At 70.1% G+C, this 115,343-nt stretch carries 84 protein-coding genes (1 of these 84 running past the window's edge); 37 read left to right on the forward strand and 47 right to left on the reverse strand.

The window, feature by feature from the left end:
* Both AB0D34_RS13610 and AB0D34_RS13615 read right to left on the reverse strand, forming a co-directional pair.
* Positions 1 to 128 (reverse strand): S-adenosylmethionine synthetase N-terminal domain-containing protein (locus AB0D34_RS13610; RefSeq protein ID WP_362661628.1); only part of this gene is annotated, 128 nt, incomplete at its 3' end.
* Between the two features lie 117 nt (positions 129 to 245).
* Entirely contained in the window at positions 246 to 1,079 is an 834-nt protein-coding gene (locus AB0D34_RS13615) for an AfsR/SARP family transcriptional regulator (protein ID WP_362661030.1), read from the reverse strand.
* Between the two features lie 232 nt (positions 1,080 to 1,311).
* Here AB0D34_RS13615 and AB0D34_RS13620 point away from each other — a divergent pair, with 232 nt between their 5' ends.
* The 5 genes from AB0D34_RS13620 (at position 1,312) to AB0D34_RS13640 (ending at position 6,626) form a co-directional block, all read left to right on the forward strand.
* Positions 1,312 to 1,488: a hypothetical protein gene (locus AB0D34_RS13620; protein ID WP_362661032.1), complete on the forward strand. Its 177-nt coding sequence runs from the start codon at positions 1,312 to 1,314 to the stop codon at positions 1,486 to 1,488.
* Positions 1,485 to 3,764, forward strand: a complete 2,280-nt coding sequence (locus AB0D34_RS13625; protein ID WP_362661034.1) for a TOMM precursor leader peptide-binding protein — start codon at positions 1,485 to 1,487, stop codon at positions 3,762 to 3,764. Before AB0D34_RS13620 ends, AB0D34_RS13625 begins: the two co-directional genes overlap by 4 nt.
* A gap of 28 nt (positions 3,765 to 3,792) precedes the next feature.
* Positions 3,793 to 4,431 carry a hypothetical protein gene (locus tag AB0D34_RS13630; RefSeq protein WP_362661036.1) on the forward strand — a complete coding sequence of 213 codons (639 nt, stop codon included), beginning with the start codon at positions 3,793 to 3,795 and terminating at the stop codon, positions 4,429 to 4,431.
* Positions 4,432 to 4,803: 372 nt separating this feature from the next.
* Positions 4,804 to 5,928 carry a histidine kinase gene (locus AB0D34_RS13635; protein WP_362661038.1) on the forward strand — a complete coding sequence of 375 codons (1,125 nt, stop codon included), beginning with the start codon at positions 4,804 to 4,806 and terminating at the stop codon, positions 5,926 to 5,928.
* Positions 5,929 to 6,014: 86 nt separating this feature from the next.
* Positions 6,015 to 6,626 (forward strand): response regulator transcription factor, encoded by a 612-nt coding sequence (locus AB0D34_RS13640; protein WP_362661040.1) that lies wholly within the window; start codon positions 6,015 to 6,017, stop codon positions 6,624 to 6,626.
* Between the two features lie 14 nt (positions 6,627 to 6,640).
* On the opposite strand, the gene AB0D34_RS13645 is transcribed toward AB0D34_RS13640, so the two are convergent.
* The 3 genes from AB0D34_RS13645 to rfbC form a co-directional block, all read right to left on the reverse strand.
* Positions 6,641 to 6,934, reverse strand: a complete 294-nt coding sequence (locus AB0D34_RS13645; protein WP_362661042.1) for a DUF6059 family protein — start codon at positions 6,932 to 6,934, stop codon at positions 6,641 to 6,643.
* Positions 6,935 to 7,030: 96 nt separating this feature from the next.
* Complete coding sequence (locus AB0D34_RS13650) at positions 7,031 to 7,927, reverse strand: LuxR C-terminal-related transcriptional regulator (RefSeq protein WP_362661044.1); 897 nt, start codon at positions 7,925 to 7,927, stop codon at positions 7,031 to 7,033.
* A gap of 206 nt (positions 7,928 to 8,133) precedes the next feature.
* Positions 8,134 to 8,757 (reverse strand): dTDP-4-dehydrorhamnose 3,5-epimerase, encoded by a 624-nt coding sequence (gene rfbC / locus AB0D34_RS13655; protein WP_362661046.1) that lies wholly within the window; start codon positions 8,755 to 8,757, stop codon positions 8,134 to 8,136.
* Between the two features lie 172 nt (positions 8,758 to 8,929).
* Between rfbC and AB0D34_RS13660 the strand changes: the two genes are divergently transcribed.
* On the forward strand, positions 8,930 to 9,727 hold the full coding sequence (locus AB0D34_RS13660; protein ID WP_362661047.1) for a TylF/MycF family methyltransferase: 798 nt from the start codon (positions 8,930 to 8,932) through the stop codon (positions 9,725 to 9,727).
* Between the two features lie 29 nt (positions 9,728 to 9,756).
* Positions 9,757 to 10,524: an AfsR/SARP family transcriptional regulator gene (locus tag AB0D34_RS13665; RefSeq protein ID WP_362661049.1), complete on the forward strand. Its 768-nt coding sequence runs from the start codon at positions 9,757 to 9,759 to the stop codon at positions 10,522 to 10,524.
* Between the two features lie 24 nt (positions 10,525 to 10,548).
* Here AB0D34_RS13665 and AB0D34_RS13670 read toward each other — a convergent pair whose 3' ends face one another.
* The gene (locus AB0D34_RS13670; protein ID WP_362661051.1) at positions 10,549 to 11,652 is read right to left on the reverse strand and encodes an alkene reductase; all 1,104 of its coding nucleotides are present in this window, start codon (positions 11,650 to 11,652) and stop codon (positions 10,549 to 10,551) included.
* Between the two features lie 164 nt (positions 11,653 to 11,816).
* On the opposite strand from AB0D34_RS13670, the gene AB0D34_RS13675 reads away from it, so the two are divergent.
* The 5 genes from AB0D34_RS13675 (at position 11,817) to AB0D34_RS13695 (ending at position 17,619) form a co-directional block, all read left to right on the forward strand.
* Complete coding sequence (locus tag AB0D34_RS13675) at positions 11,817 to 12,878, forward strand: glucose-1-phosphate thymidylyltransferase (protein WP_362661053.1); 1,062 nt, start codon at positions 11,817 to 11,819, stop codon at positions 12,876 to 12,878.
* Positions 12,875 to 13,861, forward strand: a complete 987-nt coding sequence (gene rfbB / locus AB0D34_RS13680; protein ID WP_362661055.1) for a dTDP-glucose 4,6-dehydratase — start codon at positions 12,875 to 12,877, stop codon at positions 13,859 to 13,861. The genes AB0D34_RS13675 and rfbB overlap by 4 nt, the downstream gene beginning before the upstream one ends.
* A 160-nt stretch (positions 13,862 to 14,021) precedes the next feature.
* The gene (locus AB0D34_RS13685; RefSeq protein WP_362661056.1) at positions 14,022 to 15,248 is read left to right on the forward strand and encodes a class I SAM-dependent methyltransferase; all 1,227 of its coding nucleotides are present in this window, start codon (positions 14,022 to 14,024) and stop codon (positions 15,246 to 15,248) included.
* A 57-nt stretch (positions 15,249 to 15,305) separates the two neighbouring features.
* Positions 15,306 to 16,232, forward strand: a complete 927-nt coding sequence (locus AB0D34_RS13690) for an LLM class flavin-dependent oxidoreductase (protein ID WP_362661058.1) — start codon at positions 15,306 to 15,308, stop codon at positions 16,230 to 16,232.
* Positions 16,233 to 16,311: 79 nt separating this feature from the next.
* Positions 16,312 to 17,619 (forward strand): nucleotide disphospho-sugar-binding domain-containing protein, encoded by a 1,308-nt coding sequence (locus AB0D34_RS13695; protein ID WP_362661060.1) that lies wholly within the window; start codon positions 16,312 to 16,314, stop codon positions 17,617 to 17,619.
* Positions 17,620 to 17,671: 52 nt separating this feature from the next.
* Here the strand turns inward: AB0D34_RS13695 and AB0D34_RS13700 are convergent, their stop codons facing one another.
* The gene (locus AB0D34_RS13700) at positions 17,672 to 18,775 is read right to left on the reverse strand and encodes a right-handed parallel beta-helix repeat-containing protein (protein ID WP_362661062.1); all 1,104 of its coding nucleotides are present in this window, start codon (positions 18,773 to 18,775) and stop codon (positions 17,672 to 17,674) included.
* A 285-nt stretch (positions 18,776 to 19,060) separates the two neighbouring features.
* Between AB0D34_RS13700 and AB0D34_RS13705 the strand changes: the two genes are divergently transcribed.
* The 8 genes from AB0D34_RS13705 to AB0D34_RS13740 all read left to right on the forward strand — a co-directional run bounded on the left by AB0D34_RS13705 (position 19,061) and on the right by AB0D34_RS13740 (position 27,545).
* Positions 19,061 to 19,948: an NAD(P)-dependent oxidoreductase gene (locus AB0D34_RS13705; protein ID WP_362661064.1), complete on the forward strand. Its 888-nt coding sequence runs from the start codon at positions 19,061 to 19,063 to the stop codon at positions 19,946 to 19,948.
* A 126-nt stretch (positions 19,949 to 20,074) separates the two neighbouring features.
* Complete coding sequence (locus AB0D34_RS13710) at positions 20,075 to 21,823, forward strand: fatty acyl-AMP ligase (RefSeq protein ID WP_362661065.1); 1,749 nt, start codon at positions 20,075 to 20,077, stop codon at positions 21,821 to 21,823.
* A gap of 126 nt (positions 21,824 to 21,949) precedes the next feature.
* On the forward strand, positions 21,950 to 22,759 hold the full coding sequence (locus AB0D34_RS13715; RefSeq protein WP_362661630.1) for an AfsR/SARP family transcriptional regulator: 810 nt from the start codon (positions 21,950 to 21,952) through the stop codon (positions 22,757 to 22,759).
* A gap of 140 nt (positions 22,760 to 22,899) precedes the next feature.
* A complete protein-coding gene (locus tag AB0D34_RS13720; protein ID WP_362661066.1) occupies positions 22,900 to 23,679 on the forward strand; it encodes an alpha/beta fold hydrolase in 780 nt (259 codons plus the stop codon).
* On the forward strand, positions 23,676 to 24,515 hold the full coding sequence (locus AB0D34_RS13725) for an AfsR/SARP family transcriptional regulator (protein ID WP_362661068.1): 840 nt from the start codon (positions 23,676 to 23,678) through the stop codon (positions 24,513 to 24,515). The genes AB0D34_RS13720 and AB0D34_RS13725 overlap by 4 nt, the downstream gene beginning before the upstream one ends.
* A 194-nt stretch (positions 24,516 to 24,709) precedes the next feature.
* Complete coding sequence (locus tag AB0D34_RS13730) at positions 24,710 to 25,987, forward strand: beta-ketoacyl-[acyl-carrier-protein] synthase family protein (protein ID WP_362661069.1); 1,278 nt, start codon at positions 24,710 to 24,712, stop codon at positions 25,985 to 25,987.
* Positions 25,984 to 27,243 (forward strand): ketosynthase chain-length factor, encoded by a 1,260-nt coding sequence (locus tag AB0D34_RS13735; RefSeq protein WP_362661070.1) that lies wholly within the window; start codon positions 25,984 to 25,986, stop codon positions 27,241 to 27,243. Before AB0D34_RS13730 ends, AB0D34_RS13735 begins: the two co-directional genes overlap by 4 nt.
* Before the next feature lie 41 nt (positions 27,244 to 27,284).
* Positions 27,285 to 27,545 (forward strand): acyl carrier protein, encoded by a 261-nt coding sequence (locus tag AB0D34_RS13740; protein ID WP_362661072.1) that lies wholly within the window; start codon positions 27,285 to 27,287, stop codon positions 27,543 to 27,545.
* Positions 27,546 to 27,620: 75 nt separating this feature from the next.
* Here the strand turns inward: AB0D34_RS13740 and AB0D34_RS13745 are convergent, their stop codons facing one another.
* A complete protein-coding gene (locus AB0D34_RS13745; protein WP_362661074.1) occupies positions 27,621 to 28,067 on the reverse strand; it encodes a nuclear transport factor 2 family protein in 447 nt (148 codons plus the stop codon).
* Positions 28,068 to 28,290: 223 nt separating this feature from the next.
* Between AB0D34_RS13745 and AB0D34_RS13750 the strand changes: the two genes are divergently transcribed.
* Genes AB0D34_RS13750 through AB0D34_RS13760 form a run of 3 tightly spaced genes read left to right on the forward strand, consistent with a single transcriptional unit; the run spans position 28,291 to position 31,761 of the window.
* The gene (locus AB0D34_RS13750) at positions 28,291 to 29,073 is read left to right on the forward strand and encodes an SDR family NAD(P)-dependent oxidoreductase (RefSeq protein ID WP_362661075.1); all 783 of its coding nucleotides are present in this window, start codon (positions 28,291 to 28,293) and stop codon (positions 29,071 to 29,073) included.
* Positions 29,074 to 29,129: 56 nt separating this feature from the next.
* Complete coding sequence (locus AB0D34_RS13755; RefSeq protein ID WP_362661077.1) at positions 29,130 to 30,107, forward strand: aromatase/cyclase; 978 nt, start codon at positions 29,130 to 29,132, stop codon at positions 30,105 to 30,107.
* On the forward strand, positions 30,100 to 31,761 hold the full coding sequence (locus AB0D34_RS13760; RefSeq protein ID WP_362661078.1) for a class I adenylate-forming enzyme family protein: 1,662 nt from the start codon (positions 30,100 to 30,102) through the stop codon (positions 31,759 to 31,761). Before AB0D34_RS13755 ends, AB0D34_RS13760 begins: the two co-directional genes overlap by 8 nt.
* 87 nt (positions 31,762 to 31,848) lie before the next feature.
* Here AB0D34_RS13760 and AB0D34_RS13765 read toward each other — a convergent pair whose 3' ends face one another.
* From AB0D34_RS13765 to AB0D34_RS13840, 16 genes are all read right to left on the reverse strand, one after another.
* The gene (locus AB0D34_RS13765) at positions 31,849 to 32,628 is read right to left on the reverse strand and encodes a cyclase family protein (RefSeq protein ID WP_362661080.1); all 780 of its coding nucleotides are present in this window, start codon (positions 32,626 to 32,628) and stop codon (positions 31,849 to 31,851) included.
* Positions 32,625 to 33,866, reverse strand: coding sequence for an FAD-dependent monooxygenase (locus AB0D34_RS13770; RefSeq protein WP_362661081.1), 1,242 nt, complete (start codon positions 33,864 to 33,866; stop codon positions 32,625 to 32,627). Before AB0D34_RS13770 ends, AB0D34_RS13765 begins: the two co-directional genes overlap by 4 nt.
* An 85-nt stretch (positions 33,867 to 33,951) precedes the next feature.
* Positions 33,952 to 34,737 carry an SDR family oxidoreductase gene (locus tag AB0D34_RS13775; RefSeq protein WP_362661083.1) on the reverse strand — a complete coding sequence of 262 codons (786 nt, stop codon included), beginning with the start codon at positions 34,735 to 34,737 and terminating at the stop codon, positions 33,952 to 33,954.
* A complete protein-coding gene (locus AB0D34_RS13780) occupies positions 34,734 to 35,525 on the reverse strand; it encodes an SDR family oxidoreductase (RefSeq protein ID WP_362661084.1) in 792 nt (263 codons plus the stop codon). Before AB0D34_RS13780 ends, AB0D34_RS13775 begins: the two co-directional genes overlap by 4 nt.
* Complete coding sequence (locus tag AB0D34_RS13785) at positions 35,509 to 35,805, reverse strand: antibiotic biosynthesis monooxygenase family protein (protein ID WP_362661085.1); 297 nt, start codon at positions 35,803 to 35,805, stop codon at positions 35,509 to 35,511. Before AB0D34_RS13785 ends, AB0D34_RS13780 begins: the two co-directional genes overlap by 17 nt.
* A 36-nt stretch (positions 35,806 to 35,841) precedes the next feature.
* Positions 35,842 to 36,792 carry an aromatase/cyclase gene (locus AB0D34_RS13790; RefSeq protein ID WP_362661087.1) on the reverse strand — a complete coding sequence of 317 codons (951 nt, stop codon included), beginning with the start codon at positions 36,790 to 36,792 and terminating at the stop codon, positions 35,842 to 35,844.
* 73 nt (positions 36,793 to 36,865) lie between these two features.
* Positions 36,866 to 37,843, reverse strand: coding sequence for an aldo/keto reductase (locus tag AB0D34_RS13795; RefSeq protein ID WP_362661088.1), 978 nt, complete (start codon positions 37,841 to 37,843; stop codon positions 36,866 to 36,868).
* Positions 37,844 to 37,887: 44 nt separating this feature from the next.
* Entirely contained in the window at positions 37,888 to 38,349 is a 462-nt protein-coding gene (locus AB0D34_RS13800) for a cupin domain-containing protein (protein WP_362661089.1), read from the reverse strand.
* Between the two features lie 47 nt (positions 38,350 to 38,396).
* Entirely contained in the window at positions 38,397 to 39,320 is a 924-nt protein-coding gene (locus AB0D34_RS13805) for an amidohydrolase family protein (protein ID WP_362661091.1), read from the reverse strand.
* Between the two features lie 237 nt (positions 39,321 to 39,557).
* Entirely contained in the window at positions 39,558 to 40,283 is a 726-nt protein-coding gene (gene araD, locus AB0D34_RS13810) for an L-ribulose-5-phosphate 4-epimerase AraD (protein ID WP_362661092.1), read from the reverse strand.
* A gap of 22 nt (positions 40,284 to 40,305) precedes the next feature.
* The gene (gene araA, locus AB0D34_RS13815; RefSeq protein ID WP_362661093.1) at positions 40,306 to 41,817 is read right to left on the reverse strand and encodes an L-arabinose isomerase; all 1,512 of its coding nucleotides are present in this window, start codon (positions 41,815 to 41,817) and stop codon (positions 40,306 to 40,308) included.
* A gap of 14 nt (positions 41,818 to 41,831) precedes the next feature.
* Positions 41,832 to 43,511 carry a ribulokinase gene (gene araB, locus AB0D34_RS13820; protein WP_362661095.1) on the reverse strand — a complete coding sequence of 560 codons (1,680 nt, stop codon included), beginning with the start codon at positions 43,509 to 43,511 and terminating at the stop codon, positions 41,832 to 41,834.
* A gap of 46 nt (positions 43,512 to 43,557) precedes the next feature.
* Positions 43,558 to 44,577 carry an ABC transporter permease gene (locus tag AB0D34_RS13825; protein ID WP_362661096.1) on the reverse strand — a complete coding sequence of 340 codons (1,020 nt, stop codon included), beginning with the start codon at positions 44,575 to 44,577 and terminating at the stop codon, positions 43,558 to 43,560.
* Positions 44,574 to 46,151 (reverse strand): sugar ABC transporter ATP-binding protein, encoded by a 1,578-nt coding sequence (locus AB0D34_RS13830; protein ID WP_362661097.1) that lies wholly within the window; start codon positions 46,149 to 46,151, stop codon positions 44,574 to 44,576. Before AB0D34_RS13830 ends, AB0D34_RS13825 begins: the two co-directional genes overlap by 4 nt.
* 2 nt (positions 46,152 to 46,153) lie before the next feature.
* Positions 46,154 to 47,299 carry a substrate-binding domain-containing protein gene (locus tag AB0D34_RS13835; RefSeq protein WP_362661099.1) on the reverse strand — a complete coding sequence of 382 codons (1,146 nt, stop codon included), beginning with the start codon at positions 47,297 to 47,299 and terminating at the stop codon, positions 46,154 to 46,156.
* A gap of 281 nt (positions 47,300 to 47,580) precedes the next feature.
* Positions 47,581 to 48,630 (reverse strand): substrate-binding domain-containing protein, encoded by a 1,050-nt coding sequence (locus AB0D34_RS13840; protein ID WP_362661100.1) that lies wholly within the window; start codon positions 48,628 to 48,630, stop codon positions 47,581 to 47,583.
* Positions 48,631 to 49,145: 515 nt separating this feature from the next.
* Between AB0D34_RS13840 and AB0D34_RS13845 the strand changes: the two genes are divergently transcribed.
* Together AB0D34_RS13845 and AB0D34_RS13850 are read left to right on the forward strand one after the other, a co-directional pair.
* Complete coding sequence (locus AB0D34_RS13845; RefSeq protein ID WP_362661101.1) at positions 49,146 to 50,600, forward strand: arabinofuranosidase catalytic domain-containing protein; 1,455 nt, start codon at positions 49,146 to 49,148, stop codon at positions 50,598 to 50,600.
* Between the two features lie 124 nt (positions 50,601 to 50,724).
* The gene (locus tag AB0D34_RS13850; RefSeq protein WP_362661103.1) at positions 50,725 to 53,331 is read left to right on the forward strand and encodes a LamG-like jellyroll fold domain-containing protein; all 2,607 of its coding nucleotides are present in this window, start codon (positions 50,725 to 50,727) and stop codon (positions 53,329 to 53,331) included.
* Positions 53,332 to 53,403: 72 nt separating this feature from the next.
* Here the strand turns inward: AB0D34_RS13850 and AB0D34_RS13855 are convergent, their stop codons facing one another.
* Positions 53,404 to 53,988: a hypothetical protein gene (locus AB0D34_RS13855; protein ID WP_362661105.1), complete on the reverse strand. Its 585-nt coding sequence runs from the start codon at positions 53,986 to 53,988 to the stop codon at positions 53,404 to 53,406.
* A 2-nt stretch (positions 53,989 to 53,990) separates the two neighbouring features.
* Entirely contained in the window at positions 53,991 to 54,608 is a 618-nt protein-coding gene (locus AB0D34_RS13860) for a hypothetical protein (protein ID WP_362661107.1), read from the reverse strand.
* A gap of 506 nt (positions 54,609 to 55,114) precedes the next feature.
* On the opposite strand from AB0D34_RS13860, the gene AB0D34_RS13865 reads away from it, so the two are divergent.
* Positions 55,115 to 58,690: a SpoIIE family protein phosphatase gene (locus AB0D34_RS13865; RefSeq protein WP_362661109.1), complete on the forward strand. Its 3,576-nt coding sequence runs from the start codon at positions 55,115 to 55,117 to the stop codon at positions 58,688 to 58,690.
* Between the two features lie 338 nt (positions 58,691 to 59,028).
* Here the strand turns inward: AB0D34_RS13865 and AB0D34_RS13870 are convergent, their stop codons facing one another.
* The 7 genes from AB0D34_RS13870 to AB0D34_RS13900 form a co-directional block, all read right to left on the reverse strand.
* A complete protein-coding gene (locus AB0D34_RS13870; protein WP_362661631.1) occupies positions 59,029 to 59,487 on the reverse strand; it encodes an SRPBCC domain-containing protein in 459 nt (152 codons plus the stop codon).
* 106 nt (positions 59,488 to 59,593) lie between these two features.
* Positions 59,594 to 60,319 (reverse strand): hypothetical protein, encoded by a 726-nt coding sequence (locus AB0D34_RS13875; protein ID WP_362661633.1) that lies wholly within the window; start codon positions 60,317 to 60,319, stop codon positions 59,594 to 59,596.
* A 312-nt stretch (positions 60,320 to 60,631) separates the two neighbouring features.
* Positions 60,632 to 61,975 carry a TIGR02679 family protein gene (locus tag AB0D34_RS13880; protein WP_362661110.1) on the reverse strand — a complete coding sequence of 448 codons (1,344 nt, stop codon included), beginning with the start codon at positions 61,973 to 61,975 and terminating at the stop codon, positions 60,632 to 60,634.
* Positions 61,972 to 66,159 carry a TIGR02680 family protein gene (locus tag AB0D34_RS13885; RefSeq protein WP_362661112.1) on the reverse strand — a complete coding sequence of 1,396 codons (4,188 nt, stop codon included), beginning with the start codon at positions 66,157 to 66,159 and terminating at the stop codon, positions 61,972 to 61,974. Before AB0D34_RS13885 ends, AB0D34_RS13880 begins: the two co-directional genes overlap by 4 nt.
* Complete coding sequence (locus tag AB0D34_RS13890; protein ID WP_362661114.1) at positions 66,156 to 67,499, reverse strand: TIGR02678 family protein; 1,344 nt, start codon at positions 67,497 to 67,499, stop codon at positions 66,156 to 66,158. The genes AB0D34_RS13885 and AB0D34_RS13890 overlap by 4 nt, the downstream gene beginning before the upstream one ends.
* Positions 67,499 to 69,115, reverse strand: coding sequence for a TIGR02677 family protein (locus tag AB0D34_RS13895; RefSeq protein WP_362661116.1), 1,617 nt, complete (start codon positions 69,113 to 69,115; stop codon positions 67,499 to 67,501). The genes AB0D34_RS13890 and AB0D34_RS13895 overlap by 1 nt, the downstream gene beginning before the upstream one ends.
* 204 nt (positions 69,116 to 69,319) lie before the next feature.
* Positions 69,320 to 69,979, reverse strand: coding sequence for a helix-turn-helix domain-containing protein (locus AB0D34_RS13900; protein ID WP_362661118.1), 660 nt, complete (start codon positions 69,977 to 69,979; stop codon positions 69,320 to 69,322).
* Positions 69,980 to 70,245: 266 nt separating this feature from the next.
* On the opposite strand from AB0D34_RS13900, the gene AB0D34_RS13905 reads away from it, so the two are divergent.
* The 5 genes from AB0D34_RS13905 (at position 70,246) to AB0D34_RS13925 (ending at position 86,007) form a co-directional block, all read left to right on the forward strand.
* On the forward strand, positions 70,246 to 76,626 hold the full coding sequence (locus AB0D34_RS13905) for a protein kinase (RefSeq protein WP_362661120.1): 6,381 nt from the start codon (positions 70,246 to 70,248) through the stop codon (positions 76,624 to 76,626).
* A 40-nt stretch (positions 76,627 to 76,666) separates the two neighbouring features.
* Positions 76,667 to 79,627 (forward strand): DEAD/DEAH box helicase, encoded by a 2,961-nt coding sequence (locus AB0D34_RS13910; RefSeq protein WP_362661122.1) that lies wholly within the window; start codon positions 76,667 to 76,669, stop codon positions 79,625 to 79,627.
* On the forward strand, positions 79,627 to 83,718 hold the full coding sequence (locus tag AB0D34_RS13915) for a DNA methyltransferase (RefSeq protein WP_362661124.1): 4,092 nt from the start codon (positions 79,627 to 79,629) through the stop codon (positions 83,716 to 83,718). The genes AB0D34_RS13910 and AB0D34_RS13915 overlap by 1 nt, the downstream gene beginning before the upstream one ends.
* A gap of 69 nt (positions 83,719 to 83,787) precedes the next feature.
* Complete coding sequence (locus AB0D34_RS13920) at positions 83,788 to 84,297, forward strand: hypothetical protein (RefSeq protein WP_362661126.1); 510 nt, start codon at positions 83,788 to 83,790, stop codon at positions 84,295 to 84,297.
* Positions 84,298 to 84,360: 63 nt separating this feature from the next.
* Positions 84,361 to 86,007, forward strand: a complete 1,647-nt coding sequence (locus AB0D34_RS13925; RefSeq protein ID WP_362661128.1) for a hypothetical protein — start codon at positions 84,361 to 84,363, stop codon at positions 86,005 to 86,007.
* Positions 86,008 to 86,070: 63 nt separating this feature from the next.
* Here the strand turns inward: AB0D34_RS13925 and AB0D34_RS13930 are convergent, their stop codons facing one another.
* Together AB0D34_RS13930 and AB0D34_RS13935 are read right to left on the reverse strand one after the other, a co-directional pair.
* Entirely contained in the window at positions 86,071 to 86,256 is a 186-nt protein-coding gene (locus AB0D34_RS13930) for a DUF397 domain-containing protein (RefSeq protein ID WP_362661129.1), read from the reverse strand.
* Positions 86,253 to 87,140 (reverse strand): helix-turn-helix transcriptional regulator, encoded by an 888-nt coding sequence (locus tag AB0D34_RS13935; protein WP_362661130.1) that lies wholly within the window; start codon positions 87,138 to 87,140, stop codon positions 86,253 to 86,255. The genes AB0D34_RS13930 and AB0D34_RS13935 overlap by 4 nt, the downstream gene beginning before the upstream one ends.
* Positions 87,141 to 87,308: 168 nt before the next feature.
* Between AB0D34_RS13935 and AB0D34_RS13940 the strand changes: the two genes are divergently transcribed.
* Positions 87,309 to 87,758 carry an ATP-binding protein gene (locus AB0D34_RS13940; RefSeq protein ID WP_362661132.1) on the forward strand — a complete coding sequence of 150 codons (450 nt, stop codon included), beginning with the start codon at positions 87,309 to 87,311 and terminating at the stop codon, positions 87,756 to 87,758.
* 112 nt (positions 87,759 to 87,870) lie between these two features.
* Here the strand turns inward: AB0D34_RS13940 and AB0D34_RS13945 are convergent, their stop codons facing one another.
* From AB0D34_RS13945 to AB0D34_RS13975, 7 genes are all read right to left on the reverse strand, one after another.
* Entirely contained in the window at positions 87,871 to 88,971 is a 1,101-nt protein-coding gene (locus tag AB0D34_RS13945) for a hypothetical protein (protein WP_362661134.1), read from the reverse strand.
* A 160-nt stretch (positions 88,972 to 89,131) separates the two neighbouring features.
* On the reverse strand, positions 89,132 to 90,334 hold the full coding sequence (locus AB0D34_RS13950; RefSeq protein ID WP_362661136.1) for a restriction endonuclease: 1,203 nt from the start codon (positions 90,332 to 90,334) through the stop codon (positions 89,132 to 89,134).
* 188 nt (positions 90,335 to 90,522) lie between these two features.
* Positions 90,523 to 91,830, reverse strand: a complete 1,308-nt coding sequence (locus tag AB0D34_RS13955; protein WP_362661138.1) for a hypothetical protein — start codon at positions 91,828 to 91,830, stop codon at positions 90,523 to 90,525.
* A 46-nt stretch (positions 91,831 to 91,876) separates the two neighbouring features.
* Positions 91,877 to 92,986, reverse strand: coding sequence for a hypothetical protein (locus tag AB0D34_RS13960; RefSeq protein ID WP_362661139.1), 1,110 nt, complete (start codon positions 92,984 to 92,986; stop codon positions 91,877 to 91,879).
* Between the two features lie 5 nt (positions 92,987 to 92,991).
* Positions 92,992 to 94,866 carry a DUF1998 domain-containing protein gene (locus tag AB0D34_RS13965; protein ID WP_362661141.1) on the reverse strand — a complete coding sequence of 625 codons (1,875 nt, stop codon included), beginning with the start codon at positions 94,864 to 94,866 and terminating at the stop codon, positions 92,992 to 92,994.
* Complete coding sequence (locus tag AB0D34_RS13970; RefSeq protein WP_362661143.1) at positions 94,863 to 98,012, reverse strand: helicase-related protein; 3,150 nt, start codon at positions 98,010 to 98,012, stop codon at positions 94,863 to 94,865. Before AB0D34_RS13970 ends, AB0D34_RS13965 begins: the two co-directional genes overlap by 4 nt.
* Positions 98,013 to 98,072: 60 nt before the next feature.
* Positions 98,073 to 99,548 (reverse strand): sigma-70 family RNA polymerase sigma factor, encoded by a 1,476-nt coding sequence (locus AB0D34_RS13975; RefSeq protein ID WP_362661145.1) that lies wholly within the window; start codon positions 99,546 to 99,548, stop codon positions 98,073 to 98,075.
* Positions 99,549 to 99,623: 75 nt separating this feature from the next.
* Here AB0D34_RS13975 and AB0D34_RS13980 point away from each other — a divergent pair, with 75 nt between their 5' ends.
* From AB0D34_RS13980 to AB0D34_RS13990, 3 genes are read left to right on the forward strand one after another with little or no spacing between them, the layout of a single operon-like run.
* Positions 99,624 to 101,414 carry a DUF4357 domain-containing protein gene (locus AB0D34_RS13980; protein ID WP_362661147.1) on the forward strand — a complete coding sequence of 597 codons (1,791 nt, stop codon included), beginning with the start codon at positions 99,624 to 99,626 and terminating at the stop codon, positions 101,412 to 101,414.
* The gene (locus tag AB0D34_RS13985) at positions 101,411 to 102,676 is read left to right on the forward strand and encodes a restriction endonuclease (protein ID WP_362661149.1); all 1,266 of its coding nucleotides are present in this window, start codon (positions 101,411 to 101,413) and stop codon (positions 102,674 to 102,676) included. The genes AB0D34_RS13980 and AB0D34_RS13985 overlap by 4 nt, the downstream gene beginning before the upstream one ends.
* Positions 102,677 to 102,706: 30 nt before the next feature.
* Complete coding sequence (locus AB0D34_RS13990) at positions 102,707 to 104,842, forward strand: UvrD-helicase domain-containing protein (protein WP_362661151.1); 2,136 nt, start codon at positions 102,707 to 102,709, stop codon at positions 104,840 to 104,842.
* 16 nt (positions 104,843 to 104,858) lie between these two features.
* Here AB0D34_RS13990 and AB0D34_RS13995 read toward each other — a convergent pair whose 3' ends face one another.
* A complete protein-coding gene (locus tag AB0D34_RS13995) occupies positions 104,859 to 106,514 on the reverse strand; it encodes an N-6 DNA methylase (RefSeq protein WP_362661152.1) in 1,656 nt (551 codons plus the stop codon).
* A gap of 128 nt (positions 106,515 to 106,642) precedes the next feature.
* Here AB0D34_RS13995 and AB0D34_RS14000 point away from each other — a divergent pair, with 128 nt between their 5' ends.
* Positions 106,643 to 108,349, forward strand: coding sequence for a TIGR04141 family sporadically distributed protein (locus tag AB0D34_RS14000; protein ID WP_362661154.1), 1,707 nt, complete (start codon positions 106,643 to 106,645; stop codon positions 108,347 to 108,349).
* A 916-nt stretch (positions 108,350 to 109,265) separates the two neighbouring features.
* On the opposite strand, the gene AB0D34_RS14005 is transcribed toward AB0D34_RS14000, so the two are convergent.
* From AB0D34_RS14005 to AB0D34_RS14020, 4 genes are all read right to left on the reverse strand, one after another.
* Positions 109,266 to 112,409, reverse strand: coding sequence for a type ISP restriction/modification enzyme (locus AB0D34_RS14005; RefSeq protein ID WP_362661155.1), 3,144 nt, complete (start codon positions 112,407 to 112,409; stop codon positions 109,266 to 109,268).
* 427 nt (positions 112,410 to 112,836) lie between these two features.
* Positions 112,837 to 113,244 carry a PIN domain nuclease gene (locus tag AB0D34_RS14010; RefSeq protein WP_362661157.1) on the reverse strand — a complete coding sequence of 136 codons (408 nt, stop codon included), beginning with the start codon at positions 113,242 to 113,244 and terminating at the stop codon, positions 112,837 to 112,839.
* Positions 113,241 to 113,474, reverse strand: a complete 234-nt coding sequence (locus tag AB0D34_RS14015) for a type II toxin-antitoxin system VapB family antitoxin (RefSeq protein WP_328365024.1) — start codon at positions 113,472 to 113,474, stop codon at positions 113,241 to 113,243. Before AB0D34_RS14015 ends, AB0D34_RS14010 begins: the two co-directional genes overlap by 4 nt.
* A 221-nt stretch (positions 113,475 to 113,695) precedes the next feature.
* Positions 113,696 to 114,025: a hypothetical protein gene (locus tag AB0D34_RS14020; RefSeq protein WP_362661158.1), complete on the reverse strand. Its 330-nt coding sequence runs from the start codon at positions 114,023 to 114,025 to the stop codon at positions 113,696 to 113,698.
* 448 nt (positions 114,026 to 114,473) lie between these two features.
* On the opposite strand from AB0D34_RS14020, the gene AB0D34_RS14025 reads away from it, so the two are divergent.
* A protein-coding gene (locus tag AB0D34_RS14025) for a lytic murein transglycosylase (protein WP_362661635.1) crosses the window boundary here: on the forward strand, positions 114,474 to 115,343 show its 5' portion. The gene runs 168 nt beyond the window's last position; only the first 870 of its 1,038 coding nucleotides appear in the window; the start codon lies at positions 114,474 to 114,476; its stop codon lies off the right edge, out of view.

The following is a 115,343-nucleotide window of genomic DNA, read 5'->3' on the forward strand; positions in this document are numbered from 1 at the left end:
TCGACGGCGACCCGGGAGGTCGGGTCCTCCTTGAGGAGCGCATCGAGGATGGTGTCACTGATCTGGTCAGCGATCTTGTCGGGGTGGCCCTCGGTCACGGACTCCGAGGTGAAGTAGCGGCTGGCCATGGGCGACCCTTCCGGGAGGAGGCGGCACTCGGGAACAGAGCAGATCGTCCGCACTGTGTGCCCACGCGGTCGTGGCACGCTCGTGTCCGCCTCGCGCTCACGCCCGCCACCTCCCGTTCAGCGGGCGGCGATCGGCTTGCCGCGCCGCACCGCCGTGGACGGTAGCCCGTCGACGGCACCCGTGCACTGCTCCGGGCCATCGCCGGAAAGGATCGCCTGATGCAGCCGGCGCAGCCGGGAGGAGGGTTCCAGTCCCAGTTCCTCCACCATGATGTCCCGCAGGTGCCGGTACGCCTCCAGCGCGCGCCAGCGATGCCCGGTGCGGTGCAGTGCGGTGAGGAAGTGCGCCCACAGGTTCTCGTTGAGCGGGTAGGCCGCGGTCAGGACCGTCAGCTCGCCGAGCAGGTCGCCGTGCCTGCCCCGCGCCAGGTCGGTCTCGATCCGGGCATCGAGGAGGGAGAGCCGCATCTCGTTGAGTCTGACCACCTCGCGGCGCAGGACCGGCCCGGCGCGCACGTCGCTGAGCGGCACGCCGCGCCACATCCCGAGGGCAGTGGCCAGGGCCCGGGAGGCGGTTTCGGAGTCGCCCTGTTCAGCGGCGGCGCGGCCCGCTCCCGCGAGCCGCTCGAAGTTGTGCACGTCCACCTGGTCCAAGGGCACGTCCAGTGAGTACCCGCCGTGACGGGTGACCAGCACGTTCTTGGCTGCGCCCGGTTCACCGAGGGCGGCGTCCAAGCCCTTGCGGATCTGCAGCACGTACGTCTGTACCGTGGTCGCGGCACTCGGCGGTGGCTCGTCGTTCCAGAGTTCTGTCATCAGGGTGGAGACGGTCACCATGCGGCCCGCTCCGAAGGCCAGCAGGGCGAGGATCTGACGTGGCTTGGCCGCCGTGGGCACGAAGGTGTGTCCGTTGGTCTGGGCTTGCAGAGGTCCGAGCAGTCCGATGTCCATCCGCGGGAACTTCCTCTCCGTTCGGCCGAGGCCGTGCAACAGCCCGCATTCCCAGGAGGCTTGCACCAGGCCGTCGCCGCGCACAGTGGACTTCTCATGACGCCACCCGTGAAAAGCGCATGGTGTCCGGGTGAACGATGCACTGTCGTGTCCCCGCCACTCGGTAGGACAATCAGTCGCGGCACATCCCCCTCGCGGTCTTCGAGCTCTCTGCCCCCCTTCCGGAGGAATCGTGGACGTCCTGTACCCCGTATGCCCCCTGTTCGCCGACGACCGGTCCGGCACCGACGACGCGGACGCCCCAGCCGGTGCCGAGGAGTTGTCCGTCATGAGCCTGCAGCGGCCGTCCGCCGAGACGACCGCCCTGTTCACGATCTGTCTCAGTGACGCCTACCCGGACGCGGTGTGAGCGCTGGGGAACCGGTCGTCACCGAACCCCTCGTCGGCTTCAAACACCACCTGCGGGTCGACACGCTGCCGGGCCAGGCCGTGTTCCTGACGTCCACACGTGATGTGCTCGCGGTCCGCGGCGGCGGGGCCGAGACGCTGGCCCCGCTGCTGGACGGCACCCGGACTGTCACGGACATCGTCCTGGCGGCCCGGCCCACGCTCGACGCGGCGCGCGCCCGGCGCGGACTGGCGCAGCTTGATCGGGCAGGGCTCCTCAGCGCAGCCCTGCCCGGCGCCCCGCGGCCGAGCCCGGCGGAGCGGGCCTACTGGGATCTCGCGGAGGTTCCCGGCACCGCCGCGGAGGGCTCGCCGGCGGTGGCGGTGACGGTGTGCGGCAGCGCGGATCCCGAGGACATCCGGCTGCGCTGCCGTGCGGCCGGCCTCAGGGTTGCCGACCCGGACTCGGAGGCTGCCCTCGGGTTGGTCTTCTGCGACGACTACCTGGACCCGCGGCTGACGGAGATCCAGGCCCGGGAGCGCTCGGCCGGCCGACCCTGGCTGCTGGCCGGCGTCAGCGGCCCGGACCTGTGGATCGGACCCTTCTTCGGCGTCGACGACGGTCCCTGCCACTCCTGCCTGGCCCACCGGTACCAGGGCCACCGGCGCGGTGAGCTTCCGCTGCGTGATGCGCTGGGGCTCGTCGGTCCCGTCCCGGTACCGCGCGCCTCCCTGCCGGCGAGCCGGGAGACGGGAATCCAGCTCGCTCTTCTCGAAGCACACAAGTGGCTGGCGGGACACCGCGGGCCGGGGCAGCGGGCCGTGTACGTCCTGGACACGCTCACCCTCCGAGCCCAGCACCACCCGGTCCGGCGGCGGCCCCAGTGTCCTGACTGCGGGGACCCCGGCCGGATCGCCGCGGCGAACCGGAGTCCGGTGCGGGTCGAGTCACGGCCGAAGGTCGTCACGGCGGGCACCGGGCACCGGTCGGCCACCGCGGAACAGATGCTGGCGGCCTACGCCGATCTCGTCGGCCCGGTCACCGGAATCGTCGCCGAACTGCGGCGCGACACCCGGGCACCGGAGTTTCTGCACTGCTATCTCGCCGGGCAGAACCTGGCCCTGCCCAACGTCGGTCTGGGCGCTCTCACCGCGAACCTGCGTACGCTCAGTGGCGGCAAGGGCAGCACCGACGCCCAAGCGAGAATGAGCGCGCTTGGCGAGGCCGTGGAACGCCACTGCGGCACCCGGCAGGGCGACGAGGCGGTCGTTCTCGACAGTTTCGCAGGCCTGGGTGAACAGGCGATCCATCCGAACGACTGCCAGCTCTTCGCGTCCCGGCAGTTCCGCGACCGCGCCCCCTGGAACGCGCGGCACTCGCACTTCCACCATGTGCCTGCGCCCTTCGACGAGAAGGCCGAGACGGCCTGGACTCCGGTGTGGTCCCTGGTCGACCGCCGTCACCGACTGCTGCCGACCTCGCTGCTCTACTACTCCGACGGCACCGGGCAGGGTGGTGCCGACGGCCTCCGGGCCGACTCCAACGGCTGCGCCGCGGGCAGTTCCCTGGAGGACGCTCTGCTGCAGGGCTTTCTCGAACTGGTGGAACGCGATGCCGTCGCCGTGTGGTGGTACAACCGGCTCCGCCGGTCCGCCGTCGACCTGGATGCCTTCGACGACCCGTGGATCGCCCGGATGCGCACCGGGCTCGCGGCCATGCGACGGGAGGTGTGGGCCCTCGACCTGACGTCAGACCTCGGTGTTCCGTGTGTGGCCGCCCTGTCCCGGCGTACCGACAGCGCCTGTGAGGACATCGTGTTCGGTTTCGGAGCGCACTTCGACCCACGGGTGGCTCTGGGCAGGGCGCTCTGCGAGATGGGGCAGCTGCTCCCCGCGGTCCTCGGAGCCCGGCCGGACGGGACGGGGTACGCGGTGGACGATCCGGCCGCCGTGGCCTGGTGGTCCCGCGCGACCACGGCGAACCAGCCCTATCTCCGTCCGGACCCCGGACAGACGCCGCGGTCCCCGTCCGACTTCCGGCACGTCCTGCGGCACGACCTGGCGCACGACGCCGACGCCGCCGTAGCTCTGATGAGCTCAACAGGCCACGATCTACTGGTTCTCGACCAGACCCGACCGGACGTCGGTCTCCCGGTGGTCCGGGTGCTGGCTCCGGGGCTGCGCCACTTCTGGGCCCGCTTCGCGCCCGGCCGGCTCTTCGACGTGCCGGTCCGGCTGGGCATCCAGGACCGTCCGACCGCCTACGAGGACCTCAACCCGATCCCTGTGTTCGTCTGACCACCCCGCCGGTCCCTTCGTCTCCTGAATGGCAACCGTGAACCTGAGCCTCGGCCCTTCCCGCGACTGGCTCGAACTGTGGTCCCTGAGTGAAGACGTCTCCTTCACGGCGCCGCCCTCGGGACAGCCGGTCGAACTGCGCAGCACCGAAGTCGCCCTGCGGCTGACGGATCCGACCGGTTCCATCGGAATGGCCCTGTACCGGCTGTGCCTGGGGCCGATCCGGCTGGAGAACGTGCTGGCGGGCCTCACCTGTGCCCAACGCCAGGAGATCCAGCGGTTGTTCCGCACGGTCGAAGGGCTGCTCGTCCGTTCGCTGGCCACGCCGACGGGCCGTGCCCTGCTCTCCGTGGTTCCGCTGTCACCGCGTGCCCTGTTCCGGCCCCGGCTGCTGCCCGAGCAGGGGACCGTGGTGCTGGCCCGCTCCGTCGCGCTGCGCCGCCAGGGGGTCGCGCACGTCCTGCACTCTCCGCTGACCATGCACCAGGTGGTCCTGCACCTGCCCGACGCGCTGCGGATCGTCGAGTCGCTCCGGATGCCGGCACAGGTAGCGGACATCACGGGCGCTGACGAAGCGCCTCCGTCCACGGCGGCGGTCCTGGCTTTTCTCGCCGCCAGCGGCATGATCGCCACCGGCGAACCGTCCGTGCGGGGCCGGGACGGATAGCGACGGACCTGGTCCTTTCACGAACCGTTCGTCGGCCCTCCATAAACGGAAAGTTCCCTCCGCCGCGGGAGAATTCTCACCGCTTGGACGGGATCAACCAAATTCTTACCTCAACCGGCCCCCGCGTCCGCGATCCATGTGCCGTGGCGGTACAACACCCCGTGCAGCAAGGGCTGTTGTACCGCCGCCGGAACAACTGATTGCAGCCACAACGATGGTGGTACTTTGTAACGGGACGGGGGAGGGAGAGCGGACGTGTCGCATCACCCAGCGGAAATGCGGCTTTCTGGGTCTGTCGGCAGCGGAATTCCATCTTTCTCAAGCCATCATGACATTCCGGCTCCCAGGCTGGCTCGCAGCATTCTGCTCGTCGTGCTGGCCTGTTTCTCCGCCGTGATCTTTCTCGATGTGCTCAGTGAGCGCCCCTCGCCCCACGCGGTGCCCTGGTGCGCGGCCGCCCTGGCGGCGGCGGTCACGCTGCAGATCCAGCACTCCTCGCCCTCGGCGACACACTGGCCCCCGGCCCGCCGCGCGGCTTCGCTCGTCCTGCAGGCGCTCGTCACCTATCTCCCGCTGTTGGTCGTCAAGCAGGAATGGGGCGGCATGGCGGGATTCCTGGCCGGCTCCGTCCTGCTGCTGGTCCCGGGTGTCCTGTCGTGGGTCCTGTTCGCCACCGTCGTCGTCAGCATCGTGGTACCGGGCCTCGCACTCGGGTCCGATGTGCTCGACATCGTGTACCTGAGCACCTCGACCGCGGTGATCGGCCTGATCGTCTACGGGCTCTCGCACCTCTCCAAGCTGGTGACCGAACTGATCACCGCACGAGAGGACTTGGCTCGGCTGGCCGTGGTGCGGGAGCGGTTACGCTTCGCCAGCGACATGCACGACCTCCTGGGCTTCAAGCTCTCCGCCATCACGCTCAAGGCCGAACTGGCCAACCGTCTCGTCGGCACGCGGCCCGACGAGGCCCATGCCGAGCTCACGGAGATCCTCGACATCTGCCGGCAGACACTCGCCGATGTCCGCGGCATGGCCCATGGCTACCGTCAACTGTCCCTCGCCACGGAGGCCCGGCAGGTGCAGACCGCGCTGGCCGCGGCGCAGATCCGCACCGAGATCGACTTCCAGCACGGCCCACTGTCCCCGGAGGCCGACACGGCCCTGGCGATCGTGGTGCGGGAAGCGGCCACCAACGTACTGCGGCACAGCAAGGCGACCCGGTGCCGGATCACCACGGCGGCAATCGGCTCCGTGACAGGCCACGTCCGGCTCTGCATCCGCAACAACGGAGCGACCACCCTCCTCCCGAGCCCGCACCCCGTCGGCGGCACCGGTCTGGCCAGCCTCACGGACCGGCTCTCCGCCCTGCACGGCACATTGACCACGCGCCTCACCGGAGACAACGAGTTCGAACTGGTGGTCGAAGTGCCGGCGCGTGCCGGCCAGTACACCGAGGGCTCGCGGGCCCCGGCCTCCCAGGACTCCACCGTTGCCTGAAGGACCGTCCCACCCGTGGCGGTCCACCCACAGCGTCCGTCCCGAACGCCTTCGTGTACGGAACCCTGTTGAGAGGGATCAGCTCCATGCAACTCCGTATTCTCCTGGCCGAGGACGTGCAGATGGTCCGCGGCGCCCTGATCGCCCTGATCGAACTGGAGCACGACATGACGGTCGTCGCGGACGTGTCGAGTGGTTCGGAGATCGTTCCGGTGGCCCTGCGGCACAAACCCGACGTGGCCGTCATCGACATCGATCTGCCGGACCTCGACGGACTCTCGGCCGCGGCCCACCTGCACGAACAACTGCCGTCCTGCCGCACCCTCATCCTGACCAGTCTGGACCGGCCCGGTACGTTACGGCGTGCCCTGGCCACCAACGTCGGCGGCTACCTGCTCAAGGACGCGCCACCGGCCGAACTCGCCTCCGCCATCAGACGCGTGGCGGCGGGCCAGCGGGTCATCGACTCCGAACTCGCGCTCGCCGCCTGGCACGCATACGACACGCCTCTCACACCGCGGGAGCTGGAGGTGCTGCGACACGCGGCGTCGGGCGCGGCCCCGACCGAGATCGCCGCCGCGCTGAACCTGTCGACCGGCACCGTGCGCAACTACCTGACGGCCATAGTGGTGAAGCTGGGTGCCCGCAATCGCGTGGACGCGATACTGCGCGCCACGGAGGCCGGCTGGATCCCTTGACCCGTCGCCGCACGCTAGGTCCCACCCCGCCCCCGGTCCTCCGGCGCCCGCCGACCGCGCCGGCTCCGGTCGGGACGCAACTGCCGGGCGAGTTCCCGCTCCAGACGGCTGAGCGGGATGTCCGAGCGCACCCGTTCGGGATGGTACGGGTACGGCGTCCCGTCCGCTTCCGGGACATGGCCACGGGCACAGCCCAGCACGCGGATGTCAAGCGGGCCCAACAGCACTCCGAGAGCGGCCATCCCCCGGCCGACGGGCGAGTTCAGAAACCGCCACAGCCGGTCGTGCCAGAGTTCATCGCGCGCCACGACGTCACCTCCATGCCGATCCACGTCTTCTCGTGGTCCGGCCGGCAGGATCCGCCGCACGGCTGGAGCAGGCCTGGAGGGGCGCTCGCGGACCGGCTAGCCGTAGCCGGCCGCCACCAGCACGGCGACCTGGACTCGAGTGGCGCAGTTCGACTTGGCCAGGATGTGCTGGACATGGGTGTCGACAGTGCGCTCCCCGATGTTCATGCGCTCGGCGATCTGCCGGTTGGTCATGCCCGAGGCGACCAGCCATGCCACCTCTCGTTCGCGCCGGGTCAGGGCCTGCAGGCTCGCCGCCGGCCGGTCCGGCTCCCGCTCGTGCCGTCCGGCGGGCGGAAGGGACCCGGTCGGCCACGACCCCGGCAGATGTCCGCCGCCGGCTCGGGCCCGGCCGACCGCGGCGGTGGTCCGGCCGGTATCGAGGGCGGACAGCATCCACAGGGCGATGAGCGTGCCGCCCCTCTCGCCCGAGACCCGGAAGGCGTCCACGGCGGCCAGCAGGTGCTGACGGGAGTCGGACCCCCTGACCTCGGACGCCACCACCGCGAGAGCCAGGCGGACATGACCGCAGGCCCTGACGTCCCCGCAGCTGCGGAAGAGGCTCTCGGCGGCGGCCAGCTGCGCGGTGGCCGCCCCGCACTCCCCTGCCGTCCGGTGCAGGGTGCCCAGGGCGTAGCAGGCGTAGCCCTCCTCCCAGCGAGCGGCCTGCTCGCGCGCCGTGGACAGCGCCCCCGCGAGTTCAGCCGAGGCACCGAGGCCGTCGCCCAGATGGAGCCGGGACAGGCCCGCGTTGACCTGTGCGCGCAGCCCCGCCGGGATGTCACCGGCGGCCGTACGTCGGCGGGCGGCCCGCTCGGACTGCCGTAGCATCTCCCCGAGTTGATCGCGGAACGCCGTATGCACCCGCTCGGTTCCGGGAGCGTCCCACAGGTGCCAGAACTCGAACTGCTCACCGGTCGGGCGCAGACCGGTCGGGCGGTAGACGGATGCCACCTGAACATGGACGCCGCTTCGCATGAACTCCCCCGGATTATGCGATGACCGGGGCGATACGGACCCGTCCTCCGTCCGCCTCCACGCCGATCCTGACACGCCTCGTACCACCCGACCACCGGCCCGCCGCCCGCTCGACCGCCGCTCAAGCGCCATTCGAGAAGGACTGGAGCGGGATTCGACCCGGTCCGCCGCACCGCCGGATGTCAGGGGACGGCGGGATCCTCGGTCCGCTGGACGCCACGGAGGTGGTCGGCGTACGCCCGGCAGTCCGCGTAGGACGGCAGCAGACCGAGCCGGTGCGCCTCGGCCAGTGACGGCGCAGCGGCGTCCTTCTCGGACAGCAGGGGAGTCACGTCGTCGGGCCAGTCGATGCCGATGTCGGGGTCGAGCGGATGAATGCCGTGTTCCCGCTCGGGGGTGTAGGGCGTCGAGCACAGGTAGACGGCTGTGGCCTGTTCGGTCAGCGCCATGAGCGCGTGGCCCAGCCCCTCCGCCAGGTACACGGCCTGACGGTCGCGGTCGTCCAGGCGCACCGCCACCCATCGCGCGTACGTCGGCGAGCCGACCCGGACGTCCACGATCACGTCGAGAAGCGCCCCGCTCACACACGTGAGGTACTTCGCCTGTCCCGGAGGCACGTCCGCATAGTGGATCCCGCGCACGCCGCCGCGGCGCGTCACCGGGCAATTGGCCTGGGCCACCGGGAGGGGGTGCCCCACGTCCCGCGCGAACTCGCGGCCGCTGAACCACTCCAGCACACTGCCGCGTACGTCATGATGAATGCGCGGCGTGTACAGCCACGCGCCTTCTATCTCCAACTCCCGCACGGGAAGCACCTCCGTCCCACGGCACCCGGCGCGTCCGGGTCCCTCTGTCGGCCGGGCAGCATCCCAACCTCCCCTCGACACCGTCTCGACCGGCGCCTGAGTGCTCTTGTAGGCCAGTGCGAGCGGACTTTCCTAGCGTTTCCGAATTCACATCGGCAACGGGAGGATCTCCATGAGCACCGAGGCGGCTGTGCGGACGTTGTACCTGGACCTGATGAAGAAGGCCCTGTCGGGTGTCCTTTACAACGACCCGCCGAACGAGGCCACCCCGACCCTGCCCGGCGAGTCCGCCCCGCCCCGCGGAGTCTTCGTGGCCGAGCGACGGGAGAGCGGCGAGGACTGGCCGGTCAACGCCCACACCATGATCGGAGGCAAGCGCCTGGACAACCTCCAGGCGTGCGCGGAGCGGGTACTGGCCGACGGAGTTCCCGGCGACTTCGCCGAGACGGGTGTCTGGCGCGGCGGGGCGTGCATCCTGCTGCGCGCCGTTCTCAAGGCGTACGGCGTCACGGACCGTCTCGTGTGGGCGGCCGACTCCTTCGAGGGCATGCCCGTCGCCGACGAGAACAGCGGCGGCCGGGACTTCCAGATGCAGTTGCACAAATACAACGAGGTGCTGGGTGTCTCGCTGAAGGAGGTGCGGGAGAACTTCCGCGGCTACGGCCTGCTGGACGACCAAGTCCGGTTCCTGCCCGGCTGGTTCAAGGACACCCTGCCCACGGCGCCGATCGAGCGGTTGGCGGTGCTGCGGCTGGACGGGGACCTGTACGACTCCACCATGGACGCCCTGACCCACCTGTACCCGAAGCTGTCCCCCGGCGGCTTCGTCATCGTCGACGACTTCGGGCTGCCCACCTGTGCCTCCGCGGTGCACGACTACCGCGCGGCCCACGGCATCACGGACGAGATCGAGCGGGTCGACAGGTTCGGCGCGTACTGGCGGCGGTCGGCCCGGCCCGCCGGCGCCTGAGACCCGCTCTCCGAAAGGGGCGTCGCACCATGACGCAGTACCGAGTGCTCGGCCCGTTCTCCGTCACCGTCGACGACGAACCCCGCACCCCCCGCGCGGCCAAGGTCCGCCAGGTGCTGGCCCTGTTGCTGCTGTGCTCCGACCGGGTCGTCAGACGCGACTCGATCATCGAGGAACTGTGGGGGGATGTCCCCCCGCCCAGCGCGGTCACGACGACGCAGACGTACATCTACCAGATCCGCCGCCTGCTGCGCCCCTCCGGCAGCACGGCGCACGACGACCGGGCCGTGCGGACCGTGCCCCCGGGGTACGGGCTGTCGGTCGATCCGGGCCAGCTCGACTCCACGGAGTTCGAGCGGTGCGTGGACCGCGGACGTGCGCTGCTGGACGGCGGCCGGGCCGAGGAGGCCGCCTGCCTGCTGGCCCGCGCCAGATCGATGTGGACGGGCCCCGTGCTGGCCGATGTCTGCCAAGGGCCCGTGCTGCGCCGTTACGCCGCCCGGCTGGAAGAGAAGCACAACCTGGCACGGGAGTTGAGCCTGGCGGCGGACATGCGTCTGGGCCGCCACCGGGAGCTGGTGGCGGAGCTGAAATCGCTGATCATGGCGAACCCCTATCACGAGTGGCTGCATGCCCAGCTCATGATCGCCCTGCAACGGTCGGGCCGGCGTGCCGAGGCGCTGGAGGCCTTCCGGCACGCACGGCGCCTGCTCAGCGACCAGCTCGGCATCGAGCCGTCGGAAGACCTCCAGCAGATCCATCAGGACATCCTCAAGGAGGACAGCTTCACCCTGTGACCCGCGCACGGAGCCTGCGCGGCGCTACGTCGGCTGTCCCCGGTGGGCGGGGTAGTCGACGTAGCCGTGCGCGTCGCCGCCGTAGAACGTGGTGGGGTCGGGTTCGGTCAGCGGGAGGCCGTCGCGCACCCGCCGAGGCAGGTCGGGGTTGGAGATGAACAGCCTGCCGAAGGAGATCAGGTCGCCGGCGTCCTGCCGCAGGACGACACGCGCCTCCTCCGAGGACGCCGGCGTCCGGCGGTCCGCGGCATGCGGGTTGAGGATGAACGTGGTGGGCCAGCGGTCGCGCAGCCGCCGGGTGCCGGTCCGGTCGAGGGTCTCGTACACGTGCAGGTAGCCGATGCCCACCGCGGCCACGGCGTCGACGAGGGCCGGGTACAGCTCCTCGGCGTCGGGCTCGGCGATGTCGTTGAACGTGTTGTGCGGTGAGACCCGCAGCCCGACACGGTCGGCGCCGACGGCCTCGGCCACCGCCTCGGTCACCTCGGCGACGAAGCGGATCCGGCCCGCGATGGAACCGCCGTGGGCGTCGGTGCGCGCATTGGCACTGGGGGCCAGGAACTGATGCAGCAACATGCCGCTGCCGCCGTGCAGTTCCACCCCGTCGAACCCGGCGGTCATCGCGTTGCGGGCCGCGTCGGCGAAGTCCCGTACGGTCTGGGCCAGATCCGCGCTCGTCATCGCGCGGGGCGTGACGAACTCCCGAGGCCCCTCGTACGTTTTGGCCGCGCCGGTGGGCCGTATCGCCGACGGCGCCAGCGGGATGCCGTCGGCGCCCGAGCCCGGCCGGCCCCGCAGCAGGGCGGGATGGCTGATCCGGCCCGCGTGCATGAGCTGGGCGTAGATCCGGCCGCCCGCCGTGTGCACCTCGTCGGTGACGTGGCGCCACCCGGCGATCTGCTCCCGGGTGTGCAGTCCGGGAGTGGCGAAGAAACCCTGCCCGGCAGCGCTCGGTTGGATGCCCTCGCTGATGATGAGCCCGGCCGAGGCCCGCTGCGCGTAGTAGGTCGCCGTCAAAGGAGACGGCACGCCCTGGCGATCGGCCCTGTTGCGGGTCAGCGGGGCCATCACGATGCGGTTCGGCAGGGTGAGCGCACCGAGTTTCACTTCGTCGAACAGATCTGCCATGCCTGACTCCTGGTTGTCGTCGGTGGCGGGCCAACGTCCCCGTCCTGCCTCGCGTCGCGGTCCAGGGCCGACCGAGCGACGGTTCTCGAGGGATTCACGACCGACGGCCCGCATCCTCTGCGCGTCCACGCCGTGGGTCCCAGCAGTGCAGTGAGGAGAAACGCATGAAGGCCCTGATCCTGTCGGGCGGTTCGGGCACCCGCCTGCGGCCGTTCAGCCACTCCATGCCCAAACAGCTCATGCCCATCGCCAACCGTCCGGTCCTCGAACACGTCCTGGCTCGCGTGGCCGAGCTGGGGGTGACGGAGATCGGCATCGTGGTCGGCCGGCGAGGCCGGGAGATCGCGGACGCGCTGGGCGGTGCCCAACGGTCCGGGGCGCGGATCACCTACATCCCCCAGGAGCAGCCGCTCGGTCTGGCCCACTGTGTGTCCCTCGCGCGGGACTTCCTGGGGGACGACGACTTCGTCATGTTCCTCGGCGACAACATCCTGAGCCAGGGGGTGGCCGAGATCGCCGAGGAGTTCCGCCTGCGCCGGCCGGCCTGCCAGCTCGTTCTGCGCAAGGTCGACGATCCGCGGCAGTTCGGCGTCGCCGAGACCGACCCGGGCGGCACCGTGACCCGCCTGGAGGAGAAACCCGTGTCACCCCGCTCCGACCTCGCGGTGGTCGGTGTGTACTTCTTCACCGCCGCCGTCCACGAAGCGGTGGCCGCCATCAGGCCCAGCGGGCGCGGGGAGCTGGAGATCACCCATGCGATCCAGTGGCTGATCGAGCACGGACATCTCGTGCGTGCCACCGAGTACTCGGGGCGCTGGAGCGACACCGGACGTCTGGAGGACGTGCTGGAGTGCAACCGGGACATGCTCGACGAACTCACTCGCGAGATCACCGGTGAGGTCGACGAGGACAGCCGGTTGCTGGGCCAGGTGGTGGTGGAGGCCGGTGCCCGCGTGTGCCGGTCGTACATCATGGGCCCCGCGATCATCGGAGCACGCAGCACGGTCTGCGACAGCCGGATCGGGCCGCACACGTCCATCGGCCGGGGCTGTGTCATCCAGGACGCCGGGCTCGGTTACTCGATCGCCCTGGACGGCGCCCGGGTCACGGGGGTGAGCGGGGTGCACGCCTCGGTCATCGGCAGGGGCGCCACCGTCAGCTGTGCGTCAGGCTCCCAGCAGCGGCTGATCGTGGGCGACCACTCCACCGTGGTGGTGGCGGCATGAAGGTGCTCGTGACCGGCGGCGCCGGTTTCATCGGCTCGCACTACGTCCGGACCATGCTGGCCGGCGGCTATCGCGGATACGAGTCGGCGCGGGTCACGGTGGTGGACGCGCTCACCTACGCGGGCGACCGTGCCAACCTGCCCGTCGCGCATCCCAGGCTGCGGTTCGTCGAGGGCGATGTGTGCGATCTGCCGCTGCTGCGCTCCTTGTTGCCCGGGTACGACGCGGTCGTGCACTTCGCGGCGGAGACGCACGTGGACCGGTCCCTGGGAGACGCCGCCGCGGCCTTCTTCCGCAGCAACGTCCTGGGCACCCAGACCGTGCTGGAGGCGGCGCTGGCCTGCGAGGTGGGGCGCGTGGTGCATGTCTCCACCGACGAGGTGTACGGCTCCATCGCGCAGGGCTCCTGGACGGAGGACCGGCCGCTGGAGCCCAACTCGCCGTACGCGGCGTCCAAGGCGGGGTCCGACCTGGCGGCCCGCTCCTACTGGCGCACGCACGGACTCGACGTGCGGGTGACCCGCTGCTCCAACAACTACGGCCCGTACCAGGACGTGGAGAAGCTGGTGCCGCTGTTCACCACCCGGCTGCTCGCGGGCCTGCCCGTGCCGTTGTACGGCGACGGCTCCAACGAACGGGAGTGGCTGCACGTCGACGACCACTGCCGGGCGATCCAGCTGGTCCTGGAAGGCGGGCGGGCCGGCGAGATCTACAACATCGGCAGCGGAAACGCCCGCACCAATCTGGAGCTGGCCGAGCAGCTCGCCCGGCTGTGCGGCGCGGACGCGTCGCTGATCCGGCGGGTGACAGACCGCAAGGGGCACGACCAGCGGTACGCACTGGACGACGCCAAGATCCGGCGGGACCTCGGCTACGCCCCGGCTGTGGCCTTCGACCGCGGCCTGGCGGACACCGTCGCCTGGTACCGGCGGCACACCGAGCGGTGGCCGCATCCCGTGCCGGCCCGGGCCGCGCTCGGCTGAGCCCGCCCAGCACGACTCAAGCGTCATTCGAGGTGAGGCTGCCAGTCTGTCTCAGGAGACCGGCCGACCGGTCCCCGTGCCCGCAGGGTGCGCGGCACCCCTCATCCACAGCACGTCACATCCGTTCTCACCCGGCAGGGGAAGCGAGGGATTCACGGTGGTGGACATCACGCCATGGGGCACGGTGGACCAGCTGGTCGTGGCGGCCGGCGGCCGGTACGACCAGCTGCAACAGACGATCGTGGAGGCAGGGCCGGACCGGGTCGCGGACCTGCTGGCCGACGAGATACGCATCCGGGCCTCGGCGCCCGACGACGTCAGCGACGTGGCTCTCAACCTGACGATGGAGTTCCGCGGCGAGCTCTTCCGTCATCTGGTCTCCTTCAAGGAGGGCCGGATGTCCCTGGAGCCGGGCGGCTCCGACGCCGTTCTGGCCGACGTCCGCTACGAACTGACCGACCTGGTCCGCCTGTTGTACCCGACACGGGAAGGCGTGCGGTCGGACAGCCGCGACGTGCATGTGGTCACCTGGCCGTGGACCGGTCAGGACAACGAGTTCAGTCCGTTGTGGCCGGACAAGGTCATCCAGCGCGCCGCGCTCTCCCAGGAGCAGCGGGCGGCACTGGGCATGGCGCGGATGACCATCCTGTTCCGGGCCGTGCAGGCGGTGATCTCGGCGGCTTCCAACCCGCCGGTGAGCCTCGACGAACTGGCGGCACGCTACGGGTCGGACAAGTGGGGCGCGCTGCACTTCTACACGCCTCACTACGAGCACCACTTCGGTCCGCTGCGCCACGACCCGGTGCGCATCCTGGAGATCGGCATCGGCGGCTACGACTCGGAGTCGCTGGGCGGTGAATCGCTGTACATGTGGCAGCGGTTCTTCCCGCGCGGCCTGGTCCACGGGCTGGACATCTTCGCCAAGCCCGGGGTCACCGGCCCCCGCATCCGGACCGTGCGCGGCGACCAGAACGACCCGGCGTTCCTGCGTGAACTCGGGGAGACGGCCGGCCCGTTCGACATCGTCGTCGACGACGGCAGTCATGTGAACGAGCATGTGCGGACCAGCTACGAGACCCTGTTCCCCTATGTGCGGCCCGGCGGCTTCTACGTCATCGAGGATCTGCACACCGCGTACTGGCCCGAGTTCGGCGGTGAACTGCCCCCGGGCTCCGCGGCGACCACGACCGGCATGCTCAAGGACCTCATCGACGACCTGCACCGCTGCGAACTCGCCCCGGACGACGAGCCCGCGGGGAACCATCCGTCGGACATCTCCATCTACCACAATCTCGCTGTCCTCAGAAAAGGTATCGCCCACGAGCGGGGCATTCCCGCTTGGGTCCAGCAGCGCGCGGACCAATGGATTCACCCTGGCCGGAAGTGATCGGCCCGGCCGCGGCAACCCCTCATCGCTTCCCTCACAGGAAAGACGCACGTTCACATGAGTGAGCCCAAACGAGTAACTTTCGGCCTCAAGACCACCCCCATGCACGTCGATTACGACGACATCCTCCGGGTGTGGCTGGAGGCCGACGGGATTCCCGAGATCGAACACGCCTGGCTGTGGGACCACATGCTGCCGCTGGCGGGTCCGAAGGACGGGAAGATCTACGAGGGCTGGACGCTCCTGGCCGCGCTCGCCGCCCAGACGCGCCGCCTTCGGCTGGGGCTTCTGGTCACCAGCAACCGCATCCGCCAGCCGGCCGTGCTGGGCAAGATCGCCACCACGGTCGACGTGGTGTCCCGGGGCCGTCTGGTCATGGGTATCGGCGTGGGCGGCACACACCAGCCCGCGGGGGCCGGCGGTATCGCCGGGGACAACCCCGCGGTCGCCGAGTACGAGGCATACGGTCTCACCCTGGTACCACCCGGCGAGGGCATCGCGCGCCTGGAAGAGACCGTCACCATACTGAAGCGCATGTGGACCGAGAAGGAGTTCGACTTCGAGGGCCGCTACTACACGCTCAAGGCCAACCGCAACGAGCCCAAGCCGGTCCAGCAGTCGGGGCCGCCCCTGCTCATCGGCGGCTGGGGCAACCGGACGCTGCGGCTGGTGGCCGAGCACGCCGACATCTGGAACATCCCCGGCCCGCCCCACAACCAGGTCGACTACATCGCCGAGCGCGCCCGGGTGCTGGACGAGCACTGTGCGGCCATCGGCCGGGATCCGTCCGAGATCAGCCGCTCGGTCCAGGTCGTGGTCTCCTACGACGACATCGCGGCGTCCCGCCGGACCGTTCTCGAACTCGTCCACGCCGGTCTCGACCACATCGTGCTGAGCCTGCCCCGCGGTTACCCGCAGGGGGTCGCGCAATGGCTGACGGACGAAATCATCAAGCCGGTGCGGGCAGAACTCGCCACGCAGTAGCACCGCTTCGCCAGGGCCCGGTCTGCTCAGGCAGGCCGGGCCCTTTCCCGTGCTGGACCGTGTGAAGGGCCGGACAACCATGACACGTGTACTGTTCACGACCGCCGCGATGGCCGCCCACGTACGACCGACCCTCCCCCTGGTCAAGGAACTGGTGGACAGAGGGCACGAAGTGGCCTGGTACACCGGACCGGAATTCGAGGAGGCCGTCAACGGCACCGGGGCCCGTCTGGTCCCGGCCCTGGCCGGGACGGAATTCGGGAACACGCTCGCCCGGAACGGAGGGAAGGGGCGCGGATTCTCGGGTCTCAACAGGCTGGTGCTGGAATTGTTCCTGAAACCCATTCCGGCGTACGCGAGAGAACTGGCCCTCACCTTCGACGCCTTTCGGCCCGACGTGGTCGTCTCGGACCACAGTTTCCGCGCCGGGCTTCTGGTGGCGGAACAACGGGGTGTCCCCCGGGTGGCGTTCTCCGCGGGTCCGCTGAACCTGTCCAGCAGGGACACCGCGCCGTTCGGACTCGGCTGGCGGCCGTCGTCGTCCATGCCCGGGCGGTTGCGGAACCGGTTCATGAACTGGTTGTTGTACGGAATCGTCTACCGGGAGCGCCAACGGGTGCTGGGGCGCATCCGGGCGGACATGGGGCTGCCTGCCCTGGGTGGATACAGCGTCGACTGGGTCGTACGGACCTGCGACCGCTATCTCCAGACGGGAGTGCCGGAGTTCGAGTACCCCCGCAGCGATCTGCCCGCGTCGGTGCAGTTCATCGGTCCGACACAGCCGGAGGAGGATGTCACGGCCCCCCGGCCTGCATGGTGGCCGGAGGTCCTGCGCGCCCGCGCGGCCGGCCGGCCGGTGGTCTTCGTCACCCAGGGGACGATAGCGACGGGGCTGTCCCGGCTGCTGCTGCCCACCATCGAGGCCCTGGCCGACAAGGACGTCCTGGTGGTGGCCACGACGAGCGGACACGATCCCGACACCGTCCTGCCCGCCGGGCGGCGGCCCGCCCATGTGCTCCTCGCGCCCTTCGTCCCGTACGGCGCGATGCTGCCGCTGGCCGACGTCCTGGTCACCAACGGCGGCTACGGCGGTGTCCAGCACGCCCTGTCGCACGGGGTGCCGCTGGTCGTGTCCGGGACCAGTGAGGACCGGATGGAGACCAACGCCCGGGTGGTGTGGGCCGGAGCGGGTATCTCGCTCCGGACCGACACTCCCACGGTGCCGATGCTGCGCCGGGCGGTGGCCACCGTCCTGCATGATCCGTCCTACCGGGCGCGGGCGCAGGCCCTGCAGCGGGCGCTCACGGCGATGTCCGGTACCGGACACGCGACGGCGGCGATCCTGGCGGCGGCCGCCGCGGGGCGGGCACCCACCGGCGGAACGTGACAGCATCCGGCCGCCCGGTACGGCCCGGGCGGCCGGGTTCAGGACCGAGGTGTCAGGAGGCGGAGCACAGTCCGGTGGGTGACGAGGTTCCGCAGCTGTTCTGCGAGAAGGCGATCCCGCTGCCGGCGCCGTCCCAGACGATGTCGTCCGGCCCGTTGCCGTGCAGCGCGTTCGCGGTAATGGCCAGGTCCCCCTGCACGGTGGGGTCGGCGGGGTCGTAGACCTGGCTGCTGACGATCACGACACCACCGGAGAGCCGGTCGGGGCCCACGTTGTCCGAGATCGCGTTGTGCTCGACAGTGGCACCGGTCGTTCCCACGAGGATGACGCCCGCTCCCTGGACGGCCTCGGGGAAGCCGTACTGGCCGGGGCAGTCGGCGTTGTTGGCGGAGAAGGCGTTGTCCGCGACGTCCAGGAGTTCGCCGCCGGGAACCCGCAGGCTGTCGGAGAACGAGAAGAAGCCCGAACAGCTGCCGGTCACCGTGTTGTGGTTCACGTCGACGCCGGAGCTGTCGTAGGACGAGATGCCGTAGGCGGAGCGGGCCACCGCGTTACGGGTTACGACGGTGTGTGACGCGGGGATGTTGTAGTTGCCGATGTAGATCGCGGCGCGGCCCACGTCGCTGAGGGCGTTCGAGCTGATCGTGCTGTTCTTCGAGACCGTGTCGGTCACTCCGTAGGACGTGCTGTTGAGGATGGTGTTGCCGTCGGCCTCGGTGCCGTCGGTCGCGGAGAGCGAGATACCGACCGCGAAGCCGTCGATACGCACCCCTGTCACCCGGCCGCCGCTGATGAAGCTCGTGGCGTGCGAGGTGGGGCCGTCGGTGCCGTCCACCGTGCCGCGGAAGCAGATCCCGGCCTGGTGGTCACCGCAGTGGTTGGCGGGAAAGGTGGCAGGCGGCTCCAGGACCGTGCCGTCGGCGCCCGAGCCGGCGCCCTTGATGGTGATGTCGTTCTTCTCCACCTCGACGCTCTCCCGATAGGTGCCGGCGGCCAGCTGGATCGTGTCGCCGGGCCGGGCCGCGTCCACGGCCGCCTGGATGCTCTGGCCGGGGCCGACGGTCCACAGGGTCGCCGCGTTCGCCGGGACCGCGGCTGTCATCGCCCCCGTGGCGACGGCCAACGCACTGGCCACGGACAGGAACGTCTTTTTCATGGGTGCTCCTCGGAGAAGACGATGTCGACGCGGCGCGCTCGCCTCCGGAACGGGAGGGGCGCAAGCCGGATCCAGCCACCATGGCCGGCGGTCGGCCACCGACGATACGACGCCCGGCGCGCGACAACATCAGCACAAAGGCGTACCCCAACTCGGGCTTTGCTCAAGGGAGTCCAGGGATCCCTGGCTCTAACGCGCTTCCAACCCGGCGCGAGTGCCGGGCGTTTGGCTCGGTACCGCTCCGGGCGACCGAGGCCCGGCCTGACGACCAGATGAGGTGATCCTGTGCGAGTCGTGGTGATCGGCGCCGGAGGACTGCTCGGTACGGCACTCCGCCGGGTGGCGGGCGAACTCATGGGCATCGACGTCCTGTTCCCGGCCCGTCAAGAACTCGATGTGACCGATCCGCTGTCGGTGGAGAAGTACCTCGGCGCCACCGCACCGGACGCCGTGGTGAACGCCGCCGCGCTGCTCCCGGCGGACCTCTGTGAGACGCATCCGCGCATGGCCTACGAGATCCAGGCGCTCGGCGCCCGCTGGGTGAGCCGGGCCTGCGAGCGGCTGGGCGCGGTCTCGGTGTACATCAGCACCGACTTCGTCTTCGACGGCACGAGCGCGGACAGCTACGCGCCCGACGCCCCCACCCGGCCCACCCTGACGTACGGGATCACGAAGCGGGCCGGGGAGCTGGAGACCTGTCTGGGAGCGTCGCGTCACCTCGTGCTGCGCACCGCGGGCCTGTTCGGGCCCCCGCCGCCCGTGGCCCGCATCCGCCCGTGCTTCGTGGACCGCATCCTGCGCAAGGCCGACGCGGGTGAGCCGCTGCAGGTGGTCGACTCGGTGGTGATGTCCCCCACCTACACCGTCGACCTGGCCCGCATGACGTTCGCCATGCTGGAGGACGGCGCCGTGAGCGGCGTCCATCACGCCGTCAACCGCGGCACGGCCTCCTGGTACGAGGTGGCGGCGACGGCCGTACGGCTCGCGGACCTGGACGTGCCCGTGACCCCGCAGCGGGAGCAGACCCATGTGGCGGCGAGCCGGCCGGCCCGCACGGCGCTGACCGGGACGCTCCCGGGCAGGGCGGCCGCGCACCAGCGCCCGTGGCAGGAATCCCTCGCGGAGTATCTGCGGGAGTACCGGCCTGCCCGGATCCAGCCCCGCGCCGCGTAGGCTCCGCCCGTTCTCCAGGGCCGGCCGAGCGATCGGTGACCCGTGCACCAGTGGTGTTCAAGAGGCACGCGAGCGCCGCGGGCGAGACTCCGGTCGTCTCCCGAACCGGATCGGAAGGGGCCTGCAGTGGCTGACTACCGGAGCTTCGCGGAACTCATGTGGGAACGGGCCCAGTCCCTCGGCGACCGTGTCGCCTACCTCAACCTCCCGGTGGACGGCGGCACGGCCGAGCCCGAGCGGGTGACGTACGGGATGCTCGACTCCGCCGCCCGCTCTCTCGCGGCCACGCTGCAGGGCCTGCGACACCGCCCGGCCCGTGTCCTGGTGGCTCTGAGCAGCGCCAGGCATGTCGCCGAGAGCCTGCTCGCCTGCTGGTACGCGGGGGCGACGGCCATCCCGGTGTCGCCGGGCGGCGGGCGACATCAGGCGGAGCGGTTGCAGCGCATCCTCAAGGACGCCCGGGTCGACGCCGTCCTGTCCGACCGGGCCAGCGGCTCGGAGCTGTCGCGGCTGCTGGCCTGGACGGGCCAGGAGCGCGTCCCGTGTCTGGCGGTGGACAACGGGGTGTCGGCGGACCCCGGTGACTGGCGACGCCCCGCCGCCGGGGCCGGGGCCGGGGAGATCGCGCTGATCCAGTACACCTCCGGCAGTTCCGGGGAGCCGAAGGGTGTGATGGTCTGCCAGCAGAGCCTGCTGGCCAACCAGGAGGCGATCAGCCGTGCGTTCGGCACTCACGACGGGAGCGTGATCGGCGGCTGGCTCCCGCTGCACCACGACATGGGGCTGATCGGACAGTTGCTGCACCCGCTGTGGCTCGGCGCGCGGGGCGTGACGATGGCGCCCTGGGCCTTCGCCAAGGAGCCGTTCGGCTGGCTGCGCATGATCGATGACCACGGAGTGACCGCCACGGCGGCACCGGGCTTCGCCTACGACCTGTGTGTGCGCAGAGTGCCGCCGGAAAGCGTCGGCGAGCTGGACCTGTCCGGTCTGGAGACCGCTGTGATCGGTGCCGAACCGGTCCGGGCGGAGACACTGCGCGCCTTCACCGAGCGGTTTGCCGCGGCGGGCCTGCGCCCCGGCACCCTGCGCCCCGCTTACGGTCTCGCGGAGGCAACCCTGATGGTCACCGCCACCGGCCCCACGCCCGGGGCCGGTGAGCGCACGGTGGACGCCGAGGCGCTGGAGGGAGGACGGCTGCGACCCGCGACCCCCGGTGGCCGGCGGCGCACTCTGGTCAGCTGTGGACGGCCGACCGGCGCCGAGGTGCGGATCGTGCAGCCAGAGACCCTCACCGTGCTGCCGGATGGGGAGACGGGCGAGATCTGGGTCCGCGGTACGAGTGTCGCGGCAGGGTACTGGGGACGGCCGCTGGACACCAGGGCCGCGTTCGACGCCCGGACCGATGGCGGTGAGACCGGCTTCCTGCGCACCGGCGACCTCGGGGTGCTGGACGGTGACGAACTGTTCGTCACCGGACGGCTGAAGGACGTGCTGATCGCGGAGGGGCGGCACCTGAACGCGCACGACCTGGAGCAGTCGGTGCGGAGCGCGAGCCCGCTGTGCAGGGCGGCCACCGTGTTCAGCGTGGACTCGGACCACGAACACATCGTCGTGATCCAGGAAGTCGCCCCGGGACACACCGCCGACCCGGACCTCGGGCAACTGGGCGAGATCGTCCAGGGGCGGCTCGCCAGCGACTTCTCGGTGCCCTCCCCCAGCATCGTGCTGGTACGTCCGGGCACCATCCGCCGAACCACCAGCGGCAAGGTCCGACGCTCCCGGATGCGGCAGCTGTTCCTCAGCGGCTTGCTCGACCCCCTGCACATGGACCTGGCGGCCGAGGTGCGGGAACTGCTGCGGATCTCCTGCCCCTGAGCTGCGGGACACCGACGTTTGAACTTGTGAATATCTCACTGTCCGCTGCGTCCACCCGCTGTGAGACTGTGCGCGTCACTTCGACCTGCCCAGAACGAGTCGCCGAGGGAGACGCCTGCCGTGGAGATGGAGATCGGTTTGCTCGGGCCGATGTCGGCCACCGTGGACGGACGATCCATGCTGCCCAGCGCCGGCAAGCCCCGTCAGGTCCTGGCTCTGCTGTCCCTGCGTCCGCGGTACGTCGTGCAGACGGAGGTCCTGATCGAGGAGCTGTGGGGCACCGCGCCGCCGCGCAGCGTGCTGACGACGCTCCAGACCTATGTGCTGCAGCTGCGGCGCGGGCTGTCGCAGGTGCTTCCGCCCGACGGTCCCCGGCCCAAGGACGTGATCACGACCTCCCGAGGCGGATACTTCCTGACGGTCGACCCGGACAGCACGGACGTCGGCCGGTTCGACGACCTCTTCACCCGCGGACAGCGGGCGTTCCGGGCCGGCGACTGCGCCGACGCGTCCCGGCTGCTCGGCGAGGCACTGAGCCTGTGGCGCGGTCCCGTGGTGGCCGACGCGCGGCACGGGCGGACCCTTGAGATCGAGTCGGCCCGTCTCGAGGCGGACCGTCTGAGCGCCCGCGAACTGCGGATCTCCGCCGAGCTGCGACTGGGCGGCCATCTCGCACTGCTCGGTGAGCTGACCGCGCTGGCCGGCACCTATCCCCTGCATGAGCGGGTGCACGGCCAGCTGATGCTGGCACTGCACCGCGCGGGCCGCACCGCCGAGGCCGTGGGCGCGTTCCACCGGCTGCGACGCACGCTCATCGAGGAGCTGGGCCTGGAGCCGACCCGGCCCATCCGGCAGCTGCACCAGGCGTTGCTCTTCCCGGACACGGTCGCCCTCGCCCACGGCGGGAGGCTGGAGGAGGCCGTACTCATCGGCTGACCGCCGGCACCGGCGGCGGACGCGTGGGCTCCAGCTGACGTCGAGTCCCCGTCAAGGCCCCACCGTGACCGTGTGACCACCCTGCCTGGTCCGCACCGGCGGACCGGGCCGATCATCGGACACTCGGTCGGGGGCCCGTCATGATTCCCGCTGTCCTCGCCCCACCCCCTCGCGCTTTCCCGGTCCGCCTGCTGTGCTTCCACCACGCGGGCGGCGGGGCTTCCGCCTTCGCCTCGTGGACTCACGCCCTCGGCCCCCGATGGGAGCTGTCCGCCGTCCGGCTGCCCGGCCGGGAGAACCGGCTCCGCGAACCTCGCGTGACCGGGCACGAGCAGTTGCTCCACGAACTCGACGACAGTCTCGGCCCTCTGCCGCACACCCCGTATGTGCTCTACGGCCACAGTCTGGGCGCCCTGGTCGCCTACGCGTTCGCTCAGCATCGGAGCCGGCTCGGGCACCCTCCGCTGGCCGTGCTGGTCGGCGCCTGCCCGCCCCCGCACGCCGAACCGCCGCCCTTGACGGCCGACGCCGACGACCGGCGGCTGCTGGCCGCGCTCGGCCGGCTGGGCGGCATGCCCGCCGAGGTGCTCCACCGGGCCGGAGTGCTGCGCCGTGCCCTGGACCTGATCCGCGACGACCTGCGGCTGGCCGAGAACCTGCGCGCGGTCCGTCACCAACCGCTGGCCGTGCCGCTGTACGCCTTCGCGGGCGACCGGGACCCCATGGCCGACCACGCCACCATGCGTGGCTGGTCCCGCTGCACCACCGGTCCGTTCGACTGCCACGACGTCCCCGGGGGCCACTTCTTCCATTCCGACCCGGAATTCCTCGTACTGCTCCGCAGCCATCTGGCGCGACTGCCGACCGGCTCGTCGCGCGCGTTCCCGGAACCATCCACGGACCACAGGGAGGCACCATGACTGACATCAGTGTGCTCGGGTCGCTGACGGTGACCCACGCCGGCCGTTCGATCGTGCCCACCGCGGCCAAACCCCGCAAAGTGCTCGCTCTGCTCGCGCTGCGCCCGGACCAGGCGGTGTCCGTGTCGGCCCTGCTGGAGGAACTCTGGGAACAGCGGCCACCGCGCAGCGCCCTGACGACGTTGCAGACCTACATCCTGCGGCTGCGTACCCTCATCGACGCGGCGGAGCACGGCGGCCCGGCTCCGGTGGCCGCCTCGCGTCCGCACTCCAGAGAGGTGCTGGCCACCTGGGGCAGCGGTTATCTCCTGAGCACGCACGGCGGTCGGATCGACATCCACGACTTCGAACAGCTGGCGGCGGCCGGCCACCGGGCGATGGCCGCGGCCGACTACCGCACGGCCAGCGACTGTTTCCGGCGGGCTCTCGCCCTGTGGCGGGACGAGGCGCTGGTGGATGTCCAGGCGGGACCGCTGCTGAGCACGGCGATACGCCACCTGGAGGAGCAGCGACTGAGCCTGCTGAGCCGACACGTCGAGGCCGATCTCCGGCTCGGCCGGCACCACGAGCTGCTGAGCGACCTGGCCAGCCTGTGCGCCCAGTACCCGTTCCACGAGGGGTTCCAGGCCCAGTACATGCTGGCTCTGTGCCGGGCCGGTCGCCGCAGCGACGCCCTGCAGACCTTCCAGCGGTTGCGCAGCCGTATCCGCGAGGAGCTGGCGATGGATCCGTCCCCGGCCCTGCACCGCCTGCAACAGGCGATCCTCAACGGGGACGCCGGGCTCGACCTTCCGGAACAGCCCCTGTCCGAGTCGGCCCTGCGGCTGGCGGGCTGACCGGCCCGGTCAGCCGGTACTCAAGCTCCCGTCGAGACCCGGTTGTCACCTTCGGTCTGCACGACGCCGTACCGGAGACGTACGGCCCACGAGCTGACAGAGAGAGAAGGGTCCATGGCACTGACAGCAGCTGGTCGTCGCGGCCGGCGTCGGAACGCGCCGGGTGGCACGCCCGGGTCCGCACAGGGGCGACGATGACGCGGCGGGTCGTCGTCACCGGCATCGGCGTGATCGCTCCCGGCGGCGTGGGAACCAAGAACTTCTGGTCGTTGATCACCGAGGGGCGCACGGCGACGCGCACGGTGTCCCTGTTCGACGCGTCAGCCTTTCGTTCCCGCGTGGCAGCCGAAGTGGACTTCGACCCGGTCACGCACGGACTGACCCCGCAGGAGGTCCGACGGCTGGACCGGGCCGCGCAGTTCGCGCTCCTCAGCGCCCGTGAGGCGGTCGCCGACAGCGGGCTCGCCGACACCCTGGAGCCCACCCGGACCGGTGTCTCCATCGGCAGCGCCGTCGGCCTCACCATGAGTCTGGACGCGGAGTACGGGGTGGTCAGCAACGGCGGCCGGGACTGGCTGGTCGACCCCGCGTACGCGGTGCCTCACCTGTACGAGTACCTGGTACCCAGCTCCTTGGCGGCCGAGGTGGCGAAGGACTTCGGGACCGGGGGCCCGGCCGCGGTGATCTCCACGGGCTGCACCTCGGGGCTCGACTCGCTGGGCCACGCGGTCGAGCTGATCCGGGAGGGCGCGGCCGACGTGATGATCGCGGGGGCGGCGGAGGCTCCCATCTCCCCCATCACCCTGGCGTGTTTCGACGCGATCAAGGCGACGACTCCGCGCAACGACGATCCCGAGCACGCGTCACGGCCGTTCGACCGCACGCGCAACGGCTTCGTCCTGGGCGAGGGTTCGGCGGTCATGGTCCTGGAGGACCTGCGGCACGCCGTGCGCCGCGGTGCCACCGTGTACGCGGAGATCTCCGGGTACGCCTCCCGGTGCAACGCCTACCACATGACCGGGTTGCGTCCCGATGGCAAGGAGATGGCCGAGGCCATCCGGGTGGCTCTGGACGAGGCGCGGCTGCCGGCGGACGCGGTGGACTACGTCAACGCGCACGGCTCGGGCACCAAGCAGAACGACCGGCACGAGACGGCGGCTTTCAAGCTCGCGCTCGGCGACCACGCCCGCCGGACCCCGATCAGCTCGATCAAGTCGATGATCGGTCACTCGCTCGGCGCCATCGGCTCCCTTGAGGTGGCCGCCAGTGTGCTGGCCATCGCCACCGGTGTCATCCCGCCCACCGCCAACCTGCACGAGGCGGACCCGGAGTGCGACCTGGACTACACGCCGGTGACGGCACGGGAGGGGCGGTACGACACCGTGCTCAGCGTCGGCAGCGGGTTCGGGGGGTTCCAGAGCGCCATGGTGCTCACCCGCCCGGGGCCGTACGGGAACGGCGGGGCGCGATGACGGCCCCGGGCACCGCCGCCGAACTTCGCGACGCCGACGCCCCGCACCGCGCGGCCGCCGCCGTCGTCACCGGGATCGGTGTGGCCGCCCCGAACGGGTTCGGACGTGACACCTGGTGGGCGGCGACGCTACGGGGCGTCAGCGGCATCGCACGCATCTCCCGCTTCGACCCGTCCCGGTATCCCGTCCGACTGGCGGGTGAGGTACCGGGGTTCGAGGCGCGGGAGCACATTCCGAGCCGGCTGCTGCCGCAGACCGACCACATGACGAGGCTGGCCCTGGCCGCCGCCACGGAAGCGGTCGAGGAGTCCCGCCTGGACCCGGAGAAGCTGTCCGACTACGCGGTCGGGGTGGTCACGGCGGCCTCGGCGGGCGGGTTCGAGTTCGGGCAACGGGAGTTGCAGGCCCTGTGGAGCAAGGGCGGCTCTCACGTCAGCGCGTACCAGTCCTTCGCCTGGTTCTACGCGGTGAACACGGGTCAGATCTCCATCCGTCACGGGCTGCGGGGGCCCAGCGGCGTGGTCGTCACCGATCAGGCAGGTGGTCTCGACGCCGTCGCACAGGCCCGGCGGCATGTGCGCAAGGGTGTCCGGGCGGTTGTCACCGGCGGTGTGGACGGTTCCCTCTGCCCCTGGGGGTGGGCCGCACATCTGGCGGGCGGTCGGATGAGCACCGAGCCGGATCCTCGGCTGGCCTACCGGCCGTTCCACCCCGAGGCCTGTGGTGACGTCGTCGGCGAGGGCGGGGCCATCCTCGTCCTGGAGGACGCGGCCTCGGCCCGAGCCCGCAACGCCCCCGTCTACGGCGAAGTGGCGGGCTGCGCGGCCACCTTCGATCCGGCAGGCGGGGCGGCGGGGCTGCAGCGCGCGGCCCGGACAGCCCTGCGGCAGGCGGAACTGGCGCCCTCGGACGTGGACGTCGTGTTCGCCGACGCGGCGGGGCTGCCGGACGCGGACCGCGCTGAGGCCGACGCCCTCACCGAGTTGTTCGGCGCGCGAGCGGTGGCGGTGACCGCGCCGAAGACGATGACGGGCCGGCTGCAGGCCGGAGGGGCGGCGCTGGACCTCGCCGCCGCCCTGATGTCCCTGCGGCACGGCGTGATCCCCCCGACCGTCCATGTGGGAGCCGGGGCTCACGACCCGCGGCTCGACCTCGTGTGCGACACCCCTCGTACAGGACGGGTCCGTACCGCGCTCGTCCTCGCCCGCGGGCATGGCGGGTTCAACGCCGCCACAGTCGTCCGCGCGCCGCACTGACCGAACACCTTGTGGATCCGTCCGCCGAAGAAAGGAAGCCCATGTCCCCGTTCTCCCGCTCCGATCTCACCCGGCTCCTGCGCGAGAGCGCCGGTGAGGAACAACCGGGGCTCCTGGACGGCAACGTCCTCGACGTCACCTTCTCCGACCTCGGTTACGACTCGGTCGCCGTGCTCCAGCTGATCGGCCTGATCGAACGTGAGCGAGACATCCAGCTCGCCGACGAGACGGTCTCGGAGGCACAGACACCCCGCGCCCTGCTGGATCTCGTGAACAGCATGGCAGGACCGGCCGCCGCCTGACGCCCCGTGAGCGGTGTCCGACACACCGAAGGCCCACCGTCCGTGAGGAGGGTGGGCCTTCGGTGTGTCGGGCTGTCAGGCGAGGTCGTCCCGGGTCACCGCACGATGGCTGACGAGCCAGCCGCCCTGCGGGGCTCGTTCGAGTTCGTCCTCGCAGAGGGTGCTCAGCCGCAGCACCGCCGGTCCGCCGCGCGGGATCTCGAAGATCAGGGCGTAGCAGCGGGCACGCAGCTTCGTGCCGTCCTGGCCGTCCACGGCCACCATGCCGAGCCAGTGACGACGCCGGACCCCGGCGGCGGTGAGCTGTTCGTGTGCCGCCCGTGCCGCCGCCGCGATGGCCGACCGGCCCGTGGTGGGCTCGGGATGCGCATTGGCGGCGAAGACGCCCTCCGGAGCGAAGGTGTCCGCCCATTCCACCACCCGGCCGTCGTCGAGCAGTTGCATCTGGCGAGCGTAGAAGTGCTGGATCTCGTGGTAGACGTCGGCGCCGACACTGTGCCGGGGCTGTTCGGTCACTGTCATGGGTGATCCCTTCGCTCGCCTCTCGGCCGGCCGGCTGGCACGGTCCGGCCGCCACGCTCGGCGATCCGCCTCGCGACGGGGTCCAGGAACGGTGGGGCCGGGGCACCGGCGATCCGATTCCCTCTCCAGGCGTCTGCGAGCCCCTTCGGTGAAGCTCGCCGACGGCGTCCGACCCCGCCCGGGGCGACCCGGCGCCATCCGGACCGACCGAACGGAGGACAGCATGAGCGAGCAGCGGAAAGTCGCCCTGGTGACAGGTGGCACCAGTGGGATCGGACTCGCCGTGGCCCGGCAGCTGGGCAGTGCGGGCTGCCGGGTGTTCCTGTGCGCGCGCACGGCCGACGACGTCGCGCGCACCGTCAAGGCTCTGGCCGACGATGGCCTGGAGGTGGACGGCAGCACCGCCGACGTGCGCAGCCCGGACGAGGTGCGCGCCCTGGTGTCGGCCGCCACGGCCCGCTTCGGCCCGGTGGACGTGCTCGTCAACAACGCCGGGCGCAGCGGCGGAGGTGTCACCGCCGACCTCAGCGACGAGCTCTGGTACGACGTGATCGACACGAACCTGCACAGCGTCTTCCTCATGACCCGGGAGACGCTCCGCCAGGGTGACCTGGCCCGGCGCGGCTGGGGACGGATCATCAACATAGCCTCCACCGGAGGCAAGCAGGGCGTGGTGCTGGGCGCCCCCTATTCGGCCTCCAAGCACGCCGTGGTCGGCTTCACCAAGGCCCTCGGCCTGGAACTCGCGAAGACGGGCGTCACCGTGAACGCGGTCTGCCCCGGCTACGTCGAGACACCGATGGCCCAGCGTGTGCGCGAGGGGTACGCGGCCGCCTACTCCACCACGACGGACGAGATCCTCGAACGGTTCCAGAACAAGATCCCCCTGGGCCGGTACTCCACTCCCGAAGAAGTGGCCGGCATGGTCGGCTACCTGGTCTCCGACACGGCCGCCTCGATCACCGCCCAGGCCCTCAACGTCTGTGGCGGCCTGGGCAACTACTGATCCCCTCCGTCACCTTCGCACTCCCGCAACCGCAACCGATCTCACGGAGGACACAGATGGCACAGACCGACCAGCGGCCCACGGACGCGACCGAGGCCGCCACCCGTCACACCTCGCACAGCGTCGTCGTCCAGGCTCCGCCCGAGGCGGTGTACGCGATCGTCTCCGACGCCGCACAGTGGCCGCTGCGGTTCACTCCCAACATCCACGTCGAGCACCTGGAGCGGACCGCGACGACCGAGCGCATCCAGATCTGGGCCACCGCCAACGGGGAGGTCCGCACCTGGATCTCGCGCCGTGAACTGGACCCGTCGGCGCACCGGGTGGTGTTTCGTCAGGAAGTGTCCTCGCCTCCTGTCGCCGCCATGCGAGGCGAGTGGATCATCACGCCGACGACCGACGGCGCGTCGCGTCTGGAGCTGACGCACGACTTCCGGGCCGTGGACGACGACCCGGCCGGCGTCGAGTGGATCACCCAGGCCACCGAGCGCAACAGCGGCGCCGAACTGGACGCCGTCCGTGCGCTGGCCGAGGAGTACGCCCGGCTCGGCGACCTTGAGCTGACGTTCGAGGACTCGGTGCTGGTCGACGGCGCGTCCGACGACGTCTTCGACTTCCTCTACCAGGCGCAGGAGTGGCCGGACCGGCTGCCCCACGTCGACCGTCTGGAGCTGACGGAGGACGTGCCCGGCATCCAGGTCATGGCCATGGACACCCGCACCGCGGACGGCTCGGTGCACACCACGCGGTCCATTCGGGTCGCCCTGGGCCGTGAGCGGATTCTGTACAAGCAGACAGAGGTCCCGGCGCTGATGACGGCGCACACCGGGGAGTGGTCCCTGGTCCCGTCCGGTGCTGCCGTCCTGGTGACCTCGCGGCACAGCGTGACCATCCGGCCCGACACCGTGCCCGCGGTTCTCGGTGAGAACGCGACGGTCGCGGACGCGCGGGCGTTCGTGCGGAAAGCCCTGAGCGCGAACAGCACGGCCACCCTGGGCCATGCCAAGGCGTATGCCGAGGGCCGTCGTGGCTGAGCCGGAACCGGTCCGCCCGGACACCGCCTCCGGGTTCGTGCCCCTGGACGACTCCGGTCTGCCCCGCACCCTTGACGGGCTGCTCTCCGGGGCCGCCGCCGCGCGCCCGGGGCACCGTGCCGTCGTCACTGCCGAGCGGGCCATGACGTTCGCCGAACTGGACGCCTCGGCGAGCACGCTCGCCGAGGTCCTGTGCGCACGCCTCGCGGGGCGGAGCCAGGTGGTGGCTCTCGCCGCCGCCCTCCACCCGGACTTCGCGGTCGCCTACTTCGGGGTGGTGCGTGGCGGACACGTGGCCGCGGTGGTCAATCCACTGCTGCGCGAGGACGATCTGGCCCATGTGCTGCATCTGTCCGGTGCGCGTGCGGCCTTCGTCGACGCCGGCCTGTACCCGCGTCTGGCGGCCGTGCGGGACCGTCTGCCCGAGCTGGAGCACGTCTTCCTGCTCGGGCCGGCCGGGCAGCCGACCGGGGCGGGATCGTACCCGGAGCAGCTGGCGGAACTGCTCGCCGCGGCGCCGCCCGGCCCCGCGGCTCGCTCGGCCGGGTCGGCCCCCGACGACACGGCATGCCTCCATTTCACCAGCGGGACGACCGGACGCCCGAAAGGTGTACGGCTGACCCACCGCAACCTCGTGGTGAACGCCCGTCAGATCGCGAGGGCCCACGCGCTGGACGGCACCTCCGTGACGGTCAACCACCTGCCCACGTATCACCCCATGCACCTGAACTCGGCCGTCCACGCGCTGGCGACACAGGTGTTGTGCACGACGCCCGACCCCGTGGCTCCCGTACTCGCCGCCAACCAGCACCGGGCCACACACCTGTACAGCCTGCCGTTCCGGCTGGCCCTGCTGGCCCGCGACGAACGGCTGCCCCGGCTACGGCTCGACACGGTCGCCCACATCGCTTCGGGCGGTTCCGCGCTGGCGCCCGACTCCGCGACCCGGCTGTCGGAGCACTTCGGCGTCCACGTGTTCCAGGGGTACGGGCTCGCGGAGACTTCCCCGCTCACGCACTCGGACGATCCGCACAAGCCGGTACCGGGCTCGGTGGGCCGCCCGGTGGCGGGCACGGAGTGCCGGGTGGTGGATGTGGAGAGCCGCCGGGAACTGCAGGCAGGCGAGGCGGGTGAGGTCCAGGTGCGGGGTCCGCAGGTGATGCGCGGCTATCTCGGCGCCCCGGAGGGCAGCGGGGTGGCACCGGACGGCTGGTTCTCCACCGGGGACGTGGGCCGCATTGATCCGGACGGCCGGTTGTTCCTGGTGGACCGGCTGAAGGATGTGTTCAAGTACCACAACTGGCTGGTCTCGCCGTCGGAGACGGAACGCGTCCTGCGGCAGCACCCGCTGGTCGCCGACTGTGTCGTCTTCGACCATCCCGAAGGCGACGCCGGCGCGGTCGCCCACGCCCTGCTGGTGCTCCGTTCCGGGGCGGACGCGGGCGGGTCCGTCGACGCCGAGGCCTTGACGGAGGTGTGCCGGGTGGCCAACTCCCGGCTGCCGTACTTCCAGCAGGTGCGGTATGCCGAGGTGGTGTCGTCGATCCCCCGCTCACCGAACGGCAAGGTGCGTCGCCGGGAGTTGCGCGATCAACACCTCGGCACACCGGACGACACCGTCGAGGTGTCCGGCGCGGCGGCCGTTCCCCGGTAGCGGGCACTGTTTCCGCACACCGTGACTGCGGGCTTCGCCCCCCACTCGGGGGGCGAAGCCCGCAGTCATGTCAGGGAAGGAGCCGAGTCAGTCCGGCAGCAGAGCCACCGCCCGCGTCCAGCCGGCTCCTGCGCCCTTGATCTTCACCGGCAGCGCGCTGACGGTGAAGCCGAACGGCCGGGGCAGCGCGGCCAGTCCGGCCAGCCGCTCGATCTGGCAGAACTCCCTGCGACGGCCTGCCATGTGGGCCGGCCAGAGCACGTCCCGGTCGCTGGTACGGCTGTAGGCGTCCACGACGTGGGTGAAGGGAGCATCCAGGCTGAAAGCGTCCGTGCCGATCACCCGCACACCCCGGTCGAGCAGATAGTGGGTCGCCGAGCCGTCCAGACCCACGAAGTCCGTGAAGTACTCCATCGTGCCGGCCCGTTCGTCGGCACCCGTGTGCAGGAGCACGATGTCCATGGGGCTGAGCCGGTAGCCGATCCGGGCGAGTTCCTTGTCGAGGACGCCGGCGTCCACCGTGCCCGCGGAGCGTCCGGTGAGATCCAGTACGACGCCGGGGCGGTGGAACCAGTCGAGGGGCAGTTCGTCGATGTTCCGGGGCCGGCCGTCGCCGTAGCTCGTGCGGGAGCCGTAGTGCGAGGGAGCGTCGACGTGGGTGCCGGTGTGCGCGGACAGTTCGAGGAAGTCGTTGTTGAGGAACTCGCCGTCGGGGAACTCCTCCGGGGAGATCCGCATGCTGAAGTGCTCGCGCATCTCCGCCGCGCAGTGCCGTGCCCCCTCCGCGGGCGACATGACCCGGTGGACGACGGGGTCGGGCTCCCAACCCGCCGCGTCGACAGGGGACGAGAGATCGATGATTCTCATGCTGCCTGACTCCCCGTTCGCCGGATGAAGAGGTCCGCGCGTGCGCGTACCGGGGTACGCCCGAAGGCGATCTGCTGGAGGATCTTTCGGTAGACGGGGGTATGGGCGAGAAGACGGGCCACGAGCGGCCGGATGCGGTCGCTCATCCCTCCGTGGGTGAGCATCGCGGCGCTCTGCCTGGCCTGCAGGGTGAACACCGCGTCGATGTCCGGACGGCGGGTCCTCTCGTACACGGACAGGCGCTCGCGCCCGGCGTCCTTCGTCTGCCAGGAGTCGACGAGTACGGGATGCAGTACGGCGGCGTCCTGCAGGGCCAGGTTGATGCCCTGGGCACCGATCGGGCCGTGTGTGTGGGCGGCGTCCCCGATGAGCACGAGGCCGTCGGTCACCCAGGTGTCGGCACTGCCCGCGAACACGTCCAGCAGGCTCAGGTCGCCGGGGCCGGTGAGGCTGGCCCGGACTCTGTCGGCGTAGATCGGCACCGCCTGCTCGATCCTGCGGACCAGGGCGGGGAACCCCTCGGACGCCAGCTCCTTGTAACCACCGTGCGGCAGTGTCCACCCGATCTGGATGCTGTCCGGGTAGGAGTCGTAGATGAGGACGGGGCTTCCGCCGGACCGGTAGACCCTGATGTCGTGGGCGGGACGGTCCTCGGAGGGGATCTTGAACCACAGGATGTCGTGCTCGAACGCCTCGACCCTCGTGTAGCCGAGTCCGGCGAGCTTGCGCGTCTTCGAGTAGCGGCCGTCCGCTCCGACGGTGACGTGGGCGTCGATGCGCAGGCGCTGCTCCCCGCGGCCCACGACGGCCCCGGCGACTTTTCCGTTGTCGTGGTGCAGGTCGGTGACGGACTGCCCTTCGAGGTAGGTGAAGTCCTGGTGCTCGCGGCACGCGGCGAGCAACTCCGCCAGCAGGTGCTGTTGCGGGATGCTCAGCAGGAAATCGTAGGGCGCGGGCAGTTGGCGGTAGTCGATGTCCATCAGCACCCGCTCGTGCTCGACCAGTTGAAAGCGGCGCAGCGGATAGCCGCCGCGCCGACGGGCCCGGTCGAGCACCCCGAGCTGCTGAAGAATCAGCATGCCGCCGGGTTGCAGGATCTCGCCACGGAACTCACGGTCGAAGGACCTGGCCCGTTCCACGAGGGCGACCCTGGCCCCTGAGCGCAACAGAAGCAGGGACAGAGCAAGCCCCGCTGGGCCACCGCCCACGACGCAGAAGTCGGTTTCCATATGTTCCATCGGTGCTCCTAACGGACTTGGCAGGCGAAGAGGGCAGGGGCGGCGGGGCGTTGGGGTGGGGAGGCGTTCGGGGTGCGGCCTGCGCTCAGGCCAGCAGGCCGAGCCCGCCATCCACCGTGATCACCTGTCCGTGGAGCCAGGCCGCCTGGTCCGTGGCCAGGAGCGTGACGAAGTCGGCCACGTCGCGCGGCGTGGACAGCCGTCCGGCGGGGGTGCGCCGACCGAGGAACTCGGCGATGCTCCGGTTCGGGGTGAGTTCGCCCTTGTCCAGGAGGGCGGTGGCCACGGCGTTGACGGCGATGCCCCGGCCGGCCAGTTCCACCGCGAGATAGCGCACCAGGTTCTCCACGGCGGCCTTGGCGACACCGACGTTCACATAGCCGGGAATCACCGAGTGCGCACCATTGCTGGAAACCACGATGATGCGTCCCGGCCTGCCCGCCATCAGTTCAGCGAGCCGGGGGCCGCCGGACAGCAGCGGGTTCAGCGCGAGGTCGAGTTCCGCTCGGAAGCTCTCCGGATCCGGGCCGACAGCGGTGTTGTACCGGAACGTCGCGGCGTTGTGCACGAAGACGTCCAGACCGCCCCGCTCCTCGGCCACCCGGTCGAGCAGGGCGTGGAACGCGGCCCCGTCTCGGACATCGGCGCGGACCGCGACCGCCGTGCCTTTCAGTCCGGCGAGCTCCTCGACGGTCTGCCGGGCGCTGTCGTCGTCCCGGTGGTAGTTGACGTAGACATCGCATCCGGCCGCGCACAGCTGCTGGGCGATGGCGCGGCCCAGGCCGCGGGCGGCTCCGGTGACCAGGGCCACCCGGCCGTCGAGGCCGAGCATCGCGGGTTCGGTACCGGCCGTGTCGTCGCGGGCGCTCACGGCTTCACCTCCAGGAAGGGGGACTGGTGACCGGGAACGCCCGCGGGCCGCAGCCCGGGCTCACCGGTGACGATCACGGGTTCTCCGTGCGGTTCCGTGGCCGCGTCGGTGAGCCCCAGCACGACGGCTGCCACGCGTTCGGGGGTGGTCGGTGGAACCGGTGAGGGCGGGTGCCCGACTCCGGGACGGGCGATCGGGCCGGGGGCGACACAGCGCACGCCGATGCCCTCGGCGGCGAGTTCGGCGGACAGGCCGAGAACCAGGCCGTGCACGCCCGCCTTGGCCGCGCACAGGTGGGCCGCCATCGGCCGGCCGCGCAGCCCGGCCACCGACGAGACCAGGACGACTCGGCCGGCCGGCGCGGCTCGCAGCAGCGCCAGCCACGACCTGACGAGCAGGAAACCGCCGGTGACATCGGTGTCCAGGACTTCACGGAACTCCGCCGCCGACAGGTCGGTGACGGACACCGGGCGGCCCCGGTACCCGGTGACGAGGCTGACGATGGCGTCCACCCGGTCCAGACCTGTGGCCCTGGCCCGGTCCACCGCGTGCTCCATGGACTCGGGGTCGGTGACGTCCGCCGCCAGGGCCAGGGCCGTGACACCGAACTTGCCTTCGAGTCGCTCGGCGAGCCGGTGCAGCCGGTCAGCCGAGCGGCCCAGCAGGACGAGGTCCGTCCCCTGGGCCGCGGCGGACTCGGCCACGGCCGTTCCCACGAGACCTGTCGCGCCGGCGATGAGCAGCCGCCGGTTCATCGGGGCCGCCGCCCCGTCAGAGGACCGGAGCACCTTCGAGCACCACGGTGTAGAGGTCGGGGTCGGGAATCGCGACGTCCGCGAGCTGCCTGATGTGCGCACCGAACTCGGCGCTGGCCAGAACCCGCTGGTGGTCGGCCTGTGTCTGCCAGAGGGCAACGTTGACGTAGACATCGGGCCGGCCCAGGGATCGGTGCAGCTTGAATCCGAGGAAGCCCTGCTGGCTGCGCATGAACTCCGCGCTCTGGGCCCAGATCTGCTCGAATTCCTCGGTGCTTCCCTTGACGGTGAACTTGTTGATCAGAGTGACCATGGTCGTTCCTCTCTCGGTGTGGTGTCGGGCGACCGCTCAGGCCGCGGCCGTGCTCAGTACCGTCAGCTGCTGAAGGCTGTCGCCGATGTCCGCCGACAGGCAGTCGCGCACCCGCTCGGCGACACGGTCGGACCCGCGCCGACCGTGGCGCGGCGCGGAGAGCAACGCCCTGCGGTGGACGCCGACCCGCAGTTCGCCGGTGGCATCGGCACCTGGGGTCACCGTCCACTCGTCGGTGAGGGCGAGCAGGACTGCGGGCGGACGGAGCCGCTTGGTGACGACCCGCCCGCCGGGCAGGCTGAGGCAGACCGTCAGCCGTGCGCCGCGCCGGCCGGGCTGCACGGCCAGGAACACGTCGTCCGCCACCGGGACGCGCAGCGCGCCGGAGAGTGACGGCGGCGTGTGAAGATCCGTCAGGAGCCGGTCGGGGCCCGCCGCTTCGATCCGGACCTGCGCGGTGCCGCTGAGGTCGGCCACCGCCCGGGCGGTGCCGTGCGGCAGGTGAGCGGCGGTCCGCAGGCCCGTGAGCTGGGACTCCGTGGCGGCTTCGACCATGGGGCGGATCCAGGGGTGCCGGCCGGTGCCGCCGTCGGCCATCACCTCGTGGGTCAGACTCACCTCGCAGGTGTCCGGGTCCGGCACCGCGCGGAACTCCCAGGTACCGCCCATGGACAGCAGCGGCGGCTGCGGCGTCTCCTGGCCGAAGACGATGGTGGGCACCGGGGTCCGGCGGAAGGTGCGCCGTGCCGTCCAGCTGCGGACGATCCCTGGCGCGGGTGTGGTGTCGCGGCCGGCCGACACGGCTGCCTCGAAGGCGGAGTCGACGTCCACGGCCCACAGCCTCAGCCGGTCCGAGTCAGCGGACTGTTCCATGACCTCGACGTGCACGATGTTCTCGAACAGCAACGGCCACCATCGGACATCGGCCACCAGTTCGTGCACTTGGTCGGCGGGCCGGCGGACGACAGTGGTGTGCTTGACCTTCATGGCAACTTTCCTTTCGGGCCGTGGGAAACGAGCACGGGGCACCCCCGGGGACGAGGCCGGGGAGACGGCGGCGTCAGACGTCGATGGTCCTGAGCAGAGGTGCGGGATACCGCTCGCCGAGCGCGGCCGGGATCACGTCGCTGAGCCCCTGGATCTCGTCCGGGGTCAGCGCGACCTCCAGGGCGGCCACGTTCTGCCGCAGGTAGGTGCGGCGCTTGGTGCCCGGGATGGGGATGACGTCCTCGCCCTGGGCGAGAAGCCAGGCAAGGGCAAGTTGCGCCGGTGTGACGCCTTTGTTCTCGGCCAGCTCGTACAGGACCGGAAGGAACGTCATGTTCCGGTAGAGGTTGTCCCCCCGCAGCCGGGGATCGTTGCGCCTGAAGTCCGCCATGGCCAGTCGGTCCATGGTCAGGTCACCGCTGAGGAACCCGCTGCCGAGCGGCCGGTAGGCGACCAGGGACACGCCCAGCTCCCGGAGCGTGGGCAGGATCTCCCGTTCGACGTGTCGCTCCCACAGCGAGTACTCGGTCTGCACCGCGGCGACCGGATGCACGGCGTGGGCACGGCGCACGGTGGCGGCGGAGACCTCACACAGACCGATGTGGCCGACCTTGCCCGCCTCGACCAGTTCGCCGAGGACCCCGATCGACTCCTCCACAGGTACGTCGGGATCGACCCGCGCCAGGTAGTACAGGTCGATGCGGTCGGTCCCGAGCCGGGTCAGCGACGCGTCGATCCGCGACTTGATGAACTCCGGCCGCCCGTTGACTCGCGGGGGTCCGCCCGCGACGGCCTCCATCCCCGTCTTCGAGGCGATGACCGCCTCGTCCCGCCGCCCGGCGAGCGCCGCGCCCACGACCTTCTCGCCGGCCCCGTCGGGCCCGTAGAAGTCGGCGGTGTCGATGAGGGTCACGCCCAGGTCGAGGGCGCGCTGTACGGTGGCCGATGCCTCGGCCTCGTCCACCGGCCCGTACGAGCCGCCCATACCCATGGTGCCCAGGCCCAGGGCGGATGCCCGCAGTCCTCCTCGGCCCAATCGCCGGTCGTCCATGACTCACTCCAGGTCGTTGTCCGTGCTGTGACCGGTACCGGCGGTCAGGCCGGTTCCTGGTCGTAGCGGTCGAAGATCTCCTTGAGCACCTCGGGGGTCGCCTGTCCGGGCGTGATGGCGTCGATCTCCCGGAAGTGGTTCTCGTAGCCCGCCGGATTGATGACGCTGAGGAGAGTGCCCGGCTCGTCCCCGATGTTCTTGAAGGCGTGCGGAACACCCCGCGGTGCGTAGCAGAACGCGCCGGGGCCGGCTTCGATCAGTTCGTCACCGGTCAGTACCTCGAAGCGCCCGCGGACCACGTAGAACGCCTCGGTGTGGGTGCGGTGCAGGTGGGGCGGGGCGTTGCCGCCCGGCGGGAAGACGGCCTCGATCATGGCAAGGGAACCGTCCGTGTCGTCGCCGCTCAGCTTCATCGAGAAGCTGTTGCCGAAGATGTTCAGGTGCTCTCCGCCGGCGGGTGGCAGCAGGACGTAGCGACGGCGGGCCGCGGAATGGAACGTGGTCATGGCAAGTCCCTCGGTGTGGCGGGCCCCATGAGGCCCGGCGGGCGCGGTCAGTCCTTGATTCGGCCGGGGAACAGCGCCTGGGCGTTGGCGTGGTTGATGCCGTCGCGCTGCTCGGGCGTCATGTCGTGGGTGTCGAGGAAGCCGTTGTAGTAGGGGATCTCCTCCTCCGCGAACGGCCAGTCGCTGCCGTACAGGACGTGTCCGGGGCGGGCGAAGGCAAGAAGGCTGGGCAGGCTGGAGGGGCTGGCCGTGAGGGCGGTGTCGAAGTAGAAGGAGCGCATCTGCTCCACGACGTCCGCCGTGCTGAGGTCGCCCCAGGTGGCGGGCGCGGTGGCCATGCGGTGGGCCGCGAAAGGCACGAAGCCGCCGCCGTGCGACAGGATGATGCGCACGTTCGGGTACTTCACCGTTCGCCCCGTGCGCACCAGGTCGATCGCCGTGCGCACCGTGTCGAGCAGGTAGTCCGCGACGTACGACGGGATGCCCGGCGCGGGGGTACCGCCGACGCCCGTGGGGTGGGTGAACAGGACGGCGTTGCGGCGGTCGAGCTCCTCGAAGACGGGCTCGAACTCGGGGTCGCCGAGATAGCGTCCGTGCACATTGGTCGGCAGCAGAACGCCGTCGGCTCCGAACTCGTCGTAGGCGACACGGATTTCCTCCAGCGCCGCGTCGACATCGGGCAGCGGAAGGGTGGCGAAGAATCCGAACCGGTCCGGGTAGTCCTTCGCCATCTCGGCGGTGAACTCATTGACCTCACGCGCCTTGGGGGCGAGGTCCTCCGCGTCCAGCCTGAGGCCGATCGGGGCCGTCGAGACGATCGCCGTCCGGATGCCGTGGTCGTCCAGCATGCGGATCGTGCGGGCGACGCTCCACGGTACGGGTCGCGCCTTGTACAGCCCCTTCTCGATCAGCCAGTTCCGGTAAGCGGGTGGCAGCACGTGGTGGTGTGTGTCGACGCGTCCTGCAGACATCGGCTCTACCTCGCTTCGGTGACGGTGAGAGTGACTCCGTGGCCCGCGGGGGCGAGCCGAAGCGAGACTGGCAACGAGTACTAGCGGCAACCTGGAGAATGGGTGGGACGACCGGGGCCCGGGGCTGGGCGACGGAACCAGCCTGCGACGAGCGGTCTGAGGCCCGTCGCTACCTGGGCCTCGACTCCGACGGACTTCGGACTTCGGGGGAACGAACAAGCTGGGCGGAGCAATCGGTCATCTGGCGGGTGTCATGTCCGGGTTTCCGTAGTACGCGTCGGGGCCGTGTTTGCGGGTGTAGTGGCGCTCCAGGAGGTGGGCGGGGGGTGGTGAGGTCGGGGACAGGGACAGGGTGTGGAGGGCGATGTCGGCGACGGCTTCGCAGATGATCGCGTGTTCCAGGGACTTGCGGGCGGTGGTGCCCCAGGTGAAGGGGCCGTGGTTCGCGACGAGGGCGGCGGGGACTTCGGCTGCCTTCTGGTCGTCTTCCTTCAGCATGTCGACGATGACGCGGCCGGTGTTGTACTCGTAGTCCTTCGCGCACTGTTCGGCGGTCAGGTCCCGGGTGACGGGGATGGGGCCGTTGAAGGTGTCGGCGTGGGTGGTGCCCAGGACGGGGATGTCGCGGCGGGCCTGGGCGAAGGCGACGGCGTGGGTGGAGTGGGTGTGGGTCACGCCGCCGACGGACGGGAACGCCAGGTACAGGCAGCGGTGGGTCTCGGTGTCGGTGGAGGGGCGCAGGTCGCCCTCCACCACGGCACCGTCGGACAGGCGGACCGTCACCAGGTGGTCGAGGGTGAGGTCTTCATACGGCACTCCGGACGGCTTGATCACGAAGACCCCGGCCTCCCGGTCGACACCGCTCACGTTGCCCCAGGTCAGTGTGGCCAGGCCGACGTGAGGGATGGCCAGGTTGGCGTCCAGTACCTCTTGCCGCAGGCCGTCGCGGACTCGTACGGTCATCAGTTCTCTCCTGGGATGGCCGTCACAGGGCCTGGGCGAGGCGGTGGTACGCCGCGTTCCAGCGGATCTCCTTGGCCAGTTGCTCGACGCTGGTGTCCGCGCCAATGGTCAGGAGTTCGACGCCGGTCATGGAGGCGTAGTCCGTCAGGGTCTCGGGGTCGACGGCGGAGGTGAGGACGGTGTGGTGCGGGGCGCCAGCCAGCAGCCAGCTCTCCGCCGACTCCGCGAGTGAGGGACGCGGCTTCCACACCGCCCGGGCCACGGGGAGTTGGGGCAGCGGCTCGGCAGGCCCGACGACATCGACCTCGTTGGCGGTCAGGCGGAAGCGGTCGCCCAGGTCGGAGAGGCCGACGACGAGGGCGGGGCCGGGGGCGGCGTCGAAGACGAGCCGGACGGGGTCCTCGCGGCCGCCGATGGACAGCGGGTGGATCTCGCAGCTGGGCCGGGCGGCCGCGATCGAGGGGCAGACCTCCAGCATGTGTGCGCCCAGGATGCGGGGTGTGCCGGGGCCCAGGTGGTAGGTGTAGTCCTCCATGAAGCTGGTGCCGCCGGGCTGTCCCTGGCCCATCACCTTCAGCACGCGCAGCAGGGCGGAGGTCTTCCAGTCGCCCTCGCCGCCGAAGCCGTACCCGTCGGCCATCAGCCGCTGGACCGCGAGGCCGGGGAGCTGGCGCAGCCCGCCGAGGTCCTCGAAGTTGGTGGTGAACGCGGTGAAGTTGCCCTCGGTGAGGAAGGTGCGCAGGCCCAGTTCCTGGCGGGCGGCGTACAGGAGGGAGTCGTGGCGGATGCCGCCGGGGCGCAGGGCCGGGACCACGTCGTACGACTCGACGTACTCGGCGGCCAGTTCGGCCGCCGCCTTGTCCTCGACCGCGTCGACCACGGCGACCAGGTCGTTGACACCGTAGGTGTTCACCGAGAACCCGAACCGCAACTGCGCCTCGACCTTGTCGCCCTCGGTCACGGCCACATCGCGCATGTTGTCGCCGAAGCGGGCCAGGCGCAGGGTGCGCGAGGCGTGCCGGCCGACGGCGGCCCGCGCCCAGGCGGCGACACGTCGTACGACTCTGGGGTCGGTGGCGTGACCTGCGACGATCTTCCGGTCGACGCCGACCCGGGACTCGATGTGGCCGAACTCGCGGTCCCCGTGGGCCGCTTGGTTGAGGTTCATGAAGTCCATGTCGATGCTCGGCCAGGGCAGCGACAGGTTGTACTGGGTGTGCAGGTGCAGCAGGGGCACGTCCAGGGCGGACAGGCCCGCGATCCACATCTTGGCCGGGGAGAAGGTGTGCATCCACACGATGACACCCACGCAGGTGTCGGAGGCGCTCGCCTCCTGGCACAGCCTGCGGATCGCGTCGGCGTCGGTCAAAACCGGCTTCCACACGACCCTGACCGGGATCTTCCTGCCGAGGGTCTCGGAGATGCTCCGCGACTGGTCGGCCACTTGGCGCAGGACGTCGTCGCCGTACAGGCCCTGACTGCCGGTGAGAAACCAGATCTCCTGGTCGGGATAGGGGGTGGTGTTGGTGTCCATGAGGGTGGGTCCTTTCAGGAAGAGGCTTCGGCGCGCAGAGCGCGCAGACGGTGCATGACGTCGTTGGTGCCGCGGCCGAAGTAGTCGTGCAGGACCCGGTATTCGGCGTACAGGCGGTCGTAGGCCGCGGCCCGCTCCGGGTCCGGCTGGTACACCCCGCGGTCGGCCTTGCCCATGGACCGGGCGGCGGCCTGGATGTCGTCGTACGCCCCCGCCGCCACCGCCGCGTGCATCGCCGCGCCGAGGGCGGGGCCCTGTGCCGAGCCGATGACCCCCAGGGGGCGCCTGGTGACGTCGGCGTAGATCTGCATCAGCAGGGCGTTCTTCGTCAGGCCGCCCGCGATGATCAGTTCGCCGACCGGTACGCCGGCCGTCTCGAACGCCTCGATGATGGTGCGGGTGCCGAAGGCGGTGGCCTCCAGCAGGGCGCGGTAGACGTCCTCGGGGCGGGTCGACAGGGTCAGGCCGACCATCACACCGCTGAGGTCGTGGTCGACCAGGACGGAACGGTTGCCGCTGTGCCAGTCCAGCGCGATCAGCCCGTGCTCGCCCACCTGTTGCCCGGCCGCGAGGGCCGTCAGGTGTTCGTGCGCGTCGCGGCCGAGGGCGGCGGCCTGTTCGGCGTACACGGCGGGAAAACCGGTGCGGACGAACCAGCCGAAGATGTCGCCGACGCCGCTCTGTCCCGCCTCGTAACCCCACAGGCCCGGCAGGATGCCGCCGTCGACGACCCCGCACATGCCCGGTACCGTCCCGTCGCGGTCGGAGCTCATCACATGGCAGGTCGAGGTGCCCATGATGGCCACCATCTGTCCCGGCTCCACCGCGCCCGCCGCGGGTGCCGTCACATGGGCGTCGACGTTGCCCACGCAGACCGCGATGCCCTCGGGCAGTCCGGTCCAGGTCGCCGCCTCGGCCGTCAACCCGCCTGCGCGGGAGCCGAGTTGGCCAACTGGCTGATCCAGTTTCTCCGTCACGAAGTCGGCGAAGCCGGGGTTCAGCGCCTCCAGGTAGGCGCGCGAGGGATACGCGCCCTCCTGGAGCTGGCCCTTGTAACCGGCGGTGCAGGCGTTGCGGACGTACGTCCCGCACAGCCGCCACACGATCCAGTCCGCCGCCTCCACCCACCGCTCCATGCGGTCGTAGATCTCGGGGTCCTCCTCCAGGAGCTGAAGCGCCTTGGCGAACTCCCACTCCGAGGAGATCTTCCCGCCGTACCGCGCCAGCCACGGCTCCTTGCGCGCCGCGGCCAATTCCGTGATCCGGTCGGCCTGCGCCTGGGCGGCGTGGTGGCGCCACAGCTTGACGTAGGCATGGGGGCGGTCGCTCAGGCCGGGCAGCTCGCACAGCGGGGTGCCGTCGGCGAGCGTCGGCACCATCGTGCAGGCGGTGAAGTCCGTGCCGATACCGACGACTTGATCCGGACGCACACCGGCTCGGGCAAGGGCCTCGGGGACGGCGTGACGCAGTACGTCGATGTAGTCCGACGGCACCTGAAGGGCCCAGTCCGGCGGCAGCCCGGTACCGTCCGGCAGTTCCCGGTCAAGGACCGCGTGCCGGTACGCGTGCTCGGCGGTGCCCAGCTCCGCGCCGTCCCGCACGCGGACCACCACGGCCCGTCCGGACAGCGTCCCGAAATCGACTCCTACGACGCAGGGTTCCGGGTTCGTGGCTGTCTCGTGTCCGGCGTTCACCGGCGCCTCCTCATGTCGGTCTACGGTGGTAAGAGCGGCCGGCGTGCTAGCTCCGGCTTCGGCCGAAGTACCGGGCCCGCGCCCGGTCGAGCAGGATCGCGACGCCCAGGACCGCACCCTGGACGACCTGTTGGTCGTAGGGACTGACCTTCAGGGCGAGCAGGCCGTTGGTGATGAACTCCAGCAGGATCGCGCCCGCCGCGATGCCCGCGATACGGCCCTCGCCGCCGGACAGCGACATCCCGCCGACCACCGCCGCGGCGATCGCGGTCAGTTCCCAGCCGGCGCCGACGGAGGGGTCGGCGACGTTCATACGGCCGATCACCAGGATGCCGACCAGGCCTGCGAGGGCGGAGCTGGCGATGTAGGTGGAGGTGATACGGCGGGCGGTCGGGATTCCGGCGAGCCGGGCGGCCTCCTTGTTGCCGCCGACCGCGTAGATCTGGCGGCCCACGTAGGTGCGCTCCAGGACGAACCAGGCGACGGCGGCCGCGCCGACGAAGAACAGGGCGGGGACGGGGACTTGGCCGAGGTAGTACTGGCTGAGGTTGCTGAACAGCGGGTCGAGGTTGTTGATGGGCGAGCCGCTGGTGATGGCGAGCGCGGTGCCCTGCGCGACGGTGTAGGTGACCAGAGTGATCACGAAGGGCGGCACGTTGAGGCGGGTGACCATGACGCCGTGCCAGAGGCCGACGCCTGCGGTGATCACCAGCGTGAGCAGGATCGCGAGGGGCGCGGGCAGGCCCTCGTTGACGTTCATCCAGCCGGCCAGGATGCCCGCCAGACCGGCGAGCGCGCCCACCGACAGGTCGATGCCGCCGGTGAGGATGACCAGTGACTCGCCGATGGCGAGGATGCCGACCTGGGAGAGGTCGCGGCCCATCACCTGGAGGTTGCCCACCGCCGTGTACGTCTCGGCGTTGGCGGCGATCGCCGCGAACACCACCACGCAGGCGATGATCACGCCGGCCTCCGGGGAGGCGGCGAGTCTGCGGGCGAGGGTCTTCACGGCCGAACGGGACGGCGGCGCGACCTCGTTCGGGGCGAGCGTGGTCTGCGCGCTCATGCTGTGGCTCCGTTCGTCACGTGAGGGTTGTCGGAGGGAGCGGTGCCGGCCGCGGCCGTCATGATCCGCTCCTTGGTGGCGTCGGCCCGGTCTATGACCGTGGCCACCCGCCCGTGGTTCATCACCGCGACGCGGTGGCAGATCCACAGCAGTTCCTCCAGTTCGGAGGAGGCGACCACGATCCCCATGCCCTGCTCGGCCGCCTGGTCGATCAGCTTGTAGATCTCCGCCTTCGCGCCCACGTCCACACCACGGGTGGGTTCGTCGAGCAGCAGCAGACGCGGTTCGGCAGCGAACGCCCGGCCGAAGATGGCGCGTTGCTGGTTGCCGCCGGACAGCGAGCCGATCGGCTGCTCCACCGACTGCATCCGCACATTGACGTTCTCGGTGATCTTCCGTGCCTCGGCGCGCTCCCGGCCCGGGCCGAGCAGCCCCCGGGTGCTGATCCGCTTAAGCACCGAGACGACGACGTTCGCCCGGATCGACGCGAACAGCACGAGCGACTGCTCCTTGCGGTCCTCGGGGATCAGGGCGATCCCGGCCGCCACGCCGTCACCGGCGCCCCGGGGCCGGTAGGGCTCGCCGCCCAGCAGCATCCGGCCGCCGGTCGAGGGCTGTGCCCCGGCGATCGTGTGAACCAGGCGGCTGCGGCCCGACCCCATCAGTCCGGCCACGCCGAGGATCTCGCCCTCGCGCACCTCCAGGTCGACCGGTCCGAGGCCGTCGGCGGTCAGGCCCTCGGCGCGGAGCAGGACCGGGCTGGTGGCGGGCGGTGCCTTCGGTTCGCCCTGGGCGACCTCGCCGCCGACCATCTCCCGGATCAGCCGTTCCTCGGTGGCCTCGCCCGGTTCGAGGTCGGCGACCAGCCTGCCGTTGCGCAGCACGAGCACGCGGTCGCTGATGTCCCGTACTTCGTCCAGCCGGTGCCCGATGAACAGCACGGTGCCGCCGCGTTCGGCGAGTTGGCGGGCCAGGCCGAGCACCATGGCGGCCTCGACCGGGCCCAGGGAGGAGGTCGGCTCGTCCAGGATGAGCAGCTTGGGTTCGCGGCCCCAGGCCTTGGCGATCTCGATCATCTGCCGGGTAGGCACCGGAAGGGTGCGCACCTCCCGGTTCACCGGGATCGTCTCGGCGGACAGCCCGATCTCCGCGAGCATCGCGCTCGCCTCGGCCCGCTGAGCCGTACGGTCCACCAGGAGCCGTCGCTTCGACTCGCGCGGGCGACGGCCCAGGAGCAGGTTCTCGGCCACCGAGAGCTGTCCGACCAGCGGGAACTCCTGGGAGACCATGGCGATGCCGAGCTGTCCCGCGGCCTCGGTGGACCCGGCGGCCAGGGGCTCGCCGTCGATCAGGATCTCGCCGCCGTCCCGGTGGACCGACCCGGCCAAGGTGCCCATCAGCGTGGACTTCCCGGCACCGTTCTCGCCGACGACGCCGATCACCTGACCGGCGTAGAGGTCGAGTTCGGGCAGATCGAGGACGCGTACCGGACCGTACGACTTGTGGACTCCCCGCAGCCGCGCGGTGACCGCGCGGTCCGGGGCGGTCTTCTTGGCCGCCTTCGTGGAGGTCATGCTCAGCCGATCCCGAGCTGCGACTCAAGGGACTGGTAGGCGCCCAGGTCGGACTTGGTGACCAGGCCGACGCCGGAGCTCAGGGTCGAACCGTCCTTCTCCAGGTACGGCTTGACGAGCGCCATGGTCTTGTCCTTGCCCAGCACCTTCTCCGCGGCCAGGATGTACGCCCCGGTGTAGCCCTGCTGGTACGGCATCTGCACCACGGTGCCGGAGATGACACCGGACTTGATGAACTTCAGCGTCTGGGCGTCGGAGTCGTCGGACACGATGTGCACCGAGGCCGTCTTGCCCGCCGAGGTCACAGCCTGGGCCAGCGCGGGACCGTCGTAGGAGAAGACGCCGTAGAGGCCGTTGACGTCCGGGTTGTTGGCGAGGATGGTCTCCGCGTCCGAAGTGGCCGTACTGGCCTGGAGGTTGTCGTTGACCTTCTGGGCAACGGTGATCTTGGTGCCCTTGAGTGCTGCCTCGAAGCCCGCGATCCGCTGGGTGGCGTTGGACGCGGTGAGCGAGCCGACCAGGATCGCCACCTTGCCCTTGCCGCCCAGTACTTGCTTCATCGCGGTGCCCGCCTGGAAGCCGGCGGTGTAGTTGGGGGTGCCGAGGTAGAGCGAGGCGGCGTCGGTGCCGGGCAGCGGGGAGTCGATCGCGAGGACGCTAATGCCCTTCTGGACGTCGGTGTGGATGGTCCCGGCGGCCGAGGTCGGGTCGATCGCCGAGATCGAGTAGCCGGTGACGCCCTGCGAACGCAGCGTCTCCAGCTCGGAGTTCTGCTCGGTCAGCTTGCCGTTGGGCGGGGCGAAGTAGGTGCACTTGCTCTTCGCGATGCCGAGGTCGGAGCAGCCCTTGAGGAAGCCGACCTGACCGGCCTTCCAGTAGTCGGCGGCCACGTTCACGACCATCGCGATGTCGACCTTGGACAGGTCCTTGCCGGCCAGCGCGGACTTCAGCGCGGCGTCGAGCTTGGCGAGGTTGGCCTGGTTGAAGGTGACCGAACCGGCCAGGGTTACGGGGGCGGCGGCCTTGGTGCCGCTGCCCGATCCTGCGGTGTCGGAGCCGCCCGCGCTCTTGGAGCAGCCTGCGGCGGCGAGGGAGAGGAGGACGGCGGTCGCGACGGCTATGGTGCGGGGCCTTCTGGCACGGGTCATGGGTGGTCAACGCCCTTCGTTGCATGGCGAGTTGAGGGTTCGAGAAGACAGGGATCGTGAGGAGCGCACGCCGGTTCACGGGCATGCCGGTGTGCGAGGGGGCTCAGCAGGGTGAGCGCGGCGAGGGCACGAGGTTGCCTGACAGCAGACCTGGACGGGGAAGACGCCGACCGCTCGAAGCGACGATCCGAGGTTGAGCTTCGTGCCACGTAATGGCACGCGGCTCACAAAGGGCCCTGTGGGTCAGGGCGTTACTGTTCCGAGGTGCTACCGGGGGTCGGTCATGTCGGGCTCTCTGTTCGGTGTCGCGGGCGGGTCGCCGAGGTCCGCACGACAAGGCTGGGCGGTATGACGATGTGGGGTCTGTCGCCGGACGCGGGGATCCCGGCGTCCGGGTCACCGACGATCTCGATCAGCGCGCGCAGGGCACGGCGGCCGAGTTCGTCGAAGTCCTGGCGGACGGTGGTCAGCGACGGGCCGAAGTACTCGGTCTCCGGCATGTCGTCGAAGCCGACGACGCTGATGTCCTCGGGCACCCGGCGCCCGCCCTGCTGCAGGGCCCGCAGCAGGCCGAGGGCCATGTGGTCGTTGGCGCAGAACACCGCGGTGACCTCGGGGTCGGCGGCGATCCGGCGGCCGTGCTCGTACCCGGTACGGGCCGTCCAGTCCGCGCCGGCCAGCGGTTCGGGCACGGTGGCGCCCCGCTTCTCCAGGGTGGCGCGCCAGCCGGTCTCGCGTTCCTGCGCGTCGAGCCAGGAACGCGGCCCGGCCAGGTGGTGCACCGTGCGGTGGCCGAGGTCGAGCAGGTAGGAGGTGGCGAGTTCGGCACCGGCCTCGTTGTCCACGGCGACCGAGACCAACGCGGTGTGGGTGCCGCAGCCGACCGCGACCAGGGGCACGTCCGACGGCACGTTGGCGAGTGCGCCCACCGCGGCGGTCTGCGGTGCGATGACGACGATCCCGGCCACCCCCTGGTTGCGCAGCCGCTCGACGGCGTCCAGCACCGAACTCCGGTCGAGGGTGCCGACGGCCGCCACGGTGACGACGTACTCGTGCTCCCTGGCGGCCTGCTCGATGCCGTAGAGCATGCAAGCGGGGCCGTACAGCGTGGTGTTGAAGCTGATCACACCCAGGGTGCGGGTGCGGCGGGTGGCCAGGGTGCGGGCCGCGGCGTTGGGCCGGTAGCCGAGTTCGCGTACAGCGGCGAGGACCCGTTCCCGGGTGCGGGGACGGACGTTGGGGTGGTCGTTGAGGACCCGGGACACGGTCTGGTGCGAGACACCCGCGATCCGGGCCACGTCCGCCATCACCGGCGCGCGCTCTGTGTCCACGGTCCACCTCCTCACACGCCTTCGTGTTGTACACGTTCGTGTTGTGTACGTCGTGACGAATTGTTAGCGCACACATTCTTCGACGGTCAAGGTGATCCGGACGCCGTGGGGGCGTGGATTCCCAAGGGTGCGGAATTCGTCAAGTCCGCTCTGACCTGGGGATACTGCCTCACTGAAGATCACTCTCTGCATGTCCGGGCACTCGGGTAAACAGACGGCACAGCTTTTGTTTTGGGACTCTTGACTGTTCAACCGTGTTGACCCGGCATTCATCCAGCCGTAAAAAGACGGAGCCGCGAGAGCGACCCCCAGCCCTGGCCGACCACGTGAGAACAGCATGCGCCCAGGTCAGCGCTCCCCCACCCCTACCTCCCCCACCCTCCCCTGCGCCTCGAATCGCTGACGCCTCGTGAGGGCCCGGAATGTTAGCGCCCACATTTGTGTCTCACCGACGGAAAGAGTCCACCGTGAAAGGTCCAGTGACTGGCCGACGCCTGAGAGGGCTCCTGCTGACAGTGAGCGCGGCCCTCACCCTCCTCGCAGGCATCCTGGCCGGGGTCGTCGGCACCGCGGCCACGGCCGCGGCCGCCTCGTCCCTGCCCTGCGACATCTACGCCTCGGCGGGAACCCCGTGCGCCGCGGCCCACAGCACCACGCGGGCCCTCTACGCCTCCTACAACGGCGCCCTCTACCAGGTGAAGCGCGCGTCGGACGGCGCGACCACGAACATCGGCGTGCTCAGCGCGGGCGGCTACGCCAACGCGGCGGCCCAGGACTCCTTCTGCTCCGGTACGACCTGCACCATCACGAAGATCTACGACCAGAGCGCGAACCACAACGACCTGACCATCGAGGGCCCCGGCGGCAACGGCGGCCAGGACGTGGGCGCGATCGCCGACGCCCTCCCGGTCACGGTGGGCGGTCACGCGGCCTACGGCGTCTTCGTGTCGGCCGGCGTCGGCTACCGCGACAACAGCACCACGGGCATCGCCACCGGCAGCTCCCCCGAGGGCGCGTACATGGTGACCAGCGGCCACCACGTCAACAACCGCTGCTGCTTCGACTACGGCAACGCCGAGACCTCCGGCAACGACACCGGCAACGGCCACATGGACGCGATCAACTTCGGTACGGAGTGCTGGTTCTCGTGCACCGGATCGGGCCCCTGGGTCGAAGCGGACCTGGAAAACGGCCTCTTCTTCGGCGCGAACGGCTCCTACTCCGGCAACACGGGCATCTCCAGCGAGTACGTCACCGCCATGGAGAAGAACAACGGCACGACGACGTACGCGATCAAGGGAGGCAACGCCCAATCGGGCTCCCTCAGTACCTTCTACAACGGGGCGCTACCCACCACCAGCGGCTACGCCCCGATGCACAAGGAGGGCGCCATCGTCCTGGGCACCGGCGGCGACAACAGCAACGGCTCCGACGGCTCCTTCTTCGAGGGCGTCATGACGTCGGGCTACCCGACGGACGCGACGGACAACGCCGTACAAGCCAACGTAACTTCCGTCGGCTACACCACTCCGACGGCGAACTTCCCGGTCACCGGCACCGCCTACCGCCTGACCAACGCCAACTCCGGCAAGGTCCTGGATGCGGTCAACTGCGGTACCGCCAACGGCACTTCGATCGACCTGTGGGCCTCACTCGGCAACACCTGCCAGCAGTGGAAGTTCGCGAGCGCGGGCAACGGCCACTACACCATCACCAACGTCAACAGCGGCACGGTCCTCGACGACAAGGACTGCGGCCAGTCCAACGGCACGGCGGTCCAGCTGTGGGCGTCGCTCGGCAACACCTGCCAGCAGTGGGACGTCACCAAGGTCGGCAGCCACTACACGATCTCCAACGTCAACACCGGCATGACGCTGGACGTGGCGAACTGCGGGACGGCCAACGGGACGGCGGTACGGCAGTGGCAGCAGCTGGACAACGCGTGTCAGCAGTGGAGCATCGCGCCGTGATCTGAGGGTCGGGGCGGGCGCGGGCCCGTCGATCCTCCTCCCCTCGGCGAGCCCGCGCCCGATCACCCCGGTAGACCCGCCCCCCTTTCGAATCCTTCGAATCTCTTGAACAAAGGAACCGCGCATGCCTTCAGAAGCCGGACCGTCCCGCAGAACCGTCCTGTCCGCCCTCGGTGTCGCGTCCCTGGCCGGGACATTCGCCGCGTCGGCTCCCGCCATGGCCGCCCCCGCCGCCGCGACCACTCCCGTCACCCTCCCCGCCGCGTCGGCTCACTGGACCTTCGACGAGGGCTCGGGCACCACCGCCGCGGACGCGTCCGGCAACGGTGAGATCGCGACACTCCAGGGCGCGGCGGGCTGGGGCGACGGCAAGGTGGGCGCCCACAGCCTGAACCTCACGGCGGGCGGCAACGCCACGGCGTCCGGACCGGTCGTGGACACCTCCAAGGCGTTCTCCGTGTCCGCGTGGGTCAACCTCTCCCAACTGGGCGGCTACCAGACGGCCGTCAGCATCGACGGCAAGGTCGTCAGCGCCTTCTACCTGGGCCTGCGCGACGACACGGGCACCTTCGCCTTCGCCCGCCTGGCGTCCGACGCCACCCAGGGAGCCGCCGTCGCGGCAGCCGCCTCCGCCCCGATCGCCGGCACCTGGACCCACCTGGTGGGCGTCAGTGACACCGCGGCCGGCGTCACCCGCCTGTACGTGAACGGCGTGCTGGAAGGGGAGACGGCGTACACGGCGGGTTGGGCCGGCACCGGGCCCACGGCGATCGGCCGCGCCCTCTACGGCGGCGGACAGGTCGACCAGTTCCACGGCCAGATCGACGACGTACAACTGTTCCCAACGGCCCTCACCTCGGACCAGGTGGCGACGCTGGCCGGGGTCCCGGTGGAGCCCACGACCCCCCTGCTGAGCGTGGATGTGTCGAATCCCGCGCACGCGGTCTCCCCCATCCTCCCGGGCCTGATGTTCGAGGACATCAACCACTCCGGGGAGGGCGGCATCTACGCCGAACTGGTGCAGAACCGCTCGATGATGGCGAGCGACACGGCTCCGGTGCACTGGTCGGCGGTGGGTGGGACGACGCTGACGCTGGACACGGCGACTCCGTTGAACGAGGCGCTGAACCGCTCGCTCAAGGTGGTACTGCCGAGCGGTACGGGAGCTGGGAGCCGGGCAGGCGTCTCGAACGACGGCTTCTGGGGCATCCCGGTCCGCCCGCGCACCACGTACACGGCCCGCCTGTTCGCGAAGGCGTCGCGCGGGATCGGCCCCCTCACGGTGTCCATCGAGTCGGCCGACGGAGGGACGGTGTACGCCTCCGCAAGGATCGCGCACATCGGTACGACCTTCCCCGACAGCCCCTTCGAACTGACCCTGCGCACAGATGCGAGCGCCCCGGTAACGGGCGACGCAAGGCTGACCGTGACGACGGCCGACCCGACCGCAGCGGGCGAGACGCTGTGGCTCCAGCACGTCTCCCTCTTCCCGCCCACGTACAACAACCGCCCCAACGGCCTGCGTATCGACCTGATGGAGAAGCTGGTCGCCCTGAAGCCGAAGTTCCTGCGCTTCCCCGGCGGCAACTTCCTGGAGGGCAACACGATCGCGACCCGCTTCAACTGGAAGAACACGATCGGCCCGGTCTGGGAGCGCCCGGGCCACATGGACGACGCGTGGGGTTACTGGTCGACGGATGGGCTGGGTCTCATGGAGTACCTCCACTGGGTGGAGGACATGAAGGCCCAGCCGGTCCTGGCGGTCTTCGCCGGCTACACGCTGAAGGGCGAACACGTCACGGGAGACGCGCTTGCGCCTTTCGTCCAAGACGCGTTGGACGAGATCGAGTACGTGACGGGCCCGGTGACCAGTGAGTGGGGTGCCCGGCGTGCGGCCGACGGCCACCCGAAGCCGTTCCCCCTGGAGTTCGTGGAGATAGGCAACGAGGACTGGTTCGACAGGTCGGGGTCCTACGACGCCCGCTTCACGGCGTTCTACGACGCGATCAAGGCGAAGTACCCGCACCTGAAGCTGATAGCGACGACGACGGTCACGAGCCGCACCCCCGACCTCATCGACGAGCACTACTACCTGGCCCCGTCGGCAGCCCAGGCGGCCACCCACAAGTACGACAACAGGGACCGCGCGTCGACGAAGGTCTTCGTGGGCGAGTGGGCGGCACAGGAGGGCCGCCCGACCCCCGACCTGAACGCGGCCCTGGGAGACGCGGCGTGGCTGGCAGGCCTGATCCGCAACTCGGACCAGGTCCTGATGGAGTGCTACGCGCCGCTCTTCTCCAACGTGAACAACAACGTCTGGGCGACGAATCTGATCGCCTACGACAACCTCACGAGCTACGTCTCCCCGAGCTATTGGGCCCAGCAGATGCTGACGAGCAAGCTGGGCGAGATGGTGTTGCCGGCGACGGCACGAGCACTGCCGGGGTTGGCGACGGTGGTGACGCGCACCGGGAAGCACGTGTACCTGGCGCTGGTGAACTACGGGACGGAGAAGGTGGATGTGCCGGTGGAGCTGCAGGGCTTGGCGAAGGGAGTCCGGAAGAACGCCACAGCCACGATCCTGACGGGACCGTCACCGACGGCGACGAACACCCTCACCGCCCCCGACACACTCGTGCCCGCCTCTCGCACGGTGACCGGCGCGGCGGCAACCTTCACGAGCACGCTGCCACCGCTGTCGGTGACGGTGCTGGAGCTCACCTTGACCTGAGACCCGCAAGCTTCCGAAGGCTCGGAAAGGGCCTCCGTTCCAAACCGGAGGCCCTTTCGTCAGCTGGACACCTCAGCCAGTCTGAATGTTGGTGATCTCAACGGAAAGCTCTGTGCTCGCCGAAGTGGTGCTGATCAGAGACGGTCTGTAGCTCAGGCTGGTCTGGTCCGTGAGCTCGGCAGTCGCAATGACCGGACCGGAGTCGTCGCCGTGGATTTCGTAGGTGATCTCGTACACCGCGTCCGGGTCGAGGACACCACTACTGCCCAGGTAGATCAGCTCCGGCTCCACGGTCACGTTGCAGCCCGCCGATCCGAAGCACTGCCGCGCGGTGGTACGCAGATCGATCGAGAAGCTTTCGGCGTCGACCTCGCCGTACGTTGGCTCCGCGACGGGGCTCACGACATCCGCGTCCGGGACGCTCGATGCGGCGGTGGTGGGCGGCTTGTCGTCGTCGTTGGTGGATCCCTTTGTGGCCCCAACGACGACGACGCCTGTGGTGACGATCGTGACGATCACAGCGGCGGCCGAGCCGACGATGATCGCATTGGTGCGGCGCTTCTTCGGTGGGATCGGCGGTACCGGCACCTCGGACAGCGCAGGCAGCGGGAAGCCGGGCGGCGGAGTGGCGGGAGGTCGCGGAGCGCTCTCAGCCATCGTCAGTCCCACCCTCCCAGCAGGCCTGCACTGAGCTGCGCATTGCAGATGTTGTAATCGCCGGCCGCGTGAGCCTTCTTCACCTTCCCGCCGACCGTGACAGAGCAGTGGATGTCCCCGGACCCCTGGAGCTGCGCCGTGACGTTGAAGTACATTGCGTCGTCGTCAAGGGGCAAGGTGGCCTCGAACTTGCCGTTCTTGAAAGCGCCGTCGCGGTTGTCGGAGTCGGACCCGTAGGTGATGTTGAGTGGCCCGAGGGCACCGGCGGGTGCGGTACCCCACACCTTGAAGACGACGACCTTACTGTCGGCCTTCGGCTCGCTGTCGACCTTCTTGTCACTGCTCCCGGAGCCGTCGGCCGCCTTGTCACTCTTCGGCATAGAGCCGCTGGCCTTGGTGCCTCCGGCACTCTTGGAGTCGTTCGAGCCGGAGCCGCCGCCCACGACAGCACCGATGAGGGCGATCAGAACGAAGAGACCAACGAGACCGAGACAGCCCAGGCCGATGACCTTCCCCGCGCCGGGCTTCTTCGGTGGCGGCGGCGCGAACGGCGCCTGCCCGAAGGGCTGTTGGGGGCCGCCCGATTCGGGCTGCTGCGGCGGGTACTGCTGCTGGCTCATGGTCCCCCCTGGGGCATATGTCGTGCAGTGCAAGGTGTGTGACTTGCACAGGCTCCGAACGGTTTCCTCAAACCGGATGGATTCACCTGATCGTGGTGAACTCAACGCAAATCGAACACCTTTGGCGTCCGGCAGGGAGGGGCCCTGCCGCCGCAGCCGATGGCGAAGTCGGGTCGAATCCCGAGTAGCTTCACTCGAGCAAATCGACCGCAGGCCGGATCATCGACCACCTCGTCGCGCGGTCCCGGCCTTGCCCGTCGTCGCCGACCGTGTCGGCCGGCCGCAGGGACCGCTGGTCGACGATCACCGCCGTCGGCGTGCGGTTACGGGCGTACACTGCTGAGCAAATGGGCTTTTGATTGCTTTAAACGGGAAATTCAGGTAGAAGTGTCGTCAGAACTGTCGGATCCGGCGTCCGATCTGCCTGGGAGGTCCGCAGCGAGTGGCCGTCGGCAGCCTTGGGAGGCGCGGGCGGGTCACACAGGCGCCAGGAGGAAGATTTCTCGATGACCCGGCGCGATGACCCGCGCACCGCGGCGGCCCGGGTGTTCGCCGAGGGCGGCGCGTTCGGCGAACTGCTGTCAGGGATCGACTGGGCGGCGACGCCGCTCGGGCCCCCCGTCTCCTGGCCGGGGCCCCTGGTGGACAGCCTGCGCCTCATGCTCACCTCTGAGCATGGGATGGCTCTGTACTGGGGGGCTGAATTCGCCACGCTGTACAACTCGGGCTCCACACCCATTGTCGGCGCCAAACACCCCTGGGCGCTCGGCAGGCCCTATAAGGAGGTGTTCCCCGAGGTCTGGGCCCACCCCGTGAGCTCCCACTTCCACTATGTGACCGACACCCGCAAGCCCCTGCTGGTCCCGGATGAGCTGCTCATCATGGAGCGCCACGGCTTTTTGGAGCAGTGCTACTTCGACTCCGCCTTCCAGCCCGTGCTGCTGGATGACGGCACCTCCGGCGGCGTCCTGCAGATCCTCACCGAGACCACCGGCCGGGTACTGGGCGAGCGCCGGCTGCGCCTGCTGAGCGAGACCGGCACGCGCACGGCCGGACTGCCCACTCCGGGCGAGGTCGCCCGCGTGGTCGCCGAGGTGGCGGGCGCCTACCCCGACGAGATCCCGTTTCTGGGCCTGTACCTGGCTTCCGAGCCAGGGATGCAGCGGCCGGCGGCCTCCACCGGGCTCCGGTCGGCGCCCGAGACCGTCTCGCTGAATGCGGCCGACGGGCCGGAGGCGGCGGCCCGGCTGGCGCAGGTGGTCGCCGACGGTGCCCCGGCCACGCTGCCGGCCGCCGCGTTCACCGGCGGCAGCATGGCCGGGCGGCACGCCGCGGCCTCCCGGCTCCCGGTCGAGCAGGCGCTGGCCCTTCCGCTGCACTGCGCGGGCCGGGTGGAGGGCGTGCTGGTGGTGGGCGTCAACCCCTGCTTCCCCCCGGCCGGGGCCTACTACGACTTCCTGGAGGTGCTCGCCTCAGCTGTGGCCGGGGCGCTGTCGGCCGCGCTCGCGCACGAAGAGCAGCGCAGGCGGGCGGAGGCGCTGGCCGAGCTCGACCGGGCCAAGACCACCTTCTTCGCCAACGTCAGCCACGAGTTCCGCACCCCGCTCACCCTGCTCCTGGGCCCGCTCCAGCAGGCCCTGGCCGACGAGGACCGGCCCGAGCGGCGCGAACAGCTGGAGCTGGCCGAGCGCGGCGCCCTGCGCCTGCTGAAGCAGGTCAACACCCTCCTGGACGTCGCCCGTGCCGAGGCCGGGCAGACGCGCCCCGCCCTCGAGCCGGTCGACCTCGCCGGTGCCACGGCCGAGCTGGCCGGGGTGTTCCGGTCCGCCTTCGAGGCGGCAGGGCTGACGCTGGAGGTGGACTGCCCGCCGCTGCCCAGGCCGGTGCCCCTGGACCGGGAGATGTGGGAGAAGATCATCCTCAACCTGCTCAGCAACGCCCTGAAGTTCACCTTCACCGGCGGCGCCCAGGTGCAGGTGGCCGCAGCCGGCGACCGGGCCAGGCTGACCGTGACCGACACCGGCGCCGGTATCCCCGCGGACGAGCTGCCGCGCCTGTTCGAGCGCTTCCACAGGGTCCGCGGCGCCCGCTCCCGCTCCCACGAGGGCAGCGGCCTCGGCCTGGTGCTGGTCAAGGATCTGGTGGAAGCGCACGGCGGCACCGTCGGCGTGGACAGCCGCCTCGGCCAGGGCACCACCCTCATCGTGGATCTCCCTTTCGCCACCGCCCAGCGGCCCCGCCCCGCCCCGCCCGAGGCCGGCGCCGGATCCCCCGGGGAGATCCCCGGGGAAGGCGGAGGCAGCCGGCCCGACCGCACCGCGGCCTACGTGGACGAGGCGCTGGGCTGGCTGGCGGCCGACCCCGTCCCCACCGCGGCCACCTCCGCGGCACGCACCCCGCAAGCCCCCGCGACCCACGATGCCCTCCACGGCCCCAGCCCGCACGAATCCGACCGCCCCCACCGGGCCCGCCTGCTGGTCGTCGACGACAACGCCGACATGCGCGCCTACCTCACCCAGCTCCTTCAGCCCGACTACGACGTGCTGCTCGCCGCCGACGGCCGGGCCGCCCTGGAGATGGCCCTGGCGCAGCCGGTGGAGCTGGTGCTCAGCGACGTAATGATGCCCCGCATGGACGGCTTCGAGCTGGTCCGGGCGCTGCGCGCCGACCCGCGCACCGCCCGGCTGCCCATCGTCTTGCTCACCGCCCGCGCCGGCGAGGAGGAATCCGTGCAGGGGCGGCACGCCGGCGCCGACGACTACCTGGCCAAACCCTTCTCCGCGCGCCAGCTGCTGGCGCGTGTCCGCACCGGGTTGGAACTGTCCCGGCTGCGCGAACAGGCCCTGACCGAGACCCGCAACCAGCTGGCCGTGCTGGCTTCCCTGGCCGACGCGGGCCTGCGGCTGGCTGCCACCCTCGACCCGGACCAGATACTGCAGACTGCCGGTCAGATCCTGCTGCCCGACTTCGCCGACCAGATCAGCATCCACCTCACCCCTGTGGCACCCGCCCCGGCGCAGTCGCCCGCGCCATACATCGCCGGTACCCCCCTTCTTTCCCACGAGGCCCTGGCCACCGCCGCCACCCGCGCGATCAACGGCACCGCCCCAGCCCCAGTCGGCCCGCACCCGGCACCCGCCGCCGTGCTGGCCCTGCCGCTGCGCGCCCACGACCAGACACTGGGGGCCCTGGTACTGGTCCGGCGCACCGGCGGCTATTCCGCGGTCGAACACAAGTATCTGGAGAACCTCGCCCACCGCCTGGCCCTGGCCTACGACAACGCCACCCGGTACCACAACGAGCGCCGCCTCGCCCTGACCCTGCAGCGCGCCCTGCTGCCCCACCGCCTGCCCCAGGTGCCCGGAGTGCGCCTGGCCACCCACTATCGGGCCAGCAACCGCGGCGCCGAGGTCGGCGGAGACTGGTACGACGTTCTCGCCCTGCCCGACGGCGCCGTGGGGCTGGCCATCGGCGACGTCATGGGCCATGACGTGGAAGCCGCCACTCTGATGGGCCAACTCCGCTCCGCCCTGCACAGCCTCGCCCTGGAGGGCGCCGGCCCGGCCCAGGTGCTGACCAGGCTGGACGCCTATGTGCAGTCGCTCGCCACCGACCGCTTCGCCACCTGCCTCTACGCGGTCTACGACCCCCACCGCCACCGCCTGCGCTACGCCGCCAGCGGGCACCTGCCGCCCCTGCTGGTAGCCGCCCACACCGCCTATCTGGAGCTGCCCCCGGCGCTGCCGCTGGGTCTGGGCAGCACCCCGGTCGACCGCGAGGTGGCGTTCCCGCCCGGCACCGGCCTGCTGCTGTACACCGACGGCCTGGTGGAGAACCGGGCACTGTCCCTGGACGACGGCCTGGCGGCCCTGCGCCGGACCTGCGACGCGCTGCCCGCCGCCGCCCGCTGCGACCCCCAGCGGATCACCGAGCGGGCCCTGGAACTGCTGAACACCCCCGACCGGGTCGACGACGACGCCGCCCTGCTCGCAGCCACCGCCGAACCATCGCGTCGAACCGGTGACCCGCAGACCGACAGAAGTGCCCTACACCCGACCGCTACTGCTCGTGGTCGTTGCTGAGGAAGCTGCGGATTTGCCAATTCACTGCTACCGAACTGTCTTCATTGCTACTGACCTTTTCGGGTTGCCTTCGGGCCCATAGTGCGACGGACGCCGCTTCCCACCTCACGCCACGATCGCAGAGACCCACACCAAGATCGACGGAACTATGATCTGGCCCAGGTAAGGCGTCCCCCGTGCCGCTGCGCCAGCGACTTTTCAGGGACTTTCAGCCCTGCCTGATGGACTTCCGAGGGACTTTCCGCCGCCTAATACTCCGTAGATCGCAATCTCGCTGGTCAGGGGCGGTGTGAAGGGCAGATACGGTCTGCGCAGGGCCCCTCCCACCGGCTAAGATCTCAGGTCGACGCAACCGACGACATCAGCTCCTCCAGCTTGTTGAGGCCCTGAGTCCAGCCTTCCTCGTGAAGATCTCGGCGCCGCTCAGTGGCGAAGTCGCCCTGGGTGAAGACCAGTTCGGCCGATGTACCGCCGATGTCGCGAAGGGACAGCGTCACCACCGTCTCCCGATCCTCGGGATCGGGAGCCTCCCACCGGAAGGTGTAGGACAGTCGTTCCGGAGGGTCGACCACAAGGAATTCCCCCACCAGGTAGAACCGATCGCCTTCCGGAGGCTGCATCGCGATCCGGTAACCACCTCCTGGCCGAAGGTCGCTTTCCACATCCGGGGTGGTGAACCCGTCGGGGCCCCACCACTTGGCCAATTCCTGCGGTTCGGTCAACGCTCGGAATACGACCGGACGCGGTGCGCGGAGGACACGTTGCATGTGCAGCCTCAGCCCGCCATCGTGCGTCATCACGAAACCTCCTCCGGACCGAAGGCGTCGGGATTGAACACTGCACTTATCCTATGTATCCCCACCGTAGGCTGCCCGTCGCGACCGTGTCGCCGGTAGCTGGTCCTCAGCGTTGCATCTCAGCGGTCTTCCGCGGATCGTCCGCCAGAATGCGGTCCGTCAGCCGCCGTACCTGCTCCTCCACGGGGTGATCGGGGGTGACGAACAACTCGTACCGGTAGAGATCCGTACGCTCGCCTGGCCCCCGGACCTGGTGGAAGTCGACATCAACACCCTGGGGGCTGGTGAACTCCTCGGGGAGACCGGGCTCCTCACGTCGCGGCCAGCAATCCGTAAGAACGCAGCCCCACCGTTCGAACCAGCCGCTGTCCGCAAGCGTCTGCTCGAGGAGCCGGGCAACGGTGTCCACTGGCTCTTCCCAGCTACGGTCCGCAGCGGCCCGCGCGAGCTCAGCCTCGTACTGCGCTCTGTCGAAGCGGAAGTCCGCCGGCACCGCTGTGATGTTGCTGGTGTTTTCCCAGGCGTCCCAGATCACCTGATCGCCCTCGCGGCGTATCGTGACGTACAAGGCGCCGCAGCAGCCCGCCGTGCAGACCGGCTCGGTGATCATGATCCTGCGGGGTTCCTCCGTGACCGCCAGCGGCCAGCTCTCGGCCGGCCCCCTCCAGTGTCGGCAGCTGAGCCCGAGGCCTTCCGGATGGACTTCCTTCAGGACGTCCACGCCGTCGATCAGAGGATGCACTTCGGCCCAGGGATCCGCCGCCCAGTCGTCCGGAATCCTGTGCTGCAAAGTCAAGGTGCTGATCGTCAGATGTTCGGCCACACCCCCCATCATCGGTCGAGACCACGCAACCGCACACTCATTTTCTGGCTGTGCTCATCCTCGGCGAGCGCACCGCGCTCGGTCATCGTTCGTGATTCGGCTGAAGCTGCTGGAACAATGCCGTGGTCAGCGAGGCCGACGACCTACTCGCGGACGCCGGTCCTCCGGTAGTCATGCCGGGGCGACGGGGCTCCGGGGGGGTGCCGTAGAACAGAGCCGCAGCCATCAGCAGAACCCTCATCGCCGTGAGCAGTTCGCGCGCCACGACACCGCGTTGAGCACGGGCGAGTTCATGCAGGCCTCCGTGCTGGGGATGCGAGGTCATGTCCGTGTGCATCCCCGCTCTGAGGCACAACCGCCCCTACCTCCGCCGAGATCCTCCAAGAGCAGGTCGAGTGCCGCCTCCTCGTGCAGGGCGATTCCCAATGCCTCCATGGCCGGGGCCAGTTCCGCGTCCCACACCGCCTCCGCACGCGGTCCGCTGAGCAGGAGCTGCGGCGTGCCGTGGGCTTGGGCTCGGGTCGCGAGGTACTCGTAGTCCTCGGTCCCCATACGCCACGGCTCCGCGCCGTACCGCTCCACGACACGGTTGGCCAGCATGATCCCCGGCCAGTCGAAATCGCCGTGGTACACGAAGGCACATCCGGCGGCGGCCAGTGCGTCGAGCAGAGTGAGGACGACTGTCGTCGCGCTGCCCGAGGTGCAGATCAACGGTTCGCTGCAACCGGCGTCGGCGGCGGCCTCGACGACTCGTGGATTCTCACAGACATGGATGCGAGTGCGGTACGGCAACTCCATTCGCAGAGCGCGCAGTTCACGCAGCGTGAGATGGGTCTCCAGGCAGTGGTCCGCACGTTCTCGCAGGGTTCTCTCGCCCCAGGTCGCGCCGATCGGGCGCAATCCATAGGTGAGCACCGTGCTGGACACCTCGTCGGGGGTGACCGAGGCGAGACGCCACAGGGCCCGGCGGCCCGGAGCGTCGGCGGGGAAGTCTGCGCGACATGCGAGGGCGATGCCGCGCAGGACCAGGCGGGACAGCAGAGTGCCGTCGTCCAGGCCGTGGGCCGAGCCGGTGGTACGGGTGGCCAGTTCGCCACGGCCCCAGACAGCAGGGGTGGGCTGTGCGTCCGGGCCGGGAAAGAGTGTGGCCAGGGCTCGGATCGCCTGGTCGAGGATCGTGGCGGCGGTGTGCGGGTCCTGGCGGGCGACCGTACCGGCACGGCGTGCTTCCTCCAGCCAGCCGAACGCCCAGGGTTGGGAGGCCAGCGGTGTTGTGACGAGAGCCGCCTCCGCCCCGGACCACAGTCCGGCGCGTTGCGCCGTCGCCGCGTCCCGGGCCGCCCTGCGGTCGGTGAGGGTCGGGCCCAGTGCCGCCAGCGTCTGCGCCAGGCCGCGGCCGACCGCGCTTGTGCGCAGGCGGGCGTCCAGGTCCGACAGACGGATCGAGGCGGCTGCCGTGGAGAGTGGTTTCGCAAGGAGCAGGGAGAGGTCCTCGCGTTCCTGTGCGGTCAGACACTGAAGCCTGATCGTGCCGTTCGGCTGCAGGCCGTTGCGTTCCAGACGGGTTCGGGCGGCCGTCCATAGGCGGGCGAGGCCGGGCCGGGTCAGAAAGGCAAGCGTCTCGGCGTCCAGAGGAGTCGCGTCCCGCGCTCGGGGGTCCGTCATACCGACACCAGCCGACGCTGCCGTCCGTTCCAGGTGTAATGGAGGGTCGCCACTCCCCTGACGTGCGGGTCGCGCAGGCACTCGTAAATGTGGAGCGACGGCACGTCGGGCCAGTTGCCGATCAGGCGTTCGCTGGTGAGGACGAAGTCCAGGTCCAGGTCGACCAGGATGCGGCCGAGGCGGGCGTGGGTGGGTTCGTCGACCTTGGCGAAGGCGTCGTCGAGCAGGATCAGCCTGGGTGCGTGCGGGGCCGTGTCGGCGAGACTCGTGAAGTGGGCAGCCGCGGCGGCGAACAGGACCAGGTAGGACAGCACGCGCTGCTCGCCCTGGCTCAGGCCGGTGCGGCCGGACAGCTTGCGGCGGCTGGTCGGGGCGGCGTCGTTGACCACCCAGGGCGTGAAGGTGAACCAGTCGCGGTAGTCGAGGGCGGTGCGCAGATGGGCCGCGTAGCCCGCGCCCGGATCGGCGCGCCGGGCGTCCTCGATACGGCGCTGGAGCACATCGCGCAACTGCTCGGACTCCTCGCGGGTGCGCAGGCCGGACGGGCTGCGGAGGAGGTCGACCGCGGCCTTGACGTCGGCTTCCACGCCGTCGGCCAGCTTCCAATCGAGTGTGACGCCCAGGCCGTGTGACGTGCGGACCGTGGACAGGGTGCCGTTCAGGGCGGCCACCAGGGCGCCCGCGGCCAGCACCTGGGAGGAGAGGTGGTCGCCCAGTTCGCCCGTCAGGAACCGCTGGAAGACCTCCCGCTCGCGTTCCGTCAGCCGTTCACGCGCCTCGGCCGCCTGGGCGGCGATGCGCTCGCCGACCGTGGCGATGTCCTGCGGTCCGTGGTCGTCGACGAGACGGCAGACCTTGATGCCGTCGTGCTCCTCCAGCGTGGCGTCGTACCCACCGGAGAGCTGGTCGCGCAGGTCGGTGTGGCGGTTGAGAAGGGCGGTGTCGGAGAGGTCGCACCGCTCGGCGTCCAGGCGTTCTCGTACGGCCGTCACGAGTCGGCGCAGGGCCTTGGCGCGGTCGTGTACCTCGACTTCTTCGTCGGAGTCAGCCGCGGAGGTCGCCTCGGCCGTGCCGGTCACCGGCATGTCGAGGCCCGCGCCTCTGGTCACGCCTGGCAGTGACAGTGCCGCACGCAGTCGCCCGCCGCTTTCGACCGCCACGTTCTCCTGCTCGGCCAGCGCCTCCCGTCGTACCCGCTCTTCCTCCTCCGCGCGCACGCGTTCGTCGTGTACGGCGTTCACGTCCCGCTCTGCTCCGGGAAGTTGACGTCCCACCGCGTCCAGCCGCCGCTTCGCCGCGTCCTCGCGGGCGAGGATCTCTTGCTCCGGCGCGTCCAGTGCCTCCTCCAGGCCCCGGACCGTGCGACGGGCGGCCTCCAGGCGGGCGAGCGGTCCGGCATAGTCGGACTCCGCCTCCTGGGTGGACGTCAGGGCGCGCTCATAGCCTTCGCGACCCTGGCGGTGGGCGTCGGCGGAGGAGGCCACCGCGCGCAGTCGCCCGCGCAGCCGTTCCGTGCCGGTGCCGAGACGGTCCAGACACAGGCGTACAGAGTCGAGAGCCGTCGGGTCGACGGGCAGGTCGTGTGCTCCCGCGGTCGCCTCGGCCTCCCGCCGGGCGGCGACCGCGCGGGCACGTGCCTGCTCGGCCTCGCGGGCGGCCGTGGACGCCTTGCCGGCCAGGACCTGTGCAGCGCGCGCGGCCTCGGTGGTGCGTGCCCATGCGTCGGTCAGCGTGCGTCCCGTGGGAGGGTGGCTCATGGTGTCGGCCACCTGCGTGCGGTGTGCCGTGAGGTTTTGCAGACGCCGTTGCTGATCGTCCAACTCCTGCTCTTTAGCAGTGAGTTGGCGGTCTATTTCGGCGAGTGCCCGGCGGCGGGTCTCGGCGCGTACCTCCGCACCGACGTACTCGGCGGTCTGCTTGGTGTGACGGCCCCGGGCGACGCCGAGCTTCCAGAAGCCGTCCGTGCCGAGCGCGGATTCCGCAGTCGCAGCCGTGGTCGCGTCCGTGACCAGCGCCACCGCGCGGAGCACGCGCTCGACCTGTCCTGCCGTCACCCCGCTGTCCGGCGCCACGACCGGATGCAGCACTTCGGCGAGCGTGGGTCCGGCGGGTGGAGCGCCGGGAGCGAGGAGGATGTCCCGGGTGGCCGGGTCCAGGACGGTGCCGTCGGCGCACACCCAGGCGTCGAGCAGTCCGCTCGCTTCGAGGGCCGCCTCCAGGTTCGCCCGGTCCGTCGGCTCCAGACCGTCGGCGAAGTCCACCAGCCGGTACAGGGGTGCGCCGGTGCCGGGTGCGCGTGGTGCCGAGCGGTGGGGCGGAGGCGTGGGCTCGGGGTCGGTGCGGGCCTCCCAATCGTCGCGCTGCTTCCTCAGCCGGTCACGTTCGGCGGTCAGCTCGCGGATTGCCACCGCCCGCGTGTCGCGCTGCTCGGCGAGTTCCGTCAGCCATGGATCGACGACCGACCGGGCGGTGTCGGCCACCTCGTCCGGTACATGGGCGGGCAACGGGCCCTCCGCCGGGTCGTGGGCGGTCAGGGCGTCTACGGCGTCAAAGGGCACGCCGGTGAGGCTGTGCAGCCGCTCGGTCCAGGTTCGTACGGCGTCCGCGTACGCCACCCCTTCGCGTGCCGTCTCGGCCCGTCGGCGCCGGGCCCGCTCGCGCGCGTCGTCCGCCTGTTCCTCCAGCCGCTCCCGGGCGGCATCGGCCTCCTGCGCCTCTCGCTGGGCCCGGTGTGTCGTGTGGATGAGTGCGGTCAGTTCGGTCACGGCCCGGGTGCGGTTCCTGATCACGGGCCCGGCGGCGGCCAGTTGGGCCTCCCAGGTGTGCAGTGCCTCGGCGCAGGCCCCCGTGTCGAGGGATAGCACTTCGCTGTGCCGCACGAGGTGCAAGTCACCTTCTGGGGAGGTCAGTTGGGCTGCCGCCGCCTCCGTGACCGGGATGGCTGTGGCCTGCGCGGGCTCGCCCAGGTGGGCGGGGTCGAGCGCGGCGCGTTCGGCCTCGCGCAGCATCTCGCCGTGTGCCGTACGGAGTTCGACCAGGTCCGCGCCGATCCTGTCGGCTTCCTCGGTCAGCCGCCGTCCTGTCTCCTCCTGGCTGCCGTGGGCCTGGCGCAGGGCTTTGAAGGCGGTCGCCGCCGCACTGTGCAGAGCGGTCACCGTGGCGCGTTTGTCGCCGAGTTCCCGCAGGCTGCGATAGGCGGCGCTGGCGTACAGGGCGGCCAGGTCCGTCTCGGCCGCCTCCTCCTCCGCCTTGAGGACGTCGAGACGGGCGGCGAGTTCCTCCTCGTGGGCGCGGAGCCGCGCCGCACTCTTCACCGCCTCGCCGGCCGAACGGCGGTGCTCCGCCAGCCGTTCCAGTTCGTCATGCACGTCTTCGGCCCGGCGGCGCAAAGCGCCGTGGAGATAGCCGCGGTAACCGGTCAGGAAGGTCCGCAGCGCCTCGTCGGTCCGCTCCAGGCGTCCGAGGTCGGTCCTTACGGCGTCCAGGTCGTCGAGGCCTCGGGCCACTTTCTCCACGACCTCGTCGTCGAGCGCGGGCAACGTCTCCGCGAGGACGGACACCAGGCCACCGGAGTCGATGCGGTCGCCGATGGTGGGGCGGCGCAGCCGGTGCAGCAGGTGGAGCAGGTTGCGGTAACGCGCCGGATCAGTGAGGCCGAACAGGCGGCGGGCGACCCTCGCCCGGTGCTCCACGGCACGGTCGGTGACGTTCTCCGGACCGACGAGCGACTTGAGCCGGTCGACGGGCAGCGGCTGTCCGGCGGGGGCCAGGTCCAGGTCGTGTCCCACCCGTAGCGGGGTGACGAAGAAGAACGGCTTGGCCGTCCTGGTCGACTGGGAGGCACGGATGGCCGCGCCGAGGGTGAGGTGCTGTTCGCTGCCTTCCTCGTCCGTGCGCGCGAACTCCACCCACAGATAGCCCAGCCGGTTGGTCTGCTCGAAGCCGTCGAGCATCAGCCACAGGAGCGTGGTCCTGCCGGTGCCGGTGGCGTCCAGCGCTCGGGCGTCCCCGTCGAGGAGGTAGGGCAGCAGCATTTCCAGTGCCTTGGACTTGCCCGCGCCGTTCTTGCCGCGCAGCAGCAGGCGACCGTCGCCGAAGGAGAACTCCTGCTCGTCGTACTGCCAGACGTTGCGAATGCCGGCGCGGTGCAGGTGGTAACGGTACGGCGAAGGGGAGCGGTTCACCGGGTCGGCTCCTGGGGCTGCTGGGAGGTGTCGTGCGCAGAGGACGGTTCGGTACGGGAGGCGACGGCCACGGTGGTGGCGAACCGGGCGGCCGCGGCGAGCAGCACCCAGCCACCCGTACCGTGCCGGCCACGCGCACCCGAGACGTCCGTGACGTACCGGCCGTCCAGCGCCGCGTCCTCATATCCCTCGGGCAGATCGTGGCCGTCGGCACGCACCGGTCCGGCGGGCGCCATCAGGCGCATGCGGACCAGCAGGTCGAGAACGGCCGCGAGCAACGCGTCCCGGTCCTCCACCAGGCCACGCTGCCAGTTGCTGCGCCCGCCGTACTCCTCGACGAGTTCATCGAGCAGTTGGGGCAGCAGTGTGTCCGGGACGGGTACGCCGATGACCAGCCGCCCGCCCACCGCCGGGTGGCCGGGGTCCTCGGGGCGCAGCCGGTCGACGAGCCGTCCCACGAGCAGCAGCGCCGCCTGGGCGACAGTGCCGGTGCCAGGGAGGTGCAGGTCGGTCAGATCGCCGTCCGGGTCGACGAGGGCGATGCCCTCGGCGCGGATCTCGGCTTCCAGGCCCAGCAGTTCGGAGAAAGCCTGGGACTCACGCCGCTGCCGGGTCCGCAGCCATTCGCGCTCTGCGCCGGTGAGGTCGTCGAGGTGGACGGCAGGTGTCTCGACGAGACGTCTGCGGACGTACGTACGCGGACCCCCGAAGCCGGGGTCTGCGGCCCGGCGTACGAGATCCGCTCCGTCGCGGCTCTGTGTCAGCGGTCCGGCGACGATCGCGCGGGCGATCTCGCGGTCCACGGTCAGCAGCGCCTCGCCGCCCCGCTCCTCGGCGACGGCCACGACCTGGCCCTCGGTCTCCACCAGCGCGCCCCAGTCGACGAGTTGGCGCAGCGCGGCGGCGAGCGTACGCCGCTCCGCCTGCCGACCGATGTCGCCGACCTCGATCCCGGCGTCCACGGCGGCGGCCCTGAGGTCGGCGACGAGCTGGGAGAGCAGCAGCTGCTCCGGTGCGGTGACCAGGACCGAGAGGGCGAGGGTCAGGTAGGCGTACGTCCGTGGCGTGAACGGCGTTCCGGTGGACGGCCGCTCCAGACGGTGGCCGGAGCCGGGTCCGAGGCCCGCCTTGAACAGACGGGCGTACGACGCCTCGACGAGGAGCCGGTAGCCGAACACCTGCTGGAAACGCTGGGCGAGCCAGTCGGCATGGCGTCGGATCAGCGGGAAGGTGTCGCTGTGTGGCCCGCTGCTCGTGACCAGCGGGTGGGCCAGCAACAGACGTGCAGCGGCACGGCGTTCGGCGGCGAGTGCCACGTCATGGGCGGAGGGCAACGCCATCAGGCGCTCACCTCCTCGGCGGTGGCTGGTGCAGAGGCGCTCTCGACCGCCAGGGTGAGATCGTCCACCAGCAACTCGCCGTCGACGGATCGCAGGAGTGTGTGCCGACCCGGGGTACGCCACGCCATCAGCCTGATGCCCAGATCCGCATCGCCCGCCTGCGCGCCGTCGAGCCGGAAGTCACCCTCGTCCTTGCGTAGTTGGCTGTTGCCGAGGGCGGCGGCGAGGAGTTCCAACAGCAGCCGCAGCGCCGCGGACCCCAACTTCACCTGGTCGAACCGGCCTGACGCGCTGCGCAGTTCGGCGGCCGCCGCCTGTCGAGCGGCGGCCTGTTCGCGCGCTTGTTCCATGAGATGGCGTTTCTGCTCGCTGTGGTCCTCGACCATCGCGGCCCGTCCGCGCGGGGCCCGGCTCCCGCGCTCCCGCAGTGCCACGGGCACGTCCACGACCGGCCCGGTCCACCAGCTCACGTATGCCGGCACGGACGCGTCGGGATCGGGCGCCACCCCCAGATGCCGTGCTCCGTACAGCCCGAAGGCTGCGACCGCGATGTCGTGGGCCTCATCGGGCTGCGCGGTGTCGAACCAGGCGGCGAGCCTGAGCAGGTCCTTGCGCCGGGACATCTCCCCGGACGCCGAACGCAGCATCCGCTTGGCGTTGGCGAGCAGTGACTGAAGGGCGCGCAGGGTGGCGTCCCGCAGCTGGTCCACCTGGCTGCCGTGCCCGTCGGTGTCGGCGAACCAGTCACGCAGCCCCTCCCAGTCGGCGAGTTGCCGCCCCCGGCTGCGCTGTACCCGCGTCTCTGGCAGCGCCTCGGAGAGGGCTCCGAGACCCGCCGCGTGTGCGTCGATACTGCTCAGCAGGGCAGGCAAGTGGGGCCAGATCTTCTGCAGATGCGCGGCGATACGGGGCGCGCGGAAGGACACGTCCTCGGTGATCGCCTGCACGTAATCGAGCAGGAGTTCTTTGAATCCCTGGTATTCGGCTCCGTCGAGGTCGTAGCGGGCGAGCACCTGGCCCAGGTAAGCGTAGAAGTCCCTCACGGACTCGGCGAACTCGGCGAACTGCACGAAGAGCGTGCTGATCTTCTCCAGTGCCTGCCGCGGGTCCGCACCGCCTGGTGCGGCGACCATTGCGGCGATGTCACCCAGCCCTCGGTCGACGAGCGTGAGCAGTTCACTGCTGACCTCGCGCGCGGCATCCGCATCGGCAAGCACCTCGTCCGCGTCACGTTGCACCCGCTCGCCCAGCTTGGAGAGCTGATAGCGCGAACGGGAGCGCTGGTACTCGGCAATGCTGGTGGCCGTGACGGCGTGTGTACTGCGCAGCAGATTGCCCCACCGCACGAGCTGTTCCAGCCTGGCAGTCAGTGTCTCCGCTTCCAGCACCGCCCCCGGCCCGCCGGTCTGCGCCAGCTTGGCCAACACATCCGGTGCGGCGAGATCCGCGAGCAACGTGCCGCAGAACACCCGCATCACCGCGACGTACTCCAGCCGCTCGGGTGCGCTCAGATAGGCGTACGCACTCAGCCGCTGCCAGGCGTCGCTGCCACTGTCTCGACTGTCCCGACCGGTTTCTTCATCGCTCGGCGACCCGTGCAATTCGTCCCCCTCCATACCATCGAGCGTACGGACCGCCACTGACACTCCGGCGAATGTCGGCGAAATCAGCCTCGTTCGGCTGTTACCTGCCAACCCGTTCCCCGTCCGCGCAGCTTCTTGCGGCGCACGAGCGCGGAGGCGACCGCCGACGCGCAACACGAGAGGCACCCGCCCCGATCCCCCGGCGGCACGCGCCCAACCGTTCGCCCGCCGTCCCCTTCACCTCTTTTCTGTTCGGGGCGAGCGTTGGGGTGTGCAGAGGGGGATGTCGGGTTGCCGACCATGCCGACGCGGACGTGGGTCGTGCGCCAGGTGACGGTCGAGTTCGTCCGGGAAGGCGGTGCGCAGGGCCTGGCAGATCTGCTCCGGGCTCCAACGCCGATCCAGGCGCTGCTGGATGAACTCCTTCAGCTCCGGATCGCGCCGTATCTTCCTCTCTTTGGAACGGGCGCGGCGTACGGACGCCCGACGCTGGGCCTGGAAGGGGTGGTATTTGCCGGTGCGCGGGTCGCGGTTACGGCGCACCTCCCGGCTAATAGTGGCTGGGGCCCGGGCGAGTTCCCGGGCAATGCTGCGCAGGGAGTACCCGGTGCGGAGCAGGTCGGAGATGACGATCCGCTCGTTCTCCGACAAGAACCGCTCGGAGAGCGCGTCGGACTCCCGTACCTCGGTGATCGGCAGGTAGACGCGCGCGTTGCCGGCCCGGTCGACGACCTTCCTTCCGTACCTCCAGCGGTTCCCGGTTTTGCGGTTGATTCCCACCTCTCGGCACGGGGCCGAGTTGCTCATCCCCTGCACCATGAGGCGAAGGTATTGATCACGCTTGTCCACCAACGGCGCGGGTCCGGGCTTCTTCGGCTTCCGACGCAGCTTGGTCATCGCAACAACCCCGAGGGTCAGGTGTTGCAACCACCTCTAGAACCCAAGTCTTCACAGTGGGGCCAAATCAGCTCAATCAGCGCTCACGCCACCCAAGCGCGACCGTCCGATGGCCTGGGGGCCCAGCGCGCTAATCACTCAAACACAAGCAGCGATCCGTTGACACCGTCAACACGCGTACCTCATCCTTCTCAACGGGTGAAGGTACTAGGCTCACTACGGGATGTACCCACCTTGTATTCGACGGGTGAAGCGGGGGAAGGCCAGTGGGCCTGGAGACGGTCGACGGACGCTTCCGGATCACGGGGATCCTGGGACGCGGGAACATGGGCGAGGTGCACCGCGCTGAAGACCTTCAGGCCGCCCCGGATTCCCCGCACCAGCAGGTCGCCGTCAAGACCGTGTTGCGCGGCCGGACCGGAATCGCGGTGGACGCCTCGGGATCCGGCAAAGAGATCGACCGTTTCCGCCGCGAAGTGCGAATCATGCGCATGCTCTCCCAGGGCCACCCGAACCTCACCCTGCTCATCGACGGCGGTGTGGACGGGACGCCGGGCGGCAGCGGACTGCCCTACCTGGCCATGGAGTTGCTGGACGGTCATCCGCTCGCGGACCTCATCGACGAGGAGCCCCAGCTCCCGGTCTCCTGGGTCGCGGCCCTCGGGGCGCAGATCGCCGCCGGTCTCACCGCCGCGCACACCGCCGGGGTCGTCCACCGCGATCTGAAGCCGGCCAACGCGATGCTGACCCGCGACGGCACCGTCAAGGTCCTCGACTTCGGGATGGGTTCGGTCGTCGACGACCCGGACCAGACACGTCTGACGAGCACGGGTGTCAGCGTCGGTACGGCCCGCTACATGGCGCCCGAGCAGTTCCGCGCCGAACGGGTCTCCGCGTCCGCCGACCTCTACGCGCTCGGCTGCATCCTGTACGAACTGCTGATAGGACGGCCGCCGTTCTCCGCCAGAACCCCCTATGAACTCTCCGAACAGCACCAGCACGAGCGTCCGCCCCGGCTCACCCTTGTGCGCCCGGACCTGCCCGCCGAACTGGTACGGCTCGTGGACCGGCTCCTGGAGAAGGACGCCGAACTGCGGCCCGAGAACGCCGCTCTGGTCCGTGAGGCGCTGATCCCGCTCGCGTTCGCGCCGGACGACACCGCGGCTCTGCTCGCCCCGCACTGGCAGGCGATGGACCCGGTGGCGCGGCTGCGCGCCCTGCTCCCCGAGCCCGCCCCAGCCACGCCCGCACCCGTGCCACGCAGGGAGCCGCGCCTGCCCGAGGCGATGGACGTCTTCGGCATTCACGGGGACCTGATCAGCGAGTACGAGAACTTCACCAAGAGCGCTACGGTGATCCGGGATGCCCGGATCGACGGCTTCGTCGCGGACAACCTGGCAGCGAAGTCGCAATGGCCCGACCCGTGGCTGTCCCTGAACCCCTTCTTCGCCGACGGCGGCCAGGTCACCGACCTCGTGCGGGACGGGGTGCTGCACCCCAGGTGCGCGGAGATCTTCCAGGCCGGCAAGAAGGAGACCTCACTCCGCCCGGACGGTCGGCCGCTGACGTTCCACCTCCACCAGCGGCAGGCGGTCGAGGCCGCGCAGGCGGGCGACTCCTATGTGCTCACCACGGGCACCGGTTCGGGCAAGTCGCTGTCGTACATCGTCCCGATCGTGGACCGTGTACTGAAGGAGCGTCAGGCGGCGGGATCCGACGCCGGGGGCCGGGTACGCGCGATCGTCGTCTATCCGATGAACGCGCTGGCCAACTCGCAGCTGGGGGAACTGGAGAAGTACCTGCGCCACGGTTTCGGGAAGGGCCGCGAGCCGGTCACCTTCGCCCGCTACACCGGTCAGGAGTCCACCGAAGAGCGCCGCGAGCTACGCAAGAGCCCTCCTGACATCCTGCTGACCAACTACGTGATGCTGGAGCTGATGCTGACCCGGCCGGACGACCGGTCCAGCCTGATCCGCATGGCCGAGGGGCTGAAGTTCCTCGTCTTCGACGAGCTGCACACCTACCGGGGCCGGCAGGGCGCGGACGTGGCGTTCCTCATCCGCCGGGTCCGTGAGGCGTGCCGGGCCTCCGCGACCCTGCAGTGCATCGGCACCTCGGCGACCATGTCCACCGAGGGCTCCTGGGAAGACCAGCGGCGCGAGGTGGCCAAGGTCGCCGGGCGGCTGTTCGGTACGACGGTGCTGCCGAAGCGGGTCATCGGCGAGACCCTGGTCAGGGCGACCGAGGCCGCCCCCGACGCCGTGCCCGCCGAGCGGCTTCGGGTGCCGGCGGCGCCCCGCTCGTACGAGGCGCTGACGAAGGACCCGCTGGCCCGCTGGGTGGAGTCCCGGTTCGGTCTGGAGCGCGAGGAGGGTACGGAGCGGCTGAGGCGCTGTGCCCCAGACACCGTCGAGGAGGCGGCGTCCGAGCTGGCCGCACAGTCCGGGGTGCCCGAGGAGAGCGTGCGCGAGGCGATCCGGACGACCCTGGAGGCGGGTGCGCAGGCGAAGCACCCGGTGACGGAGCGGCCGCTGTTCGCGTTCCGGCTGCACCAGTTCCTCTCCAAGGGCGACACCGTCTACACGACGCTGGAGGATCCGCTCACCCGGCCGCTGACGCGCACCTACCAGCTGGAACAGCCGGACAGCGACGGCAAGCCGCTGTTCCCGCTGGCGTTCTGCCGCGAGTGCGGCCAGGAGTACCTGACCGTGTGGCGGACGGAGGAGAGCGGCACGTTCCGGTACGAGCCGCGCCGGGACACCTCCGCCTCCGGGGGCCGCGAGGGCGAGGGCTACCTGTACCTGGGCATGCCCGGCGAGGACTACGAGTGGCCGGCCGATCCGCAGAAGGCCGTGGACGACCGGCGGTTGCCGGAGTCATGGCTGGAGCCGGACGCGCAGGGCGTGATGGTCGTCAAGAAGTCCTACCGGCCCCGGCTGCCCAAGCGTGTCGTCGTGGACGCCCACGGCAACGAGTCGGGTGAGGGGCTGGTGGCGGCGTTCGTCCCGGCGCCGTTCCTGTTCTGCGTGCACTGTCAGGTCTCCTACGAGCAGACTCGCGGCCGGGACTTCGCCAAGCTGGCCACTCTGGACCAGGAGGGGCGTTCCTCGGCGACCTCGCTGATCTCCGCGTCGATCGTGAAGTCCCTGCGGGCGGTGCCCGAGGAGAGCCTCGGCAAGGAGGCGCGCAAGCTCCTCACCTTCGTCGACAACCGGCAGGACGCCTCGCTTCAGGCGGGGCACTTCAACGACTTCGCCCAGGTGACGCAGTTGCGCGGTGCCCTGTACCAGGCGGCGGTGCGGGCGGGCGAGGAGGGGCTGCGCCACGACGATCTCGCCGAGGCCGTCACGGAGGTGATGGGCCTCGCGCCCCGCGAATACGCGGCCGGCGCGGACCTGCCTCCGTCCATGGAGCGGCGGGCAGCGAAGACCTTCCGGGACGTGGTCGGGTACCGCCTCTACCGCGACCTGGAGCGCGGCTGGCGCATCACGATGCCGAACCTGGAGCAGACGGGACTGCTGCGGATCGACTACGAGGACCTGGGCTGGATCGCCGCCCGGCAGGACCGCTGGCAGTCGGCGCACGCCGTGCTGCGTGACGCGGACCCGGCGCTGCGCGAGGAGATCACCCGTACGTTGCTCGACTTCATGCGGCGGGCCCTCGCCATCGACGTGCAGTACTTCCGCGACGACTTCGACACCCTCCAGCGGGCGAGCGAGGAGCGCCTCACCGGGCCGTGGGTGCTGGGCGACTCCGACCAGCCGGCCGTCGGGACCGCCTACCCGTACGGCTCACGGCCGGGCATGGAGCGCTCCGCGCTGTTCCTGTCGGCGCGCGGCAAGTTCGGCAAGTACCTGCGGCGGAACATGCCCGAACTGCGCGACCTGCCCCTGGACGACGTCCAGACCGTCATCGAGGACCTGCTGACCGTGGCGAAGGGCGCGGACCTGGTGCGCGAGGTGGAGGCGACCCCCGAGCGCTCCGGTCCGGCCTTCCGCCGCCGCGCGGCGGAGAAGCGCACCGGCTACCGGGTGTCGGCCGCCGCCCTGGTCTGGCGGGCCGGCAACGGCGAGCGCGGTGCGGTCGACCCGCTGGCGCGCACCTACAGCAGCGGCGAGGGACCGCGCGTCAACCCGTTCTTCCGCGACCTGTACCGCACCGCTGCCGCCGAACTGGCCGGACTGTACGCGCGGGAGCACACCGCGCAGGTCACGCCGGAGGACCGGCTGAAGCGCGAGCGGCAGTTCCGCGACGCCGAACTGCCCTTGCTGTACTGCTCGCCGACGATGGAGCTGGGCGTGGACATCTCCTCGCTCAACGCCGTGATGATGCGCAACGTGCCGCCGACCCCGGCGAACTACGCGCAGCGCTCCGGCCGGGCTGGCCGCTCGGGTCAGCCCGCACTGGTGACCACGTACTGCGCGACCGGCAACAGCCACGACCAGTACTACTTCCGCCGCTCCCAGGACATGGTGTCGGGGCAGGTGGCCCCGCCGCGCCTGGACCTCGCCAACGAGGACCTGGTCCGCTCCCACCTGCAGGGCATCTGGCTGGCGGAGACCGGCATGAAGCTCGGCACCGCGATCCCGGACGTCGTCGACGTCGCCTACGACCCCGACGGCGGCGACCGCCCCGACCCGCACATGCCGCTGCCGCTCCTGCCCGACATCCGCGACCTGTCCCTGGACGAGGACGCCCGCCGGCGTGCGGCCGCCGCCGCCCGCACGGTCCTCGCCCCGCTGATCGCGGACTTCGAATCGACCACCTGGTGGTACGACGAGTGGATCGAGGACCGGATCGAGCGGGCCCCGGACGAGTTCAACGCCTCCTTCGAGCGGTGGCGCCAGCTGTTCCGGGCGGCCGTCATCGACCAGTACGAGCAGAACAAGAGGGTCGTCGACCACACCCTCTCCCCCGGCGAGCAGAGCCGGGCGCGCACCCGCCGCCGGGAGGCCGAGACGCAGACGAACCTGCTGCTGAACCGCTCCGCCGACAACAAGTCGGTGATGAGCGACTTCAACCCGTACCGCTATCTGGCGTCCGAGGGCTTCCTGCCCGGATACAGCTTCCCGCGGCTGCCGCTGGCCGCGTACATCCCACGCTCCGGCAACCGCCGCAACGCCGACGGGGACTACCTGCAGCGTCCAAGGTTCCTTGCGATCCGCGAGTTCGGCCCCGGCGCGCTCATCTACCACGAGGGCGCCCGCTACCAGGTCACGCGGGTCCAGCTGCCGCCGGACGCCTCGGGCGACCTGGCCACGGCGGAGGCGAAGCGGTGCGACGGCTGCGGCTACCACTACGACGTCAAGGCCGGTTCCGACGTCTGCGTGATGTGCGGCGAGTCGCTGCGGGGCAAGCGCACCGGCCTGCTCCACCTGCACACCGTGTACACCACGCCGCGGGAGCGGATCTCCTCGGACGAGGAGGAGCGCCGCCGGGCCGGCTTCCGCCTGGAGACGTCGTACGCGTTCCAGGACCACGGCGCCCGCAAGGGCCGTCTCACCTCGCATGTCACCGATGCCGAGGGCGCGCCCGTCCTCGACCTGGACTACGGCGACTCGGCGACCGTGCGCATCACCAACCTCGGCCGCGTGCGCGACAAGGAGGGCGAGCCGGACGGCTACTGGCTGGACCTGGGTGACGGCCGCTGGCTCAACGACCGGGCCGCCGCGGACGCCATCGAGGGCACCGGCATGCCGGTGGTCGACGAGGACGGCAACGAGAAGCGCCGCAAGAAGCGCGTCCTGCCGTACGTGGAGGACCGCCGCAACATCCTCGTGGTCACCCTGGACGAGCCGCAGCCGGAGCCGGTGGCGCTGTCGTTCCTGTACGCGCTGGAGCGTGGCATCGAGGCGGCGTTCGAACTGGAGGACTCCGAGCTGACCGCGGAGCTGCTGCCGCCGGACGCCGGTCCGCGCCGCCGCCTGCTCCTTACGGAGGCCGCGGAGGGCGGCGCCGGTGTGCTGCGCCGCATCCAGCACGACAAGGGCGCCCTCGCGAAGGCCGCCCGGACCGCCCTGGAGATCTGCCACTTCGACCCGGAGACCGGCGAGGACGAGGGCGGTCCGGCGGACGGCGAGAAGTGCGCCCGCGGCTGCTACGCCTGCCTGCTGACGTACGGCAACCAGGGCCACCACCGCCAGTTGAGCCGGCACGCCGCCCGCCCGCTGCTGCTGAGTCTGGCCGGCGCCCGTACCGAGCGGGAGGACCGCGGTGAGTCCCGCAGCGAGCGGTTCCGCAGGCTCGCCCCGGCGGCGGGCGGCGCGCGCACCGCACCGGACGCGGCCGGGAGCGCCCCCGCGCCGGCCCCGGCGTCCGCGCCGACGACCCCGGTGGAGGCGGACCTGGCGGCGCTCGTCGCGCGGGGCGACCTGCTTGGCTGGCTGAGGGCGAAGGGCCACCGGCTGCCGGACGAGGTCGACGCCTTCGTCGACACGGCCGGGGCACGCCCCGACCTCGTCTTTCGCCTGGACGGTGCCAGCCTCGCCGTGTTCGTCGACGTTCCCGGCCACCCGGCCGATTCCACCCGTGACGTCGAGGCCGGTTACCGCCTGGAAGAGGCGGGCTGGGACGTCGTGCGCTTCCCGGCGGACGCGGACTGGGACGCCATTGTCGACCACAACTCCGGCTATTTCCGTCTTCGATGACCGCCTCGCCTCTCTTGACCTCTAGGAACCGAGATATCTCATGAGCCTCACGTACCCAGCCGGTTCGCTGGTCGCCGCCCGTGGCCGGGAATGGGTGGTGCTGCCCGAGAGCGCCGCCGACATGCTGGTGCTGCGCCCGCTGGGCGGAAGCGAGGACGACATAGCGGCCGTCTTCCCCGCATTCGAGAAGGTGCGTCATGCCGAGTTCGCGGCGCCGAGCCCGGACGACCTGGGTGACCAGCGCGCCGCCGGCCTGCTGCGCACGGCACTGCGCGTCGGGTTCCGGTCGGGCGCGGGCCCGTTCCGCTCCCTGGCGTCGATCGCCGTGGAGCCGCGCGCCTACCAGCTGGTGCCGCTGCTGATGGCGTTGCGGCAGCGCACCGTGCGGCTGCTGATCTCGGACGACGTCGGCATCGGCAAGACGGTCGAGGCGGGTCTGATCGCCAAGGAGCTGCTCGCGCAGGGCGAGGCTACCCGGCTGGCCGTGCTGTGCTCCCCCTCCCTGGCCGAGCAGTGGCAGGGCGAGCTGCGGGAGAAGTTCGGCATCGACGCCGAACTGGTCCTGGCCTCCACGGTGTCGCGCCTGGAACGCGCCCTGGAGCTGGGCCAGTCCCTGTTCGACAAACATCGGTTCACGATCATCTCGACGGACTTCATCAAGTCGACCCGCCACCGCGAGGACTTCGTACGGCACTGCCCCGACCTGGTGATCGTCGACGAGGCGCACACCTGCGTGGCCGCCGACGACGCGGCCCAGGGCGGAGCGTCCTCCGCGACGAACCAGCTCCGCTACGAGCTGCTGCGGAAGGTCTCCGCTGACGCCGACCGTCACCTGCTGCTGCTGACCGCGACCCCGCACTCGGGCAAGGAGTCCGCGTTCCGCAACCTGCTCGGTCTGGTGCGCCCCGACCTGGCGCACCTGGACCTGGAGTCGGCGGCGGGCCGGGCGAGGCTGGCTGAGCACTTCGTGGCCCGCAAGCGCGCCGACGTCCGCACCTATCTCACCAAGGAGGACGGCCTCGCCGACGACTCCCTGGTCGAGCGGACGGCGTTCCCGTCCGACCGCTGGACGAAGGACGAGCCGTACAAGCTGACCCCCGCCTACCGGGCGCTGCTCGACGACGCCATCGCCTACGCCCGCGACCGCGTGGAGACGGCCGGCGAGCAGGGCAAGCGGGAGGCCCGTATCGCCTGGTGGTCGGTGATCGCACTGCTGCGCTCGATGGTCTCCTCACCGGCCGCCGCCGCGCAGACCCTGAAGACCCGCTCCGAGTCCGCCGCCGCCCGCACCGCGCACGAGGCGGACGTGCTGGGCGCCCCGGTGGCCACCGACTCCGCGGACAACGACCGGCTGGAGGGCATGGACGTCGCGCCGGGTGCCGCCGAGTCGGAGGACGCGGGCGCCCGGCTGCTCGAACTCGCTCAGCGCGCACAGCAGTTGATCGGCCCGGCCGAGGACGCGAAGCTGAAGGCGCTGACCCGGCACCTGAAGGGCCTGATCGCCGAGGGCTACCACCCGATCGTCTTCTGCCGCTACATCCCCACCGCCGAGTATCTCGCCGAGCAACTCGACGGCAAGCTCGGCAAGAAGACGAAGATCGCCGCAGTGACCGGCACCCTCTCCCCGCAGCAGCGCCTGGACCGCATCGAGCAGCTCGCCGCCGAGGCCGCCGAGAACGGCGACGACCCGGCCGCCCGCCGCGTGCTGATCGCCACCGACTGCCTCTCCGAGGGCGTCAACCTCCAGCACCACTTCGACGCCGTCGTCCACTACGACCTGGCCTGGAACCCGACCCGCCACGACCAGCGCGAGGGCCGCGTCGACCGCTACGGCCAGAAGCGCGACCAGGTCCGCGTCATCACGATGTACGGCGAGGACAACGGCATCGACGGCAAGGTCCTGGAGGTGCTGTTCAAGAAGCACCGGCAGATCAAGAAGGACCTGGGCATCTCCGTCTCCGTCCCCGACGAGACCGCCTCGGGCGTCACGGACGCCGTCGTGGAGTGGCTGCTGCTGCACGGACGACAGGGCAGCCAGGAGAGCCTGTTCGACCTGGACGGCAACCAGGAAGCCTTCGACCGCATCGACCGCGAATGGAGCTCGGCCGCCGAGCGGGAGAAGACCTCCCGCTCCAAGTACGCCCAGCGCGCCATCCACCCGGAGGAGGTGGCCCGCGAGGTCGCCGCCGTACGGGCCGCGCTCGGCGGCGCCGAGGAGGTCCGCGAGTTCGCCCTGGAGGCGCTGCGCGACCTGGACGCCCTGGTCCGCACTGCGCCATCCTCTGGGCGCGACGGCAACGGCGACTTCACCGCACAGGTCGGCGGCACCCCGGCGGGGCTCCGTGACGCGCTCGCGGCCACGCTGGGCAACCGGCTCGTCGAGGAGGACCGCGCGATCCCGTTCCGCACCACCCCGGCGATCGGCCGCGGCGAGGCCGCCCTGGTCCGCACCGACCCCGCGATCGGCGCCGTCGCCTCGTACGTCCTGGACTCGGCGCTGGACGCGAAGGCCCTCGGTCCCCGTCCGGCCCGCCGCTGCGGCGTGGTCACCACGGACGCGGTCACCACCCGCACCACGCTCCTCTTGGTCCGCTACCGCTTCCACCTCACCCTGCCGTCCCGCACCGGTGAGCGGCAGCTCGTCGCCGAGGACGCCCGCCTGCTCGCCTACGAGGGGCTGCCGCAGCGCGCCCGCTGGCTGGACGACGACAGGGCCGCCGCGCTCCTCGCGGCCCGCGCCACCGCCAACACCCACGAGCAGACCGCCCGCAACCAGATCACCCGCGACCTGAACGCCCTGCCGGACCTCGCTGCGCACCTCACCGAGTACGGCACCCGCCTGGCCGCCGAACTCGACGCCTCGCACCGCCGCGTGCGCAAGGCGAACGAGGAGATCGTCCGCGGCCTGAAGGTCGTCCCGCAGGAGCCCGCCGACGTCCTCGGGGTGTACGTCTACCTGCCGCAGCAGCCCGTTCCCCTCTCCTCCGGAGCCGAAGCCTGATGCCCGCCGCCACCCGCACCGCCCTGGCCTTCACCGCCGTCACCACGGTCGGCGGGCTGATCCCCGCCGACATGCTGCTGCGCATCGCCGAGGCGCGGAACCTGCCGGGCACCAAGTCCGCCGACTACGGCCTGCCCGCCTCGGTGCCCGTGCGCGACGAGGCCGAGCGCGCCTGGGAGTACCTCAAGCCGCTCTGGCGCGACCTGCGCACCGCCCTGCCGTCGGACCCGACCACGGGGGCGCCCGCCGCCGATCCGACCGGCCGGGCCGGCACCGACTGGCTGGTCCAGCTCTTCCGCAAGCTGGACTTCGGCGCGCTGACGGAGGTCGGCGCGGCGGGCATCCCTGCCGACTCCGACTCCGAGAAGCGCTTCCCGGTCTCCCACCGCCACGGCCCGGCCCTGGTCCACCTCATCCCGTGGAACCAGGAGCTGGACAAGCGCCCGGCGGCCGGTCAGGTCCCCGCGCAGTCGATGCTCCAGGACTGCCTGAACCGCACTGAGGCCCACCTGTGGGCGGTCCTCACCAACGGCCGCCGCCTGCGCCTGCTGCGCGACTCGTCGTCCTTCGCGACCGCGGCCTACGTCGACTTCGACCTGGAAGCCATTTTCGACGGCGAGCTGTTCAGCGAGTTCGTGCTGCTGTACTGCGTGCTGCACGCGTCGCGGTTCGAGGTGGCGGAGGGTGCGGCGGCTTCGGGGTGCTGGCTGGAGAAGTGGCGTGCGGAGGCCGTCACTTCGGGGGCCCGTGCCCTGGACCAACTGCGGCTGGGCGTGCAGAACGCCCTGACCGTGCTCGGGACAGGGTTCCTGCGGCATCCGGAGAACGTCCGGCTGCGGGAGGACGTCGATCCGAAGGCGCTCCGGGACGCCCTGCTGCGGCTCGTCTACCGTCTGCTGTTTGTCTTCGTCGCCGAGGACCGCGAGGCCCTGCTCGACCCGGAGGCCGGTGAGCGGCAGCGGGGCGCGTACGAGCGGTACTTCTCCTCGGCGCGGTTGCGCGACCGGGCCCGCCGGCGTCAGGGTACGGCCCACGGTGACCAGTACGAGGCTCTGCGCATCGTCCTCGACGCCCTCGGCAAGGAGGGTGGCCGTCCGGAGCTGGGCCTGCCCGGCCTCGGCGGCCTGTTCTCCCCCACGAAGACCGACGCGCCGCTCAACGGCCTGAAGCTTTCCAACGAGTCGCTGCTCGCCGCCGTCCGCCATCTCGCCCAGGTCCGCGACCCGGGCGCACGCCGCTGGCGGCCCGTCGACTACCGCCACCTGGACGCCGAGGAACTGGGCTCGGTCTACGAGTCCCTGCTGGAGCTGGAGCCCAAGCACTCCGCGACGGACCGCTCCTTCGAGCTGATCGAGGTCGCGGGCAACAGCCGCAAGACGACGGGCAGTTACTACACCCCGTCCTCGCTCATCGAGTGCCTGCTGGACACGACGCTCGACCCGGTCATAGATGACGCCGTCAAGCGCGGCGAGCAGCGCGCCACGGCTGCCGGCCACCCCGACCCGGCCGACGACATCGTGGAGGAACTGCTCTCTCTGACAGTCTGTGACCCGGCTTGCGGCTCCGGGCACTTCCTCGTCGCATCGGCCCGGCGCATCGCCAAGCGCGTGGCGTCGGTGCGCGAGCGCAACCCGGAGCCGACGGTCGACGCCGTGCGGCATGCCCTGCACGAGGTGGTCGCGCGCTGCATCTACGGCGTCGACCTCAACCCCATGGCCGTGGAACTGGCGAAGGTCTCGCTGTGGCTGGAGGCCCTGGAGCCAGGCAAGCCGCTCGGGTTCCTCGACGCCCACGTCAAACGCGGCAACGGGCTGATCGGCGCGACGCCGAAGCTGCTGGCGGAGGGTGTACCGGACGACGCCTTCAAGCCGATCGAGGGGGACGACAAGAAGTACGCGGCCGGGCTCGTCAAGCGGAACAAGACCCAGCGCGGCGGTCAGGACGAGCTGTCCTTCGACACGGACTCCCTGCTGGGCAATGACCAGTACGCCGTCGAGCTGGCCCGGATCACCGCGGCCCCGGCCGACTCCCTGGAGCAGGTGCGGGCTCAGGAGTCCGCGTACCGCGCCTACGTCGAGTCCACGACGTACGTCCAGGACCTGCACGCGGCCGACGCGTGGTGTGCGGCGTTCGTCTGGCCCAAGCGGGAAGGGGCGCCGGAGGCGCCGACCGACCAGGTGTTTCGGGCGCTGCGCAATCGCGACCAGTCGGCGGTGCCGGACGCCACGCATGCCGAGATCCTCAACCTGCGAGACCAGTACCACTTCTTCCACTGGCACCTGGAGTTCCCTGAGGTGTTCGCCGTCCCGGAGTCGGGGGCTCGCGTGCAGCCGGGGACTGGGTGGGCCGGCGGGTTCGACGCGGTGGTGGGAAATCCGCCATGGGATCAAGTTCAGGTGGACGGGCGCGAGTTCTTCGCTGCAAATCGAGTGGACATCGCTGAAGCAGCGAACCTGACGGTCCGAAACAAGAAGATCAACCTGCTGGCCGCAGAAGACCCCGAGCTGTACGCGAGTTTCAAGGAGGAACAGCGCAAGAACGACGGATTCAAGCATTTCGCGCACGCCTCTGGGCGATTCCCGCTGACAGCCTATGGGCGACTCAATACGTACTCACTCTTCGCGGAACACGCTCGCACTACCATGGGCACTCAAGGGCGTAGCGGTCAGATCGTACCCTCGGGCATCGCCACGGACTCCTTCAACCAATACTTCTTCAAGGACCTGGTCACCAAGGGACAACTCGACGCCCTCTACGACTTCGAAAACGAGGACAAGACATTCCCCGAAGTCCACAACCAGCTGCGGTTCTGCCTGTTCACGCTGCGCGGCTCAGGCAACCTTCGCGAGCCGATCCGGATGGTGTTCAAGGTGCGACAGCCTGAGCAGATCGCCGATCGGAGCTACCTGCTGGCAGCCGAGGATATCCTCGCCATGAACCCGAACACCGGAACCTGCCCCGTCTTCCGCTCCCGCCGCGACATGGAGATCACACTAGGTATCTACCGCCGCGTCCCGGTGCTGCTCAAAGAAGGCGCTACGAACGGCAACCCGTGGGGCGTGAAGTTTCAGCTCATGTTCATGATGAGCACGGATTCGGACAAGTTCCGCACCCGTGAAGACCTCATCGCCGATGGCTGGCGCCTAGAAGGCAACACCTTCGTCAAGGCTGGAGCCCACATGCTCCCGCTGTACGAGGGGAAGATGCTGCACCACTACGACCACCGCTTCTCCACGTACGAGAACGCGACGGAGAAGCAGCTCAACAAGGGCACCCTCCCGCGCTTTACCGTGGAACAGCACCAGGACCCAACGACCGTCCCGCTACCCCGCTACTGGGTCTCTGAACAGGACACCCCCACCGGGGAGTTCGACAAGTCCGGCCAGGAGATCAAGGCACCGGGCGTCCGCAGCCGCTTGACAGCCCGGGGGTGGGACCGGGAGTGGGTGATGGGCTGGCGCGACATCTGCCGCGCGAGCGACGAACGCACGATGATCTGCTCCATCGCTCCTGCCCACGGCTTCGGGAACCCCTTCCCGCTGGCATTCCCCTCCTCCACCACGCATGCGCCACTCCTCAGCGCAGTGTTCTCCTCCATGGCCTGCGACTACGCCGTCCGCCAGAAGATCGGCGGCACCCATCTCACCTTCGGCTACGTGCACCAGCTGCCAGTCCCAACCCCCGACACGCTCGCCCCCCACGCCTCCTTCATCACCCCCCGACTCCTCGAACTCACCTACACGTCCTACGACATGGCTCCCTTCGCTCGCGACTTTGGCGACACCGGCGCCCCCTACCGCTGGGACCCCGACCGCCGCGTCATCATCCGCGCCGAGTTGGACGCTCTCTTCTTCCACCTCTACGGCATCACCCGCGACGACACCACCTACATCCTGGACACCTTCAACATCACCCGCGACAAGGACATCAAGACGCACGGCGAGTACCGCACCAAGAACCTCATCCTCGCCGAATACGACCGCATGGCTGCCGCCGGTCTGACCCTGGAGACCCCCCTCACCGAGGGCGAGTCCGGCACCTACCGCTCCACCCTCAACCCGCCCCCCGGCGAGGGCCCCCGCCACGGCTGACTCGCTCCCTGGGAGGCCGCACCTGCGGTCACCCAGGAGCGCCCGTCGCTCATCCAAGGACCAACGCACGTGGTACGTCGAAGCCAGAGCAGCAACCCCCGTTCGGTCGTCGTCCTGACCTCGGGTACGGACTGGGGTACCCGTGCCGCCGGGCAGCGGCGGAGCAGTGGGGCCGAGTCCCCGATACCCCGGCGGCAGCCCGCAAAGATCAAGGCGTTGCAGCAGACCATCGGTGTGGCCCGCATGGCGATCAACAGCAGGCGCTGGCATGCGGCGCGTTACGCGCTCAGCCGGGCCCGCGCCCTCACCAACGCCCTCCCCACCAACGTGGCCGTCCAGGAACGCGAGCAGCTCTCGGCGCTCCGCAAGAAGTACGCGGCGCGCAACACGCCGGCCGCGAAGAACGCCAGGCAAACGAAGCCGACTCCAGCCCGGCGTGCGGGTGGCAAGAAGCCCGCCCCGAAGAAGTCCACGGCGAAAACCGCCGTGCAGAAGCCGAAGCCCGCGCCGGTGCGCGACCTCGGTGACCGTTTCATCAACCGCACGGCCCTCGGCTACGAGCCGACCGACAAGGCATGAGACAGCGGTAAGGGCGCCCGCCCCGAACTCAGAACCGCCACCGATTCCCAGCGAGGAGCGCCCATGGAACCACTTGGTTACCGCATGGTGGTCGCGACCGAATTCAATTACGTCAACGCATGCGGCATCGCAGAGCGCCAGTTAATCGAGTGGATCCGCAGCAAGGGCTACGACCCGTCCGGGCTGGATGAGGGGCGGACCGAGATCGCCCCTCACGCCACCCTCGACCGTGACTCGGAAGGCGGCCGCAAGGGCGCCTACAGCCGGTGGCGCATGCGCGAGACGCCCTCCGCCATCTCGGGCACCTGGCAGTCCACGCTCCTCGTGCGCTCCGGCCTTGAGGAGGACGGGGGCCGCACATGGGTACAGCTGGACATCGAGCACCAGCCGGCCCGCGAAGGCGACGCCCCCAAACGCGCCAACACTCCGAACATCGTCCGTTCTCTCCTGGACGCGCTGGAGGCACGTGACGCAGAGGCCGATGTCGCCGCCGCGCCCGTCTTCATCGAGGCCGAGGACGTCGACGACGCCATCGAGGAGCTGTGCGACAGCAACCGGCGGATGCCCACCGTCGTCGCCACGGTGCCGCACGGGAAGAATCCCGACGACTGGTCGCAGACGGTCGTCGAACCCCTCTTCCGCTATCTGCACGGGCTGGCCGTGCTGTACGTGCTCACCCCAGAAGCACAGGCCAAGTTCAACGCGGCACTGGAATACCACCCCGTGTTCGGAGGTGGCGTCCGCACCTACCTTCCGGGGCTCGACCCGGCCTGGAAACCCGACGCACAACGTCACCCCGTGATGTCGCGCCGCACGATCGAGGCCGACCCCCGTCGCGCCGCCTCCATACTCGCGGCCCTGCCCCAGCGGCTGTCCTCCCGACAGCCGCTGCCCGCCGCGCTGCTCAGCATCCCGCGTCAACGGACTCGCCCCCGCTCGACACCGGACGGAACGGACGTCGTTCAGCTCCGTTCCGACAATGCGGCACTGACAGCCCTGCTGGACGAGGCGGAGCGCGCGGAAGCCATCCGGGTCGACGAAATCAATGGCCTCTACGCGGAGCTGGCGACGGCCGACCAGGCCAGTAACGAATTGCGCGGCGAGAACGAGGAACTGTACGAGAAGGTCCAGGAGTCCCAGCGGCTCATACGCTTCCTGCGTGAACAGCTCCAGGAGGCGGGGCAGTTCGCCGTCGCACACACGACGGCCGTCGCGGCGGACATCACCTACCCGACGACCTTCTCCGAGCTGTTGGACCGCCTGGACGAGCTGCCCGGCATCTCGTTCACCGGGAACCGCAAGATCACCCGGTCCCTCGACAGCCAGTCGGTGGACAACTGGCTGTACGTCGCCTGGGACGGTCTACTGGCCCTGGATCACTTCGCCCGGTCCACTGCCGAAGACGCGACCTCCGGCGACTTCCTGAGCTGCTGCAAGTCCGACGCCTCCAGCGCCTTTCCCTTCCCGGCGGCCAAGGTGGCCATGCGCGAGTCGGACACCGTCGCCCGCAATGCGAAACTGCGCGGTGAGCGCATGCTCCCGGTGCCGAAGGCGGTGGACCCCGACGGTCGGGTCTTCATGCAGGCCCACCTGAAGATCGGCGGGGGCAACACCATAGCCCCGCGTCTCCACTTCTACGACGACTGCTCCCGCTCCGGGAAGGTGTACGTCGGTTACCTCGGTCCGCACTTGCGCAACACCCTCACCTGACGCCTCCGCGCTCAAGAGGTGTGCCGTCTGCCGCTCTGTCACGGCGGACGGCACACCGCAAGCTCAATGCTCCGACGCGAACCGCACGAACTGCACCCATCCTTCGCGGCCGACGGCGAAGGCCGGGCGGGTCACGTCCTTGGAGTCCCGCACGTGGATGGTCGGCTCAGTGACAGCGACCTCCACACAGTCGTCGCCCGAGCTGCCGCTATGGCTTGACTTGAACCAGGCGAGTTCCGTCGTGCTCATGTCTCTCCTCGCAGTCGCTCCAGCAAGGCCCGGGAATCTTTGGGGTGCAGGGCCTGCGACCGCAGTGTGTCATAGCGCTGCTGGAGAACTCTCACCTCTTTCGAGTCACCAATCAGCCGTCCGCTCTCCTGGCCCTCCGAGTATGCGAGTCGACGCCCTTCTGGGGTCTCCAGTAGGCGCAGAGGCCCATCCATGCACGAGTGGTACTCGGCTTCCAACGGCATGATTTGCAACGTCACATTGCGAGGCAACGTGTGCTCCAGAACGTGGTTCAGCTGCTCGCGCCACACCTCAGCACCGCCCAGTCTCCGTCGCAGGACCGCTTCCTCAACGATGAAGTGGAATGGAACTGTCAGACGCTCACACAGCATCCGCTGCCGCTCCATCCTCGCCGCAACCTGGGCCTCCAACTGCTCATCCGTCAGCAGCGGAATCCGGTTCTCGAAGAGTGCCCGCGCATACGCCTCCGACTGCAACAGCCCCGGCACCAGCCTGCACTCGTACGTGCACAGGCTCACCGCCTCCCGCTCCAGCCGAGCCCACCGCCGGAACCACACCGCGAGCCCCGCCTCGCCCCGCGTCAGATGCCGTGCGGCCTTCCGCAGCGCACCCGTGTTGCCGAGAGCCTCCTCCGCGCGCTCCACAAACGCCTCGTCCGGCATGCGGCGGCCCAACTCCACCGACTCCACGGTGTGTTTGGAGTACTGGACCCGGGCACCGAGGTCGACCCGGCTGAGGCCCGCGTGCTCGCGCAGTGCTTGGACGACGGCGCCGAACGTGCGCAGGCTGTCGGACGGGTGAGGCTCCCGCTCCCACTCCCCCGCCGGAACCGCCCGCGCGCCGACGCCCCCGGCCGCCTCCCCGTCGACTCCGACGTTCTCCATCCGCCGCCCCCTCCGTACCGCACCGCGACGGCTCCTTGCACCGCCCGCGCTCACGGCCCAGCGTGACGGAAAGCCCGTCGTACCGTCCACTCTTCGTGTCCGTACACTTACTCAACGTACGGGGCGCGGCACTCGTCCCCACCGGCACCCGACCGCCACTCTGGCGTCATGAACCACGCGACACCCCAAGTCGGCGCCTCCGTCCGCACCTTCACTCAGTTGCTGTCCTCCACGCGGCGCGGCGCCCGTCTCGCCCGGCTGCTCGCCATGACCGAACTGCGGTCCTGGGACGCCCCGCAGGACCTCACGGAGAGCGCCGAACTCGTCGTCGCGGAACTCGCTGCCAACGCCGTCCTGCACGGCCGCGTGCCCGGCCGCTGCTTCCGGCTGACGCTCGTCCTCGACCCGACCGCCGACCGCCTCCGCGTCGAGGTCAGCGACGCCCGCGGGGACCTCTACCCACAGATCGCGACGGGCGCCGCAGGACCCGACGCACTCCGCCCCGGCGGGCGCGGCCTGGCACTGGTCGCCGCTCTCGCCGACCGCTGGGACTGCATCCCCCACCCGCCCGGCGGCAAGACCGTCCGGGCGGTGCTGACGACGCCGGTCGGAGCATGACGCACACGGCTTCGCCGTCGCCTCGCTGCTACGAAAGACAGCGGAAGGAAGCGCCCCCCGGCATCAGCCACACGGGACAGCGGTCCGCGTCGAGAGGGGCACGCCTCCGGCGTCAGAAGAGATCGGACGCCTCACCGAAGTCGCTCATCGGCCTCCCGCTGACCTCTCGGAACTCGTCCGAGCTGTAGTGAAGCTGGAAGGTGTGGGTGTGGTCCTCGTCAACCCAGTACATGGTGATGGCGGAAAGCAGGTTTCGCGTCATCCAGTGAGTGCGGGACCGCGTTCCCTCCTCCTGGTCCAGGATCCATGCCTCGACCTGCTCCGGCAGGCTGAAGGTCAGCCTGTAGGCATGGCCTTCGCGCGGTTCGATCAGCCACACGGGATGCCCCACCGACCGGTGGATCCTGTGCACGCGGACGGCGTGACTGGGCTGTTCGCGCGCGTGTCTGACGAAGGCATGAAGATCGTTGGAGACGAGCCCGAGGACGAAAGGAGCGGCGGGAAAGGCCAGCACGAGTCCCAGCGACGACCGGCGGCGCAGGCCCGCCGCCAAAGTGTCGAGCGGATCGGTCACCGAGGGAGCATCGGCTGCGGGTCCGTCCCACAGGTCCAGCAGGTGCCGACGCAAGTAGTTGCGGATCTCGTACACGGTGGGCCGCTGACTCGGCGGCATCGGTCTCATGGCGTCGTAGACCGACTTGGCCGCGGCCCTCACCAGGTCGCGCAGCGGCCGGAAGTCGGGCAGAGACAGGTCGATGAGAGAGATCTGATGGGCGAGCGCGAACTCCTGGGCATCCTGGGTGAACCCCGATGTCGAGAAGATCGCGTAGCTGTAGTGATAGCGCGCCCTCGGGCGGTGCGGGCCGGAGCCGTTGCTCAGTGTGGTGACGACGTTTTCATTGAGGTCGTGCACGACACCATGGCCGTTGCGCGCGGTGGGGAGACCGACCTTGAGGCGTGTGAACTTCGCCTCGGCGAACAGGCGGATCGGGAGCGAGAACGGGGGCACGTACTGGAACTCTCCCAGAGTGTCCGCCTGATGCCAGGCCCCGCGGCCCCGCACCACCAGTCCGTGTTTGCGTTTTTCCAACACCTTCCACGGCGGCCTGGCCGGGTCGTCCTTCTCCGTCAGCAGACGGTACCCACTGGACCGCAGCAACCAGGCAAGGACCTCTTCGAGAAGGTACCCCCGCAATGTTTCCAGCCTCACCATGGCGTGACCCTATGCACGCGGGTCCTGATCGGCCATCAGAATGGCATATTTTCCTGCCCCCTCAGCACGCGTCCTGGCGCGAGACCCGGGAAGGCACCGCCGACATCGGCGCGTCTGCGGGAGCGAGGATACGGCGCCTCGCACGAGCGTGCCTGTTCCGTCAGGCACGCATCCCCAGCTTCAGGGCGGCTTCGCGGGCCTTCTCGTCGGCCATGGCGATAAACCGCTTCCGCCCGCCGTGGGTCTGGAAGTCCGCCCGCGACTTGGCCAGGAGGGAGTCCGCCCGCTCAATCAGCTTGTGCGCCGCTTTCAGTGCCTTGATGAGGTCCTTGGTGTACCGGTTGGATGGCAGCGCGTGTACTTGACTCGTGTGTGCACGGACGCGAGTGATCAGGCGGAGCACGGTCTGCCGCTGGGCTTCCAGTTCGGCGGCACGCTGCGTCGCGCGCTCGTTCGGCGCCTGGGCGCGCCCGGAAGCCGCCCGGCGCCGAGCGGACAACTCAGCCGCTGCCGCGTTCAGTGGAGTGATGTGCCCGAGTTCCTGGATGGAGAAGAGTGCAACCTTTTTGTCGTCGGCGAACTGCCGGGCACTCGCCGTATAGCCGCCGGACGCGTAGAACAGCAGATGATGGTGCGAGTCCGCCACACCCCGCAGTTCTCGGACGGGGCCGACACCGATCGGCTGGCTGTAGTACTTCACCTGCGCCATCGCATCGCGGGAGATCACGTCGATACCCCCGTCCGCGCCGGCATCCGTCACCCGCGCATCGGTGAAGCCGAGGCTGCGCATGTGGTCGACGGCGGCGAATTCGGCGTCCTGCCATGTGCGGATGGTTCTCGCGCGGTACACCCTCCCCTGTGAGCCTGCGTCTTCTTCCGCATGTGGAGGTCTGGGCGCCCGGCCGGCCCCCGCCCGGTGAGCGCCGAGCGTCCCCGAGGCGCTGCGGTCGCCCTGCGCAACGTGCGGAGGAGCAGCCGGAGCGCTGCTATCGCCCCGCCGACCGGCGGCGACCAAAGCGCGGGCCACGGCCGCGGAAAGGGCCTTGAGCTCTATCGCGCCCTCGGGGCCGTCGAGCACGACCGCCTCACCGAACCGGGACTGGCTCCCACTCTCCAGGACGGTGAGGGGGCGGCGCACTTCCACGTGTTTCACCTTGAAGGTGCCCCGCCACAGGAGGAGACGCCGACGGGTCAGTGCGCCGTGGAACCGGACGGTGGTGAACAGCGACTCGACCCGCTCACCGGGCGCCAGATGCGTCAACAACTGTTCGGCCTGCGGTGAGTTGCTTACCCAGCCGCTGCCGCGGACAGCGGCGGAGGTGCGGGGATCGCTGCGGAGACTTGACACCACGCCATCTTGCATCAACTCCCCGGGCGGGGAGCAGATTCGCCGAACACGCCGCCATCTGGAACGTCCCCGGCCGGGCCGCCCCGCCCCTATCCGGACCATGCCGCTCGCTGACTCGTCTACGAAATCGTCACCCTTGTTGGAGGGAGAACGGTGCCTGGCCGTGTCTCGGCCACTCAGAGTGCGGGCGCGCGCCCTTGCGCCTACGCGGGCAGCGCAGGGAACACGACCACCGAGCCGTCCTTGTCGCGCGCGATCTCGATCGCCACGTCTGTTGGGCGGCTGTTGGCCGTGACGCCGTCGCCCAGCTGGTGAATCCGGTGTGCCGCGCTCATGAGGCGATCGACTTCACCGGTCGTGAAGACGGGTCGCAAACCGTTCGGGCGTGCCAGTTCCAGTGCCGACAGGCGTAGCAGGACACCGGCGATGCCTGACTCCAGTTCGTCGAGGCGCTGCTGATCGCGCCTGAGTGCGCGGGTGAAGTTCTCGAACGGATTGCCCGGGTCGCTCTGGGCGTGATCGACGGCCTGGAGGACGACGACCCGCCGCTTCAGGGCGACAGCCAGGGAGGCGAGTTCGAGGTGGGTGCGGAACGTGCCGCCATGGTCGTCGACGCCGGGGAACGACTTGGTCAACGTGCCGAGTTCGACGGCCTCGCCCTCGCGCAGTCTGTCGAGCGCGCTCTGCCATCGGGCAAGGCGGCGGTCGGCTTTGCCCAGCGCCGAGTTGATGGCATGGACCGCCGAGTCGAGTCCCAGCGAGACACCGAGCTTGCCCTGGTCGAGCAGGATGGCCGTGGCTTTGTCGATGGCGTCGCGGCAGCCGTCGAGTTCGCTGTGCTCGTCGTCGAGCTTGTCCTCCTGAAGTTGCTCCAGCAGTTCCGTGATGTGTTCGATGGCCTGCTGGCGTTTGCGGTCGGCGTGTGCGCTCACTCCCACCGCCACGGCCATGAGCACGAGCGGAGCGGCGACGGTGAGCGCCGTGCCGCCGGCGGCCGCGGCACCGGCGGTCGCCCCCGCCCCGCCGACCGCACCCGCCGCTGTCGCTCCTCCGACCGGCACGAACGTCGCATGGGCGGCGATGCCCTTTGAATTCATGAGTGCACTGTGGATGCCACCCGCCGCCGCCTTCGACGCCATCGGGCGAACGATGCCCTGCCCGAACCGGGCGGCGACCTTCGCCGGGACCACCATGCGATACAGATTCTCACCGGAAGCGGTCGCCCTGGCCGCCGTAAGGGAACTTCGCGCCGATTGAGTGATGAACTGGGACAGGTGCTGCGCCAAGGGGCTCGCGGCGTCGAGCGGGATGCCACGGCCGCGGTCGATCTTGTCGGGCAGCGGATGCACCTCCAGTGTGGCAATGGGCTCGTCGGCCAGGACGGCGAGCACTCCGCGCAGTTCCACCAGGCGCTCAGCCGTCATCGACTCGCCCGCGGTCAGCCCTGGTACCCGGACGTCAGCGGTCGCCAGCGTCCACACGGGCACGGTCGTCTTGCGGTCGTCAGTCATCGTCTCCCCTTGTTCTCAAACATTGCTCGTAGCCTCAGTCGCGCCATCACCGCACGTGCACCCACCCGTGCAGCCCCTCCAGATGCCGCGGCAGCCGACTCCCCTGCCAACCCAGCACCAGTCGCTCCCGTGCACGAGTGATCATGACGTAATACGCCATGCGCAGGGTCGCCGACGTGGGGTCGGTGGCGGAGTCGGACTCCGCGTCGGCGATGACGACGGTGTCGAAGTCGAGGCCCTTGGCGCTGGCGCGGTGGACGACCACGACGCCGGGACGGGCAAGGTCGAGGTCGCGGTAGCGGCCTGCGGAGGCCGTCGAGCTGTAGAGCTGCGGCTCGTGGGCAAGGCCGGCCTTTTCCAGGCGCCGCATCAGATCGGACGCGGTGCGCAGGGAGTTGACGATGACCCCGATACGGTCCCGCGGATGCCGGCCCGCCAGGCCACCAATGTCGTCGGCGAGGTCCTTGGTGCCGGAATAGTGGCGGACCACGGGCAGCGTCCCGCTGCGGAAGGGGATTTCGGGGCGGGCGCCGCCCGTGCGGAAGTGCTCCGCGAGGGACGCGATCTCACGGCTGTTGCGGTGGTTACCGACGATCTCGACTCGTCCCGTGGAGCGGCCGAGGGCGTCTGTGATCTCGGTGAGGGTGGAGTTCGTTTCCGTGAGGCGCTGGCACTCGTCGGCGAAGACCGTCACGGAGGCCGCGGCGAGGCGGGCCATCCGGTAGAAGCCCGGGGACAGGTCCTGGCCCTCGTCGACGACGAGGTGGGGCGTGGTCTCGTCATCGGCGAGCTTTTCAGCGGCCAGGCCTGCAAGGGCCGTCCAGTCGAACCAGCCGTCCTCGGTGCGCGGTGCGTCGGAGCCGAAGCGGCGCTGGATCCAGCCGTGGACGGTCGCGGCTTCGACGGGGGCCCCGGGGACCGTGAGGCCCTGGAGGGTGTCCCGCAGGAGCTGGCGCAGCAGGTTGGAGCGGGACAGCAGCAGCGTGGGGCGGCCGGTGAGGGCGAGGTGGACGGCGCGGTGCGCGGCGAGCAGGCTCTTGCCACTGCCGGGCGGGCCGCTGACGACGTGGTTGCCGGTCAGTGGCAGGGCGTCCAGGCAGTCGCGTTGGGCGGGGGTGAGGTCGGGGTGGAGGACGGGGGTGTTCGCGGTGGTCATGGGTGTCATCCCTGGGCGATGGCGGCGGCGTACTCGCGGCTCGCGGTGAGGACGTCGGTGAAGTAGCCGGGGACGCGGGCGGAACCGACGACCAGAGCGCGGTCGAGGAGGGTGTTGCCTGTCTGGCAGCTGGTCTCGGGCAGCAGGGTGCAGGCGTGGCAGGCGGCCCGGTTGAGGTTGCCGAAGCCCTGGCCGGTGTGCTCCGCGCACAGCGGATCGGCGGAGCACCAGGCGGCCGCCTCCAGCATCCGGACGAGCGTCTCGGCGAAGTGCGGTGCCTCGCCCTGCCGGACCAGGCCGCCGAGGGTGCCTTCCGCGTCACCTGCGGCCGTGTAGATCAGCAGTCCGCGCTGGCCGTACTCGGGACGGCCGTACACACGCTCGCGCAGGCTCGCGGTGGTGTAGCCGGAGTCGAAGGAGAGCTGACGGATGAGGAGGTGGGCGAGGGTGTGCAGGAGAAGGAAGCGGGGCGAGAGGTCGCTGCCGACGGTCTCGGCCAACTGCTCGTCGCGGAACGACGCGTCCAGGTCCGTACGGACGCCGTGGACGTGTGCCTGGACGCGTGGGTCGTTCTCCCAGGCGCTCAGGCGCCGCTCGTCGAGGGTGAGGACGATGCCCTCGCCGTAGACCTCGGTCGCGGGCAGCCAGCGCAGGCGGCCGCTGGTGTCGGCGTGGACGAGGGTGCCGTGCGGGGAGTGGCGGCGGAATCCGGTCAGGGCCCGTACCTCCCGGAGACGGTCGGCGAGGACGACGCCGTCGATGTGCGCGTCGAGGGTGGCCCAGGGCTCCTCGGTCTCGTCGGCAAGGCCGAGTCCGCCGCGACGGACCGAGAACTCCGCGGTGGGTTCCGGGAGTTCGACGGCGTCGAAGGCGTACCACTCGTCGCGGCTGAGGTCGAGTTTCGCCAGCTCCGGCCGCTCGGCGGGCGGGGACGCGGGTGCGCCCGTGGCCTCGGCGAGGAGCTGGTCGATGAGGCTGTCGGGGGCGTCGGTGTCCTGCTTGATGAAGTCACGGAAGACGGCGGCTCGGTCCGTGCCGAGTGCGTCGAGCAGGTTCGTCCAGTAGCCGTGGTCGCGGACCGCCTCCGCCAAGTCCTGTTCCGTCCGCGGGGGTTCGTCGGTCGGGGGGATGTCGAGGGCCGAGAAGACGACCGGGTAGTACACGTTGCCGGCGGTGCGCTGCACGATGTGGACCTGCTGGCCGCAGGAGGCCTTGCCGTTCGGGCGCTGCCAGGGGTTGCGGCCCGGGCAGTGGCCGCCCTGGGGGCCGAGGATGTCGAGCAGGTCCCGCTCAGCCGCGCACGGGGTGCCGCCCTCCCGGGTCGCTCCGCAGCGCACCGAGAGCGCTTCGAGTCCGGAGGCGCGGTCGGCGACGCGGAAACTGAGCCGGCGTGCCTTCCAGGCGTGCTTCGACTCGGCGCAGGAGGCCCGCAGTTCGGGGGCCAGCTTGGAGTGGGCCCAGTACCACCAGTCGACGTCGTCGAGATGCCCGTCCGCGCAGATGCGGACGAACCGTATGGGGGTGAGGCGGGGTGCAGCTGCGCAGGACGTGCAGACGGGCGGCTCGCCGGGCTTCTCCTGCTCTCGCAGGAAGCGGACCATGGCCCGGCAGGATCCGCAGAACAGCCAGCCGGGGAAGCGCACATAGGGAACGCCGGGCCGGTCGGGCCGGTCGTAGCGGTCATTGAGGGTGTGGGGTGCCGCGTAGAAGCCGATGACACCCAGACGGGCTGCCAGCCGCTCGGAGGGGACGGGGGTCTTGAGCTGCGGCCAGGTCTCGATACCGGCCGCGACGAAGGACTCGCCCTGCACGTCGAGCACGGCACCGACGCCGAACGGCAGTACGGTCTGTGCCTGGCGGACCCGGAGTTTGCGCGTCACTTTCCTGCTCCTGTCACGGTGATCTGGCACTCCCGGTCGACGCTGCGCATCGAGTTGAGGGTCTCCCACAGGCCGTAGCGCTGCTCGAAGGACTTGAGCAGGTTGTGCTGCCCCTTGCCCTGGCTGCGGTAGTAGAGGTTCTTGCCCTCGGTTTCCGCCAACTCGGCCTGCCTGTACCAAGCGTCCAGGAGGTCGCCGAGTTCCTCGCGGACGTCGGCGCGTACGGTGGCGGCGTCGGCTCCTGTGGCGTCGCGTTCGGCGATCGCGGCGCGCTCGGCGAGGGCGTCGGCGATCCGCGCGGCCTCGTCCTTGTGACGGGTCAGCAGTCCGGCCTGGTTCTCGGCGGCCAGGCCGAGCCGGTGGCGGACGAGGATGACCAGGGCGGCGTGCAGGGCGCGGCGACGGGCGGGCACCGACCACGGGGTGACGCTGGCGGGTTCGACGTACCGGTACAGGGCCCGGTGGTAGTCGATGAAGGTCTCGTAGTGCGAACGGTCGCGTGGGCGGGTGGCGTTGAAGTAGGTGACGACGAGTCCGGGCACTTGGTGACGGCCCACGCGGCTGGTGGCCTGGATGTACTCGGCCGTGGTCTTGGGCTGGCCCTGCATGAGGAGGTAGGCGAGCCGCTTCACGTCGACGCCGACGGAGAGCATGTTGGTGCACGGCAGGAAGGACACCGACCGTGGGTCCGTCCAGGGCTTCTCCAGGCGGTCGAGGAGGATGGGCTGGTCGGCGCGCGCCACACTGCTGTCGAGCTGCTGCACCTGCTCGCCGCCCAGGGCGCGCGTGCCGGCGCCCTCGTCGAGGGAGCGGAGCTGGGCGGGGATGTCGTCGCCGGCCGCGGTGACGGTGCGGCCGAGTTCGCGCAGGCTGTGGTGGTAGGCGACGAGCGTCCAGTAGTCGTCGCGGTGCTCCTCCGGGAGTTGGTGGGCGCCCTGGAGCATGGCCGCCGTGGTGGCGACGGCGCCGCGGCCCGCGGTGTGGCCGAGCGCCATGACGCCCAGGTAGAGGCGGCCTGGGCGACCGGTGTCGGGAACGGCGAAGAAGCTGTCGCGGGCGTCGAGGCCAGACGGCGGGAAGAGCTGTACGTCCTGGTGGTGCAGAGCGCGGACCTGTTCGGCGGAGCGCCGGATGGTGGCCGTGGCGGCGACGATCTTGGGCGGGCGGCCGTCCCGGTCCGTGCACAGTTCGAGGATGGCCGCCTCGTAGAGGCCGACCGTGGTGCCGAGCGGTCCGGTGAGCAGATGCAGCTCGTCCTGGATGATCAGCGACGGGGGCGGGTTGCCGGTGCCGGCGCCGAAGAGGCGGCCCGAGTCGGACTCCCAGGCGAGCCGCGCGAACTTGTCGACGGTGCCGAGGACGAAGGTGGGCGGGTTCCGGTAGAGGTGCTGGTCGACGACGGCGACCGGCAGGACGTCGTGGAAGGCGCACTCGTCACGGGTGCAGTTGCAGGCGAAGTCGTCCTTCTCCGCGCGGACTCCGTAGTCGGAGCGGACGCTGGACCAGGTCGCCGGCAGGATGCGGGTGCCGCACCACGGGCAGCGGTCGAGGATGAAGACGTCTTCGGGGTGCGAGGCCAGCCGCTGCTCGTCGAAGGTGCGCTCGGCCTTCTCGAAGTCGTTCGGGGTGGTGGTGTCGCCGACCCACAGGCCGATGGTGATCGGCTCGCCGCCCAGACCGAGTGCGGGTTCGGTGCGGCGCAGGTGTTCCAGTGCGCAGATCGTGGTGGCGGCGCGCTGGAACTGCTGGGTGGTGAGCAGGCTGAGGGTGTAGCGGCTGAGCACGGCGGTGCCGTCGCCTCCGCCGCGGATCCGGCGCAGGGCGATCGTGAAGGCGGCCAGCAGCAGGTAGGCCTCGGTCTTGCCACCGCCGGTGGGGAACCAGATCAGGTCGGTGGTCTCCCGGTCGCGGTGTGCGGGGTCGGCGACGCCGTCGAGGGCGAGGAGGAAGAAGGCCAGCTGGAAGGGGCGCCAGGTGGCCTCGGGGTCGACGGGCGGATCGACGGCCACCGGCTCCGAGCGGTGCCGTCGTCGGCCGGCCTGGTCGGGGGCGGAGTGCCGCATCTGCAGCAGCATGGCGCGCTGGGCGATACGGAAGGCGGCGAGCAGTTCGGGGCGGTCCGGGTCGCACAGGGCGCGTACGCCCGCCTCGATCCGGGTGACCGCCTCGCGGACCCGCGCGAGGATCCGGTCCGCGGCCTCCCGCCCCCATTCCGGCACCTCGACGGACCGCTGGCCCACGTACCAGGCGTGGTACGAGGAGGCGAACTCGGCCAGTTCCTCACGGAGTTGGTCGAGCCCGACGGACGGGTCGGCAAGGTGGGAGAGGGTGAGCGCGGGGGCGTCGAGCGGGCCGCCGGCCCGGATGGCGGGCACCTCGGCGCGTGGCAGGACCTCGCAGGCGAGGAGGGCGACACCGCCGTCCTCGCCGTACTCCTCGCGGACGGCGCAGCCGTGGCCGACCGCATGGGTGACGACATGCCGGTACTGGAGGCGCAGTTCGCGTTCCTCTGGGTCACGGCTGGCGAGCCGGACGCTGGGATACGGCAGCACGGTTCCGTCGGCGGGGCGGACGGTGAGCCGGCACTGGAACAGCATGTCGTCCCAGCTCGGCGCCTTGCCGTCGGAGCCGTCGTGCCGGGCCTCGTTGACCAGGGCCACGGTGACGAGCGTGCCCTCGCCGTAGGAACGGTGGGTCAGCCTGATCGTCGCGCGCCCGTCGAGGACGGGGACCTCCTTCCGGTCCGGGCCGACCGTGTGCGTCTCGGGCTTGAGGGGGACGCGCTGCCAGCGCCGCCCCCGGCCCGCCTCGTTCCGCCGCGTCTCGTAGCGGGCGGCGGCGCAGCTCACCTCGACGTCGTCGGCGTCGGTGTAGAAGCTGACGCCGAGGGACGCGGGCAGCCAGCTGTTCGTCTCGGGCACCGGGTCGGGGGCCGGGTCCACGTCGGGAGCGTCCTGCTCGGCGCCGGGAGCCTCGGGGTCGTCGGCGGCGAGGGCGAGCTGCCGCTGGAGGTCCGCCTGCTGGGGATAGAGCGTGCCCATCAGGTACTGCCGGTCAGGCGGCGCGTCGAGCACCTCGTCGACACCGTCGGCGGGACCGACGAGCTGGCGGGTGAGGTAGTCGACCAGCTCCTGGCGGGGGTCCATGTGCGGCTTCTTTCGGAAGGGAGTGCGTGGGGAGAGGGGACGATGTGGGGTGCGTGGGCTTCAGCGGGGCCGCGGCAGCAGCCCGTGGCGGAGGAGCTGTCCCTCGAACTTCGCCTTGGCCTTCGACTCGATCTGCCGGATGCGCTCACGGGTGACACCGAAGACGACCCCGATGTCCTCCAGCGTGTCCGGCTCGTCACCGTCGAGCCCGGTGCGTCGGACGAGGATGTGCCGCTCGCGCTCGGGGAGATGCTCCACGACGTGCCGCAGGCGGGCTTGAAACTCCTTGCGGATCAACACCACGTCAGGTCCGGGCAGTCGGCTCGGCCCGATGATCAGGTCACCGAGCGCGGCGTCCTCGCCGATGATCCGGTCCAGGGAGTCGGTGGGCCGGCTGATCCTGCGGACCTCCTCTACTTCGGCGAAGGTGAAGCCGGTGACGTAGGCCACGTTGTCGACGGTTCTGGGGCGGCCTTCGTTCAGGAGCTTGCGCTCGGCGACGGCGACCTTGCTCACCTTTTCGTGGACATGCACAGGCAGCCGGATCAGGGTGCCCTCGTCGGCGATGGCCCGGGTGATGGCCTGTCTGATCCACCAGGTCGCGTAGGTCGAGAACTTGAAGCCCTTGGTGGCGTCGAACTTCCGGACCGCGCGCATCAGTCCGATGGTTCCGTGCTGGACGAGATCTTCGGCGTCCAGTCCGCGGCCCTGGTAACCGAGCGCGATCTTCCACACGAGCCGCTGGTTGTGCAGGACGAGACATTCGTAGGCGTGCCACCGCTCGCTGTCGCGGGGCAGCGCGGCGATCTCCTCCACCGGGACGTCGCGGCCGAGCCGGTCGGTACGGCCGAGGCGGTCCTCCCCGCCCCGGAGGAGCACGGCGAGGCCGACTTCCTCCTCCGCCTTCAGCAGTACCTTGGCCGTGCCCCGCCGCCACCGGTCCGCTTCCAGTACCGCCCGGGCCGCGAGCACGGCGTCGGTCAGTCGGGGTGCCGTGGAGGAAACGGCGGAGCGGGCGGGTTTGGCGGCGGCCGGTGCCTTCGAGGGGACGGCGCTCGCCGCCGGAACCCGGGGCGGACGGGGGCGGGTGATCGGAAAGTCGGCGGTCAGCTCGCGCGCGTCAGCGGCACCGAGCCCGTGAAGTCGTACGACGCCGTCGTGGGCGAGCCTGCTGACGGCGCCGTCGGCGTCGGCGTAACGGGCCAGCATCCGCCGGGCCTGGGCCAGGCGCATGGCCGCTTCGGAAGGGACGGCGGGCGGCTGAGGGGGCGCCTTCACCGAGGAGGCCGCCGCCCGGCGTGCGGGCTTCACCTGGATGCCCAGCGCGGCGAGCCCGTTGCGGAGGCGTCGCCGCTGTTCGTCGGTCCTGAGCCCGAGCCGGTCCGCCTCGTCCGCGAAGGCCTGTCTGCTGATCACCCCCGCGCGGGATGCGCGCCGTTGCAGCCTTTCGATGACGGACGGCAACTCCGCTTCGACAGCCCGCCGTTCGACCTCGACCATCGGCTCCCCCTCGCCCCGCACGATCGATGCGTTCACGCCGTCAACACATTTTGTGCATGCGTTCACTTGTACTCTTGATGCTTTGACAGTGTCAACAGGTAGGATGGGTCCATGCCTCAGCCCGAACGCCTCCCCGGCACACCCGAGTTCCGCATCAAACTCCCCAAGGGCGGTGAGGCGCACGGGCATCTGCTCGCCGAGTTCGGGGGCAACGGCACGCACAAGTTCCTCCTGGAGGAGGGCTCGACCGTGGCCGCCGAGGCATGGCCCGGACTCGGCGACCACGCCCGCCGGACCCGCGTGGAACTGCGCGCGGACGGCGGTCTCGTCGACGTGTCCGCCGACCGGTGGAGGGCGGCCCGGGACATCGAGTGCAACTCCTCCTCAGCCGCCGCCTCGCTGGTGTACGGCTACGACGCCTCCGGCCCGGAGTCCTGGCGCACGGCGGAGGGACACCCCCTCGCCGACTACCTGTCCACCGGCTGGCGCGCCCCGCGCAAGGCGTGGCTGGTACGCGGCTCCAACGTCTCGGGGCACAACCTGGTGCGGCAACAGTGGCTGCCGGAGGGCTTCGTCTCGCTCGCGGGCGCGCACCTGCCGCCCCTGGAGGAGAGCGATCCGACCAAGAGCGCGCTGCGCCGCTTCGTCGAGGACGGGTACGAGGGGGCGGCCTCGTACAGCCAGAAGCGGGGCCTGGTCGACGAGTTGCACGCCTTTCTGACCCAGATGCGCGTCGGTGACACGGTGGCCGCCATCAGCGACGGCGTGCTGTACATCGGGCGCGTCACCGGGGAGGCCGTACAGACCGCGTCACCGGGTGGACTGTCCAATCTGCGGCGGACGATCGCCTGGCAGGCGGACGGCCACGCGTACGAGGAACTGCCGGAGGAGGTGCAGCAGAAACTGTCCGTGCAGCATGACGTCGTCGATCTGACCGGTGTCCTGGACGCGCTGGACGGGCTCACAGGACAGACCGGGCACACGGCTGCGGCAATGGACGGCGAGCAGGCCGCCGCCGAACGGCCCGTGCAACGGGAGCTGTCGCTGCCGGACGTCACCGGCGCACTCGCCGCAGACCTCCTCGTCCACGACCGTTCCTGGCTGGGTGAGATGCGCGAACTCCTCGTCGACGAGCGGCAGTTGGTTTTCTACGGTCCGCCGGGCACCGGCAAGACGTACCTGGCGATGAAGCTGGCCGAGTACTTCGGCGGCGGCCCGGAACAGGTCAAGATGGTCCAGTTCCACCCCTCGTACGCCTACGAGGACTTCTTCGAGGGGTTCCGGCCCGTGGAGGATCCCGAGACGCGGGAGGTAGCCTTCCGGCTGACGGCGGGCCCGCTGCGCGAGCTCGCCGATCTCGCCTCCCGTGAGGGCAACCGGCACCTCCCGCACTTCCTGATCATCGACGAGATCAACCGGGCCAACCTGGCGAAGGTCTTCGGCGAGCTGTACTTCCTCCTGGAGTACCGGACGCGGTCCGTCCGGCTCACCTACTCCGGGGACGACTTCGCGCTGCCGCCCAACCTCTTCGTGATCGGCACGATGAACACCGCCGACCGTTCGATCGCGTTGGTGGACGCGGCGATGCGGCGCCGCTTCGCGTTCGTGGAACTGTCCCCGCGCACCGAGCCGACCGCCGGGCTGCTCGCCCGCTGGCTGAAGCGCGAGGGCCGGGACCTCGAACCCGCCCGCCTGCTCGACGCCCTCAACGCCCGTATCGACGACGCCGACTTCGCCATCGGCCCGTCGTACCTGATGAAGCCGGGCGTGTACCGCGACGGCGGCCTCGAACGGACCTGGCGCACGAAGATCCTGCCGCTCCTGGAGGAGCACCATTACGGCGAGGACCTCGACGTCGCAGCCCGCTACGGCCTCGATTCGCTGCGCGAGCAGCGTCCGTGACCGTGGCCATGGCCGTGACCGACGTGACGCTGCGCGAGTACGGACCCGCCGTCTCCGTCCCGTTGGAGGCCGCGGCCGGGCGGGCCCTCGCCGCCGCCGGCGTCCTGGAGAGCGTGACTCCCGATCCCGGCCGGGACGGGCACTGGCTGCTGCGGGCGGGCAGCCGGGTCGGCGCCCTGCGCACACCCGGCGGTCCGGTCGTACGGATCATGCCCAAGACCCCGGTGAGGCGGCTGTTCTTCCTCCTCGGATTCAGCCTCGACCCGGCGCGCGCCTGGCGCGACAGCCGGGAGGGCACCGTCGACACCGGCGCCCACGACGACGTCGTCCCCGCCCTCGCGCACGCCGTGGAGCGGCGGATCGACGCGGCGCTGCGGCAGGGGGTCCTTCAGGGCTACCGAGTGGTGGAGGAGTCCGCGCCGGTCGTGCGCGGGCGGCTGCGCGAGGCCGAGCAGATCCGGCGGCACTTCGGCCGTACGCCACCCGTGGAGATCGCCTACGACGCCTATACCGCTGACACCGCCGAGAACCGCATCCTGCGGACCGCCGCCGAGCGGTTGCTGCGGCTGCCGGGCGTTCCTGGTCCGGTCCGGCAGCGCCTTGCCCACCAGCGGGTGCGTCTCGCCGACGCGCTGCCGCTGATACCGGGGCAGGAACTGCCTCTCTGGCAGCCGTCACGGCTCAACTCCCGCTACCAGCCCGCGCTGCGGCTCGCCGAGGCCGTCCTGCGTGGTACCTCACCGGAACACCGACCGGCCGGTTCCGCCTCACTGGCCGTGGACGGCTACCTGCTCGACATGAACAAGCTGTTCGAGGACTTCGTCACGGTCGCCCTCCGCGAGGCTCTTCGCGAGCACGGCCTGACCGCGCGTCTCCAGGACCCCCACCACCTCGACACCGCGCGTCTCGTGGGGATCCGCCCCGACCTGGTCGTGCGCACACCCGACGGCCGCACGCCGCTGGCCGTCGTGGACGCCAAGTACAAGGTGGAGAGGGCCGACGGACTGCACAACGCCGACCTGTACCAGGCGCTCGCGTACGCCACCGTGCTCGGTCTGCGCGAGGCGCATCTGGTGTACGCGGCCGGACGCCGGCCCGAGCGCTTCCACGAGGTGCGCGGAACGACCGACGGGCCGGAGGGACGGGCTGTACGGCTGTACCAGCACAGCCTCGACCTCTCCCGCGAGCCGGGCCAGCTCCTGTCGGCGCTCCGGGAACTCGCCGGACGTCTGGCCGGCACCGCCACACCTCCGCGATCATGAGACACCGTCAGGCAGAAAGGAAGGGACCTCATGCCCCGGCTCGCCTTCGCCCAGAGTTTCTGGGACGGCTACGACACGTTGGAGAAGCCCGTCCGAGCCGGAGTGCGCAAGGCCATGGCGAAGTTCCAGGCCTTGAGCGTCGCCGAACTCAACGCCGACAAGGGACTGCACCTGGAGTCCGTCGAGAACGCCCGTGACGAACGGATGCGCACGATCCGCATCACCGGTTTCTGGCGAGGCGTCGTCCTCGCCCCCGACGACGGCAGCGACATGTTCCTGCTGGTCAACGTCCTGCCGCACGACGACGCCTACACCTGGGCGGCGAAGCGCCTGTACAGCGCGAACTCCGCGACACGCGCCCTGGAGGTGCGCGACGCCGTCGCCCTGGACGAGCTGACGCCGCTGTACGAGACCGCCGCGCGCACGGCACCCCGGCTCCTGTTCGCGGACGTCTCCGACGGCACCCTGCGTGAACTCGGCATCGACGACCAAGTGCTGCGCGCCGCGCGGTCGCTGGTGGACAAGGCCCAGCTGGAGGCGTTCTCCACCCTCCTGCCGGAGGACCAGCTGGAGGTACTCCAGTACCTCGCCGAAGGCTTCAGCCCCGAGGACGTCTACCGGGATGTCGTCGCCGTCCGCCGGCCCGCCGACGCTCCCGCCGAGCCCGTCGAGGACCTGGCCACGGTCATCGCCAACACTCGCGCACGCATCCGCCTGGTCACCGGGCCGCGGGAGTTGGAGGAGATCCTGGAGAAGCCGTTCGAGGCCTGGCGGGTCTTCCTCCACCCCTCCCAGCGGCGCGTCGCCTACCGCACCTCGTACGGCGGTCCCGTCCAGGTCACCGGCGGACCCGGGACGGGCAAGACGGTGGCCGCCCTGCACCGAGTCAAGCACCTGCTCGGCCGTTCCGAGCACGGCCGCATCCTGCTCACCACCTACACGAACGCCCTCGCCGCCGGACTGCGCGACATGCTCGGGCTGCTCCTAGACGAGGACGAGAGGCTCCTTGCGCGGGTCGACGTGACGACCGTCGACGCCTGTGCCAACGGGATCGTGCGTGCCAGGTCGACTGCCGTGCCCAGGCCGATCGGGGACCGGGAGCAGCGACAGCTGTGGGAGAAGGCGGTCAAACAGCTCGATCTGCCGTTCACCGCTCAGTTCCTGGCCCAGGAGTACCGGCACGTCGTACTCGGCCAGAACCTCCGCGACCTGGACGCCTACCTCGGTGCGAGCCGTCGTGGCCGCGGCACCGGTCTCGGCCCCACCCGCCGTCGGGCGGTGTGGAGCGGCGTGGAGCGGTTCGAACAGTTCCTGCGGGACCGCGGCGAGACCACACATTTGCGCGTCTGCGCCCGCGCGGCGGAACTGCTCGACGGTGGGCCGGCTCCGTACGCCCACGTGGTCGTCGACGAGGCACAAGACCTGCACCCCGCACAATGGCGGGTGCTGCGCGCCGCCGTCGCCCCTGGCCCCGACGACCTGTTCGCCACCGGAGACCCGCACCAGCGGATCTACGACTCCCGGGTCTCGCTCGGCTCCCTCGGCATCATGACGACCGGCCGCAGCTTCCGGCTGCGCCTCAACTACCGCTCCACCGAGGAGATCCTCGCCTGGTCGGCGCGGCTCCTGGCACCTGTCACCGTCGACGCCCTGGAAGGCGAGGGGACAGACTCGCTGGCCGGGTACCGCTCGCTGCTGCACGGGCGCCACCCCCAGGCGCGGGGGTACGCGACCCGGCAGGAGGAGACGGAGGCGCTGGTGGACCGGGTCCGGGCCTTGCTCGCCGAAGGTCTGTCACCGCACGAGATCGGCGTGTGCGCACGGTTCAACCTCTCCTTGGACACGGCCGAGGAGAAACTGAAGGCCGCCGGCATCCCCACGCTGCGGGTCAGAGGTCAGGTCGCGCAGGGAGCCGAAGGGATACGACTGGCGACAATGCACGCGATGAAGGGACTGGAGTTCCGGGCCGTGTCCGTTCTAGGTGTCACCGAGGGCACCGTCCCTTTCGCCCGTGAGATCACACCACGTGAGGCGGATCCGCTGCAGCACGACGCCGACCTGCTGCGGGAGCGCTGCCTGCTCTTCGTCGCCTGCACCCGGGCTCGCGAGGCGCTGAGCGTGACGTGGAGCGGAGCAGCGAGTCCGTTTCTGCCGCACGCCGGCTGAGCGGCCTCGCCGGGCCTCACTCCCTAGGAGCCAGGGCTCCGGTGGCGAGGCCGTCACGGGCGACCTCGGCGAGCTGCCGGCTCAGCTCGTCGACCTTGCGCAGCCCTTCCTCGAACGCGGACAGCGCCCGGAACGCGGAGCCGTACCGGCGCTGCTCCTCGATGTCCATGCGGGGGATGCGCGAGCCCCGGGCGTCGAAACGGTAGCTCCCGCTCGCGCTGGTGGAGCGGCGGGTGTTGCCGGAGCTGCGCAGGAAACCCTGCAGATAGTCCGTGTCGAGCTGCTCGCTGGCCGAGACCGGTTCCGAGCCGTCGTACTCCACGAGTCCGGCACGGGCGAGATCCGCGACGCTCGTGGTGGCAGCGTCCAGCGAGCCCGGACCGCCGCCGGGAGCGAACTCGGGCAGAAAGGCGGTGAGTCGGCGCACCTGCTCCTGCAACTGCTTGCGCAGGGCCTCGTACTCACCGGGGTAGTCACGGTGCCGGGAGCGCAGATGACTGCCGGGGGTCAGGTCGACTGTGTCGTCGAGGAGCTCGATCAGTGGTACGTCCACGGTCTGGTCGGCCCGGGGCTCCAGGCCCCCGTCGGGGCTGTTGTCGGTCAGGTCGATCATGCGCACGGTGTGGTGCGTGTCCGCACCCGAGGTGTTCTCGGGACGCCGCAGACACCACAGATGGACGGGCAGGGAGTGCGAGGTCGCCGTCCCCGGCGGCAGGGCGACCACCTGGTGCACGATGCCCCGGCGTACGAGTTCGGACCGGATGCGGCGACCCGCCTTGCGATAGGCGACCGAGGCCGGCATGACCATGAGGACCTGGCCGCCGGGCGCCGTGTGCGCGTACGCGTGCTGGAGCCAGGCGAGTTCCCCTTCGGCCTTGGACGGGGTGCCCAGTTCCCAGCGGGAGTCGAGCAGCAGTTGCTCCCTCCCCCACTCCGTCACGCCGGCTGGCGGGTCACAGACGATCAGATCCGCCTTGAGGTCCGGCCACGCGTCCGCGCGCAGGGAGTCCCCCGCCAGGACGCGCACCTCGGAGCGGCCCAGGAGGTCGGCACGCAGCTGGGCGAAACGGGCGCTGTCGGCATCCATCTCCTGGCCGCGGCAACGCGTCCCGGTCTCGGAAGCGACCGACAGGAGCAGCACCCCGATACCGCAGGCGGGATCGAAGACGGTGGCACCGGCCGGCAGCTGAGGCGCGAAGTGGCACACGGCCCGCACGACACGCTCGGACGTCACTTGGTCGGATCCGGCACGCCGAGCAGAGTCCATGAACCGGTCAGTAAGTCCGTTTACGAGATCGACGGGTGTCTCGGTTTCGGCGAGCTGCAGCACGCGGGCGGCGACGTCGTCCGGCAGATCGGGTTCGGACTCCCCGGCCAACACGGCGGCGACCGCGGCCAGGCCGGCGACCATCTGATCCCCGTACGCGGCCCGCAGAGCCTGCCACAACTCGACCTCGGGAGAGACCTCCTGACCCTTGCGCTGCCTGTCCAGCCAGTCCTGAACCTCGGCGAGCGCATAGAGCGGACTGTTCACGCCGCCCCCCGCCGGTGCGGGGAAGTCGTCGTAGCGCCGGCGCCAGTTGGAGACAGCGGCCCGAGTGACGCCGGCCAGCCGAGCGATCTCGGCGCCGGTGACAAGCGGGCCGACCGATGAAGCGGCGTTGTCCGTCATAGCCCCAGCGTACACGGGTCAACGCCGATCTTCCAGAGAGTACTCTGTTGACAACGTACACAGATAAATGTCACCCTCCCTCGTGTACTCGGACGTCTCTGAACCACAGCCGCCCACGGAGGCACCCCATGGGATCGAACACCGCCGTACGCACCGTCTACCGACTGTCCGGCGTCGCCCCCACCCAGGACGCCATGTTGGACGCCCTCGACCTCGAACTCCTGGACAGGCTCGGCGCCGATCCACATTTACCCGAGGCGCTCGGGGTCCCGGCCGTGTACGTCACCTGCGGAATGGAGCGCACGGAGGCCCCCTGGTGCGCCCCGATGGCGCGCACCACCGGAATCACGATCACCGAAGGCGTCCGACGTACCGCCGCCGTACTCCTCCTCGCGGTCGACGGCACGGTGTACGCCATCGGCTGCGACCAGGGGTACCGGCTGATCCCCGACCACCTCAAGGACAAGCGCTTCGGTCTCTCCTTCGCCGTCCGGCAGATGGATCCGAACCTGATCCGTGGAGCGGTCTCCCGGTCTCTCGGGCAGGCGCGCACCGACATCTCCCTGGTGCCGGGCGGGGCCCCGGTCCCGCTGCTCGGCATCCGCGACCACTCGCGCATCGTGCGCAGCCTGGGCGGCTACCTCGACGAGCTGCCGCTCACCCGGACGCGGGACACCCGCGGAAGGGCCGTCAGCGCCCAGGGCGGGTGCGGGCTGAGGATCGCCCTCGGGGTCGAACCCCAGGCCCTGCTCTCCGATCTGCGGGCCATCGCCAGAATCTGCCGCGAGGACATCCCGCACCCGGAACTGGAGTTCGTCGACCACATCGCGCCGGTCGAGGACACGACCACCCTCGAGGCCCTCGATCAGGCCCTGGACGACCTCCTCGGCCGTCCCTCCGACGGACGGATCTCCGTCTCCGTGCCGTCCGAACACTATGCGGCCTACACGGAGGCGACCACGTACGTGACGCGGATCAACAGCTCGGGCTCTCTGCGCTCCGACGACTTCGACCCCGACTACGTCCTCACCCGGGCCCGACTCGCACCGCCCGGCGAACGTCTCAGGGCACTGCGTGAGGGAACCGTGACCCTTGCCAGGGATCGTCGAGCCGGGGTGGCCGACACGCTCGCCGTCACCAGCGCGCTGACGTGGCTGGAGGCCGGGATGTCCCTGGGCTCCAGACGGTTCTTCCTGATGGATGGCGAGTGGTACGAGGCCGGGGCCGCCTACGTGGACGAGTGCCGGGCGGCCGTGGCGGCGCTGTTCTCGCCGTCGCCCTCCCTCTCCCTTCCCGCGTGGCGCGACGGTGAGTCCGAGAACGCCTACAACAACAGGGTGGCCGACGAGGAACGGCCCGACTGGCTCTGTCTTGACACCAGGAACGTCGCCAATCCACTCCGTCCCAGGGACCAGGTTGAGATCTGCGACCTGCTCATGCCCGACGGCGCGCTCGTCCTCGTCAAGCGTGCGGGCGGTTCCGGTCCGCTGAGTCACCTGTTCAACCAGGCCAGGGTGGCGGTGGAACTGCTCCAGGAGTCCGCCCGGGTCCGCGCGGAGTTCACCGCGAAGGTGGCGCGGCTCAGCCGGGGCGAACTCGTGCTCCCGGACGACTTCACGCCCAAGCGGATCGTCCTCGCCATGCTCCTCAAGAACCGCGAGAACCTGACCCCGGACTCCATCTTCGGCTTCTCCCAGATCACCATCGCCCAGACCGCGAAGGCCCTGGCGGCACGAGGGGTGACTGTCGAGGTCGTCGGAATCCCGGAGAGCTACGCAGCCCCACTGCCCCTGCCCTCGTGTCACGCAGGAGACGGAGCAGCAGTCCTCGGCTGACAACCTCGGACTGAACCGCTCCGGGGCTGCTGGAGGTGGAACGCCCCGGTTCTAGTGGAGTCGGGTTGCTGGAGAATTGACGATCAAGCAGCCTCCGGAGGCCGTGATGCCCACAGTTATCCGCCCGAGTTCGCCGCAAGATCCTCGATCTTGTCGCATCCGGAAGGAAGGTCGCCGAGGTTGTCTAGCTCCTCGGCGTCGGCGCTTAGACGATCTATGCTTGGCGTCGCCATCACCTCGTCGCTATAGGGCAGCTGCCCTGCACGACCAGCAGCGATCCATCAGAACCAGCGCCGCTCGCAAACGTGCCGCCGAACACCTCGAGTTGGAGACCGGCACCAAGCCGAAGGCCTCATCTGGGCCGAGGAACGTGTGGCTCACTAACGTGCCACTGGGCTGAAGCTCTTGTCCGTGATGGTCTGGACTCCCGAAGAGACGGGTCAGTGGGATTTCTCTGGGACCGTCGCCCCTGCCTCAGGGGCTTCCGAGAGATCTTCGGGACCTAGCGCGGTAAGCCCTCGAAAGATGAGCAAAGAGGTAGCGGCAGGACGAGTCGGGCTGTCCGCCAGGATCTCTCCCGAGCCCTCGCGTCACAAGCTTGGGACAAGCGTCCATCAAGAAGCCCTCAACGTTACGAGTGGGAGGGCCTGGAGCTCGCTGTCGTGGTCGGCCATCACCCCTTGCCAAGGCGCGGGATGATACGCAGCGATCCCCTGCCACGGGGGCCACGGCACCAACAAACGCACCCACTGCATACAGATCGGACTCGCGCCACGACGGACCATGCTGCCCTCACGAGACCGCCCGTATGGCCGTCGCCCCCAGCCTCCATGATCCACGCGTTCCAAGAGGATGCCCACGTCCAGCGGGTGCGCAGCCGACCCTTGATGATCTGCCCCAGACTTGCTTCGGGATATCACAGCCCCGGCATGGCGTCTCCCCCGGCTGCGGGTCTCACGGGCTTGAGTGCGTGTCGTGGCACAGGAAGGACACCTTCCTCGGTCAGATCCTGTACGGAGATGAGCGGGCCGGAACAGACCGACTCCAGCACTTCCCGCTGAGCTGGTTCCTCCTGCACCAGTAAGCCGAGGATGTTGAGCAGCATGAGCAACTCGGTTGTCCAGTCGGGAGACCAACTACGGGCCACCACATGGTCGAGTTCGAGTCGTCGCTTGCCCGCCGGCTCCTTCCGGCGGTAGCCGAACCACTTGTCCAGGACGTTCATCCCGGAGACCTGATACGCCCTGGTGGATGGCGGCACCGGCGCGATGCATCCGGAGCCGATCCACAGGCGCTGCTCCTCCGGCTCGTATCGGAGGGCCTGCGGCATCCCTTCCTCCGTGTCCGGTATCTCCACGACACAGCGAGGACGGCCTGAGGGAAGCCGCAGCGTCTCGCGCGTACGTCCTTCTGCCTGATCCGCGAAGCGGTCCCCGTATGTGTGCAGCCACAGCACACGGCGTCCGAGGTGAACTGCGCGATGCCACAGACGAACGTCTCCAGTCAGTGGTACCCGGACGCCAGGGTCCTCGAGGTTTTCTCGGAAGCGCTCCGTGTAGGCGGGATGGGAGACCACCCCCGCGATGTAGGCCAGGAAGTCTTCGGGCGTCACTAGCGTAGCGAGCCGTCTCGAGAGCACGTCGAGCAGGGCGGGAGCGATGTTGGGAGATTCACCCCCTGCATCGCGGTAGAGCGGTCGGGCACAACCGCTGCGTCCGTTGAAGTAGTGCATGTCGGGGATCAACGCGCTGAACACCAGGGCCGGTCCGCTTACGACGGGATGGGCGTTCTGCTCCACAGTGAACACCTGATGATCTCCCCGCACCCGCCAGAGGTCCGGGCGCGCAACCACCATCAGCCGATGGTCCGGCAGGATCAACTGGCGGTCGAAGGAGCGGTACCCGACCTGGACAGGATCGGACTGAGGTCGCCGCTCCTGTCGTAACGGAGTTCCGTCGTAGCCGGTTGTTCCGGCAAGAGGCGTCACCCGGCTGTCGATTGTGCGGTCCCTGGCCTCTCCAAAGAGCTTCCGACGCTCGGAAGGGTCGGCTCCCAGGAAGATCCGCCATCGCTTGCGGAGCGTTGCCTCGTCCGGTGCGTAGACCCATACGCGACCGGGCGTCACCCCACGCGAGGACCACGGCATCAGGTCTCTGAGCAGAGGCGCGCCCGTCCATAAGTCGTCTCCTTCCGGCAGGAAGGGGTCTGTGCCTCCCGTTGCGCAGTCCCGCCACTCGGGATCGTCAAGGGTCAAGCTGAGCAGACGCTGGGCTTTGTCGCCACGATGCCCGTGCACTTTCAGATGATGCACGAGAGCACTGTCCTCGCGGTGGTCGTCTCGTCGGCGCACAAATACTGCGATGCAGAGCTCTTGGGCCACATCCGGGAAGAGGCGATTCGCCACGGCAGATCGCTGGCCTTCAGGAGACAGATCGATGATCCAGCCTTCATCGGCTGACTTCCGCAGGTAGCGCCGCATGCCAGCGAACGCGCGGCTCTTTAACCAGGCTTTCGGAGTGATGTAGGCGACCACACCGAACGGTGCGTCATCGTGGGCGTCGAAAACCTTCCAGGTGCCCCAACGCCAGAAGAAGACGTGCAGGTTGGACAGTTTCGACTCGTAAGTGCCATTGCCGGCCAGTCGGAAGGCGTCGAGCGGTGGGTCTTCACCGACATTCGGATCACCTGCCTCGATCCATTTACCCGCGCCTCGAGTAACGGCATCGTGGGGCGGGTTGCCGATCACCACCATGACGCGTTCGTCCCGCTTGACCTTGTTGGCCTGTCGACGGGACTCCGCGAGAGGGCGATAGGTGTAGGGGATCCAGTTGAACTCGGCCGTCGGGTTGTCGAGGGTGTCGGCCACCAGGAGGCGCAGTCCTTCTCTGGGAGCAGCAGAGCCATAATCCTTCAGCAGTGCATGCATCCGCAGGTCCGCCACGGCGTAAGGGCCAATCTGACGTTCGAAGCCAATGAGTCGCTGCCCCACCAACTGCCGGAGACGGGGACCGAGTGCGCCGGCTCCTTCCTCCTCTGTGATGGTGGACGCCGCCCGTCTGAGGACGGACAGCAGGAAGGTGCCCGTTCCCATAGCGGGGTCGACCACGACCACTTCCGATGATGCGAATCCGGTCTCGATCCCGAAGGACCTCTTCAGAATCGCCTCGGTCAAAATAACCATGGCCTCGACCACGCCGTGAGGCGTGTAGTACGAGCCGGTGCGCACGCGCAACTCGCGGTCGTAAATCTGCAAGAAGTCCTCGTACAGGAGGAGGTAGGAGTCTCCCGAACCGTCATCAAGTCGGCTCCAATCGACAGCTCCCACCACCCGCAGCAGCGTGTCGAGTGTGGTGGACAAGTCTCCCGTCGCCGACTCTTCGGTGAGGACGTCGAGAGCCTTACCCATCAGGGAGTGCCGCTTGCCCAGCTTCGTGGCGATGGCATGTACCGATTCGCCATCGAATGCGATGCCTTCGACCCGTGCCAGCAGCAGGGCGAACACCACTGTCTGGCCGAACTGTTCAACGAACTCGTCATCCGTTGTCTCAGGGAAGAGCAGCCGTCGCCACTCTTCGGCGATCTCCGTGAAAACGCGGCGGCGCCTGCCGGCCTTCTCCTGCACCATCGACTCGGCTACCTCGTCGCAGAGCAGACGACACAGTCCCGCGACGGACCGAACCAACTGCGTGGTGGTTCGAGGCGACTTCGGCTGCCAGGTGAGGAAGTCTTGGAACACCCTGGCCAGAGCCCCACCATCGGGAGTGAGTCGGGTTCCCGATGTGAGGACTGAGCCCTTCATCCGGGCAAGTTGCCCTACGAGTTGGCCGCTGCGGTACAGCGCGAACTCATCTCCATCGCAGTAGAGGACGTTGGGCAGTAGTCGTAGCTTCTCCCACTGGGCGGCACTGTCCCCGGTGAAGAGGGAAGGGTCCGCCCCGCGCCCTGGTTTCTTCAACTCGATGTACCCGACGAGCACTCCATCGACTGACACCGCATAGTCGGGCCTGGCCCTCAGGTCCACGAGCGGGACTTCACCAGTCAGCGTGATGGTGAACCCCAAGCGTCCCCCGACAGCCCGTATCAACGTCTCCAACGGGCCACGGAGTTGGTCTTCCTGCCACCCGCCGCCTCTTAGCTTCGGAGTAACCTCAGCCCCAAAGGCGGATACGGCCGCTCGTACAGCTTCTTCGTATGTGCCGCGTCGATCTGCTCGTACCGCCACGCCGCCCCCTGACGGTCAAAGCGGCCGACGGCACCAGTGCGGACCTCACGGCCGCACCCTGCTCTCGAATCCGTCGGGCCGTCCCCGACGTCACGCGTTACCGAATGTAAATAACAGACAGCGGATTGTGAAGAGCGCGTCAGTGCAAGTGCCACGGCAGCGTGATCCTCTGGGCCACGGATGCCGGTTCCCTGTTCTGGGGCAGTCACTTGAGCATCGATCAACGAGGGGCCGACAGGCCGACGGCGTAGACCGGCCCTGGCGATCAAGCGCGTACGTCGCGCTGCTGAACTTCCTTGAGCACTCCCGCCACCGTGGCGAAGTCGTTGTCCACGTGGAGGACGGTGTGCCCGTGGTGGACCGCGGTCGCACACACCAGCAGGTCGATCGCGCCCGCCGCGCGATGCTGGCCCTGTTGAGTCAGCTTGTACTGAGCGGTGTCGACCCAACGCCAGGCGTTCTTCGGAACGGGGGAGAACAGGCAGAGCGCATCCAGTTCCTCCGCGAGTTCGTCACGGTGGGAGGGGCTGGTTGCCGAGTAGAGAAATTCGGCGCGTGTGGGTTCGCAGAGGTGGAACACGCCGGCGGAGATGTGTCCCTCCCACGGCGACAACGCTCCGGGGGTGCGAAACAGGTGCCACAGAGCGGAGGTGTCGAGTAGGTAGGTGATCACTCGAAGGCCTCGCGTCGGGCACGCTTGCCTGCGTCATGCGCCGCCGCGGCCTGCTCGAACTCGCCACGTGCACCGCGTGCGGCCAGTTTCTCAGCGGCCTCGAGGCGCTTGATCCGGGCCACGTAGTCCCGCAGGGCCGCGTTGACCGTCTCCTTCTTCGTCGTGACGCCCATCAGCCGCATGGCCTCGGCGAGTGCCTCGTCATCGAGATCGATCTGCGTGACGGACATCGAGCACCTCCAGCATCCGCAATGTATGTCCTCAAGATACATCGCCAACATTGAGGACGGCATGGAAAATCCCGGGGCCTCACAGGAGGCGGGAAGTGCCCAGACACGGGGACAGGGCTCCGCACAGGAAGTTTTCCCTGTTCAGGTCCCAGGGTAGCGGCAGCCGAGTCGGACTGTACACCAGGTACAGTGCCATCTCACCAGCTCAGAAGTGCCGTCTCTCAGCCGCCGACAAGCGCGACGCGCTTGATGAAGACCAGGTCGGGATCGACCGTGAGATCCACGACTTCGTCGAGGTCCCCGACCTGGCGCTCCCAGTCGATGCGACGGGGCTCGCGGAGACGGGAGCCGTTCAGCTCCGTCTCGGCGTCGTCGGGGCGGACGAGGCCGTTGAAACGGTCGCTCGGGCGGGCGTTGTGTCGGGCGACCTCCTCGCGGACCCGGAGCCTGATCAGCTCCCGTACGGTCATCCTTTCGGGCAGCCCGGCGACCTCCCACTCGGTGAGGGGCTTGCGCGTCGCCGTCTCGTCCCGGAACTTCACGGTGGCCATCAGGCACCTCGCTTCATCTGCGTGAGGATGGACCCGTCGGTGATCTCGGAGTCGGCGACCGGCAGGAACGCCTTGCCGAGGATCGGCGAGAGCCGATCGTCCCCGAACTGCAGGAACACACCTTGGCGTCCCCTGAGCGCCGCGCCGGGACGATACACAAGTAGCTGTCGTCCGGGTGCATCAGGATGTTGATCGAGCCCAGGTGGATCTTGTACGTGTGCAGATCGCCGCCGCGCACAAGTCCGCCGCGATCCTCACCGAGCCGCTCACCCTCTCCGTGGACGCGCACGCGTACCCCGCTTCCCGAAATCTCCCCGCTCCGTGCGACGGACGCGCTGCCCTGCCCCGTAGAGCAGAAGCAGGCGACATCAACCCACAGGGAGGGAGAGCCACCGTGGCAGGGCGCAGAGTCAGAGGTGCCAGGGGGGCGGCGATCGCGGCGGTGGCCATGGCGGCGCTGACCGCGTCACAGGCGCCGGGGGCGGTCCCGGCACGGGCCTCCGTACCCGAGCCGGAGGCACCCGTCGAGCATGGGCCGAGCGTTTCGGGCGACACCCTGTACCGCACCGAACTCCCGCCGCTGCGGACCCGGGAGCGCGAGCCTGGGGCGTCGGTGCGTGAGGCGGCGGGGGCGGGCGCCGCGCTCCCGGCGAGTGTGTTCGCCGCCTACCGGCGCGCCGAGGCGGAGCTCGCGCGCACCGCTCCCGGCTGCCGGCTGCGCTGGCAGTTGCTGGCCGCGATCGGCCAGGTGGAGTCCGGGCAGGCGCGGGGCGGTCGGGTGACGGCCGACGGTACGACCGTGGCGCCCATCCTCGGGCCGCGGCTGGACGGCGGCGCCTTCGCCGTCGTGCGGGACACCGACGGCGGCGCGTACGACGAGGACCCGGCCTACGACCGGGCGGTCGGGCCGATGCAGTTCATCCCGTCGACCTGGTCTCGCTGGGGCACGGACGGCAACGGCGACGGGCGGGCCGACCCGGGCAACGTCTTCGACGCGGCACTCGCCGCCGGGCGCTACCTGTGCGCGGGCGGGCGGGACCTTTCCGACCCGGCCGCGTTGGACCGGGCGGTCCTCGGCTACAACCACTCGGAGGCGTATCTCCGCACGGTCAGAGCCTGGTACGCCTACTTCCTGGAAGGGCACCGGGTGGTGCCGGACAGCTCCGCGAAGGGTTCGAGACGCTCCGAGCCGTCGCGGGCGAAAGCTACGCCGGAACACACGCCGGAACCCATGCCGAAGCCGACCCCGTCCACCCGCCCCAGCGCCTCCCCGTCCCGGACTCCCTCTGCACCTGCCTCGCCGAGCCCCGGCACGTCC

This window comes from Streptomyces sp. NPDC048420 (genome assembly GCF_040651535.1).
In the GTDB taxonomy this organism is placed as follows: domain Bacteria; phylum Actinomycetota; class Actinomycetes; order Streptomycetales; family Streptomycetaceae; genus Streptomyces.

Coding starts and splice junctions, on each gene's coding strand:
- AB0D34_RS13615 (WP_362661030.1), bottom strand. CDS start 1,079: ATGGACATCGGACTGCTCGGACCTCTGCAAGCCCAGACCAACGGACAC.
- AB0D34_RS13630 (WP_362661036.1), top strand. CDS start 3,793: ATGGCAACCGTGAACCTGAGCCTCGGCCCTTCCCGCGACTGGCTCGAA.
- AB0D34_RS13640 (WP_362661040.1), top strand. CDS start 6,015: ATGCAACTCCGTATTCTCCTGGCCGAGGACGTGCAGATGGTCCGCGGC.
- AB0D34_RS13660 (WP_362661047.1), top strand. CDS start 8,930: ATGAGCACCGAGGCGGCTGTGCGGACGTTGTACCTGGACCTGATGAAG.
- AB0D34_RS13665 (WP_362661049.1), top strand. CDS start 9,757: ATGACGCAGTACCGAGTGCTCGGCCCGTTCTCCGTCACCGTCGACGAC.
- AB0D34_RS13670 (WP_362661051.1), bottom strand. CDS start 11,652: ATGGCAGATCTGTTCGACGAAGTGAAACTCGGTGCGCTCACCCTGCCG.
- AB0D34_RS13675 (WP_362661053.1), top strand. CDS start 11,817: ATGAAGGCCCTGATCCTGTCGGGCGGTTCGGGCACCCGCCTGCGGCCG.
- rfbB (WP_362661055.1), top strand. CDS start 12,875: ATGAAGGTGCTCGTGACCGGCGGCGCCGGTTTCATCGGCTCGCACTAC.
- AB0D34_RS13690 (WP_362661058.1), top strand. CDS start 15,306: ATGAGTGAGCCCAAACGAGTAACTTTCGGCCTCAAGACCACCCCCATG.
- AB0D34_RS13695 (WP_362661060.1), top strand. CDS start 16,312: ATGACACGTGTACTGTTCACGACCGCCGCGATGGCCGCCCACGTACGA.
- AB0D34_RS13700 (WP_362661062.1), bottom strand. CDS start 18,775: ATGAAAAAGACGTTCCTGTCCGTGGCCAGTGCGTTGGCCGTCGCCACG.
- AB0D34_RS13715 (WP_362661630.1), top strand. CDS start 21,950: ATGGAGATCGGTTTGCTCGGGCCGATGTCGGCCACCGTGGACGGACGA.
- AB0D34_RS13720 (WP_362661066.1), top strand. CDS start 22,900: ATGATTCCCGCTGTCCTCGCCCCACCCCCTCGCGCTTTCCCGGTCCGC.
- AB0D34_RS13725 (WP_362661068.1), top strand. CDS start 23,676: ATGACTGACATCAGTGTGCTCGGGTCGCTGACGGTGACCCACGCCGGC.
- AB0D34_RS13730 (WP_362661069.1), top strand. CDS start 24,710: ATGACGCGGCGGGTCGTCGTCACCGGCATCGGCGTGATCGCTCCCGGC.
- AB0D34_RS13735 (WP_362661070.1), top strand. CDS start 25,984: ATGACGGCCCCGGGCACCGCCGCCGAACTTCGCGACGCCGACGCCCCG.
- AB0D34_RS13740 (WP_362661072.1), top strand. CDS start 27,285: ATGTCCCCGTTCTCCCGCTCCGATCTCACCCGGCTCCTGCGCGAGAGC.
- AB0D34_RS13745 (WP_362661074.1), bottom strand. CDS start 28,067: ATGACAGTGACCGAACAGCCCCGGCACAGTGTCGGCGCCGACGTCTAC.
- AB0D34_RS13750 (WP_362661075.1), top strand. CDS start 28,291: ATGAGCGAGCAGCGGAAAGTCGCCCTGGTGACAGGTGGCACCAGTGGG.
- AB0D34_RS13755 (WP_362661077.1), top strand. CDS start 29,130: ATGGCACAGACCGACCAGCGGCCCACGGACGCGACCGAGGCCGCCACC.
- AB0D34_RS13765 (WP_362661080.1), bottom strand. CDS start 32,628: ATGAGAATCATCGATCTCTCGTCCCCTGTCGACGCGGCGGGTTGGGAG.
- AB0D34_RS13770 (WP_362661081.1), bottom strand. CDS start 33,866: ATGGAACATATGGAAACCGACTTCTGCGTCGTGGGCGGTGGCCCAGCG.
- AB0D34_RS13785 (WP_362661085.1), bottom strand. CDS start 35,805: ATGGTCACTCTGATCAACAAGTTCACCGTCAAGGGAAGCACCGAGGAA.
- AB0D34_RS13790 (WP_362661087.1), bottom strand. CDS start 36,792: ATGAAGGTCAAGCACACCACTGTCGTCCGCCGGCCCGCCGACCAAGTG.
- AB0D34_RS13795 (WP_362661088.1), bottom strand. CDS start 37,843: ATGGACGACCGGCGATTGGGCCGAGGAGGACTGCGGGCATCCGCCCTG.
- AB0D34_RS13800 (WP_362661089.1), bottom strand. CDS start 38,349: ATGACCACGTTCCATTCCGCGGCCCGCCGTCGCTACGTCCTGCTGCCA.
- AB0D34_RS13805 (WP_362661091.1), bottom strand. CDS start 39,320: ATGTCTGCAGGACGCGTCGACACACACCACCACGTGCTGCCACCCGCT.
- araD (WP_362661092.1), bottom strand. CDS start 40,283: ATGACCGTACGAGTCCGCGACGGCCTGCGGCAAGAGGTACTGGACGCC.
- araA (WP_362661093.1), bottom strand. CDS start 41,817: ATGGACACCAACACCACCCCCTATCCCGACCAGGAGATCTGGTTTCTC.
- AB0D34_RS13825 (WP_362661096.1), bottom strand. CDS start 44,577: ATGAGCGCGCAGACCACGCTCGCCCCGAACGAGGTCGCGCCGCCGTCC.
- AB0D34_RS13830 (WP_362661097.1), bottom strand. CDS start 46,151: ATGACCTCCACGAAGGCGGCCAAGAAGACCGCCCCGGACCGCGCGGTC.
- AB0D34_RS13835 (WP_362661099.1), bottom strand. CDS start 47,299: ATGACCCGTGCCAGAAGGCCCCGCACCATAGCCGTCGCGACCGCCGTC.
- AB0D34_RS13850 (WP_362661103.1), top strand. CDS start 50,725: ATGCCTTCAGAAGCCGGACCGTCCCGCAGAACCGTCCTGTCCGCCCTC.
- AB0D34_RS13855 (WP_362661105.1), bottom strand. CDS start 53,988: ATGGCTGAGAGCGCTCCGCGACCTCCCGCCACTCCGCCGCCCGGCTTC.
- AB0D34_RS13860 (WP_362661107.1), bottom strand. CDS start 54,608: ATGAGCCAGCAGCAGTACCCGCCGCAGCAGCCCGAATCGGGCGGCCCC.
- AB0D34_RS13865 (WP_362661109.1), top strand. CDS start 55,115: ATGACCCGGCGCGATGACCCGCGCACCGCGGCGGCCCGGGTGTTCGCC.
- AB0D34_RS13870 (WP_362661631.1), bottom strand. CDS start 59,487: ATGACGCACGATGGCGGGCTGAGGCTGCACATGCAACGTGTCCTCCGC.
- AB0D34_RS13875 (WP_362661633.1), bottom strand. CDS start 60,319: ATGGGGGGTGTGGCCGAACATCTGACGATCAGCACCTTGACTTTGCAG.
- AB0D34_RS13880 (WP_362661110.1), bottom strand. CDS start 61,975: ATGACGGACCCCCGAGCGCGGGACGCGACTCCTCTGGACGCCGAGACG.
- AB0D34_RS13890 (WP_362661114.1), bottom strand. CDS start 67,499: ATGGCGTTGCCCTCCGCCCATGACGTGGCACTCGCCGCCGAACGCCGT.
- AB0D34_RS13895 (WP_362661116.1), bottom strand. CDS start 69,115: ATGGAGGGGGACGAATTGCACGGGTCGCCGAGCGATGAAGAAACCGGT.
- AB0D34_RS13900 (WP_362661118.1), bottom strand. CDS start 69,979: ATGACCAAGCTGCGTCGGAAGCCGAAGAAGCCCGGACCCGCGCCGTTG.
- AB0D34_RS13910 (WP_362661122.1), top strand. CDS start 76,667: ATGAGCCTCACGTACCCAGCCGGTTCGCTGGTCGCCGCCCGTGGCCGG.
- AB0D34_RS13915 (WP_362661124.1), top strand. CDS start 79,627: ATGCCCGCCGCCACCCGCACCGCCCTGGCCTTCACCGCCGTCACCACG.
- AB0D34_RS13925 (WP_362661128.1), top strand. CDS start 84,361: ATGGAACCACTTGGTTACCGCATGGTGGTCGCGACCGAATTCAATTAC.
- AB0D34_RS13930 (WP_362661129.1), bottom strand. CDS start 86,256: ATGAGCACGACGGAACTCGCCTGGTTCAAGTCAAGCCATAGCGGCAGC.
- AB0D34_RS13935 (WP_362661130.1), bottom strand. CDS start 87,140: ATGGAGAACGTCGGAGTCGACGGGGAGGCGGCCGGGGGCGTCGGCGCG.
- AB0D34_RS13940 (WP_362661132.1), top strand. CDS start 87,309: ATGAACCACGCGACACCCCAAGTCGGCGCCTCCGTCCGCACCTTCACT.
- AB0D34_RS13945 (WP_362661134.1), bottom strand. CDS start 88,971: ATGGTGAGGCTGGAAACATTGCGGGGGTACCTTCTCGAAGAGGTCCTT.
- AB0D34_RS13950 (WP_362661136.1), bottom strand. CDS start 90,334: ATGCAAGATGGCGTGGTGTCAAGTCTCCGCAGCGATCCCCGCACCTCC.
- AB0D34_RS13955 (WP_362661138.1), bottom strand. CDS start 91,830: ATGACTGACGACCGCAAGACGACCGTGCCCGTGTGGACGCTGGCGACC.
- AB0D34_RS13960 (WP_362661139.1), bottom strand. CDS start 92,986: ATGACCACCGCGAACACCCCCGTCCTCCACCCCGACCTCACCCCCGCC.
- AB0D34_RS13970 (WP_362661143.1), bottom strand. CDS start 98,012: ATGGACCCCCGCCAGGAGCTGGTCGACTACCTCACCCGCCAGCTCGTC.
- AB0D34_RS13980 (WP_362661147.1), top strand. CDS start 99,624: ATGCCTCAGCCCGAACGCCTCCCCGGCACACCCGAGTTCCGCATCAAA.
- AB0D34_RS13990 (WP_362661151.1), top strand. CDS start 102,707: ATGCCCCGGCTCGCCTTCGCCCAGAGTTTCTGGGACGGCTACGACACG.
- AB0D34_RS13995 (WP_362661152.1), bottom strand. CDS start 106,514: ATGACGGACAACGCCGCTTCATCGGTCGGCCCGCTTGTCACCGGCGCC.
- AB0D34_RS14000 (WP_362661154.1), top strand. CDS start 106,643: ATGGGATCGAACACCGCCGTACGCACCGTCTACCGACTGTCCGGCGTC.
- AB0D34_RS14015 (WP_328365024.1), bottom strand. CDS start 113,474: ATGTCCGTCACGCAGATCGATCTCGATGACGAGGCACTCGCCGAGGCC.
- AB0D34_RS14020 (WP_362661158.1), bottom strand. CDS start 114,025: ATGGCCACCGTGAAGTTCCGGGACGAGACGGCGACGCGCAAGCCCCTC.